Origin of the sequence: Infirmifilum sp. NZ, assembly GCF_022693705.1 — an archaeon.
Lineage (GTDB): Archaea > Thermoproteota > Thermoprotei > Thermofilales > Thermofilaceae > Thermofilum.
In genome coordinates this window covers 1406082-1516809 of record NZ_CP094288.1, presented here as the reverse complement: position 1 = coordinate 1516809, position 110728 = coordinate 1406082, and the positions used below count along the sequence as shown (strand labels likewise).

Annotated in this window: 122 protein-coding genes, 1 tRNA gene and 1 pseudogene (1 of these 124 running past the window's edge); 59 read left to right on the top strand and 65 right to left on the bottom strand. The window is 59.0% G+C overall.

Annotated features, from left to right (window positions below):
• The 5 genes in view from MOV14_RS08300 to MOV14_RS08280 are tightly spaced (at most 6 nt apart) and all read right to left on the bottom strand, a layout consistent with a single transcriptional unit that may run on beyond the window.
• Window positions 1-216, bottom strand: the 5' portion of a protein-coding gene (locus MOV14_RS08300) for a hypothetical protein (RefSeq protein WP_318536860.1). It extends 222 nt beyond the left edge of the window; only the first 216 of its 438 coding nucleotides appear in the window; it begins with the start codon at window positions 214-216; its stop codon lies off the left edge, out of view.
• A complete protein-coding gene (locus MOV14_RS08295; RefSeq protein ID WP_318536859.1) occupies window positions 207-1181 on the bottom strand; it encodes a complex I subunit 1/NuoH family protein in 975 nt (324 codons plus the stop codon). The genes MOV14_RS08300 and MOV14_RS08295 overlap by 10 nt, the downstream gene beginning before the upstream one ends.
• Before the next feature lie 6 nt (window positions 1182-1187).
• A complete protein-coding gene (locus tag MOV14_RS08290) occupies window positions 1188-1880 on the bottom strand; it encodes a 4Fe-4S binding protein (RefSeq protein WP_318536858.1) in 693 nt (230 codons plus the stop codon).
• On the bottom strand, window positions 1877-3505 hold the full coding sequence (locus MOV14_RS08285; protein ID WP_318536857.1) for a hydrogenase large subunit: 1629 nt from the start codon (window positions 3503-3505) through the stop codon (window positions 1877-1879). Before MOV14_RS08285 ends, MOV14_RS08290 begins: the two co-directional genes overlap by 4 nt.
• Window positions 3492-3926 (bottom strand): NADH-quinone oxidoreductase subunit B family protein, encoded by a 435-nt coding sequence (locus MOV14_RS08280; protein ID WP_326403678.1) that lies wholly within the window; start codon window positions 3924-3926, stop codon window positions 3492-3494. The genes MOV14_RS08285 and MOV14_RS08280 overlap by 14 nt, the downstream gene beginning before the upstream one ends.
• 293 nt (window positions 3927-4219) lie before the next feature.
• Between MOV14_RS08280 and MOV14_RS08275 the strand changes: the two genes are divergently transcribed.
• A complete protein-coding gene (locus MOV14_RS08275) occupies window positions 4220-5233 on the top strand; it encodes a phosphate uptake regulator PhoU (RefSeq protein ID WP_318536855.1) in 1014 nt (337 codons plus the stop codon).
• A 374-nt stretch (window positions 5234-5607) separates the two neighbouring features.
• Window positions 5608-6054, top strand: a complete 447-nt coding sequence (locus MOV14_RS08270; RefSeq protein WP_318536854.1) for a ParB N-terminal domain-containing protein — start codon at window positions 5608-5610, stop codon at window positions 6052-6054.
• Here MOV14_RS08270 and MOV14_RS08265 read toward each other — a convergent pair.
• From MOV14_RS08265 to MOV14_RS08255, 3 genes are read right to left on the bottom strand one after another with little or no spacing between them, the layout of a single operon-like run.
• Complete coding sequence (locus MOV14_RS08265) at window positions 6032-6469, bottom strand: hypothetical protein (RefSeq protein WP_318536853.1); 438 nt, start codon at window positions 6467-6469, stop codon at window positions 6032-6034. The genes MOV14_RS08270 and MOV14_RS08265 overlap by 23 nt on opposite strands.
• Window positions 6470-6482: 13 nt before the next feature.
• On the bottom strand, window positions 6483-7742 hold the full coding sequence (locus MOV14_RS08260) for a putative sugar nucleotidyl transferase (RefSeq protein ID WP_318536852.1): 1260 nt from the start codon (window positions 7740-7742) through the stop codon (window positions 6483-6485).
• 18 nt (window positions 7743-7760) lie between these two features.
• Window positions 7761-8768 (bottom strand): phosphate signaling complex PhoU family protein, encoded by a 1008-nt coding sequence (locus tag MOV14_RS08255; RefSeq protein ID WP_318536851.1) that lies wholly within the window; start codon window positions 8766-8768, stop codon window positions 7761-7763.
• Between the two features lie 82 nt (window positions 8769-8850).
• Here MOV14_RS08255 and MOV14_RS08250 point away from each other — a divergent pair, with 82 nt between their 5' ends.
• The 4 genes from MOV14_RS08250 to MOV14_RS08235 all read left to right on the top strand — a co-directional run bounded on the left by MOV14_RS08250 (window position 8851) and on the right by MOV14_RS08235 (window position 12930).
• Window positions 8851-9900, top strand: a complete 1050-nt coding sequence (locus MOV14_RS08250; protein WP_318536850.1) for an IMP dehydrogenase — start codon at window positions 8851-8853, stop codon at window positions 9898-9900.
• Complete coding sequence (locus MOV14_RS08245; protein ID WP_318536849.1) at window positions 9900-10994, top strand: amidohydrolase family protein; 1095 nt, start codon at window positions 9900-9902, stop codon at window positions 10992-10994. The genes MOV14_RS08250 and MOV14_RS08245 overlap by 1 nt, the downstream gene beginning before the upstream one ends.
• Window positions 10984-12546: a glutamine-hydrolyzing GMP synthase gene (gene guaA, locus MOV14_RS08240; RefSeq protein ID WP_318536848.1), complete on the top strand. Its 1563-nt coding sequence runs from the start codon at window positions 10984-10986 to the stop codon at window positions 12544-12546. The genes MOV14_RS08245 and guaA overlap by 11 nt, the downstream gene beginning before the upstream one ends.
• Before the next feature lie 63 nt (window positions 12547-12609).
• Window positions 12610-12930 carry a DUF134 domain-containing protein gene (locus tag MOV14_RS08235; protein ID WP_318536847.1) on the top strand — a complete coding sequence of 107 codons (321 nt, stop codon included), beginning with the start codon at window positions 12610-12612 and terminating at the stop codon, window positions 12928-12930.
• Window positions 12931-13011: 81 nt separating this feature from the next.
• Here the strand turns inward: MOV14_RS08235 and MOV14_RS08230 are convergent, their stop codons facing one another.
• The 7 genes from MOV14_RS08230 to MOV14_RS08200 all read right to left on the bottom strand — a co-directional run bounded on the left by MOV14_RS08230 (window position 13012) and on the right by MOV14_RS08200 (window position 18853).
• Window positions 13012-14529 carry a B12-binding domain-containing radical SAM protein gene (locus tag MOV14_RS08230; protein ID WP_442786708.1) on the bottom strand — a complete coding sequence of 506 codons (1518 nt, stop codon included), beginning with the start codon at window positions 14527-14529 and terminating at the stop codon, window positions 13012-13014.
• Between the two features lie 25 nt (window positions 14530-14554).
• Window positions 14555-14749 (bottom strand): hypothetical protein, encoded by a 195-nt coding sequence (locus tag MOV14_RS08225; protein WP_318536845.1) that lies wholly within the window; start codon window positions 14747-14749, stop codon window positions 14555-14557.
• Window positions 14721-15176, bottom strand: a complete 456-nt coding sequence (locus tag MOV14_RS08220; RefSeq protein WP_318536844.1) for a MarR family transcriptional regulator — start codon at window positions 15174-15176, stop codon at window positions 14721-14723. Before MOV14_RS08220 ends, MOV14_RS08225 begins: the two co-directional genes overlap by 29 nt.
• A 62-nt stretch (window positions 15177-15238) precedes the next feature.
• A complete protein-coding gene (locus MOV14_RS08215) occupies window positions 15239-16069 on the bottom strand; it encodes an MBL fold metallo-hydrolase (protein ID WP_318536843.1) in 831 nt (276 codons plus the stop codon).
• Between the two features lie 27 nt (window positions 16070-16096).
• The gene (locus MOV14_RS08210) at window positions 16097-16873 is read right to left on the bottom strand and encodes a biotin--[acetyl-CoA-carboxylase] ligase (RefSeq protein WP_318536842.1); all 777 of its coding nucleotides are present in this window, start codon (window positions 16871-16873) and stop codon (window positions 16097-16099) included.
• A 49-nt stretch (window positions 16874-16922) separates the two neighbouring features.
• Window positions 16923-17849 (bottom strand): NAD-dependent epimerase/dehydratase family protein, encoded by a 927-nt coding sequence (locus MOV14_RS08205; RefSeq protein ID WP_318536841.1) that lies wholly within the window; start codon window positions 17847-17849, stop codon window positions 16923-16925.
• A gap of 227 nt (window positions 17850-18076) precedes the next feature.
• Window positions 18077-18853: a KaiC domain-containing protein gene (locus MOV14_RS08200; protein WP_318536840.1), complete on the bottom strand. Its 777-nt coding sequence runs from the start codon at window positions 18851-18853 to the stop codon at window positions 18077-18079.
• A 122-nt stretch (window positions 18854-18975) separates the two neighbouring features.
• Between MOV14_RS08200 and pstS the strand changes: the two genes are divergently transcribed.
• The 4 genes from pstS (at window position 18976) to MOV14_RS08180 (ending at window position 22663) form a co-directional block, all read left to right on the top strand.
• Entirely contained in the window at window positions 18976-20088 is a 1113-nt protein-coding gene (pstS, locus tag MOV14_RS08195) for a phosphate ABC transporter substrate-binding protein PstS (RefSeq protein ID WP_318536839.1), read from the top strand.
• Window positions 20089-20175: 87 nt separating this feature from the next.
• Window positions 20176-21042: a PstC family ABC transporter permease gene (locus MOV14_RS08190; RefSeq protein ID WP_318538153.1), complete on the top strand. Its 867-nt coding sequence runs from the start codon at window positions 20176-20178 to the stop codon at window positions 21040-21042.
• On the top strand, window positions 21039-21878 hold the full coding sequence (locus MOV14_RS08185; protein WP_318536838.1) for a PstA family ABC transporter permease: 840 nt from the start codon (window positions 21039-21041) through the stop codon (window positions 21876-21878). The genes MOV14_RS08190 and MOV14_RS08185 overlap by 4 nt, the downstream gene beginning before the upstream one ends.
• Entirely contained in the window at window positions 21878-22663 is a 786-nt protein-coding gene (locus MOV14_RS08180; protein ID WP_318536837.1) for a phosphate ABC transporter ATP-binding protein, read from the top strand. The genes MOV14_RS08185 and MOV14_RS08180 overlap by 1 nt, the downstream gene beginning before the upstream one ends.
• Before the next feature lie 33 nt (window positions 22664-22696).
• Here the strand turns inward: MOV14_RS08180 and MOV14_RS08175 are convergent, their stop codons facing one another.
• Together MOV14_RS08175 and MOV14_RS08170 are read right to left on the bottom strand one after the other, a co-directional pair.
• On the bottom strand, window positions 22697-24652 hold the full coding sequence (locus tag MOV14_RS08175) for a molybdopterin biosynthesis protein (protein ID WP_318536836.1): 1956 nt from the start codon (window positions 24650-24652) through the stop codon (window positions 22697-22699).
• The gene (locus tag MOV14_RS08170) at window positions 24652-25851 is read right to left on the bottom strand and encodes a molybdopterin molybdotransferase MoeA (protein WP_318536835.1); all 1200 of its coding nucleotides are present in this window, start codon (window positions 25849-25851) and stop codon (window positions 24652-24654) included. Before MOV14_RS08170 ends, MOV14_RS08175 begins: the two co-directional genes overlap by 1 nt.
• A 300-nt stretch (window positions 25852-26151) precedes the next feature.
• On the opposite strand from MOV14_RS08170, the gene MOV14_RS08165 reads away from it, so the two are divergent.
• Window positions 26152-26826 (top strand): hypothetical protein, encoded by a 675-nt coding sequence (locus MOV14_RS08165; protein WP_318536834.1) that lies wholly within the window; start codon window positions 26152-26154, stop codon window positions 26824-26826.
• Window positions 26827-27478: 652 nt separating this feature from the next.
• Here MOV14_RS08165 and MOV14_RS08160 read toward each other — a convergent pair.
• The 4 genes from MOV14_RS08160 to MOV14_RS08145 all read right to left on the bottom strand — a co-directional run bounded on the left by MOV14_RS08160 (window position 27479) and on the right by MOV14_RS08145 (window position 30124).
• Window positions 27479-27760 carry an acylphosphatase gene (locus MOV14_RS08160; protein WP_442786707.1) on the bottom strand — a complete coding sequence of 94 codons (282 nt, stop codon included), beginning with the start codon at window positions 27758-27760 and terminating at the stop codon, window positions 27479-27481.
• Between the two features lie 261 nt (window positions 27761-28021).
• Window positions 28022-28231: a hypothetical protein gene (locus tag MOV14_RS08155; protein WP_318536832.1), complete on the bottom strand. Its 210-nt coding sequence runs from the start codon at window positions 28229-28231 to the stop codon at window positions 28022-28024.
• Window positions 28232-28502: 271 nt separating this feature from the next.
• Entirely contained in the window at window positions 28503-29240 is a 738-nt protein-coding gene (locus MOV14_RS08150) for a GHMP family kinase ATP-binding protein (protein WP_318536831.1), read from the bottom strand.
• Between the two features lie 149 nt (window positions 29241-29389).
• Window positions 29390-30124 carry a hypothetical protein gene (locus MOV14_RS08145; protein ID WP_318536830.1) on the bottom strand — a complete coding sequence of 245 codons (735 nt, stop codon included), beginning with the start codon at window positions 30122-30124 and terminating at the stop codon, window positions 29390-29392.
• A gap of 291 nt (window positions 30125-30415) precedes the next feature.
• Between MOV14_RS08145 and MOV14_RS08140 the strand changes: the two genes are divergently transcribed.
• Window positions 30416-30751, top strand: coding sequence for a hypothetical protein (locus tag MOV14_RS08140; RefSeq protein WP_318536829.1), 336 nt, complete (start codon window positions 30416-30418; stop codon window positions 30749-30751).
• Here the strand turns inward: MOV14_RS08140 and MOV14_RS08135 are convergent.
• Window positions 30711-31115, bottom strand: a complete 405-nt coding sequence (locus MOV14_RS08135) for a hypothetical protein (RefSeq protein ID WP_318536828.1) — start codon at window positions 31113-31115, stop codon at window positions 30711-30713. The genes MOV14_RS08140 and MOV14_RS08135 overlap by 41 nt on opposite strands.
• A 271-nt stretch (window positions 31116-31386) precedes the next feature.
• On the opposite strand from MOV14_RS08135, the gene MOV14_RS08130 reads away from it, so the two are divergent.
• From MOV14_RS08130 to MOV14_RS08120, 3 genes are all read left to right on the top strand, one after another.
• Window positions 31387-32784, top strand: a complete 1398-nt coding sequence (locus MOV14_RS08130) for a transposase (protein WP_318536827.1) — start codon at window positions 31387-31389, stop codon at window positions 32782-32784.
• 175 nt (window positions 32785-32959) lie between these two features.
• Entirely contained in the window at window positions 32960-33217 is a 258-nt protein-coding gene (locus tag MOV14_RS08125) for a hypothetical protein (protein ID WP_318536826.1), read from the top strand.
• 86 nt (window positions 33218-33303) lie between these two features.
• Window positions 33304-34119, top strand: coding sequence for a hypothetical protein (locus tag MOV14_RS08120; protein WP_318536825.1), 816 nt, complete (start codon window positions 33304-33306; stop codon window positions 34117-34119).
• Here MOV14_RS08120 and MOV14_RS08115 read toward each other — a convergent pair.
• Both MOV14_RS08115 and MOV14_RS08110 read right to left on the bottom strand, forming a co-directional pair.
• Window positions 34116-35393, bottom strand: coding sequence for an alkaline phosphatase family protein (locus MOV14_RS08115; RefSeq protein ID WP_318536824.1), 1278 nt, complete (start codon window positions 35391-35393; stop codon window positions 34116-34118). The two genes, MOV14_RS08120 and MOV14_RS08115, sit on opposite strands and share 4 nt — an antisense overlap.
• Before the next feature lie 40 nt (window positions 35394-35433).
• A complete protein-coding gene (locus tag MOV14_RS08110) occupies window positions 35434-35781 on the bottom strand; it encodes a hypothetical protein (protein WP_318536823.1) in 348 nt (115 codons plus the stop codon).
• Between MOV14_RS08110 and MOV14_RS08105 the strand changes: the two genes are divergently transcribed.
• Window positions 35771-36568 carry an NAD+ synthase gene (locus MOV14_RS08105; RefSeq protein ID WP_318536822.1) on the top strand — a complete coding sequence of 266 codons (798 nt, stop codon included), beginning with the start codon at window positions 35771-35773 and terminating at the stop codon, window positions 36566-36568. The two genes, MOV14_RS08110 and MOV14_RS08105, sit on opposite strands and share 11 nt — an antisense overlap.
• A 453-nt stretch (window positions 36569-37021) precedes the next feature.
• Here MOV14_RS08105 and MOV14_RS08100 read toward each other — a convergent pair whose 3' ends face one another.
• Window positions 37022-37195, bottom strand: a complete 174-nt coding sequence (locus MOV14_RS08100; protein ID WP_318536821.1) for a hypothetical protein — start codon at window positions 37193-37195, stop codon at window positions 37022-37024.
• A 307-nt stretch (window positions 37196-37502) separates the two neighbouring features.
• Window positions 37503-38750 carry an MFS transporter gene (locus MOV14_RS08095; protein WP_318536820.1) on the bottom strand — a complete coding sequence of 416 codons (1248 nt, stop codon included), beginning with the start codon at window positions 38748-38750 and terminating at the stop codon, window positions 37503-37505.
• Window positions 38751-38822: 72 nt separating this feature from the next.
• On the opposite strand from MOV14_RS08095, the gene MOV14_RS08090 reads away from it, so the two are divergent.
• Window positions 38823-39488: a hypothetical protein gene (locus tag MOV14_RS08090; RefSeq protein WP_318536819.1), complete on the top strand. Its 666-nt coding sequence runs from the start codon at window positions 38823-38825 to the stop codon at window positions 39486-39488.
• Window positions 39489-39934: 446 nt separating this feature from the next.
• Window positions 39935-40789, top strand: a complete 855-nt coding sequence (gene cyoE / locus MOV14_RS08085; RefSeq protein WP_318536818.1) for a heme o synthase — start codon at window positions 39935-39937, stop codon at window positions 40787-40789.
• Window positions 40790-40826: 37 nt separating this feature from the next.
• On the opposite strand, the gene MOV14_RS08080 is transcribed toward cyoE, so the two are convergent.
• A complete protein-coding gene (locus MOV14_RS08080) occupies window positions 40827-41723 on the bottom strand; it encodes a UbiA family prenyltransferase (protein ID WP_326403670.1) in 897 nt (298 codons plus the stop codon).
• Between the two features lie 126 nt (window positions 41724-41849).
• On the opposite strand from MOV14_RS08080, the gene MOV14_RS08075 reads away from it, so the two are divergent.
• The 9 genes and pseudogenes from MOV14_RS08075 to MOV14_RS08040 all read left to right on the top strand — a co-directional run bounded on the left by MOV14_RS08075 (window position 41850) and on the right by MOV14_RS08040 (window position 47352).
• Window positions 41850-42464, top strand: a complete 615-nt coding sequence (locus MOV14_RS08075) for an energy-coupling factor ABC transporter permease (RefSeq protein WP_318536816.1) — start codon at window positions 41850-41852, stop codon at window positions 42462-42464.
• A gap of 4 nt (window positions 42465-42468) precedes the next feature.
• Window positions 42469-42762, top strand: coding sequence for a PDGLE domain-containing protein (locus MOV14_RS08070; protein ID WP_318536815.1), 294 nt, complete (start codon window positions 42469-42471; stop codon window positions 42760-42762).
• A gap of 61 nt (window positions 42763-42823) precedes the next feature.
• Entirely contained in the window at window positions 42824-43516 is a 693-nt protein-coding gene (locus tag MOV14_RS08065) for an energy-coupling factor transporter transmembrane protein EcfT (protein WP_318536814.1), read from the top strand.
• The gene (locus MOV14_RS08060; RefSeq protein ID WP_318536813.1) at window positions 43513-44244 is read left to right on the top strand and encodes an energy-coupling factor ABC transporter ATP-binding protein; all 732 of its coding nucleotides are present in this window, start codon (window positions 43513-43515) and stop codon (window positions 44242-44244) included. Before MOV14_RS08065 ends, MOV14_RS08060 begins: the two co-directional genes overlap by 4 nt.
• A gap of 26 nt (window positions 44245-44270) precedes the next feature.
• Window positions 44271-45581 (top strand): C69 family dipeptidase, encoded by a 1311-nt coding sequence (locus MOV14_RS08055; RefSeq protein WP_318536812.1) that lies wholly within the window; start codon window positions 44271-44273, stop codon window positions 45579-45581.
• Between the two features lie 50 nt (window positions 45582-45631).
• On the top strand, window positions 45632-45889 hold the full coding sequence (locus MOV14_RS08050; RefSeq protein WP_318536811.1) for a hypothetical protein: 258 nt from the start codon (window positions 45632-45634) through the stop codon (window positions 45887-45889).
• The gene (locus MOV14_RS08045; protein WP_318536810.1) at window positions 45882-46316 is read left to right on the top strand and encodes a DUF488 domain-containing protein; all 435 of its coding nucleotides are present in this window, start codon (window positions 45882-45884) and stop codon (window positions 46314-46316) included. The genes MOV14_RS08050 and MOV14_RS08045 overlap by 8 nt, the downstream gene beginning before the upstream one ends.
• A gap of 22 nt (window positions 46317-46338) precedes the next feature.
• A pseudogene (locus MOV14_RS10030) lies at window positions 46339-46407 on the top strand (hypothetical protein); the annotation flags it as partial.
• A 36-nt stretch (window positions 46408-46443) separates the two neighbouring features.
• The gene (locus MOV14_RS08040) at window positions 46444-47352 is read left to right on the top strand and encodes a hypothetical protein (protein WP_318536809.1); all 909 of its coding nucleotides are present in this window, start codon (window positions 46444-46446) and stop codon (window positions 47350-47352) included.
• Here MOV14_RS08040 and MOV14_RS08035 read toward each other — a convergent pair.
• From MOV14_RS08035 to tmk, 6 genes are all read right to left on the bottom strand, one after another.
• A complete protein-coding gene (locus MOV14_RS08035; protein ID WP_318536808.1) occupies window positions 47341-48012 on the bottom strand; it encodes a class I SAM-dependent methyltransferase in 672 nt (223 codons plus the stop codon). The genes MOV14_RS08040 and MOV14_RS08035 overlap by 12 nt on opposite strands.
• Before the next feature lie 31 nt (window positions 48013-48043).
• A complete protein-coding gene (alaXM, locus tag MOV14_RS08030; protein ID WP_318536807.1) occupies window positions 48044-48766 on the bottom strand; it encodes an alanyl-tRNA editing protein AlaXM in 723 nt (240 codons plus the stop codon).
• Window positions 48767-48966: 200 nt separating this feature from the next.
• Window positions 48967-50370: a thiamine-phosphate synthase family protein gene (locus MOV14_RS08025; RefSeq protein WP_318536806.1), complete on the bottom strand. Its 1404-nt coding sequence runs from the start codon at window positions 50368-50370 to the stop codon at window positions 48967-48969.
• A gap of 34 nt (window positions 50371-50404) precedes the next feature.
• Entirely contained in the window at window positions 50405-50689 is a 285-nt protein-coding gene (locus MOV14_RS08020; RefSeq protein ID WP_318536805.1) for a transcriptional regulator, read from the bottom strand.
• Between the two features lies 1 nt (window position 50690).
• Window positions 50691-51263: a phospholipase D-like domain-containing protein gene (locus MOV14_RS08015; RefSeq protein WP_318536804.1), complete on the bottom strand. Its 573-nt coding sequence runs from the start codon at window positions 51261-51263 to the stop codon at window positions 50691-50693.
• A gap of 47 nt (window positions 51264-51310) precedes the next feature.
• On the bottom strand, window positions 51311-52087 hold the full coding sequence (tmk, locus tag MOV14_RS08010) for a dTMP kinase (protein ID WP_318536803.1): 777 nt from the start codon (window positions 52085-52087) through the stop codon (window positions 51311-51313).
• Between the two features lie 111 nt (window positions 52088-52198).
• On the opposite strand from tmk, the gene MOV14_RS08005 reads away from it, so the two are divergent.
• Genes MOV14_RS08005 through MOV14_RS07985 form a run of 5 tightly spaced genes read left to right on the top strand, consistent with a single transcriptional unit; the run spans window position 52199 to window position 55631 of the window.
• Window positions 52199-52582, top strand: a complete 384-nt coding sequence (locus tag MOV14_RS08005) for a hypothetical protein (RefSeq protein ID WP_318536802.1) — start codon at window positions 52199-52201, stop codon at window positions 52580-52582.
• On the top strand, window positions 52579-53136 hold the full coding sequence (locus MOV14_RS08000) for a hypothetical protein (protein WP_318536801.1): 558 nt from the start codon (window positions 52579-52581) through the stop codon (window positions 53134-53136). Before MOV14_RS08005 ends, MOV14_RS08000 begins: the two co-directional genes overlap by 4 nt.
• A complete protein-coding gene (gene radA, locus MOV14_RS07995) occupies window positions 53129-54076 on the top strand; it encodes a DNA repair and recombination protein RadA (RefSeq protein WP_318536800.1) in 948 nt (315 codons plus the stop codon). The genes MOV14_RS08000 and radA (MOV14_RS07995) overlap by 8 nt, the downstream gene beginning before the upstream one ends.
• The gene (locus MOV14_RS07990) at window positions 54066-54581 is read left to right on the top strand and encodes a hypothetical protein (RefSeq protein ID WP_318536799.1); all 516 of its coding nucleotides are present in this window, start codon (window positions 54066-54068) and stop codon (window positions 54579-54581) included. The genes radA (MOV14_RS07995) and MOV14_RS07990 overlap by 11 nt, the downstream gene beginning before the upstream one ends.
• A gap of 30 nt (window positions 54582-54611) precedes the next feature.
• Window positions 54612-55631, top strand: a complete 1020-nt coding sequence (locus MOV14_RS07985) for a Gfo/Idh/MocA family oxidoreductase (protein ID WP_318536798.1) — start codon at window positions 54612-54614, stop codon at window positions 55629-55631.
• On the opposite strand, the gene MOV14_RS07980 is transcribed toward MOV14_RS07985, so the two are convergent.
• Complete coding sequence (locus MOV14_RS07980; RefSeq protein ID WP_318536797.1) at window positions 55628-58477, bottom strand: DEAD/DEAH box helicase; 2850 nt, start codon at window positions 58475-58477, stop codon at window positions 55628-55630. The genes MOV14_RS07985 and MOV14_RS07980 overlap by 4 nt on opposite strands.
• Window positions 58478-58696: 219 nt before the next feature.
• Here MOV14_RS07980 and MOV14_RS07975 point away from each other — a divergent pair, with 219 nt between their 5' ends.
• Entirely contained in the window at window positions 58697-59464 is a 768-nt protein-coding gene (locus MOV14_RS07975) for a hypothetical protein (RefSeq protein ID WP_318536796.1), read from the top strand.
• A 9-nt stretch (window positions 59465-59473) separates the two neighbouring features.
• Here the strand turns inward: MOV14_RS07975 and MOV14_RS07970 are convergent, their stop codons facing one another.
• Together MOV14_RS07970 and radA (MOV14_RS07965) are read right to left on the bottom strand one after the other, a co-directional pair.
• A complete protein-coding gene (locus MOV14_RS07970) occupies window positions 59474-59800 on the bottom strand; it encodes a 30S ribosomal protein S25e (RefSeq protein ID WP_318536795.1) in 327 nt (108 codons plus the stop codon).
• A gap of 46 nt (window positions 59801-59846) precedes the next feature.
• A complete protein-coding gene (gene radA / locus MOV14_RS07965; RefSeq protein ID WP_442786706.1) occupies window positions 59847-60863 on the bottom strand; it encodes a DNA repair and recombination protein RadA in 1017 nt (338 codons plus the stop codon).
• Window positions 60864-61071: 208 nt separating this feature from the next.
• Here radA (MOV14_RS07965) and MOV14_RS07960 point away from each other — a divergent pair, with 208 nt between their 5' ends.
• Window positions 61072-61611, top strand: a complete 540-nt coding sequence (locus MOV14_RS07960) for a hypothetical protein (RefSeq protein WP_318536793.1) — start codon at window positions 61072-61074, stop codon at window positions 61609-61611.
• Window positions 61612-61674: 63 nt separating this feature from the next.
• A complete protein-coding gene (locus MOV14_RS07955) occupies window positions 61675-62712 on the top strand; it encodes a hypothetical protein (RefSeq protein WP_318536792.1) in 1038 nt (345 codons plus the stop codon).
• Window positions 62713-62893: 181 nt separating this feature from the next.
• Here MOV14_RS07955 and MOV14_RS07950 read toward each other — a convergent pair whose 3' ends face one another.
• Window positions 62894-63097 carry a hypothetical protein gene (locus tag MOV14_RS07950; RefSeq protein WP_318536791.1) on the bottom strand — a complete coding sequence of 68 codons (204 nt, stop codon included), beginning with the start codon at window positions 63095-63097 and terminating at the stop codon, window positions 62894-62896.
• 89 nt (window positions 63098-63186) lie between these two features.
• Between MOV14_RS07950 and MOV14_RS07945 the strand changes: the two genes are divergently transcribed.
• The 3 genes from MOV14_RS07945 to MOV14_RS07935 are packed head-to-tail and all read left to right on the top strand — an operon-like array spanning window position 63187 to window position 66000.
• A complete protein-coding gene (locus MOV14_RS07945) occupies window positions 63187-64137 on the top strand; it encodes a hypothetical protein (protein WP_318536790.1) in 951 nt (316 codons plus the stop codon).
• On the top strand, window positions 64134-65066 hold the full coding sequence (locus tag MOV14_RS07940; protein WP_318536789.1) for a zinc-ribbon domain-containing protein: 933 nt from the start codon (window positions 64134-64136) through the stop codon (window positions 65064-65066). Before MOV14_RS07945 ends, MOV14_RS07940 begins: the two co-directional genes overlap by 4 nt.
• Window positions 65067-65073: 7 nt before the next feature.
• A complete protein-coding gene (locus MOV14_RS07935) occupies window positions 65074-66000 on the top strand; it encodes an SPL family radical SAM protein (protein ID WP_318536788.1) in 927 nt (308 codons plus the stop codon).
• A 58-nt stretch (window positions 66001-66058) separates the two neighbouring features.
• Here the strand turns inward: MOV14_RS07935 and MOV14_RS07930 are convergent, their stop codons facing one another.
• From MOV14_RS07930 to MOV14_RS07900, 7 genes are all read right to left on the bottom strand, one after another.
• Window positions 66059-66433 (bottom strand): roadblock/LC7 domain-containing protein, encoded by a 375-nt coding sequence (locus MOV14_RS07930; protein ID WP_318536787.1) that lies wholly within the window; start codon window positions 66431-66433, stop codon window positions 66059-66061.
• A 7-nt stretch (window positions 66434-66440) separates the two neighbouring features.
• The gene (locus tag MOV14_RS07925; RefSeq protein ID WP_318536786.1) at window positions 66441-66983 is read right to left on the bottom strand and encodes a hypothetical protein; all 543 of its coding nucleotides are present in this window, start codon (window positions 66981-66983) and stop codon (window positions 66441-66443) included.
• 170 nt (window positions 66984-67153) lie between these two features.
• Window positions 67154-67714, bottom strand: a complete 561-nt coding sequence (locus MOV14_RS07920) for an ATP cone domain-containing protein (protein WP_318536785.1) — start codon at window positions 67712-67714, stop codon at window positions 67154-67156.
• A 176-nt stretch (window positions 67715-67890) separates the two neighbouring features.
• Complete coding sequence (locus tag MOV14_RS07915; RefSeq protein WP_318536784.1) at window positions 67891-69066, bottom strand: amidohydrolase family protein; 1176 nt, start codon at window positions 69064-69066, stop codon at window positions 67891-67893.
• Complete coding sequence (locus MOV14_RS07910) at window positions 69063-70880, bottom strand: ASKHA domain-containing protein (RefSeq protein WP_318536783.1); 1818 nt, start codon at window positions 70878-70880, stop codon at window positions 69063-69065. The genes MOV14_RS07915 and MOV14_RS07910 overlap by 4 nt, the downstream gene beginning before the upstream one ends.
• Complete coding sequence (locus tag MOV14_RS07905) at window positions 70868-71599, bottom strand: diphthine--ammonia ligase (protein WP_318536782.1); 732 nt, start codon at window positions 71597-71599, stop codon at window positions 70868-70870. Before MOV14_RS07905 ends, MOV14_RS07910 begins: the two co-directional genes overlap by 13 nt.
• A complete protein-coding gene (locus MOV14_RS07900) occupies window positions 71568-71969 on the bottom strand; it encodes an HIT family protein (protein WP_318536781.1) in 402 nt (133 codons plus the stop codon). The genes MOV14_RS07905 and MOV14_RS07900 overlap by 32 nt, the downstream gene beginning before the upstream one ends.
• 107 nt (window positions 71970-72076) lie before the next feature.
• Between MOV14_RS07900 and MOV14_RS07895 the strand changes: the two genes are divergently transcribed.
• The 4 genes from MOV14_RS07895 to MOV14_RS07880 are packed head-to-tail and all read left to right on the top strand — an operon-like array spanning window position 72077 to window position 75002.
• On the top strand, window positions 72077-72886 hold the full coding sequence (locus tag MOV14_RS07895) for a nucleotidyltransferase domain-containing protein (protein ID WP_318536780.1): 810 nt from the start codon (window positions 72077-72079) through the stop codon (window positions 72884-72886).
• A gap of 11 nt (window positions 72887-72897) precedes the next feature.
• On the top strand, window positions 72898-73632 hold the full coding sequence (locus MOV14_RS07890) for a 5-formyltetrahydrofolate cyclo-ligase (RefSeq protein ID WP_318536779.1): 735 nt from the start codon (window positions 72898-72900) through the stop codon (window positions 73630-73632).
• Window positions 73633-73666: 34 nt separating this feature from the next.
• Window positions 73667-74461, top strand: coding sequence for a 5'/3'-nucleotidase SurE (surE, locus tag MOV14_RS07885; protein ID WP_318536778.1), 795 nt, complete (start codon window positions 73667-73669; stop codon window positions 74459-74461).
• Complete coding sequence (locus MOV14_RS07880) at window positions 74454-75002, top strand: NTPase (protein ID WP_318536777.1); 549 nt, start codon at window positions 74454-74456, stop codon at window positions 75000-75002. Before surE ends, MOV14_RS07880 begins: the two co-directional genes overlap by 8 nt.
• Here the strand turns inward: MOV14_RS07880 and MOV14_RS07875 are convergent.
• The 5 genes from MOV14_RS07875 to pheS are packed head-to-tail and all read right to left on the bottom strand — an operon-like array spanning window position 74996 to window position 81709.
• A complete protein-coding gene (locus MOV14_RS07875; protein WP_318536776.1) occupies window positions 74996-76132 on the bottom strand; it encodes an iron-containing alcohol dehydrogenase in 1137 nt (378 codons plus the stop codon). The two genes, MOV14_RS07880 and MOV14_RS07875, sit on opposite strands and share 7 nt — an antisense overlap.
• 56 nt (window positions 76133-76188) lie before the next feature.
• Complete coding sequence (locus MOV14_RS07870) at window positions 76189-77727, bottom strand: glycogen/starch/alpha-glucan phosphorylase (protein ID WP_318536775.1); 1539 nt, start codon at window positions 77725-77727, stop codon at window positions 76189-76191.
• Window positions 77728-77769: 42 nt separating this feature from the next.
• Window positions 77770-78489 (bottom strand): HAD family hydrolase, encoded by a 720-nt coding sequence (locus tag MOV14_RS07865; RefSeq protein WP_318536774.1) that lies wholly within the window; start codon window positions 78487-78489, stop codon window positions 77770-77772.
• Window positions 78468-80147 carry a phenylalanine--tRNA ligase subunit beta gene (gene pheT, locus MOV14_RS07860; protein WP_318536773.1) on the bottom strand — a complete coding sequence of 560 codons (1680 nt, stop codon included), beginning with the start codon at window positions 80145-80147 and terminating at the stop codon, window positions 78468-78470. Before pheT ends, MOV14_RS07865 begins: the two co-directional genes overlap by 22 nt.
• A 5-nt stretch (window positions 80148-80152) precedes the next feature.
• Entirely contained in the window at window positions 80153-81709 is a 1557-nt protein-coding gene (pheS, locus tag MOV14_RS07855; RefSeq protein ID WP_318536772.1) for a phenylalanine--tRNA ligase subunit alpha, read from the bottom strand.
• Window positions 81710-81790: 81 nt separating this feature from the next.
• Between pheS and MOV14_RS07850 the strand changes: the two genes are divergently transcribed.
• Window positions 81791-83032, top strand: a complete 1242-nt coding sequence (locus MOV14_RS07850) for an aminotransferase class V-fold PLP-dependent enzyme (protein WP_442786705.1) — start codon at window positions 81791-81793, stop codon at window positions 83030-83032.
• A gap of 11 nt (window positions 83033-83043) precedes the next feature.
• On the opposite strand, the gene MOV14_RS07845 is transcribed toward MOV14_RS07850, so the two are convergent.
• From MOV14_RS07845 to MOV14_RS07835, 3 genes are read right to left on the bottom strand one after another with little or no spacing between them, the layout of a single operon-like run.
• Window positions 83044-84426, bottom strand: coding sequence for a thymidylate synthase (locus tag MOV14_RS07845; protein ID WP_318536770.1), 1383 nt, complete (start codon window positions 84424-84426; stop codon window positions 83044-83046).
• A gap of 60 nt (window positions 84427-84486) precedes the next feature.
• Entirely contained in the window at window positions 84487-86646 is a 2160-nt protein-coding gene (locus tag MOV14_RS07840; RefSeq protein WP_318536769.1) for an InlB B-repeat-containing protein, read from the bottom strand.
• A 31-nt stretch (window positions 86647-86677) separates the two neighbouring features.
• Window positions 86678-87091 (bottom strand): hypothetical protein, encoded by a 414-nt coding sequence (locus MOV14_RS07835; RefSeq protein ID WP_318536768.1) that lies wholly within the window; start codon window positions 87089-87091, stop codon window positions 86678-86680.
• Window positions 87092-87153: 62 nt separating this feature from the next.
• Between MOV14_RS07835 and MOV14_RS07830 the strand changes: the two genes are divergently transcribed.
• Complete coding sequence (locus MOV14_RS07830) at window positions 87154-87987, top strand: aldo/keto reductase (RefSeq protein ID WP_318536767.1); 834 nt, start codon at window positions 87154-87156, stop codon at window positions 87985-87987.
• Between the two features lie 2 nt (window positions 87988-87989).
• Window positions 87990-88295: a hypothetical protein gene (locus MOV14_RS07825; protein ID WP_318536766.1), complete on the top strand. Its 306-nt coding sequence runs from the start codon at window positions 87990-87992 to the stop codon at window positions 88293-88295.
• 2 nt (window positions 88296-88297) lie between these two features.
• On the opposite strand, the gene MOV14_RS07820 is transcribed toward MOV14_RS07825, so the two are convergent.
• The 4 genes from MOV14_RS07820 to MOV14_RS07805 are packed head-to-tail and all read right to left on the bottom strand — an operon-like array spanning window position 88298 to window position 91594.
• Entirely contained in the window at window positions 88298-89098 is an 801-nt protein-coding gene (locus MOV14_RS07820) for an energy-coupling factor ABC transporter ATP-binding protein (protein ID WP_318536765.1), read from the bottom strand.
• Window positions 89095-89949, bottom strand: coding sequence for an energy-coupling factor ABC transporter ATP-binding protein (locus MOV14_RS07815; RefSeq protein WP_318536764.1), 855 nt, complete (start codon window positions 89947-89949; stop codon window positions 89095-89097). The genes MOV14_RS07820 and MOV14_RS07815 overlap by 4 nt, the downstream gene beginning before the upstream one ends.
• Window positions 89922-90701 (bottom strand): energy-coupling factor transporter transmembrane component T family protein, encoded by a 780-nt coding sequence (locus MOV14_RS07810; RefSeq protein WP_318536763.1) that lies wholly within the window; start codon window positions 90699-90701, stop codon window positions 89922-89924. Before MOV14_RS07810 ends, MOV14_RS07815 begins: the two co-directional genes overlap by 28 nt.
• Window positions 90702-90742: 41 nt before the next feature.
• Window positions 90743-91594 carry a QueT transporter family protein gene (locus tag MOV14_RS07805; RefSeq protein WP_318536762.1) on the bottom strand — a complete coding sequence of 284 codons (852 nt, stop codon included), beginning with the start codon at window positions 91592-91594 and terminating at the stop codon, window positions 90743-90745.
• A gap of 152 nt (window positions 91595-91746) precedes the next feature.
• Between MOV14_RS07805 and MOV14_RS07800 the strand changes: the two genes are divergently transcribed.
• From MOV14_RS07800 to MOV14_RS07785, 4 genes are all read left to right on the top strand, one after another.
• A complete protein-coding gene (locus MOV14_RS07800) occupies window positions 91747-92964 on the top strand; it encodes an Nre family DNA repair protein (protein WP_318536761.1) in 1218 nt (405 codons plus the stop codon).
• A 90-nt stretch (window positions 92965-93054) separates the two neighbouring features.
• The gene (locus MOV14_RS07795) at window positions 93055-93372 is read left to right on the top strand and encodes a hypothetical protein (RefSeq protein ID WP_318536760.1); all 318 of its coding nucleotides are present in this window, start codon (window positions 93055-93057) and stop codon (window positions 93370-93372) included.
• Window positions 93373-93629: 257 nt separating this feature from the next.
• Window positions 93630-95279: a hypothetical protein gene (locus MOV14_RS07790; RefSeq protein WP_318536759.1), complete on the top strand. Its 1650-nt coding sequence runs from the start codon at window positions 93630-93632 to the stop codon at window positions 95277-95279.
• A 4-nt stretch (window positions 95280-95283) separates the two neighbouring features.
• The gene (locus tag MOV14_RS07785) at window positions 95284-96021 is read left to right on the top strand and encodes a hypothetical protein (RefSeq protein WP_318536758.1); all 738 of its coding nucleotides are present in this window, start codon (window positions 95284-95286) and stop codon (window positions 96019-96021) included.
• A gap of 281 nt (window positions 96022-96302) precedes the next feature.
• On the opposite strand, the gene MOV14_RS07780 is transcribed toward MOV14_RS07785, so the two are convergent.
• Complete coding sequence (locus MOV14_RS07780; protein WP_318536757.1) at window positions 96303-97208, bottom strand: CBS domain-containing protein; 906 nt, start codon at window positions 97206-97208, stop codon at window positions 96303-96305.
• A gap of 113 nt (window positions 97209-97321) precedes the next feature.
• Between MOV14_RS07780 and MOV14_RS07775 the strand changes: the two genes are divergently transcribed.
• Together MOV14_RS07775 and MOV14_RS07770 are read left to right on the top strand one after the other, a co-directional pair.
• A complete protein-coding gene (locus MOV14_RS07775) occupies window positions 97322-97675 on the top strand; it encodes a hypothetical protein (RefSeq protein ID WP_318536756.1) in 354 nt (117 codons plus the stop codon).
• 48 nt (window positions 97676-97723) lie between these two features.
• Window positions 97724-97855 (top strand) — tRNA-Tyr (locus MOV14_RS07770).
• Window positions 97856-97944: 89 nt separating this feature from the next.
• Here the strand turns inward: MOV14_RS07770 and MOV14_RS07765 are convergent.
• Window positions 97945-98685 (bottom strand): FprA family A-type flavoprotein, encoded by a 741-nt coding sequence (locus tag MOV14_RS07765; RefSeq protein WP_318536755.1) that lies wholly within the window; start codon window positions 98683-98685, stop codon window positions 97945-97947.
• Between the two features lie 160 nt (window positions 98686-98845).
• On the opposite strand from MOV14_RS07765, the gene MOV14_RS07760 reads away from it, so the two are divergent.
• Genes MOV14_RS07760 through MOV14_RS07735 form a run of 6 tightly spaced genes read left to right on the top strand, consistent with a single transcriptional unit; the run spans window position 98846 to window position 103997 of the window.
• A complete protein-coding gene (locus MOV14_RS07760; RefSeq protein ID WP_318536754.1) occupies window positions 98846-100258 on the top strand; it encodes an FAD-dependent oxidoreductase in 1413 nt (470 codons plus the stop codon).
• Window positions 100242-100718 (top strand): 4Fe-4S binding protein, encoded by a 477-nt coding sequence (locus tag MOV14_RS07755; RefSeq protein WP_318536753.1) that lies wholly within the window; start codon window positions 100242-100244, stop codon window positions 100716-100718. The genes MOV14_RS07760 and MOV14_RS07755 overlap by 17 nt, the downstream gene beginning before the upstream one ends.
• Entirely contained in the window at window positions 100688-100981 is a 294-nt protein-coding gene (locus MOV14_RS07750; RefSeq protein ID WP_326403653.1) for a (2Fe-2S)-binding protein, read from the top strand. Before MOV14_RS07755 ends, MOV14_RS07750 begins: the two co-directional genes overlap by 31 nt.
• Window positions 100978-102111, top strand: coding sequence for an NAD(P)/FAD-dependent oxidoreductase (locus MOV14_RS07745; RefSeq protein ID WP_318536751.1), 1134 nt, complete (start codon window positions 100978-100980; stop codon window positions 102109-102111). Before MOV14_RS07750 ends, MOV14_RS07745 begins: the two co-directional genes overlap by 4 nt.
• 42 nt (window positions 102112-102153) lie before the next feature.
• Entirely contained in the window at window positions 102154-103104 is a 951-nt protein-coding gene (locus tag MOV14_RS07740) for a DHH family phosphoesterase (protein WP_318536750.1), read from the top strand.
• 2 nt (window positions 103105-103106) lie between these two features.
• Window positions 103107-103997, top strand: a complete 891-nt coding sequence (locus MOV14_RS07735; RefSeq protein WP_318536749.1) for a hypothetical protein — start codon at window positions 103107-103109, stop codon at window positions 103995-103997.
• Window positions 103998-104033: 36 nt separating this feature from the next.
• Here MOV14_RS07735 and MOV14_RS07730 read toward each other — a convergent pair whose 3' ends face one another.
• Window positions 104034-104531: a GNAT family N-acetyltransferase gene (locus MOV14_RS07730; RefSeq protein WP_318536748.1), complete on the bottom strand. Its 498-nt coding sequence runs from the start codon at window positions 104529-104531 to the stop codon at window positions 104034-104036.
• 10 nt (window positions 104532-104541) lie between these two features.
• A complete protein-coding gene (locus MOV14_RS07725; protein WP_318536747.1) occupies window positions 104542-106182 on the bottom strand; it encodes a M28 family peptidase in 1641 nt (546 codons plus the stop codon).
• Window positions 106183-106282: 100 nt separating this feature from the next.
• On the opposite strand from MOV14_RS07725, the gene MOV14_RS07720 reads away from it, so the two are divergent.
• The gene (locus MOV14_RS07720; protein ID WP_318536746.1) at window positions 106283-106471 is read left to right on the top strand and encodes a hypothetical protein; all 189 of its coding nucleotides are present in this window, start codon (window positions 106283-106285) and stop codon (window positions 106469-106471) included.
• Here the strand turns inward: MOV14_RS07720 and MOV14_RS07715 are convergent.
• Together MOV14_RS07715 and MOV14_RS07710 are read right to left on the bottom strand one after the other, a co-directional pair.
• Window positions 106453-106725, bottom strand: coding sequence for a TIGR00304 family membrane protein (locus MOV14_RS07715; protein WP_318538152.1), 273 nt, complete (start codon window positions 106723-106725; stop codon window positions 106453-106455). The genes MOV14_RS07720 and MOV14_RS07715 overlap by 19 nt on opposite strands.
• Window positions 106726-106727: 2 nt before the next feature.
• Window positions 106728-106973, bottom strand: a complete 246-nt coding sequence (locus MOV14_RS07710; RefSeq protein WP_318536745.1) for a TIGR00304 family membrane protein — start codon at window positions 106971-106973, stop codon at window positions 106728-106730.
• Between the two features lie 48 nt (window positions 106974-107021).
• Here MOV14_RS07710 and MOV14_RS07705 point away from each other — a divergent pair, with 48 nt between their 5' ends.
• Window positions 107022-107453, top strand: coding sequence for a YkgJ family cysteine cluster protein (locus MOV14_RS07705; RefSeq protein WP_318536744.1), 432 nt, complete (start codon window positions 107022-107024; stop codon window positions 107451-107453).
• On the opposite strand, the gene MOV14_RS07700 is transcribed toward MOV14_RS07705, so the two are convergent.
• The 3 genes from MOV14_RS07700 to MOV14_RS07695 form a co-directional block, all read right to left on the bottom strand.
• Window positions 107421-110105 (bottom strand): ATP-dependent helicase, encoded by a 2685-nt coding sequence (locus tag MOV14_RS07700; RefSeq protein ID WP_318536743.1) that lies wholly within the window; start codon window positions 110103-110105, stop codon window positions 107421-107423. The genes MOV14_RS07705 and MOV14_RS07700 overlap by 33 nt on opposite strands.
• Before the next feature lie 196 nt (window positions 110106-110301).
• Window positions 110302-110427, bottom strand: coding sequence for a hypothetical protein (locus MOV14_RS09970; protein WP_326403648.1), 126 nt, complete (start codon window positions 110425-110427; stop codon window positions 110302-110304).
• A gap of 12 nt (window positions 110428-110439) precedes the next feature.
• Window positions 110440-110688 (bottom strand): hypothetical protein, encoded by a 249-nt coding sequence (locus MOV14_RS07695; RefSeq protein WP_318536742.1) that lies wholly within the window; start codon window positions 110686-110688, stop codon window positions 110440-110442.
• Between the last annotated feature and the right edge of the window lie 40 nt (window positions 110689-110728).

Below are 110728 nucleotides of genomic sequence, written 5' to 3'. Positions count from 1 at the left end.
GACTACTATAACCCAGACAGTCATCAGCGCCACGAGAGCACCAGCGTACAGCGATGCCACCAGCATTGCGGGAACCCATCCCGCCAGCTCTGAGATGGCGAAGGCCACCATTATGCTCCCGGCTGAAAGCGAAAGCAGGCTGAACGTTGTTCTCCTAGAGAAAAGTCCCCAGAGCACGAAGGCGAGGCCCAGTAGGCAGAAAACCTCTACCAGCATACAAACCACCTTAGGAGAAAAGCTAGAACCAGCTGGATAAGAGTGAGGGGGAACAGCCTACCCCAAAAGCGCCTGGCAAGCCCCACTGCCCTTATACGGCCGCTCGAGGCACTGACCAAGGTGATTGCAATGCTCACCAGGAGGGCTTTCAGGCCGAACCACAGGAAGCCTGCAACAGGGCCTAGCTCCGGGTACCCCGGCCCGAGCGGCCCGCCTAGGTAAAATGTTGTGACGAGCGAGATGCCCCAAGTCATGCTTAAGTCGCTGTACAGCCTGAGGTACGCGAGGCTTCTTCCGGAGAACTCCGTTTGCCACCCTGCTGCGATCTCCTGCTTGGCGTGGGGGAGGTCGAAGGGCCTCTTCTCCAGTTTAGCCAGGAGGGCTATCAGGGCCACCGCGAAGCCAATAGGCTGGTACAGCGCGAGGGGGCCGTGAAGGGCCTGGTAGGTCACTATGCCTTCGAGGCTTAGAGCCGAGGCCTGAACCGCTGCCGCTGCAATGCATAGGGCGAAAACACTCTCGTACATGGAGTACTGTATAAGGAGTCTCCCGACGCCCAGGGAGGTGTACGGGGTAGTCGCGCTGTATCCGGCTAGCGCTATCGTGAACGCCGACAGCGCTAAAAGCAGGAGGACGAGGAGGACATCTCCCTGGAAGCTCAGCGGCATGGACGTCGAGGCTACGGGGATGTACGTCATTCCGAATACGGGGATTGTAACCGCTATGACCGGGGCCAGCTGGAACAGCAACGGGTCCGCGTTCCGCGGGATAAGCTCCTCTTTCCCGAGGAGCTTCAGGAAGTCGTACACGGGCTGCAAGAGCCCCTTCGGCCCAGCGTAAAGGGGGCCTACGCGCGTCTGCACTCTTGCTGTGATTTTCCTCTCAATGTACTCGAACCAGAAAGCCATGGTCACCGAGAAAAAGAGCCCAGGGAACACCAGCGCCTGAAGCAACGCCTCCAGCACGGCTGATCACCCCTCTCGGAGTAGGTTCAGGCCCTCCACGAGGATCGCGAGTAGTACGGTGATCGCGAGTAGGGCTACTTGCGGCTGCGGCTTCAGCACAAGCATGAAGGCTACAGACTCCACGACCAAGAAGAAGAGTATGAAGGCGAAGATACTGGGAACGTAGTATTTTTCCCAGCGGGGGGCTACAGGCACACCGCCCGTGAAGGGCTCCCGCGCCTTCTCTGAGTGCACACCCCGCGGCGCCAGAGCACCGGCTACGACATATACCGCTAACGCGACAAGGAAGATTGAGAGGAAGGCTACCACTGCTCCCACGCGGGGGTCAAGCTGGGTTGTGGCTAGAGCTAGTGCGGGCAACACTTCTAGAGGGGAGCCTTTAGCCATCTCAATCGCTTTCGCCGGGCAAACGTCCGCGCAGAGGCCACAGTATATGCACCTGTAGTAGTCGAACTCTGGGGCTTGCTTGTCAACCTCCCTTCCGCCAACAACCCTCTTTCCGACGCTCCTCATCGCTATTGCCCCTGGCGGGCATGAACGCGCACACAGGCCGCACCCGAGACACTTCCCCGGGTTTACCTTAGGGTAGCCGCGTGCTGCCCCGTTTCGAGCCGCGCGCGCCAAGTCTAAAGTTACGGGTTTACCGAGGAGGCTCCTAAGCGACATCACTACAACCTTCAGAGAGCTGTTTGCCTTCATCCCATCACCCTTCTTCCTCTAGTTTTCCGAACAAAATCGTCTAGCGTTAAAACGCGCGGAGCTCCACTACCCGTGTCATAGACCTGAACTCGGTCCATGCAGCTGAAGCATGGGTCTATGCTCGTCACGATTAGGGGTAAGTCCGAAAGAGTTGCCCCTTCCAGTATGCTCGCCGCTAGCTGGATGTTAGGAAGCGTGGGTGTTCTAATCTTAACCCTGTATGGTGAGTGCGTGTTGTTCGAGTTGACGTAGTAGAAGAGCTCCCCTCTGGGAGCCTCAGTTCTGGCGTAAGCCTCGCCTTCTGGAACAGTCCCCATGAAGTACCTCTGTGGTACAGGGTTTCCGGAGGGCATCTTGGCCACGATTTGCCCGACTAGCCCGGCTGACTCTTCCAGCTCTTTGAGCCTTACGAGAACTAGGTTGAAGACATCACCCTTGTTGCTCATTACAACCTCGAAGTCCAGCTCCCCGTATGCTCCGTAGGGCTCAATCCTCCTTACATCGTAAGGGTCACCTGCTGCGCGCCTTACAGGGCCGACGGTCACGTAGCTCCGGGCCTGGTCTACATTGTAGGAGCCCACATTCCTCGTCCGTTCGATAAACTCGTCGACGCTCACAATCTCTTCAAGTACCCTGCTCACCGATTTCTCGAACTCCGCGACCCTCTGAGCGACGCTTTTCAGCTTCTCGTCGCCGACATCCCTCCTCACCCCACCGATTGTGACGAAAGACTTGTGCACCCTGTTACCGGTCAGCTCTTCCAGTATGTCCATTATTGTCTCACGCATTCCCCAAACCCACATGAACATTGACTCGAAGCCCATCCAGTAACCCACTAGACCGAGCCACAGGGAGTGAGAGTGCATCCTCTCGAGCTCAGCTACGAGTGTGCGGAGGTAGTGCGCTCTCTTGGGGGGATCGATGCCGAGAAGCCTTTCGACAGCCTCAACGAAAGTCCAAGCGTGGTGGGTGCTACAGATCCCGCAGACGCGTTCAAGTAAGAAGACGTCCCTGAGGAACGTTCTCGACTCGGCCGCTTTCTCGATGCCCCTGTGTACAAAGCCTATCCTGACGAAAGCCTTCTTAATTACTTCTCCCTCAACCACCAGGCTGAGGTGCTCTGGCTCCTTCAGGGCAGGGTGGTAGGGCCCAAAGGGGACGACGACGCTTTCGGGGGATAGAGGTGCCTGCATTGTAACGGCTTGGACCTCGCATGTGGTCGCTTTCGACAGGTACTCTCTTACAGTCTCTGGCTTTGTGTCCTTGAGGAGGGGTGGCGGAGCCTCTCGTGGATAGCAGTCCGGCAGTATGAACCTGCCCTGCTCGCCTAGGCCCTCGAACCTTACTCCGAAGAGATCGGAGACTTCTCGCTCGTAGAAAGCCGCCCCTGGGACTAAGGGCGAGATGTCCGGTAGGACGGGGTTACCCTTGGGCAACTCCACTGAGAGGTGCTCGACTCTTCCAGACAGATCTCCAAGATGGTACAGGGCCTCGATGTAGCTCCCCCTGTCGACAGCCGTTATCGCTATCAGGTGAGTGTAGCCGTAGCCCATGAAATCCTTGAGCCTCTGGTTGAACTCGTTTGGCGTTACCCTGTGCTTTTCCTGCAGTCTAGCGCTTCCCATTCGTGTTCACCCCTCGGAGCCTCGACAAGTAAGAGAGAAGTGTACCAGGGTTGGCTGGGCACCCGGGGATCTTGACGTCTACGGGAACGACCTTGTCGGCGCCGCCAATGACGTTGTAGCAGTTCGAGAAAATGCCGCCCGTGCACGCGCAGGTTCCAAGTGCTATGACGATTTTCGGCTCAGGCATCTGATCGTACACGGTTTTGAGGGGGCTGGCGGAGAGTGCGGTTACGGGCCCCGTCACTACCAGGACGTCTGCATGCCTTGGGCTTGGGACTAATTGGATGCCTAGCCTTTCGAGGTCGTAGCGCGGGGTTAGGGAGGCAACGAACTCTATGTCGCAACCGTTGCAGCCTCCTGAATTGAAGTGGTAAAGCCACAGACTTCTACGCCTTACACCGCTTATCATATAGTCCCACAATTTACTTATCGAAAAAACTACATATCAAGCTTCATTAAACAGTACGATTATTAACTTTTTAGCTTTCTCTTTACATAGGTCAGATGGGGTATCCAGAGCTAACAAAAACCATCAGTTTGCAGTTGTTTCTCGATTGAATAAAAGAACTCTTTTTCCACGATATTGGACAAAGAGGGAGACCCTTCTGTTTTCCGGTCGTTGACGAGGTTCCAAGTGTAATCTAGTGCGATATAGGATACGGAGACTTATCATAAACTATATATTCGCGTTTTGCGAAAGAAGATTGATAGAAAATGAGCATGATGAAGCTTGTCAGAAGGGTTCAGCTTACAGGCGGCTCCACGTTTATAGTCTCTATACCTAAGGAGTGGGCTGCGAGCGTTGGAATAACCAAGGGTAGCCTCGTGACGCTCACTCTTGAACATGACGGTACGATCCGCGTTATACCCAGCGTTAAGAAGCCTCAGGCAATTACCTCGGCGGAGGTTGTGGTGACGAAGAACACCTCTCACGGCGCTGTTTTGCGCGAAGTCATGTCGAAGTACCTCGTGGGGTATAAAACCATCCACCTGAAGTTCTCCCACGATGACCCGGAGCTTAGGAGGAAGCTTAAGGAGGTGGCCGTCAGGAAGCTGATAGGTGCCGAGGTGCTGCACGAGAGCTCTCACGAGATGACGATACAGGTTCTCGTTAACGTCGAGGATCTACCTATCTCGAACATAATCCTCAAGATGAGGGACACGAACAAGAGCACGCTTTACGACACGATCGATGCTCTAAGGAAAGGGGCCTCCGGCTCGCTGAGCACCGAAGAGATTTTCGCCCGCGATGACATCGTCGACAAGCTGTACCTCTACGGTCTCAGACAGCTGAACACCGCACTCAAAGGCTACATTGGCTTAGACGAGATTGGGCTTTCAAGGCCTGAGGAGGTCTTGTCGTACGGGATGGTTTTAAAGAACCTGGAGCGCATCGGAGACCACGCGGCCAGCATCGCTACACAGGCTATGAAAATCACCGGCGAGTTCCCCGGCTTTGAGGAGATGGTATCCTACGGTGAAAAAGTATCTGAGATATTTGAAGAAAGCGTTAAAACGTTCCTCGAGAGAAACAAGAAGCTCGCCAATGACCTGCTTGACGGCAAGGTTGAAGAATTGAAAGAGATTGAAAAGAAGCTTTCAACTGTGTACACTGTGAGCGACGCCCTCCTCCTCACCACGCTAAGGATGATTATTGGGAGCTACAGGCGTATAGCCGACTACAGCTCCGACATCCTTGAAGCGACGATAGACCTGCACGACATCTGAACCTAAGTGTTCCCAAAAATCTCCGGGGGTTTGCTTCTCCTCTCCTTTTTCCAGTGTGTGGCTCTTTCAACTGCTCCTGGCGAGACACTATCTTTTCCACTAAGTAAGTTGGCTTTTGGTCCCGCTAAGGTAGTACATCGGGTTCTTTGTTATGCCCTTTTTAATTTCATGGAGATGCATGTGTATTCTGCCCCATACTGAAAGTGGAATGACATTACAGTTCCTTCCGTGTGTGGATACCACGTGACCAGCGTTAAAGCGGAACCACTATTGTTCGTACTCCCCACCGTTCATTCAGGGGAGGGGTATCTGTCGAGTTATGGTGACCCGCCCCTGGAAAAGTATATATGCATCAGTGTTGGCATTTTATGTGCATGAATGATCTAAAAGTTACTTTAGTGGACATTTCATCGATAAAACCACATGAAATGTATATGGAAGACCACGTGAGGCTTATTATCGAGGACTTGAAGAGTAGAGGAGTCCTCGTCAAACCCGTCGTTGTCGAGCGGGAGAAGCTCGTTCTCCTTGACGGCCACCACCGTTTCGAGGCTTTCAGGAGGCTTCGTCTGAAGGTTATACCAGCGGTTCTGGTGGACTACTGGGATCCGAGGATCGTCGTGAAGAGCTGGAGGGATGGAGTTGTGTTTGACAAACGGGAAGTCTTAAGGAGGGCTGTTAAGGGGGAGCTCTTTCCCCCGAAAACCACTCGCCACGTGTTTATAGAGGGTGGAGTCGAGAGGCACATCTCGGAAGTTGCTCCCATTGTGAATGTGAGCCTCTCGAGGCTCGCGGCCGTCAAGTGGGTCGAAGTTCGATGAGCTCTCTGTAATCGCAGTTCCTGCAGAGCTCTAGTTCTTTGATGTCGAACGCCCCCCTGACTTCTAGCTTTAAGGACTCTTCCCCCACGATCGGCAGCTTCAAAACCACTCTCCTCTCTCTGCTCGAGGGGGAGAGGTGCAGTACGAACCACCTGCCCCCGTCTGGGAGGCTTCCCTCGAGCCCGCTGGGGCCGGATTTCGCCACTATCGCGAGTGTTCTCTCGAATGTTATCTCCCTTTCCCCGTCGAAGCCCCCTCTGCTGTTCCTCTTCCCGAGGTTTAGCAGCATCTTGCCGTCAGCCATTAGGACGAAGAAGCCCCGGTAGACCTTCCTCCCGGCGCGGACCCGCTTGTGAAGCTCCCCCGCTATCCTGACTTTAACCAAAGCGTGCTCAGGTTTTGCCTTCTCATTCACGATGTTTATAAAGCTATCGCCTGCCGTAGCGGTCGGAGTAGAACTTCGCGTAGTAGCTCCGCTCCTCAGCTGTGGCCTCGTAAACGTGGCGCAGGATAGCAACCTCGCCGCTGGTGAGCTTTCTCCCCCTCCTCCCCATCATCCTGTCTATGGCGCTGAGCGCCTCCTTCAGCGGGATCTCCTCGAGTTTCATCCTGTGGAAGCGCGTGAAGCTTGGGATGTACTTGGGCGCCATCTCGGGCGCTACGACGTTTGCGGCGACGCCGACAATCGTCCCGGCGTTCAGCATGGTGCCGATGCTTACCCGCGCGTGGTCGCCTATGAAGGAACCGACCTTTGTCTCGCCGGTTTTAGTAGGTCCCCTGGGTGTGTAAACCACTATCTCCCCGTAGTCGTTACGCAGGTTCCCGGTTATCGCGCCAGCGGCGATGTTCACCCACTCTCCCACGTAGGAGTTTCCCAGGAAGCCGTCGTGGGCCTTGTTGCTGTACCCGTGCATGATGCTCTCTGAGACTTCTCCGCCTACCCTGCAGGCCTCTCCGATGCTGGATCCGGCCCTGATGACTGTTGAGGCCCTAACCCTTGTCTCGGACCCTATGTAGGCTGGTCCCTCGATGTATGTGAAGGGGCCTACTACCGCTCTCGCCTCGACTATAACGGGGCCCTTGGTGGTGTCTACGGTGACAGGTGGTATTACCCTGCTCTCGGGGTGCAAGAGCAGCCGCGAGAGTTCGCCGATCACGTTAACGCCGTGGGGAGGAGCGCTCGCCCACGTGAGCCTGGCAGCTTCCCGGGGTATCGTGACGTGGGGGAGCTTAGGAAGGTCCCAGAGCCTGCCTACAGTCAGAGCGTTGCTGAGCTCCTGCCTTCCTAGGCCCGCTGCAACCTTCTCAACAGTCTCCGCGAGTGAGAGCGGGTCGCCGACGCTGAGCTCCCTCAGGCACGCGTAGACCAGCTTGCCCCTGTGGAAGTACGCCTCGTCGTTGCCGCACGCTACACCCTGTTGCGGGAGGTAGCTAGCGTTGACCACGAGGACGTTCTTGTACAGGCCCTTCGGGTTCACAGGGATACCTGTCAGTGACTGGACGTGCTCAGCGAGGTACGCCCTCGTGTAGAGGGCTCTGGGAGCGCCGACAGCCGCCTCTATCTCCTCAAGTATTGTCCTCGGGCCGACCTTGAGGAGGAAAACTGGGCGCGTGAGCGTCAAGGGCTGGAGGTTCACGACGTCATCTGGGCTCTCGAAAACTATGATTACCCTGTTTTCCGCCTGCATGAGCTCAATCCCAGAAGCTCAGGCAGACCGGTTTAAAATAAGTTTATTTTTGGGCAGGGTTGCATCGAGGTGGTGGAGGGACCTGGAGGAGAATTCTTTGAAAACCTCCAGCTCTACTCTTGACTCCAGCATGTCTAGTGCCAGCGACAAGATGTTCCCTAGCAGGTGGTCGAGGAGGCTCGAGGGGTCGAAGCGGTCGAAGTACTCTCTGTAGGTTTTCGTTATCTCCATTTTGGCCTCTTGGTCTCCGGTTTTAAACGCTCTTACCGCGCTCTCGAAGGATGCTCTGATCAGCTGCACGTGCTCCTTGGTGATGTCGACGAGGTGCGCTATTCTAGCGAGGCTGGCTATCACGTCCCCCACGCGCTCAAGGGTTTTCCCGTAGTTGAAGAGAGGCATGAGCAGGGTTCTGTCCTGGACACCGACCTTAGAGGAATACCAGCTGTACATGATAGAGAGGGCTACCTGGCGGCTAAGGAGGAAGTAGAACTTGTCTATCTCTTCGTCTCTCTCGATTATGTCCTTTAGATAGGAGGTGTCGCCGGTAGCAGCGAACTCCTCCAGATCCTTGATGCTGTTGAGGATGAGCACCTCCATCCTGCTTAGCACCTTTGGTATCTCAACCGTTGATGCGTCTGCGATCATCTGTAGGAGTATGTAGTCGGAGCCCTCCTCGAACACCTCCAGACCCACGAGCCTCTTCAGCGTCCTGCGTATTGTTTCGCGCAGCTCCGGAGTCACCCTCCCTGACCTCGAGACGACTTTTATCGAGGCGTAGCCTGCCTGGTACAGCGCGATGATCATCCTCTCAACCGAGTCCTCGTCACCCTGAGTAGCCTCCAGCACCTTGACCTCTTCCCGGAACTCCTCGCGCGGGCGAGCAGAGGTTATAAGAAGGTAGGTGTCGTAGTCCTCGACAAAGACGGTGTCTCCCTCCTTCAGGTTGTTCTTCTCAACCCACTTTCTGGGCAGGGTCACGGACAAGCTACTCTTCCCGAGCCTCACGATCCTCCTAGCCTGGCTCATACATAGCATGTATATACATGCTTGAATAAATAAGTTTTGTATAGAGATTACACATATAGGCTAAGCGCTGCGTAGCTTTGATATGGGGTTGTTCCTAGAGAAGCTTAAGGGCTCTGAGCTCGCGCTGAGCTTCGACGACGTCCTGATACTTCCCAGGTACTCAGACGTGAGGATTGAGGAGGTCAACGTCTCCACGCGTCTGAGCCCCCGCCTGACGCTTAAAATACCAATCGTGAGTTCTCCCATGGACACCGTCACGGGCAGAGAGATGGTCCTCGCGCTTGGAAGGCTCGGCGGCTTGGGCGTTCTTCCCAGAAACATGCCCCTAGACAAAGCAATAGCAGTCGTGCGCGAGGCTGTCGAGGCGAAAATCCCGGTCGGCGTGGCTGTGGGGCCTTTCGACGATGAGAGAGTGGGGAAGCTCGTTAGTGCCGGGGTCTCTCTAATCGTCATTGACACGGCGCACGGCCACAGCAAGAACGTTATCGAGGCGACGAAGAGGTTTGCCTCGATGGGGGCTGAGGTGATGGCCGGGAACATCGTCACAGGGGAGGCGGCTGAGGCTTTGATCGCGGCCGGTGCGTCCTCGCTCAGGGTCGGTGTGGGGCCTGGACACGCCTGCACCACGCGCGAAGTAGCAGGCGTCGGGTGCCCCCAGCTAACCGCCGTGGCAGCTGTGGCGGACACTGCGAGAAGCTACGGCGTATCAGTGGTTGCGGACGGCGGTATCGAGAAGCCAGCCGACGCCGTCAAGGCGCTGGCCGCTGGAGCCGACGCGGTCATGCTGGGGTACCTGCTGGCGGGTACCGATGAGGCTCCTGGCGCCCTCGTCCTGCGCGAGGGGAGGTGCTTTAAAGTCTACCGCGGGATGGGTAGCCGGGGGGCTCTGGCCAGCGGGTCCGCGAGGTACGGGGAGTTCAAGAGGGTGCCTGAGGGGGTGGAGGGGCTCGTCGAGTGCCGCGGTAGCGTTTCAAAGGTGGTTGAGTGGATCGTGGGCGGAATAAAGCAGGGGATGGGCTACGTCGGGGCTAGGAGCCTGGCGGAGCTGAGGGAGAAGAGCGTCTTCGTTAGGCTAACCGGAGCCGGCGTGAGGGAGAGCGGACCCAGGGGGCTGTACGAGGTGAGGTACTGATGGGGGTTATCGAGGTAGGGGAGCTTCTGGACCACGGCGCGGTCAGGAGAGGGGTTAAGATCCGCTACGAGGGGTCTGAGGACTTTTACTTCGAGAGCGCCGTGTCCCCGGGCTTCTCCGACGCCCACGCGCACCCTCAAGTCGTGGACGTCGGCGAGCGGAGGATCTGGAGGCACTCTTACGAGTGGCTTGAAGAGAGGAGGCTCAGGATCGACGAGGCTGGCTTGAGGAGGGACAAGGAGCTTTCGTCCATGCTGGCTAAGGCGACGATACTGCGGTCTCTTATAGACGGTGTTACCCTCCTCGCACTGACCGGCAGCCTTGAAGGGAACGTCTCTGCGCTACTCACCCTGCCTGTTTCACCGCGCGTCGTGCTGCTTCCTACGGTTATGGAGGCGGAGGGGTGGAGCACGCCTGAGCGCGTCTTCGCGGAGTACGTGCGTAACCTCGCGAAGTGGAATGGCTTCTTTAACATGGGGTTCTTCGTGCACTCTCTCAGGAAAGCCGGGCAGTCCTACCTGGTGGCATCGTACAAGACCGCGTCTAAGCTCGGCGTGCCCTTCGCCCTACACCTCTCCGAGGGCATCGACGAGAGCGAGACGCTCGTCGAGCTTCTGGGGGATGCTCCGAGGAACGTCGTAGCGGTGCACTGCATCGAGGGGGCTGAGAAGTGCAAGCGGATGGGGCTCAAGGTTGTCCACTGCCCGACCTCCAACCTCTACCTCTACGGCAGAACCCTGCGGGGGCTTGAGTTCTTCGACTCACTTGGGAGCGACTGGCCTCTAATCACGGGCACAGTGCTCCACACATACAGGGATGCCGTCGCGGTGCACGGCCCGAACGTACGCCTCCTCGAGAAAGCGACTGTGGGAGGATACGCAGTTTTCGGCATGAGGGGCTCGGGCGACCTCGTAGCCTTCGACCGGAGCCTCGAGAAAGTCATCGCAGGGGATGCTGAAGCTAAGGCTGTCTTCATCGACAGCAAACTCGTGGTGGATGAGGGCACTGTTGTTCAGATGGGCCTGGGCAAAAGGGACGTTGAAAGGTTTAAAGAGGAGGCTGTGAGGCTGGCGTTCGAGAAGTATGGAATCTAGGCGGAGCGTGGTAGTATTCGACTTCGGCGGGCAGTACGCCCACCTCATCGCCAGGAGGGTTAGGGAGCTGAACTTCTACTCCGTCCTTGCGCCTTACAGCGTTTCCCTCGAGGAATTCCTGCGCTTAAACCCGGTCGCCGTCATATTCTCGGGCGGGCCTTCCAGCATATACGTCGAGAACAGCCCTAAGCCGGAAATAGAGGTGTTCAACTACATTATCCGAAGCAGGATACCCTTACTAGGGATATGCTACGGGCACCAGCTCATCGCCAGCTTGCTCGGCGGGCGCGTCTCGCGCAAGGAGAAGGCCGAGTACGGCCTTAGCGTTCTAAGGGTCTTAAGAAACGACCCCCTCTTCAGCGGAACCCCTGAGACCCAGGTTGTGTGGATGTCTCACCGGGACGCCGTCGATTGGCTCCCAGAGGAGTTCGTGACCCTGGCCTCCACAGAGTACTCTGAGGTGGCGGCTTTCAGGCACAGATCGCTGCCAATCTACGGCGTCCAGTTCCACCCGGAGGTCCGGCACACCGAGTACGGGAGAGCGATCCTCGAGAACTTCCTGAAGAGAGTGGCTGGGCTCGAGCCCAACTGGTTCGTCGAGGACGTGGCAGCTGAGGTGATCTCGCGCCTAAAAAAGGAGCTACGCGGGAAGGCCCTGACAGCCGTAAGCGGGGGCGTCGACTCCCTGACAGCCGCCGTTATGGTGCAGAGGGCTGTGGGCAGCGATAACATCTACGTGATCCACGTTAACACAGGGCTGCTCCGCGAGGGGGAGAGCGAGAGAACACTCGAGGTTTTGAGGAAGATGGGGTTCAAGAACGTATTCTACGTGGACGCGAGCGGCCTTTTCCTCGACCGGCTGAGGGGTGTGACGGACCCGGAGGAGAAGAGGAGGGTGGTCGCTAAGACCTTTGCGGACGTCTTCGCGGAGAAGGCTCTTGAGCTGAACAGGGAGGTCGGCGGGTTCAGGTACCTGGTTCAGGGCACCATATACCCTGACAGGGTTGAGAGCGGCGCGACGGGGAAGGCTACCGCGAAGATAAAGAGCCATCACAACGTCGTCATGGAGGCTATCCCGGGGCTGGAGATCGTTGAGCCGCTGGCGGAGTTCTACAAGGACGAGGTTAGGAGGATCGCGAGGAGCCTTGGACTGCCGGAGGAGGTCATCACCCAGCACCCCTTCCCGGGTCCCGGCCTCGCGGTCAGGATTGTGGGGGAGGTCACGGAGGAGAAGCTGAGGATACTCCGCAAGGCGACGGTGATCGTTGAGGAGGAGTTCAGGAAGGCGGGCCTGTACGAGAAGGTGTGGCAGGCATTCCCCGTGCTGCTCTCGGTCAAGACGGTTGGAGTTAAGGGCGACGAGAGGAGTTACGAGTACGCTTTGGCCCTCAGGGTTGTTGAGAGCGAGGACGCTATGACGGCGAGCTTCGCGAAGCTACCCTGGGACTTCCTCGAGAGGCTTGCCGAGAGGCTGGTGAACGAGGTCGAGGGGGTGAATAGGGTCCTTTACGACGTCACCCACAAGCCGCCGGCAACGATCGAGTTCGAGTGAGGGCTGAAACGAACGCTTTATGTAGTATTTTATGTAATTAGACATCCGAGAGGCAGAGGGCCTGTGCATGGACCACCGTGGGTCTGGAGGAGAGGTTGCCGTAGGGGCAGGCCGCCGAAAAGCAGGTGGATCTGGGGGCCAGTCCCAAAGCTCACCTTCATACCCGTCGACGAGAACGGGGTGGAGGTGCAGGGGGAGCCCATCGTGCTCACGCCGGATGAAGTGGAGGCTCTCCGGCTCGTGTACTTGGAGGACCTCACCCAGGATGAGGCCGCGGCGAAGATGGGGGTTTCGCGTGGAACACTCTGGCGGATCGTCGAGGCTGCCAGGAGGAAGCTGGTTCAGGCCTTAGTCGAGGGGAGGCCGATTATCATTGCACCGTAGGGAAATCAGACTTGTCACCATTCTTCATTATTTTTCGGAATTGGAGTCACTCATCATCTGAGGAAGAAACCTAGAAGAGGGCTATAAATTTGCTACTTTAGCTTCAGCGACCTGCCCCTGCGCAAGTAGGGCTGAGGGGCCTGCTTCGCGCATGGTTCTTTCGATCTCCCTGGTCTTTGACTTCACGTAGAGGAGGAACACTCTGAGGAGCAGTCTTAGCGGCAGGTGCTTCGGCGACCTGAGGTACATCTTGAAGGCTATGTCCTCACCCCAATGCAGGGAGTGCTGAAGCGCGCGCCACATCACTTCGACGTGGGCTTCCGTGATCCTCTCCCTGATGAAGCCCTGCTGGTCCTTGAGGTAGCCCATAGGCACGAAGAACATGGGCACTACGAGGCTCCTGTAGCCCTTTATCCTGTCAAGGAGCTCGGCTGTCTCCATGAGGTCATCCTCGGTCTCGCCGGGCACGCCGAGGATCAGCGTGAGCGCTGGGACAATGCGGTAGTCGTGCATTATCGCCAGAGCGTCCTCCACCACCTCGTGCCATCTGTCGAGCGGGTAGGGGGCGGCTTTCCCGGGCATTATGATCCTGGCGAGCCTCCTGGAGCCCGTCTCGAGGCCGACCTGCGCGCCGATCCAGTCCTGGTGGTCGTCGTAGATGATTTCTGTTAGCTTCGATACCAGCCTGTACTTCTCCTCCGCGTACTTCACTCCGGCCAGCGTCACGTGGCTCCACGCCATCGTCCTGTAGTACCTTTTTACGAGGCTGTGAAGCTTTAGGAGCGCATCTGGGTTGGGCTCGATGCCCCTAGCGCCATAGAGGAGGATGTCCTCCGAGTGTATGACCCCGGACCTTATGCCTGCCTTCACGTTGACCTGCAACTCCCTCTCTATCTTCTCCAGCGGGTAGTACCTCACGGGCCTCAGGGTCACGGGGCAGAACCTGCACCTCCTGGGGCACCCCCTCATCACCTCAACTAGACCGTTGATGCTCGCGCCTCTAATCTCGGGTATCTCGTCGAGGCTGGGGGCGTCCTCTGGGCCGACGTAAACGTAGGCTGGGAGCTCCTCGCCTTCCAGCGCCTTGCGCACGATATCTCCTATAACCCTCTCAGCCTCACCGTCGATAACCGTGTCCACGCCGAACTCCCTCCAGTACTCGGTCCTCCAGAGCCACTGCCACGCCGCCGGCCCTCCTGCTATGATCCTAAGCCCCCTGCTCTTAGCCTCTCGTATGCTTGGCCTGCGCATGAGCCTCTTGAAGCTCCTGCTGTTCACAGGCTCCTGCCCGGTTATTGCCCACCACTCGACGCTGGGGGAGTTCATGGCGAAGTAGTCGTGGTGCCCCACCATGAGCACTTTCGCGCTCTTCAGGTAGCGGTCGATGTAGTCCGGGTCCACTACGGCCGCGTTGAAGCCCTCCTCCAGGAGCTTCGCCTCAACCTTCCGCAGACCGTAGGGCGCCTCCAGCGGCCTACCGAACTTGTCGACCTTTGGCCTCGGAGCGCTGAGCCACATCCAAGCCCACTCCGGCAACCCGACGGGGGGAGCGGTCGTGAAGAAGCCGATGAACTCCTTCCTGTGGTGGTTCGTCATCATGGAGCGGTCGGTGGTTATTACGACGTCAAGCACTCCTAACCACCCTCACCTCAACCGTGAAGGGTATGATTTCGCCCAGCGCCTCCCTCACGACCTCGGCGGCCTCTGCAGGGCTTTGGGCGACTACCTCGAGCACAAGCCTTTTAGCCCTGTTCTTGATGGCCGCGTTGACCGCCTCTACCGCCTCGCTCTTAGATGCTACTCTCACTCTTACCTCCATGGAGACCAGCCTCGAGTGAGCGTATAGCTTTAAAGAGCTCCGAGTCGAGGAGCGCAACGCGCTCCCCGAGCTCTGGGGCGCGAGCCGATATCTCCCTGAGCCTCTCCCTGGCTGTCTTAAGCATCCTTATATGCGCCTCAGCCACAAGCCTCCCGAGCGGGATCGAGGGAGCGTAGAAGTTCCTCCGCCCGCTTCTAAACCTGTGGACCAGCCTGTGGCTCTCGAGGACGCGTAGAGCCGCCGAAACCGCTGACTTGCTGTAGCCTGTGACGCGCTGGATCTCGACGCAGTCGAGGGGCTTCCCCAAGGTGTAGAGCAGAGCGAGAACCATGGCGCTCGACTTAGGCAGGTTGAGGGGTGAAAACGCCCCCGACAGCACGGACAAGGCCTCATGGAGAACACCACCCGGTAGATCAACGGGAATCATAGCTTTCCACAGAGATCTGGAAAAACTGTAAATCCAAAACATTTGCTTAGTAACTTAAGTTATTAATGATCGACCTCGAGCATGAAGCCCACCCGCAGCTCCTCCCCCTGGAACGCCTCCAGCAGCCTCGTCGCCGCCACGCGCCCGGTGCAGTGACCCGGGTAAACTCTGACAACGCCCAGCTCGCGTAGCTTTTCCTCGACGACCCTGAGGTAGTCTAATGGCTTCCCCGCGAGGTGGAAGCCGCCGAGAACTGCTGTCACCGGCTTACCCAGAGCCTTCTCGGCGTGCAGAGTAACGTTTACCAAGCCGCTGTGGCCGCACCCCGTCGCCACCAGCAGCTCCTCACCGAGATCCACCGCCAACGCCGTGTCATCGGTGAAGGTGTGGGGCGCGAGCCTACCGCCTTCCAGCACGTAGGTGTCAGGGAGGTGGCTGGTCAGCTCCGGGTAGTACCTGGGAACCTCCCCAAGGAAGAATACGCCCGGCGACACTTCCAGGACCCCCTTCTCAAGCGTCAGGCTGAAGTGCTCCTCCAGGAAGCTCTGAGAGTAGGGGATGCCGATGTACCTCCTCGAGCCCTCCTCGAGCTTTACTGCGGGCTTTAACGCGAGCGGGTGTGCTACCAGGAGCGGTTTTGTCTTCAGCACACGGGTTAAAGCGTAGATGCCGCCTGTGTGGTCGTAGTGCCCGTGCGAGAGCACCACGGCGGTGAGGCGCGCCAGGTCTGCTCCGAGTTGCTGCGCGTTTAGCAGGAGAGGCATTCCGGTCTGCCCCGTGTCGAGGAGAACTAGGTTGCCCTTGTAGTACACGAGCATCGAGAAGCCGTGCTCCGCGAGCAGGCCCCTGCTTCCGAAGGCGGAGTCGTCCACGAGAACCGTTATCTTCAGCATTGTGCCTGTATCGGTTCCATCGGATTTCTACTTTGCGTCATGGAAGAGGTGCTCGACGTCCCCCGCCTCCAGCACCACCACTCTCTCGTCCTCGGTTTTCACGATTAAGCGCCCGAGGCTGTCGACGTCGACAGCATAGCCCTTCACCTCCCCTCCTCCAGGCAACGCCACCCTGACTCTTCGCCCGATGGTAGCGGACAGCGCCCTCACCTCACTGATGATGCCTTCGCTCCGCGCCTCAGCTAGGAAGCCAAGATACCCTCTGAGCTCCCGTAGGATCTCCACGAGTAGTGCTTGAGGGTCAAAGGCCTTACCAGTCTCCTCGAGGAGGGTGGTAGCGGTCGCGCGCAGCTCGCTGGGCAACGGGTTGCTGACGTTGACCCCCACACCCAGGAGTAGCTCAAGCCCCTCCCCGAGCTGGGATGCCTCGAGAAGCACACCGGCCACCTTCTTTCCCCCCACGAGAACGTCGTTGGGCCACTTAATCCTGGCCTCAACCCCTGCGAGCTTCGTTAAGGCCTTCGCTACTGAGAGGCCCCCAGCAAGCGCCAGGAGCCAGGGGTTCTCTAGTCGGAGGGGTCCTAGCGCCAGGGTGAACCAGAGGCCCCCTCTGGGAGCGTACCACTTTCTCCCGAGCCTGCCGCGCGCGTTCAGGATTTCCTCGCAGATCACGAGGCAGGGGGTGCCCGGGCGGTGAAGGCCGCGCGCGAGGTCCTGCGAGGAGGCGGAGCAAGTCTCGAAGCGGTGTACTTCGAGGCCTGGCCACACCGACGGAAGATCCTCAAAGGTAGGTTTCCCGCCCATACGTGCTTGTGGAAGAGGTGCGAGGGGTCACTTGAACGTTTTCGCGCGGCTACCATTGCTTTGCTCTGGCCAGGAGTATCAGGTCTCTCAGGCCATCCTCTAGCCCTATTTTCGGTTCGAAGCCGAGCGTTTTCCGCGCCTTGCTGATGTCGGCGTAGCTGTGCTTGATGTCTCCCGGCCTGGGCGGCTGGTACTCGACGCCGCAATCGGGGCAAGCCAGCTTCCTGACCAGGAGGGCTAGCTCGTTGATCGTGGTCGGCTTACCGCTAGCTATGTTGAAAACCTCACCCGACGCCCCCTTCTCGAGAACCAGCTCCACAGCCCTGGCCACGTCTGTCACGTGCACGAAGTCCCGTGTCTGAGTCCCGTCCCCGTATATGGTGAGCTTTTCGCCCGCTAGCGCTCTTTCGATAAACCTGGTTACCACTCCAGCGTAGCTGCTGGTCTGGCCGGGGCCGTAAACGTTGAAGAGCCTAAAGATGGTGTACTTCAGACCCTGCCCGCGGTAGAGCTCGAGTATTTGCTCGCCGAACAGCTTGCTCAGCCCGTAAGGTGAGAGGGGCTTAGTGGGGTGGCTCTCGTCGATGGGTAGGCGCTGCGGCTCGCCGTACACAGAGGCCGAGCTGAAGTAGAGCAAGGGCACGCCCGATTCGAGGCATGCCCTAGCTACCGATAACGCTCCGAGGACGTTGTTCTCCATGTATAGCTCAGGTTTCTCGACAGACTCCTCCACGCTCACGTACGCCGCCGCGTGGACGACGAGGTCCGCGCCGCGCGCAACATAGGCCACAGCCGCCCTATTCCTCACATCCGCACGGATCACGGGCAGGCCCGCGCGCCTAAGCCTCTCGAGGGCGAGCGGTGAGGCTCTCTCGAGCGTGTCCACGAGAGTGACGGTGTGCCCCCTCTCTTTAAGGAAAAGCCCAAGGTTGTGCCCAATGAAGCCAGCGCCCCCGGTGATTACTACCGAGCCCACGCGAAGGGTTGCCCGCAGAGCTATTTAAGCGACGCGCCCGATCCCAGCAGTGCACTACCAGAAGTAGCCTGTGCCGATTTCGGCTTGAGCACGAAGTGGCTGGTGGAGGTTAGCGGAGATGGCAAACACTGACTCACAATTACCTCGCCAACCCGGTGGGAACAGGAGCATAGATTGAGCACAGGTAAACTGAGAAGGCATAATAACTGCAGGGAGAGGGGTTTTTCTCACTCTTCCTCGCTTAAAACCTTCTTGATCCTCTTGGAGACGCTCTCAGGCAGGGCTTCGTCCTCCATCCTGCGCGACAGGGGGTTCAGCAGAACCAGGCCTTTGCCGTCGATTACGGCGATCTCCCAGGCTCGGAGGTCGTGGGGGGTTTGCCGCATCTTCTCGACAATGATGTACCTTGTGAGAACGCCGTTGATCACCCTGCGCTTGAAGTGTATGATGCCGTCGGCGATGTGCTCGAGGCCCCAGCCGAATGCGCCTCCCGTGGTTATGGCGTACTGGGACGTGGCGTAGACTGTGAGGTCCCACTTGGCGAGGATCCTCTTCACTGTGTAGCTCTCCTCCCTTGCCTTCACAGGGGCCCTCAGCCAGAAGGCGCTCATCGAGTCGATCACCAGCCTTCTAGCCTTTGAGCCGAGCCTCTTCTTGGCCTCTATCACCTTGTCCAGCATCTCCTCGACGGTGACGAGGTTCAGGTTCCACTCGTCGCTGGTGCTCCGCATGAGCGCGTCGATTATTATGAGCCTGCCCTCACGGTAGGCTTTGTCGAAGTCCATCCCGAACTGGGATGCCTGCCTTATTATGCTCTCCCTGCTCTCCTCCGTCGTCACGTAGATCGCCTTCTCGCCGCGCAGGAGACCGGCGTTGACGAAGTGCAGGCAGGCGATCGTCTTCCCTGTTCCGGGCATGCCGACCAAGGCCACGAAGAAACCCTCGGGTACACCGCCGGCAAGTATGTCGTCGAGCCCTTTGATGCCTGTGGAGAGCCTCTCCACGCTCTTCGAAGAAGAAGTTGGTACGCAGAGCTAAAAGGTTTCCGCCCCGTCGTTCCATATATATTTCTATGTAGATAGGGGGTAGATTTATATAGAGGTATTTAGTTGTAGGCACGACCAGCATGAAAAAACTGGTAGCAATCGGATCGGTCGTGCTGGCGGCAGTGGCCTTAGCGTTGCTCGGTCTGCTCCTCCGGCCCACCGTTACAAGCCAAACCGCGCAACCCAACTACCCTAGCGCAACGCTGTCGGGGAGCGGCGCGACCTTCCCGCAAGCCCAGATAAACGTCTGGGTCTCGGAGTTCAGCAAGAAGTACCCTACGATCAAGGTGGAGTACGCCGGCGGCGGTAGCGGCAAAGGCCAGTCAGACTTCATTCAGGGCGTCGTCGACTTCGCCTGTAGCGACGTCCCGCTAAAGACCGCTGACTGGGAGAAAGCCAGAAGCGCTTACGGCGCGGTGTACCAGATCCCGTGGGTTGCAGGGGGTGTGGCGTTCGTGTTCAACATCCCGGAGCTGGGCAACGCCACCCTGAGGCTTTCCCAGAGTGTACTGGTGAACGTGCTTCTCGGTAGGGTAGAGTACTGGGACGACCCGAGCATTGCCAGCCTCAACCCTGGATTAAAGCTACCACACCAGAAGATAATCTTCGTTCACAGGAGTGATGCCAGCGGAACGACCAACGTCGTGACGGCCTTCCTGTCAAAGGTATCCCAGGAGTGGAGGGAGCGGGTAGGAGCCGGTCTCACTGTTCAGTGGCCTCTAGACTCTGTAGGCAGGGGGGTTGGCGCGCAGGGCAACCAGGGCGTAGCGCAGACTGTTAGGAATACACCGTACTCGCTCGGTTACGTCGAGCTCGCGTACACGAAAAACCTCGGGGTGGTCGCGCTCGAAAACGCTCTCAGCGAGTACATTATTCCCACCCCTGAGTCTGTGGCGAAGGCACTGGAAGGGGTGAGCGTGAAGCTGGATCCCGCCTCAGACGTGAGCAAGCTAAACCTCCTCGACCAAACGCTGAACGTGAAGGCGAGCGGCGCGTACCCAATAGTCTCCGTCAGCTACCTTATCGTGAAGAGCCCGAGCGCCTACCCTCGGGAGAAGGCTAAGGCGCTTTCGCTTTTCCTCGAGTGGGTTTTCACAGAGGGCCAGAGGTACATCGCCGAGGGCTATGCACCCGTAGCAGGCACCTTCCTCGAGGCAGGCAGGAGCGTCGCGAAGCTGCTCTCGGGTCCATAGACTATTAAAATAGCCTTCTTTCTATATACGGCTGAGGTTAAATTTATATTGATACATAGTTTTCAAACGCTAGGTGATGATTTGCACGTGGACAGCTTCATCAAGGTGTCGATCCCGTTCGTCGCCATCGTTCTACTCGCTTTAGCAGCCTTGGTAGCCACCCTGGCCGTAAACTCTGCCCCAGCGATACTCCGCTACGGCCTCAACCTTATCACAACTTCTGGGTGGTCGCCCAGTGAGGAAGTGTACGGCCTTCTACCAGCCCTGCTGGGAACCCTTTACGTCTCCGCCTTGGCCACGGGGCTGGTCGCGCTGATTGTACCCGGAGTTGTGGCCTTAGCTTGGGAGTATGCGCCGGCTAGCTTGCGGGGGTTACTGCGTGGCTTGATGTTCTACGGAACTGCGCTACCAACCGTCGTGTTCGGGTTGTGGGGGCTCGACTACGTGGCGCCGCTGTTGCGCAGTCTAAAAGTACCTGGGGTGTGCGAGAACGCTTCGCCGACAGGCCAGTCGATCCTGACTGGAGCCGTGGTGCTAGCCCTGATGAACGCGCCCTTCGCCTCCTTGATCCTCTACGAGGCGTACAGGTTCGTGCCATTCACTTACCGCGAGGCTCTATTCAGCCTGGGGGCCACAGGCTACGAGAGGTTCAGAGTCCTGTGGGGTCTCATTAAGGGAGCGTTCCTGGGCGCCCTCCTCCTCACGTTCGGCAAGAGCGTCGGCGAAACAACAGCCGTGAGCTTGGTAGTGGGTAACTCTTTCAATATACCCCTCTGCCCCCTCGAGCCGGGGATTACGGTTTCGAGCCTAATTGTGAACTACGTCACGGAGGCCTCTCTCTACAGCTACATGCTGAGCACCCTCTTCAGCGCCGCTCTAGTAATGCTCCTGGTAAACGCGCTGTTTGTGGCTGTTGGCCTCTGGCTTGCCAGGAAGGCTGGTGGTTGGCGATGAGGTTGAGGAGAGCCGTAGCCGACAGGGCTTTCCTCGTCTACTCGCTGGTTACAGCCGTTACCCTCCTCGCGGTAATCTTACACATAGCGTTTTCCTCGATCCTGAGCCTGGCGCGCGTCCTAGTGGCCGAGGGTTTAGGGTTTTTCGTCCTGCCTCCAGGCGAGCCCGGAGGGAGTGTCGGGGGACTTGGCCCCGTGATCCTGAACACGGCGATTATGACGGCTCTAGCCCTAGCCTTTTCCGCACCCGTCGGGGTGGCTGTGGGGGTGTACCTCGGCGAGGAGAGGATGTCGAGGCTCGCTAGCATTGCTTCCGCTACGGTGCAGATGCTCGCGGAGATCCCTACCGTGATTATCGGGCTCTTCGTTTTCGCGACTATCTGCTTGTCGCTGAAAAGCTACTCGCTACTCGCCGGCGCAGTCAGCCTGGCCATAACGGTTCTTCCCTTCGTAATCGAGCAGGTCAAGGAGGCTGTCACCTCGATACCGGAGGAGTACCGGGAGGCGGCCTACGCGCTCGACCTCCCCCGCTGGAAAACAGTCTGGCTCGTGCTCGTCCCCATGTGCAGGACCGGCATCGCCTCGGGCGTCCTGCTGGGCTACACGAAGGCTCTAGGCGAGACGGCGCCTGTTCTGCTCACCGCGGGCTTCGCGCTCTACGGCTTCTACGGCCTTACGGGGCCCTCAAGCACACTATCCCTGGTCGTCTACCGCTTCGCGATGATGCCCTACGAGAACCTCAGGTCGCTGGCGTGGGCCGCATCGGGTCTCCTCCTCATCGCCTCCGTCGCGCTTACGTACCTTGTTGGGAGGCTCGCGGGCGAGGTGAAGTTCTGATGAGCGGCGTCGCTGTAAGGTTTAGCAACGTGAGCGTTTGGTACGGGGAAACTCGCATCCTGTGGGACGTGAACCTAGAGGTCCCCGAGAGGACGATCTTCGCCGTGATGGGGCCGTCCGGCAGCGGGAAGTCTACTCTCCTTCGGACCGTCAACAGGCTCGTGCTCTTGAGAGACGGAGCGCGGGTCAGCGGCAAAGTAGAGGTAATGGGCCATGACGTGTACAACTCCACCAGTCCCGACACGCTAGCACGCCTGACCGGGATGGTCTTCCAGACCCCGAACCCCTTCCCACACCTCAGCATCTACGACAACGTCGTCATCGGCCCGAGGCTCCATGGCCTCGCTAGGGGAAGGGAGCTCGAGCAGCTCGTGAGGTGGGCTCTCGAGAGGGCTGCGCTGTGGGATGAGGTTAAGGATCGCCTCCGCGAACCGGCTTCCAGGCTTAGCGGCGGGCAGCAGCAACGCCTGTGCATCGCAAGGGCCCTCGCGTTGAAGCCGAAGGTCCTTCTGCTGGACGAGCCCACCGCCAGCCTCGACCCCGTGAGCGCCAGTAAGGTGGAGGAGGTCGTGAAGGAGCTGAAAGAGGAGGTGACGGTGATCCTGGTCACGCACGACCCCGGTCAGGCGGAGAGGCTGGCAGACAGGGGGGTGGTGCTCTTCTCCGGTAGGATCGTCTGGGAGGGGGCTATAGGTAGCCATTACGCGGAGCAGTACCGCAAGCTGATACAAAAGCTAACCCTCGAGGCCCGGCAAGCGGCGCTTCGCGTTCCGGCCACCTCGTAGCAACCGCAGAGCGAGTAAATACTATCGCTACGGTTATAGGCTGATCATAGAACCTGTCTCACCGTCAACCTTGTAGCCGGGGTACGCGTCGAGGCTCTTCTGCGAGAGGCTCTTCAGGGCCTCCACTAGCCGCGCGACCTCGGGCTTCCTGAGAGAGTCTTTCCTCAAAAGTACGTCGTACCTCTCCCAGGCGATACTCACGAACCCTAAGCCGTACTTCTCGGCTACCAGCCTCAGCGCGACACCGACGTCCGCGACACCCTTGGCTACAAGGTAGGCGACGGCCTCGTGCGTTTTCACCTCGAATGTGTAGCCGTTGAGCTTGGACTTGAGCTCCTCGACCGGCACTCCTCTCTTCGCCGCCTCGTCCTCGAGCATCTTGTCGACGAGCACCCGCGTGCCGCTCCCCGGGTTGCGGTTAACGAACTTCAGGCCTCGATCGATTACGTCTGATAGCGAGGCCACTTCCCCGAACTCCTTTCTGTAGACGAAGCCCTGCTCTCTCAGGTAACCCCTCAGCAGGACAGCTTCCCTGATCTCGTACCTCCTCACGTACGGTACGTTGTACTCGCCCGTCTCGGGATCCAGGAGGTGCGTGCCAGCCAAGTCGGCTACGCCGCTCTTCACCGCCTGGAGCCCGCCTGTGCTGCCCACGTTCACGAGCCTCGCGGCCTCGCCTATGACGTCTCGAACGAGATCCTGAAGCAGGGGGTCGTGGCTCCCTATGATGTTCACCGCGTAGGGCCTGGCGAAGGGGTTCGGTATGACCTCTGCGACCGCGCCCTGGGGCTTGAACTCCTCGCTCTCACGGACGACTATGAAGCCGTCGAAGAGAGCCATGGAGGACACGCGCCCGCTGTGTCCCGGTAGGGGGAAGGCTCTCAGCCTCTCCCCGTCGCTGGTGAGGATCGCTGGAACGAAGACGCGTATACCCGGCTCCCCCCTCAGCGGGAGCGCAACCTCGGCGCTCAGACTTTTGACGGGTGGGGTCCGGAGACCTTGAAGCTTCGAGACCACGGGGATGAGGTAGAGGTACACCGTCAAGAGGCAGGACATGGGGAAGCCGGGGAGGCCGAGGAGGATCTTGTCCCCGTGGAGCGCGACGACGAGGGGGCGGCCTGGCTTCTCGCGCACGCCGTGGACCAGTATGCCTGGGTTCAGCTTCGACATAGCGCGGAAGGTGTAGTCCTCGAGGCCCGCGCTCGTGCCGCCGATAGTGACCACGACATCGTTCTCCTCCAGCGCCCTGTGTATGGACTCCTCTATCAGGGAGGAGTCGTCCGGGACCCGTTCATAGATCCTCGGCTGAGCCCCCAGGAGCTTCATGAAGCTGTACACCATGTAGGAGTTCGAGTCGTAGACCTGCCCGTACTCGAGGCGTTGCCCCGGGGGCCTCACCTCGTTGCCCGTGGGTATTATCCCCACCCTAACCCGCCTGTAGACCCAGACCCTGTCAACCCCGGTGGTAGCGAGAAGGGAGACGAGGAGGGGTGTCACGACGTCGCCTCTCCAAGCCAGTATCTCCCCGAGCGCGATGTCCGAGCCGGCCACGTCCACGTTCTCGCCGTGGGCCACGCTCCTGTAGAACACGACCTGCCCCTCGGACTGGTGCGTGTACTCAACCGGCACGACGGCGTCCGCGGGGTAGGGCACGATGGCACCCGTAGAGACCTCGACGGTCTCCCCCCTGCTTATCCTGATCAGCCTCGTCTCGCCCGTGGACAGCTTGTCGACAAGCTTCAGCGCGCGCGGCCTGTCCTCGTAAACGCCCACGAGGTCGGAGCTGATGACCGCGAAGCCGTCCACGAGTGCCCTGGTGTAGGGCGGGTAGTCCATGGGGGAGAACACGTTCCTGCTCAGGACTCTACCCACGGCTTCCGGTAGGGGGACCTCCTCCTCCCCGAGGGGCTCCAGCCTCCGGTGCGACTCGAGGATTTTAAGGACGTCGTCGACTGAGACCAAGCTACGGTAGATTTTCCTCTCCGGCATTAGACAACACCCCTTATGAGGTGGACCTCAACCTCTTCACCCTCCTCGTAGCCCTCCACCCCCTCTGGCACGATAACGAAGCCGTTCCCGCGCAGCAGGCTCGTGAGGGAGCCCGAGCCCCCGACCATCAGCGGCTCAGCGCACAGTCCCTCGGAGCACCGGTAAACCCTGACCCTGGCGAAGCCCACGACGCCCATCTTCACCGTGATCCTCCTCGTCAGCACGGCCTTGACCCTCGGGTAGTCCGGCACATCCAGTCCTAGGTCGCGGAGCATAGGCTTCACCACGACCTCGAGCGTCGACAGCGCCGCCACGGGTAGCCCGCTCATGGCCACGATGGGCTTCCCGTCCTTTACAGCGAGGCAGGCCGTCTTCCCGGGCTGCACGGCAAAGCCGTGCACCATGTACTCGGGGCTGAGGCCCTCCACGGCCCTTACGGTGAAGTCGTGCCCGCCCATCGACGTCCCGCCCAGCAGTACGCTCATGTACGCCCCGCTCCTGTTCAGCCAGGCCGCGATCTCCTCGATGTCGTCGCGGGCAAGCGAGAGCTCTTGAACCCTGAAGCCGTGCTGCTCGAACCAGCCCTTGACGAAAACGTGGGTGAAGGGCTTGAAGAATGTCCCCGAGACTATCTCGTCCCCCACGTTCAGAATCCCTACCGTGGCGTCGAAGACCCTGACCGATTCCCTGCCCTCCAGGATCAAGCCGGCGACGGACTGGGGCCTGATCCTCTCCCCCCTCCTCACCACCACTAAGCCCTCATCGTACTCCTCGCCCGGCAGGGAGACGTTCTCGTACACCGCCACCCGCCTGAGCACGTAGACCCTGCCATCCTCCTCGAAGGCGTCCTCAACCGGCACGACCGCGTCGGCGCCCTCCGGCAGCAGGGCGCCGGTTTCAATCCTTACAGCCTCGCCTGGGGCCAGCCTGACAGAAGCCTCACCCGTTGGCCTGAGAACGCCCCCCGAGAGCTTCAGGGGGACGGGGGAGCTGGGCGAAGCCGGCTCCACGTCCGAGGCCCGGACAGCGTAGCCGTCCACCACGCTCTTCGGCTTAGGGGGCAGCTTGAAGGTCGAGACAACGGTCTCAGCCGAGTACAAGCCCAGCGCGCCCTCAACAGGCACCTCCACCTCTCCAGGGAGCTTAAGGTACCTCCGCACATCGCGCAGGACCACCGACACGCTGTGCAACTCCCTCAAAGCCGTCAACCTTGCTTCGGTTCCTGCAATGGTGCTTTTTAGCTTTTCCCTAGTTTCTTACCGCGCTCAGCCAACCGACCACTAACTCTCGAAGGCTACAAAGAGCGTTATAGTGGATGTTCGTGCAATACTCATTCCGCTTTTCGGTCAGGCTTCTGCAAGTCCCTGCCTCTCCACCGCACAAGTTAAAGTAATTTCACGCTTTCTCCCCTAGGCTTGAAAGATCAAGCACGTCTCATCGCGACTCGATGGAGAGATAACAATTTTAATTCACTTTATCCTTTAGAATTTTGAGTAGCGGTGTCAGAAACGAATACAGAGAGAGCATGGATCTACAAAACTACAGCTAAGAAGAAATACGGTCTGACCGATAATCAAATTAGACTTGCTATCGAGAAAAACATCGTCAGGTATAGAGTTGTCCGAAACCCCCACTACAGCTCAGCTCCCGATGCCGCGTTGCTAAGCGTGCAAGATATTGAAGTGAATCTCGAGACCATAAGGTCTTTCCCCAGGTACTCTGAGGAGGAGAAGACCAGAAGGAAGAATTATCAGAGAAGGTATAGGAGAAGGAAGAAGGCGCTTGAGGAGCTTGCTTTCTACTGTCCTAGATGCGGTCGCATGGTGTACCCCCCACGCGACTCCCGCACGCTTAGTGAGCTTGTCGATGATGCGTTAGGTGTCGACACCGCTAAAACCATTTTCATGATAGCCCATTATAGGCATGCTCATACCAGCTATGATGTCGACAGGCGTAATGTCGAGAAGTGGTTAAAAGGCAATGAGTTGAGGGAGTGGCGCGACATCATCAAGCATTATGAGAAACGTAAGCGTAGGATGGATAGATACGAAAGAGAGATGTACTTAGAGGAGATAAGGTCGTACAAGTCACTCGCAAATGAAAGAGCGAAGGAGCACTACAATAACGTTGCGAGACAGCTACTAATTGAAGACGGCCTGCTGAAGCCGGCGTGAGCCCCGCTTAAGTTCCAACCCGTTTTTGCGGGTTTACCAATTGCTAGCAATTCCGCAGAAGCTACCCGTGTTCATCTTTCCAAAACCATAGACTTGCAATGTCAGCCCAAGCCTCATAACACTGTCAATCATCTATTGATTTTCTGCAATACGACTGCTTGACGTCGGGGTTGTCTATCATCTGCGGTGTTTTCTTTCAATCGTCTCTTGACATTTTCCGTTAAACGGTGTGGGAGGGGTATTTAAGCGTTCCTTTTCGCCCGGTTTCCTCTTCTCCTGCGAACACGCGTTTTACGTGGTGCCTTTTCCCGCGGTTGTGATTTCTAACCTTCCCTGTATTTTAAAAGTTCCATTGTTTTGGTTATGTTCCAGCTGGGCTCTCCCTAGAAAAACTTCAAATACCTTGAATTTTTCCACTGTTGAAAATAACGTTCAACCCGCGAGGCTTCAGCTACCTGTGACTCTGTTCCTCTTCGCCTTGGATACGGGCTCACAATATGAGCTCTGGGACCCGCGTCTCGTAGCGTGCGACGCCGTCCCTCTCCTGTAGGGGCTGGGCTTTAGCTACGGCTCCTCGCATCTTGATCCTTCCGGAGCGGATGGATTTCGCAGCAAGATGGGGGGGATGCGCCTGGAGAGGGGTAGGGGGCTATTACCTGCGTATGTGGAAGTCGTGGAACTCTCCCCTGTACTCCTCCCACTTGACCTCGACGTTCTCTACTCTCGCAAGCGGGGGGCCGCGCCAAGCCCACTCGATCAGTTTCCGAACCTTGTCCTCGTCGCCCTCAACCACTGCCTCCACCCTGCCGTCGGGCAGGTTCCTCACCCACCCCGTGACGCCGAGGCTCCTCGCGACCTCCTGCATGGACGCCCGGAAGAAGACGCCCTGGACGAGGCCTGAGACGTAGATGTGCGCCCTTACGAGCTTTGCCACGCCCGACACCGAGCACTTTAACACGCTACGGGAAGATTTATCGGTTGCGGTGCGGTGCCCCGTAACGTAGCGACCCCTAGTACACGACTTTCTCGTCCATCTCGAAAAATCTTGTAGAAAACCGGAAGCAGTCCACCTTGGTCTTCCCTCATCTTTAACTCCCTTGAGGGTTGGCTTACGTATTGTAGCCTTGGTGACTATTATTCTCTCATTTAATCAAATCGTGCGATATTGCAACCTCGCCGAGAATGTATGCTTGCATTACCTCTCCCTACGTTCTTCGTCGACTATTCTCGCAAGCTCGTAGGGTTCTACCTTACCCTTTAACCTCTCCCTTAGGGCATCTAGTTGCATCCCAACCTCTTCCAGCTCGAGTCTTCGAGCCCCTACCAGGAAGCTTCTCCTAAGCATTTCAGCAGCATCTACTCCACGCTTCCCGAGCTTCTCCCTGAGCCGTCTGAGTATCCTCACACCATAACTTTGCTCGCATTTTAAGTATAAACTTTAGCTGTAGCATCTCTTCCCCCACGGTTTAGACCGGGCAAACATCCGTACACTTCTTTTACTGAGGTTGCAAGCGAGAAGAGAGAACGTCTCACCTCTCCAAGCGAGATCATGAAGCATCCTCGGCGGGAGGTTTCCCGGCGCTCGGTCTGTGAGCTCGAGAGAGCCGCGCAGAGGAACGTGGATAAGTTTGAGGCCGAGTAGGAGGCTTTGTCTTCAAGGGGCTGTGGGCTTTGGGTTAGAGGAGCAGAACAGCTGGCTTCCACGATATTCCCGTGACGGTGACGTGCGCCCCTAGGTTCCTCAGAATGCTGGAGACCGCGTCGGCTTCCTCGACGGGAACAACGGTGAAGACGGTGTCGCCGACCATGGCCTGCCCCGCGAGGCGGAAGCCTCTCCTCTCGAGCTCCTCGTAAGCCTTCCTCACGTTGGGGGTCGCGAGGCCTGTCTCCAGCGAGAAGCTCTTCGAGAAGGCTAGGAGGTTCTCGATCGTGGGCTCTCCGAGAAGGGCTTCCACGTAGAAGCGACCCCTCCTGTTTATCTCCGCTAGGCTGGTGGATCTCAGAACGCTGCTTTTCCGCACCGGCCCGAAGAAGCCGACTACGACGACGCGGTCCTGGCCGACGGGTATTCTGTCCACCCTGTCTGAGCCCGGGGGGCCGGGCTCCGCGACTATGCAGGCTCCTCCCACCGCTAGGCCTGAAACTGTCCCCAGCCCGGTGCCGGCCTCGACCTCCACCTTGTGGGCTATCCTCGCGAGAGAAGTGTAGCTGAGCTTCACGCCCAGTAGGCCGGCGGTCGCCAGCACCGTTGCGAGGGCGCTTGCACCGCTAGTGCCGAGGCCCCCTCCGATGGGGACCTCCACCGTCTGCCTAACCGTGAGGCCTCCGGTGTAGCCCGCTAGCCGCGCAACCTCTAGGGCGGCTCTGCGGGCGACCTCGTAGTCGCCTCTAACGCCGTTCAGGAGGGTCTCCACACCCCCGTCTGAGGTGCAAACCTCGACCGTAACCCCCTTCTCTAGAGCTAGGCCAGCCCCCCTGGCGCCGGACTTCAGCGGGTCTCCTTCAACTACGCACGCCTCGAAGAGGGCTGAGAGTCCGGCAGGGCTCCAGGCCTTCGCGCACTTCAGTCCCGGTCACCCCACGCGAGGCCAACCCTCTTGAGCGCTTTGACCAGGGGCGGAGCTAGGAGCGCTATGAAGGGCACCTCTGTGAGGTAGGTCCAGAGGAACCAAACCAGGGCGGCCCACGTCGGCAGGGCCTGCTGGCCGCTTGGCAGCGTGAAGTACTGGCTGAAGAGCCACACCCCGACGCCGATGATCGCCGAGCCGAGGAGTAGCCCGGTTGAGCCCGCGAACACCACTCTGAATGACTCGCCCTTAAAAACTAGGGCAAATGCCAGGGTTAGCCCCAGTGTTGCGGCTATGGCTATCGAGGCGGCGTACAGGAAAGCCTGGTCGACCAAGCTGTTCTGCGCCGAGAGGGCGAGGAGGAAAGATGCGACCAGGATCTCTGCGGCGGTCAGGGCTAATGCGAGCCTGGCGTCCCTGACCTTTCTGTACGTCAGGCCGACGGTGTAGAAGCCGAGGAAGTTCGCCGGGACCCCCACGCTGAGGCTCAGCAGGGCGTTGCCGTGTATCAGCATGTCGCTGATGAAGATGCCTATCGCGGCTCCGAGCCCGCCGACGAGCGGCGAGAAAGTGACCGCGAAAACCGCTGGGATGAAGACGCTGGGCCAGAACCTGACTGTTCCGATGGCGGGGGCGAATATCCCTAGGAAGGTTAAATAGCCCGTCACCGCATACAGTGCGGCGTTGATCGCCACCAATGACAGCTGGAGGGATCTGGGCTTGCTTCTCACGCGGCTTGAAGGCTCCCGCTGTTTAAGAAAGTTAAGTTTAACAGGTTAAACGGCTTAATCTAGCCGATGAAGCCAGAGAGAGTATTCCACGCACTGCTGTTTGCCGGGGGGTAGCAATGCTATTTTTAGCTTTTCCCTAGTTTTTCCCGTGTCGACTCACGCTTTCCCTTACTCCCCTGTGGGTTTGGAGGAAGCTGTGGGAGGGTGTTCGAGCGCGGGCTCGGCGGCTCAGGCTCTTGGCCGGCATAGCTTATGTGAACGCTTACAACCCTCCTCTCGCGTTTAGCCCTGATGGTCGAGGTAGACAGGGAGGTCTGGGAGAGCGTTGCGGGGTGGCTCGGGCTGACCGGCCTCACAGGGGCGCTGTGTCGCCTCCGCGAGCCGAAGCCGCTCAGCAGGGCCTTTGGCACCCGGGATTCGAGGCACATCGCGTCGGCCTTTGAGAGGCTACGCTCAGCGGGCTTCGTCAGGGAGGCGGTGGTCGGCGACGTGAGGTACGTCTACCTCACCGAGCAGGCCTGCGCCCTCCTCGCCTTGCTCGGCTACAGCGTCGAGGAAGCGGCGTGCGGCGAGTCGGCATTGAGGTTTATTCGGCGCGCAGCCGGAGCTGCCTCCGGTGCAGCATGACTGTTGCTATGTGCGTGCAGATCCTCGCCTTCCTCACGTAGCCGTAAGCGCGGAAGAAGCAGTCACAGCGGTACCTGCCCTCGTGGACCCACACGTTGTACCAGGGGTACGTGTCGCCCAGCTCCGCCAGCCCCTTGACGAGCCAGTGCTCGCTCCCAACCCTCTCAACCTTCCCCGCTAAAAGCCTGTAGGTCGCGCGGTAGAACCACTCCGCGGGCTTGTCGGGGAATGAGGTTTGCAGCTCGCTTAATGCGTCGAGGAGGTCCCCGTGCTCCTCGACCACCTTATCGCTGCAGTAGCCGTAGAGCGCGCACCTCACTAAAGCCCAGGCGAGCCTGCTCTCCTCACTCTTCGCTCTCGCCAACTGCCAGCACCCAGAGAGCTTTCTCCGTGAGGGAGACCGTCACGCCGGCGGGGTGCGGGCTTCTCCTCAGGAATCCGTAGTCCAGCAGTCTCAGGTAGTCGCCCAGCTCAGCTACCCTGAGTCGGCGGTTGCCCCCTGTTTGCTGTGTTTTCAGTTTCGGCGTTCATTTTCGGCGCAGGGATATAAGGCCGCGTAGCGCATTCAAACGCGAGGCTCAAGCTCAGGAGGGCTCGGGGCCGCGACGCATGCCAGGCTCCCTGGAGGTGGGAGCGTGAGCTGGGAGGGCAAAGACGGCGAGGGGCTCGCCGACGCCTACAGGGTGTGGGAGATAAAGGCTAACAGGGAGGAGAGGCAGAGGCTACAGCGACTCTACCTCAGGCTGTCGAGCGCAGTCAGGCAGGCCTGCAAGGCCCTCGAAGAGAGGCTCGGCAAGGATTTCAGAGAAGATCCAAAGAAGTTCAGCGAAGAGTTAATCAGGGAGGCCTCGAAGACGGCTGGGCTGCCTAAGGGGCTGTTCTGGTACGCCGTGGAGTGGCGCAGGATGGTCGCGGAGGCGAGGAGGCAGAGCAAGATGCGTAGCAGGTTCACCCCGCCACCAGTACCGCTACTGGTCAAGGTGGTCGGCAACGGCAATAGGCTTCACGGCAACAGTAGCGCTATAGCAGTCCTCGACGCCTCTAGGGGCGAGCTCCGCATTCCAAGCGCTAACATCGCGGTGAGGCTGAGGCCCTCGCTGGTCAGGGCTGTGCTGGAAGACCTGGAGCGCTTCGGCGATGCGAAGCTGACGCTATGGCTGACGGCTAAGGGTAGGCTGAGGCTGGTGGCGCACCGCAAGGCGAGGCCTGCGTGGTGGGACGGCGAGGGCAAGCTGGCTGTCGTAGCGGTGGACGTGAACAGCTCCCACGGTTTGTACTTGATGGCCTTCGCCTTCGACGACAAGGTAAGGCTGGTGGCGCAGAGAGTGCTTAAGCCTCCCAACACCGCTCTGCTGAGGCTCCTCGCCGCCATTATGACCAGCTATTCCAAGCTGGGTAGCTGGGACCAAGCCGTCGAGAGGTTCAGGGAGAGGAGGGACGTGAGGAGGTTGCGGAGAGCAAGGAGAGAGTTCGCGGTGGAGGTGGCGCTGAGGCTGGCGGAGAGGCTGAGGGCGAAGGTAAACTTGACGCCGGAGCGCGCCGAGAGGGTTGCGGGGCAGGCTTCGAGGAAGGTGAAGAAGGTGAACGAGGACTGGGTCAGAGGCGTGCTCAGGGAGCTAAGGGCCCTGATCAGAAAGCTCATGGAAGAGGGCTACCTTGTCGTCATCGTAGCGGACGTGCCCAGGGCCGAGTCCCTCAGGGGCTCACAGCTGCAGAGGACGCTGCTCAGAGCGGCAAGGCGGCTTGAGAACCTAGCGCTCTACGAGGGCGCCAGGTGGTTCGAGTTGAGAAACAACGTCAGCGGCAAGCAGTGCCCCATGTGCGGGGCCTGGGGAGTAGAGGTGAGGAAGCGCTACTACCGCTGCCCGAAGTGCAACCTCGAGTGGACCAGGGACTGGGCCGCAGCTTTCAACGCCGCGAAGCTCTTCCTAAAGGTCTGCGATGCGAAGAAGCAGCTAGAGGCGCTGCAGAGCTGGCTCAGCCAGCACCCCAGAGCCCCGACCCACGGCACTAGAGAAAGGTCAGGGCACTAGAGAAAGGCCAGCAGGCCCCGGCCTCAGTTCCCGGCACGGCCGCACGGCCGCCCGCCGGGTGCCGCGCGCGGCGCGAGGAGGGTATGTGCCCGCGGCGACGCGGGCAGAAGGCCGCTAGAATGCGGCCACCCCGCAAGGGGACCCATGACACCCCGAAGAGGGGGCCCTTGGATCAGTGAGGGGGGCGGATGAGGCCAGGCGCGGCCAGAGCTACATTGGCATGTGCGCGCTAGGCCTGGGCCTTCTTCTCGAGAGGAAAACCTCGTGCGGAGCGGCGCTTCTCGCCCTGGGGGCTCTCCCGATACCCCTAGCCCAAGCGGTAGAGATGGTCGTCGGATGGCCTAGCGTCGCGATGCTCGAGCTCGCGGGCGCCCTTTTCATCCTTGCAGCCGCGCTCGTAGTGCTCGTTTGTGTTTTCCATAAAAAGGAATAAGATCGAGTGCGGTCTCTTTATTTTTTCGTAATTAGTTTAGTTTCACGATAAGTTTATTAGACCTTCTTCCTCAAGTACGGCATGCGATGAAAAAGTTGGAGTTCTACAGGAAGTATAACCTCGGCAGAGTGGTGTTCGCGGAGAAGGGGAAGCCTTACTTCTTCGAAGTTACGCTTTCGCCATACGCGCTTGATAACCCGGAGCTTCTGCATCGAATTCTCGCGGTTTTCAAGTCGTATGGGACAAACGTGCTGACGCTGAGGGTTTCCGCTCCCTCGAGGGGGGAGGAGGTCAGAGTCCTCGTGTCAGCGGATCTCAGCGCGGCTGAGAGCCTAGTCAAGAGCATCGTGAGGGACCTGGAGTCTGTGGAGGGCGTGGTGGAGGTCAGGTACGCTCCCCCGCTGTTCAACGGCGTTGCCGTGGACGCGTGGAGCCACCCCCTGGTCTTCGCAGGTGCGAGGGCCGTGATCCTGGACGAGCACTTCTTCAAGAGCCTCCTCATGGAGGGGTTCGGCAAGCTTGGGGATGGCTTTGGGGGTGTGCTTTTCTATATATTCTACATGACGGGTCGCGCCATGTTCGAGGAGTGGGTCGGCAAGCTCGCCCGGAGAGTCGAGGACCAGGTGGCGCTGTTCGCTGAGGTGTTCAGGCTGCACGGGTGGGGCGTGCTGGACTTCAGGGGCTTCTTCGGGAACGAGGCGGTTTTCCACGTCTACGATGGCCTCGAGGCAAACATTCTGCGGGGGAGCGACGTGGAGGCGGAGTTCGCCACGCGCGGGCTTATCGCGGGTTTCATGTCTGGTGTCTGGGGGCTTCCATACGGGAAGGTTGCCGTGAGGGAGACGCGCTGTGTTCGAAGAGGCGACCGCTTCTGCGAGATCCGGGTTGAAAGGAAATCCTAGGCCTTTTCTCTCAGCTCTCTCATGACCCTGGGTAGCATTTCCCAGCCGTGCTGGAGCACTCCCAGGCTGCCCTTCGAGCACTCTTTCTCGGTGAACCTTTCCAGGCCGTCGGGCCTTAGCCGGTGGTGGTAGAGGATCAGCGGGACGGGGTCGTCGGTGTGTGTCTTCCTCGTGTACGGTGTCGCGTGATCGGCGGTGACTATCACAGCTGCTTGCTCCTCCTCGACGAGCTCGAGGAGGGGGGAGACGTAGTAGGCGTCTATCGCCTCTATGCTCTCAACCTTGGCTTTGAAGTCGCCGTCGTGGCCCGGCTCGTCGGGGCCCTTCAGGTGAACGTAGACGGCGTCGTTGCGCTCCAGGAGCCTCCTTGTGGCCTCGAGCCTAGCCCTGTAGTCCGCCTTCTTGTCGCCGGTCGGTGGAGGCACGGCTTCGACGTCCATCTTGAGGACTCGAGCTATCCCTATCTCCACGGGCATCTCCGCGACGGCCCCGAACCTTAAGCCGTACCGCTCGCTTATCGGCTGCAGCCTGGGGAGCCTGCCGCCGGAGTCGCGGAGTAGGATGGCGTTCGCCGGTAGCTTGCCCTCCCTCTGTCTCCTGACGTTGACGGGGTGGTCGCGAAGGGTCGAGACGGCTAGCCTTGTGAACGCGTCAACGAGCTCCGCCGTCCTCATGGCCTCCTCCGTGGGCTCGAGGGGCTTGGCTTTGGCTATGAAGGGCTCGAACTCGCGCCTGGCCACCGAAACGTAGCCCTGCTTTGAGTACGCTGGGTCCGTGTTGTCCACAGCGTCGCTCAGCTTGAAGCTCCTGCTCCCGATGACGACGACAGCTCTGTGGCCAACCGTGGCGACGACCCTGGCGTAAGCGTCGTAGGCGCCGAGCTCGACCCCGTCGAGCGCCCTGGCCAGCTCGCGGGCCTCCTCGCTCGTGAGGTTCCGCCCGCACCTCCTGTCTATGATCCTCAAGGTGTCGGGGTCGACGGTAGCGAAGTTCGCGCGGAACGCCACCTCGTAGCCCTCCCTTATGCTGAGGCCCGCCCCCATGGCCTCCAGTGGTCCGCGCCCAGTGTACTCCTCGTGGGGGTTGTAGCCTAGAATCGATATCACCGCGGCGTCGCTCTCGGGCGCCACCCCCCTGCCTATAGTGTACATCAGCCCCGCCCTGGACTTCCTGGCAAGCTCGTCTAGGGCCGGGTGGTTGGAGGCCTCGAGAGACGTAACCCCGTCAGCAGGGTTGTCGGCTACACCGTCTAGAACGAGGTATATGAGCTTCATACACAGTAAAGGGTGATCGCCGGTTATATTGTGTTTTTTGCTAACTCGTGTTACTACGCTCCGTCGATTCAATGTACTTCAGCCAGCCTTCCAGGACCTTGGGGTCCACCTCCTCCCGGACGCCTCCTCGCCCGACGGCGACGCGGTCCACGTCTAGATTCCCCCCAACCACCCGTCCAGACACGACGATCTCCGCGTTCTCGCCGAGCACTTCCTCCAGCACCACGGACGAGAAGGTGATCGTCACCCTGTCCCCGCTCTCCTCGATGGAGTACAAGCCGCTCCGACGCGTGAAAGAGAGCAGCTTCTCCAAGCTCACCAGCATCCGTCTTCGAAACTCATTTATCGCGTGGATCGTATTTAAAGGATTTGAGCGTATGCTTCCCAAGATAGACCTCGAGCTCGCGCGCGCCTCGATTGTAAGGGGCCTCAGAAGCTACGTGCTCGAGACGGCCGGGAAGAGGGGCGGCGTTGTGGGTGTCAGCGGGGGTGTTGACAGCGCCGTGGTCGCGGTGCTGGCTTCGCAGGCCCTGGGTCCCGAGAACGTCCACGCCCTGATCCTGCCCAGCGCCTCAACGCCGGAGGCTGACGTGAGGGACGCTTTCACGGTCGTTGAGAAAGCCGGTATACCGGACTCGAATGTCGAGCTGATAGAGATCGAGCCCATACTGGCCTGCTTCGACAAGGCGCTTGGGAGCATGAGCAACGTGGAGAGGGGGAACCTAGCCGCGCGCGTCAGGATGGCTATCCTTCATCAGCGGGCCTACAGGCTCAACAGCCTCGTGGTGGGCACGGGGGACAGAAGCGAGATCCTGATAGGCTACTTCACGAAGTACGGCGACGGGGGCGTGGATGTCCTGCCTATAGGTGGCCTCTACAAGACCTACGTCAGGCAGCTCGCCCTCCACCTTGGGCTACCCGAAAGCATAGCACTCAAGCCGAGTAGCCCGCGCCTCTGGCCGGGCCACGAGGCCGAGAAGGAGCTTGGGCTCAGCTACGAGGTCCTAGACGAGGTCCTCTACTGGCTCTTCGACGTGGGTCTGGAGCCCGAGGAGGTTAGCTCAGTCGCCGGGGTGGACAGGAAGATTGTCGAGAGGGTGGTTGAGATGCACAGGAAGAGCTCGCACAAGCGCGAGCCACCCAAGGTGATCAAGCCAGCTATACGCTACCTTTAAGCTCCTCCTTTTCTGCCCCCACTGGCCCCCCCTTAAATCTTCGTCATCCTTGGTCGGCCTCGGGGTCGCCCCACGGGGGCGAGGCATCGCCCTCTTCGGGCCTGCCCCTCTCGGGGCTTCCGGGGAGGAGCGTCCGGCGGCCGCCACGCCTCGCCGGCAGCGGCGGCCAACCGCCCTACCCGTTACAGGCGGTGCTTCAGGAGTTTATCTCCCTTTCGCTGTGAACGCTGAAAGTTAGCAACTCGAGCACCTCCCAGGAGGGTGGAGAGGGCTTAGAGCAGGCACCAGCTGGTAAGGGACCTCGAGAAGCTAGCGACACGTGCCCGTCGTACAACGTCTGGGTGAGTGATGGAAAATGCAGGTGCGACTGCCTCTCCAGCCTACGGCTACGTCCGTAAGGCCAGATGAGCAGCCACATCGTTACAGTGATGCTGTCCGGAGGCAACTGAGGCTTCACGCCATGAGCTTAAGCATCTGCTCGCTGCACGCCAGCTTCCCGCCGCTGCGGCCGAGCGGTACTGAAAGCCGTGCCCTCTCAGTCAGGTGGGGGTACCTCAAGTTGCCCACAACCTTTTTCGCGAAGCCGGCTACGCGCAACCTCTTTAGAACGCCAGTGGTGTACCTCATATTCCTCGTGGCAGAGGCCTTAGTGATGGGTGTAGGATGCCTGAAGCGCCACAGCACCTTTACGAGGCCCGTCGCCTCTAGCCACCTGGCGACGCAATCCAGACCTCTCTGTCTACCTTGACCGTCACGGTTAAATGTAAGAGGTGGTTATAATTCTTCACACATATTGTGAATGTTAAGAAGAGTCGAGAGTCGCATAGATGTTGCTCGAACATCCACCCTCAACCCTTCTCCAAACCCGCAGGGAGTAAGACAAAGCGTGGGTCGAACACAGGAGGAAGCTAGGGATAGCTTAAAAGCATCATCGCTACTTACCTTTAAGCTGAGCGTCAACGCGCAGGGTCATCTCCCTGAAGAGCGCCAGGAGCAGGGGGGTCAAGAGGACTCTCAGCAGGAGGCTTGCGGTGAAGGGGGTCTGGGGGCCAAGGGAGCTGTACATCCAGCCTCCTATCATCGCGCCGATGCTCCACGCGATGGTTGGCGGTATTCCTAGGAGAGCGTATATCCTCCCCCTGTGCTCCTTAGGCACGAGGTCTGCGCGCAGCGAGCCCCAAGCTAACCCGTAGAGGGGGCCCCCTAGCGACCCTATCACGGACGACAGCGCTAGCAGTGGTAGAGCGGTTGGCGCTCTGGGCGGTGTAGCGACGAATACAAGGAGGCTTATCGTGCCGAGGAGGTACCCCCATGTGAGGGAGGGACCTCTCCCGCGCTTGTCCACTATGTAGCCAGCGGGCAAAGTGAATAGGAGGCCTGTGACCCCTCCCAGGGTAGCCAGCACTCCTAGCCCCGTATTGTCTATTCCGAGGTAGTAGAACATGTAGTAGTTTCCGAGAAATGTCATCGCACCCACCAGGTTTTGGATAACGTCGATGACCAGCAGGTACATGATGTTACCTCTCAAAATCCTCAAGCTGCTGCGGTATGCTTCCAGGAAGCCCTCACCGTTGGTGTTCGGTGGGAGGGTTTCCACCATGTACTTGAACCTGATCCACGCTATGACGAAGCCGACTAGCCCGCTGAGCACAAAGCTTAACCTGACACCGTCGACCAGTCCAAGGGTGTTCACCACCGCAGCGCCCCCGAGCGGCGCGACGGAGGATACAAGGCCGCTTGCGAACTGGATGAAGGCGTACGTTCTGCCCCTCGCCTCTAGAAGCACGGAGTCCGCCTGTATGCTTTCCAGCGCGGGTTGGTAGAACAGGGAGAGGCTGTTGAGGCTTGAGGCGAAGGCGTAGAAGCGCCAGTCCTCCGCTATAGCCATGAGCAGGTAGGTGGCCGCCACGAGCAGGGTGCCCACCCATATTATCTTCTTCCTGCCGTGCCTGTCGGCGAAGTAGCCTCCAACTATCCTCGCCGCCGCATTCGCGTATTGCTGGAGGGACTGCACTAGCGATAGATCCTCGGGCGCGGCTCCGAGCCTGCTGAGGTACAGTTGCACGTAAGGCCCGGCCATCGACTGGACTGGTGACCAGAAAAGCCACCCTGTTGCAAGAACCCATATGTTCCTGTGGATTCGCTTCAGCGATGATGCGAGTTGTGAGAGCCTGCCCGCCATGCGCAACTCAACTGAGAGCTCAGGCGTGTACACACTTAAATTTTATTTATGAGCCTTTCGTATAGCACTGGAATGCGCGGCCCTAGGCTAAAGCTCCTGCTCGCTGCCGGCGGGCTTATCACGCTAGCGGGCTTGCTCCTCCTTCTCCTCACCGCGCCGAGCAGGGACCACCGTGCGCTCCTCGACGAGGCGAGGGGGAGGGTCCTTAACTCTACCGGGTGGAGGTTCGTCGAGGGTGTTAACTGCTCCGATAGCTTCGCGCTCGTAACGGGTAACGTTAGCCTCAAGGAGCACAGGCTGTGGACAAGCGTCACCGTCTTGCCTAAAACGGGGGCGCCTCAAGCGTACTTCTTCTATGCCAACAAAACCGCCTCGTTCGTAAGCCTGGAAGGCGCGTGGGTTAGAAGCGGGGGCGGCTGGAGGGTCGAGGAAACGGTCCTCGTCAGGCTCCTTGAGCTGGCTTCTCAGGCCCAGGAGGTTTACGTGCGCAGGAGCAACGCGGAGGTCAGGTTGCTGTTCAACGGTACGTGCTCTTCGGAGTGCACTGCCCTCTTTAACAGCCTTGCCACGCTGGCGGGTTCGAGGGTCGAGAGCCCAGCGCAGGTTGCCGGCTCGGTAGTCTTGACCGGTGGAGCCCCTAGGATGGTGTTTTTCGTGTTCAGGGGTGCAAGCGGCTTCTGCGCAGTCAACTATACAGTTTTCGACTTTAACGCCGAGGTTGAGGTTAGAGGACCATAGATCCAGATTTAGCGCGCGGCCATATGCTCGGCGTCCCGGGGCTCTGAAGCACCTGGGCCGCTCAGGACGCTGGGAGCAGTGGCGAAGCTCTCTTAACTTTTACCTAATTAGCTCTGAAAGGCGTGGGCCTGGTTCCACGAAAATAGCTCACTGTAGCGCTGGGGTCCACGAGTACCATCTGGTCCCGCCATCCCGCATTAAAATCGCCGAGGGTCCTTCTGAGAGACCGGCCTCGTTTCCAGTAAAGCCTTTTCAACCACTATTTCCACTATCTTCAAGCCCCTCCATCTTAGCGAGAACCCCCTCAGGCTGAAGAGGCTCTCATGGTCCCAGTTCTCCTATCTGTACCATGTCTCGTCGCTTTTACGCCAACCACGTGCCAGCGCTGGTAGTGATTTCAGTTGACATATATGCTTTTATTCCTTAAACACCAAATCCTAGACGCTATGAAGGTGAGCTTTAAGGAGTTGATGCTCGACTTCTTCAAGATAAAACAGAGCCTGCTGCTGCTGTGGACCGGGGTTTTCGCGTTCCTGGCTGGCTCAGGCCCGGGTGTCGACGTTTTAGCGTTCACGCTAACGACCTTGTCGATACTGCTCACGGTCATCGGCACGACGGGCTTTAACATGGTTCTAGACGCGGACATTGACGCTAAGATGTTCAGGACGAGCAAAAGGCCCGTCCCTGCGGGTAAGCTCAGCAAGGCTGAGGGGGCTCTGCTCAGCTTGGCCGTGCTCCTCGCCGGCCTCGCGCTGGCCCTAATGGTCAACATGTGGGTCTTCGTCGCAGGGCTTCTCGGGTTTCTGATAGATATTCTGCTCTACACGTACCTGCTGAAGCGAAGGAGCCCGTGGAGCACGATCTTCGGAGGCTTCGCCGGCGGGATGCCGGCGCTCGGCGGGTGGGCAGGTGCCACAGGCTCTTTCGGCGTCCCTGGAGCCCTCTTAATGCTGCTTGTAGCGCTGTGGAGCAACGTGCACATCTGGACGCTCGCTACCTACTACGTCGAAGACTACAGGAGGGCGGGGGTCCCGATGCTGCCCGCTGCCAAGGGGGAGAGAGCCGGGGTGCTCGGCTCCCTCGTGGCGCTGCTTTTAGTGGCGGTCATCGCCGTCGTGACGTGGGCTGTGGGGGTTCTCTCGCCTATCGGCCTCGTCGCGTCGCTGGCTCTTCTAGCAGTTGCGGGCTTCTACCTGGTGAAAGGCCTCCGCAGCGGCGAGTACGGCAGGTGGGCGTACAAGGCGTTCAAGTTCGTTAACATGTTCATGGCGGTCTTCTTCTTGCTCCTTGTAGTAAAGTAAAAATAAAATTAAGTGAGGACGAACTTTTTAGGCAGGGTTAAATTCCTGTGAGGGCTCCTAGGATTATTCCGATGACCAAAAGCGTTCCGAAGTTTTGGACTAGCTGTGCTGTCATGGGGTCTGCTGCTGGGGGGATCTCCCGTTGGAAGGTTCTCACAAGCCTGACCGCTTGGGGTATTATTAGGAGCGGTAGGAGCGCGAGGAGGGGCAGGAGCCCCGCTAGGACGAGTAGAGCGAGGGCCAGGTACGCCGCGTAGATCTCGAAGTACTCGAAGAACTTGAGCCCCTTCTCCCTGCCCAGGATAACCTCTAGTGTTACTGCGCCCCTGCTCTTGTCGAACTCTATGTCCCTCAGGTTGTTGGCCGTGAGGACCGCGGCTACAAGGAGTCCCACTGGGATGCTCGCAAGAACGGGCTTGCAGTCGAGGAATCCTGTCTGCACGTAGAATGTTCCAAGCCACATCAGGGGGCCCCAGCTGAGAAACACAGCCAGCTCCCCAAGCGCCCTGTACTTTAGGCCCGGTGGGCCGGAGTAGCCGATGACGAAGAGGACGCCGGCGAGCGCCAGTATGACCACGATTAGGGTCCTGTACACAGCGAGCGCGAGGGCGAAGAGCAGGCCTCCCGCTAGGAGCCCTAGGCCGTAGTTTCTCAAACCCTTGGGGGTTGTGAAGCCTGTTATAAGCGGGTGGGGTCTGTAGGTAGTTGTGGGAGCGCCTGGGACGTCAACGCCCTTCATAGTGTCGTAGTAGTCGTTCAGCACGTTTGCAGAGGCGTGGAGTAGAGTTACGCCCAAGACCGTCGCGACGTAGAAAGCCAAGTTGAATACGCCGGTAACGTAGTAAGCGTAGGCTGTAGCTGCCGTGACAGATATTACCGTCATTACGAACGACCAAGGTCTCGTCGCCATAAACCAGCCTTTGAGTTGCGGCATGCTAGATCAGAGGAACAGGGCGCTCGAGAGCTTTAAATATTTCTCGAGTTGGTAATACTAGCATACCTAAATATATTATCGGGTGAAAAGTTTATACTTTATGCAACAAATCTTACACTGACCTTCATGCACATACCCGACGGGTACCTTGACCCTTTGACGTGTGCTGTGACGTACATCATCTCGCTTGCCGTAGGCCTTCTCGCGGTTAAGAAAGCCCGTAGCGCACCGGAGGAGGCGAAGACACTACTACCGGTTATGGCAGCTGCGATATTCGTCGCGCAGATGCTGAACTGGCCCATACCTGGCGGGACCTCGCTCCACCTCGTCGGAGGCGCGCTCGCGGCCATCTTAATGGGGCCCTGGCTGGGCTACCTCGCGCTCACCCTCGTTCTGATCACGCAGGCGCTCGTGTTCCACGACGGGGGGATCACGACCCTCGGGGCAAACGTGCTCAACATGGCTGTCGTAGCCGTGTTCACAGGCTACGCGGTCTACAAGGCTTTCCCGGAGAGACACAGGGTCTTGGCCAGCTTCCTAGCAGGCTGGCTGAGCATCACCCTCGCCGGGATCGTATGCGGGATTGAGCTCGGCACCTCGGCGAGCTTCCTCTACGGTCACAGCGTCACGGTCCCGGTGATGGGGGGCTGGCACGCGCTCCTGGGGGTCGTTGAGGGATTGATAACGGCGGGTGTCTACTCCTACCTGAGATCCAGCCACCCGGAGCTTGTTAAGGGGTGAGAGCATGAGGGAGTACTTCTCGAAGCACAGGAAAGCCTTCCTAACGATCGCAGTGCTTATAATCCTGAGCCCGATCTTTGGAGTATTTCTCGCAAACTTGGTGGGCTACCACGAGCCGCTAGACCTCGCGGCAGAGACTCTCGGGCTCAACGAGACCACGGAAGAGATCAACTGGACACCATTCCTAGACTACACTGTACCGGGCCTGCCGGACTGGCTCGGCTACATGGTTTCAGGCGTTATTGGTGTGGCGGTAGTCCTGGGACTGGCGTTCCTAATCGTGAAGGTCCTGAGGTAGGAGCTTGGCAGAAAAGAAGGTTTTTTCTCCGACTCTTACCTTCCTGCGCGCAGTACCCTCTGTGCTCGACGCACTGTCTTCGGGCCGCGCGTCAAGCCTGAACAGCACCCTGGCTCTACTGCTAGGGGTTCTGACGACAGCGTCCGCGGCCTTCAGCGCCCGGCTTTGGGCTCTCGCGGTAGCTGTGGTAGCCTCGGGCCTCTTAGCGCTGATCGCTGGAAAGCTCAAGGAGTGGTTGTTCGTCTCCACAGCAGCACTTGCCTTTGCAGCCTCTGTTTCTGCTCCAGCTGTGCTCGGGGTGCTCCCGGCCAAGGGGGCGCCGGCCGCGGTCTTCATTGCTCGCGCCGTGGCGTCGGCCTCCCTGTTCACGGCGTTCTACAGCCTTACGGGCTGGCGGGGCTTCGTCGAGGGGGTTAGGGGGCTAGGCGCCCTGGGCTACCTGGGGGACGAGCTGGCGTTCACGCTCAGGTACATCCCGCTGTTCACCTGGAAGACCCTCCGCCTGCTCTCGGCGCGTGAGGCTAGGCTCTTCACGAGTAGCAGGCGCCTCACGTGGCGCGTCGTGAACAGCGTTGCCGGGAGCATCCTGGCGGGAGCTTACGCTAAGGCCTATTGGGCGCGCCTCGCTTACACCGCTAGAAGCTTCAGCTTCGAGGGCAATAGGAAGACGGCCCGGGCGAGGTTCAGCATGTGGGATGCGTTTTTAACTGCGCTTTCAGCTGGGCTTCTGATGATCCTCGTGGGGGTGCTATGAGCGGGGCGCTTGAGGCTGTGGACCTTTGGGTTTCGCTCCCTGTAGCCGGGGACGTGCTCAGAGGGGTGAGCGTCGAGGCGAGGCGCGGGGAGGTGGCGTGCCTGCTGGGGTCCAACGGGTCGGGTAAGACGACCCTGCTCCTCGCTATGGCGGGTCTCGTCAGGGTGAAGAGGGGGCGGGTGCTTCTGGATGGCGAGGACATTTACAGCCAGCTACCCCACGCTAGGAGGAGGATCGGCCTGGTGTTCCAGGACCCGGATGACCAGCTCTTCAACCCCACTGTCCGCGATGAGCTGATGTTCGCCCTGGACCAGCTGGGCCTCACGGAGGCGGAGAAGGAGGAGAGGGTGGTGCGCGTGAGCAGGCGGCTGGGCGTAGAGGGGTTGCTGGAGAGGCCTGTCCACGCTCTGAGCTTCGGCGAGAAAAGGAGGGTGGCTATCGCGTCGGTCCTCGTTTACGATCCAGACTTCATTCTGCTCGACGAGCCGACAGCGAACCTCGACGCGCGTAGCGTGAAGCTCCTCCTCGGGACCGTTTGCCAGCTACGCAGGGAGGGTAAGGCGTTACTCGTGGCGACGCAGGACGTGGAGCTGGCTAGGGTGATCGCAGACAGGGTGTATGTGCTCCTCGACGGCAGGGTTGTCTGGAGCGGTCCCCCAAGCGTGCCTGAGGATGTGCTAGCCGAGGCGGGCTTGTCCGCCGAGTTTACAGGATGTGGTGAAGGCTAATATAGAATTTCGAAGGAGATTCTAATGTGTGCGACACACTCGTAGCTTTAGGCGAGTACACGAAGCACGGTGTGACGATCTTCGCGAAAAACAGCGACAGGGACCCGAACGAGGCGCAGGTTGTAGAGTTCCTGCCGCGGAAAAGGCACGCGGAGAAGAAGGTTAAGTGCACGTACATTGAAGTAGAGCAAGTGGAGGAAACTTACGCCGCGGTTATTTCCCGACCGTGGTGGATGTGGGGCGCCGAGATGGGTGTGAACGAGTACGGTGTAGCCATCGGCAATGAGGCTGTTTTCACCAAGGAGCCGTACGCTGAAAGCGGCTTGACGGGGATGGATCTCGTCCGCCTTGGCTTAGAGCGCGCCAAGACGGCCAGAGAGGCCCTGGACGTGGTAACCCGGTTGCTGGAGGAGTACGGACAGGGTGGCAACTGCAGGAGAAATGGGAAACTCTACTACCATAACTCGTTCATAATCTCCGACCCTCGGGAGGCGTGGGTTCTAGAAACCGCAGGCAAGTACTGGGTTGCTGAGAGGGTTAGAGGGGTGAGGAGCATTTCGAACGCTCTGTCGATCTACGACAAGTGGGACGAGGCATCGGAAAGCCTACGGGGCTACATGAGCTCAAGGGGTCTAGAAAGGCTGGACTTCGCCAGGCATTTCTCGGACTTCCTGTACACCAGGGTGGCTAAGGGGGTGGAAAGGCAGAGGTACACGCAGGGCTTCCTTGAGGCTCATAAGGGAGAGCTGGACTTCTGGAAGATCAGCCAGCTCATGAGAAGCCATGCCCGGTACGGCGGCTACTCTCCCGCAAGGGGTTCAATGAGGGATATCTGCATGCACGCGGGTGGCGTCACGAGGCCCAGCCAGACGGCTGGCTCCATGATAGCCTTGCTGTACGAGAAGGTTCCCGTAGTCTTCGTAACCGGGACCTCCTCGCCGTGTATATCCCTCTACAAGCCTGTCTTCCTAGAGGCGGGCCTCCCCGATCTAGGGGCAAGCCCCACGGATAGGTACGACCCGCAGAGCTACTGGTGGGTGCACGAGGCCCTGCACAGGAAGATGCTCGTCTCATACCCTAAGTACGCTGAAGCCATTAGGAGTGAGATCGATAAGCTGGAAAGGGAGCTGTTCGCTGAGGCTTTGCGGCTACGGGAGGAGTTTCTAGCTGGGAGAGCCACCACTAAGGATATGCTGGATCTGACGAGGCAGGCATTCGAGGCTGGGGCAAAGCTTGATAAGAAGTGGTCGGGTGTGGTTCGCAGAGGAGTGAGCCTGAACCTGCTTTTCGAGATTTTCTGGCTACGCGTGAACCGCGAAGCCGGTATAACTGTCTAGCTCTAGGCATTGAAGAAAAAGAATAATATGTTCGGCGGGCTTGTGTATGTGTGTGCGTGGTCAGCAGGAGCCTTGTCTGCGCGTCTTCGAAGACGTACGTCTTTACGATAAAGGCTGAGTGCGCCGACAAGGTCGTGGACCTCCTCGAGAGAGAGGGGAAAGTCACTGCGAGGTTCGGCCCGCTCGTGAAGGGAGTGTACAAGGACGCCATAGTCACGGTGGTTAAGCCGGATAAGGTGCAGGTTATCCTCCAGTTCAGCAAGCTCACAGTGGACGAGGTTGAGCAGGTGCTGAGGTCGCTTGCCTGAAGTCGTGTACACGGTTGGCCACAGCAACAGGAGCCTAGACGGGCTTCTAGCTCTGTTGAGGAAGCACGGGGTAGAGGTTGTGGTCGACGTCCGCCGGTGGCCGAAGTCCTCGAAGTTCCCCCACTTCAACGCTACCCACCTGAGAGAGGCGCTGGAGCGGGAGGGCTTTAGGTACGTTTGGCTCGGCTCGGAGCTCGGCGGCTACCGGGAGGGTGGCTACGAGCGCTACATGGAGACGGAGGACTTCAAGAGGGGTTTGGAGGCCCTGGAGGCTCTGGCTCGCGAGGGAGTTGTGGCGGTGCTCTGCGCGGAGAGGCTGTGGTTCAGGTGCCACAGGAGATTTATAGCCGACGCTCTTGTAAGGGATGGTTTCCGAGTGATCCACATCGTCGACGAGGGGAGGGAGTACGAGCACAGGAGGAGTTGAGAGGGTCGCTGTAGTCGGAGCAGGCCCCGCTGGGGCCTTCCTGGCCCGCCTCCTCACCGACGCGGGTTTCAGCGTCAAGGTCTTCGAGGGGGCTCCCAAGCTCGCCTTGAAGCCCTGCGGGTGGGGGGTGCCCTTCACGGTCGAGCAGGTGTACAGGCTGCCTGAGGAGGCCGTGCTGGTTAAGGTCATGGGGTACGACGTGTACGTCGGGGAGAGGCTCTCTAAGTCCAGCCGCGGGAGGTTCTTCGGGTACATTGTTGACAAGGAGGAGATGCTACGCTCCCTGCTGGAGGGCGTTGAGGTGGAGAGAAAGTGGGCTGACCCTTACTCGCTGAGGGGATTCGACCTCGTCGTGGACGCGCGGGGGAACGCCGCGTACCGCGGCAGGAAAGCCCTGGCCCTCCAGCTGGAGGGAAGGGTGAGGGAGGACCCGGGCGATGCTATCAGAGTTTACTTCCTGGAGGACCTCGTCGGGTACGCCTGGGTCTTCCCTCTAGGAGACTCCAAGGCGAAGGTGGGTGTCGGGGGGCTTGCCGGGCCCGAGGTCCTAGCCGGCTACCTCAGGATGATCTCCAAAAAGGTTGGGCTGGAGCCATCGGGTCCGCTGAGGGGTAGCGGGATAGCTTCTGGGGGGCTTCAGCTGAGGCTGGAGGGGGGCGTGGCGGTCATCGGGGAGGCGGCTGGCGCTGTGATGCCGCTCTCCGGGGAGGGGATTAGACCATCGATGATAACCGCCAAGGCGCTCTTCGAGGATATCAGGGGCGAAAGGAGCTTCGCGGACGCTATATCGAGCTATGGCCTCGAGCTAAACGCGCGGGTCCAGCTCGGCATCTTAAGAGCCCTCGAAAACAGCCCTCCGAAAAGACGCGTAGAGATCTTCGAGAGAGCCCCCGTGGAGATCCTCGAGTGCGTCACAGCCGGTTGCGTTACGCGGGCTTTCCTCGCTAGGGCCGCATCGAGGTGGCCTGGCTTCTTCTTGAAGGTTGCGAGCCTTGGCGGCGTTAAGGAGCTTGTGAAGAATTCACTAAAAGTGTAGCGGCTTCGCGATGAGAGCGTAGACGCCGCAGCTTGGGCACTCCTCGTCCACGTAGAGCCTGGGCTTGCCTTCGGGGACTGCCAGCGGCTCGTAGTCGAGCGCCCAAGCCCTCGTGGAGATGGTGAAGCCTACTTCGAGCAAGAAGTCTTCGGCTTCGCGCCTCGAGTAGAACTTCGCTTTAGCCAGCACGGGGTCGAGGTTCTCGGAGGCCAGCCTCCTGTAAAGCTGGCCCCAAGGGCTTTCCCTCTCGATGGAGAGCACTGCCAGCACGCCGCCCTCTCTGAGGAGCCCCCTAACAGACTCAAGCACCTTGCGCGGGTCCTCAAGGAACTCGAGGACGGTCACCATGTAGGCAAAGCTCAGCGACCCGCTGCGCAGCGGCGGCTGCTCTCCAACCCCGACAACGAGGTGCTGGCACCTCCCGCGTGCGAGCCTCAGCATGGGCTCGGAGGGGTCGAGGCACACTATCTCCCGGTTCTCAGAGAGCTTCTCCGCGAAGACGCCGGTGCCGGCTCCTATATCCGCGCCAACACCCCACGGGAGGAGGAGGTCGAGAAGGCTTGCCTCTGCCTCCAGCACCGCGGAGCCGGCGGGGGTCCTGTACCACGAGTCGTACGCTTCCGCGTTTTGGGAGAAAACCTGCACTACCTCTTCGACCACAGAGATCTAAGGTCGGCGCGCGGGAAAAACCTTACGGGGTTACCGTGTAGTACACGCGCTTGCGCTTAGCCCCCTTGCTCTCCGTCTTCTGAAGCACCACCTCACCTACCTCGCAGGTGTTCTTCACGTGGGGTCCCCCGTCCGCCTGGATGTCGACGCCGGGGATCTCGACAACCCTAATCTCGTCGACCTCAGGTGGTAGGCGGCCGGCGAGCTTCACGATCCCGGGGATCTTCAGCGCCTCGTCCCTTTTCAGCCAGTAGACCTTCACTTCGATGCACCTCTTGAGGATGCTGTTAGTCTCGGACACGGCCTCCGCGAGCGCGGCCTTCCAGTCGACGACACCTGGCAGGTCGAAGTCGTCGCGGGCGCCCTCTGGCTGTATGTGCCCGCCAGTGACCATGGCCCCGTACTTGCTGTAAAGCACGGAGGCTAGGACGTGGCTAGCCGTGTGAAGCCTCATCATTCTGTACCTCCGCTCCCAGTCTATCACGCCCCTCACCCTGATGCCTGGCTCAAGGCCTGCCTGCTCTGCCACGATGTGCGCTACATCCCCGTTCTCCTCGACCGCTTGCACCACCTCGACCCTAAGCCCTGTTGGAAGCAACAGCCATCCCTTGTCCGTGTCCAGCCCGCCGCTGGGACCCGGGTGGAACGCTGTCTGATCGAGGAAGACCTTGTTTCCTTCAACCCTGGTGACCGTGGCCTCGAACTCCTTAAGGTAGCTGTCGACCTGGAAGAGCAGCTTCGGCATCAACTCCTCCCAGCGCGTAGGGGGCTTTTAACCGTTTCCTTATCTTTTTTGAATTACATCTTTCCAAGAACTCCTACTGCAACGATGCAACTTCTTGAAAACCCTGCACGGTTAAAATATCCTAAAAAGAGAGTTAGGGAGTTCAGTCCGCGGTAATCCGGCTCACCGATCGCCGGGGGGCAAGCTTAGTCATCATCACATCAAGGACCGGGTGGTGCTTGATAAAATCTTCTCCGCTCTAGGGCTCTCCTGACTATGTCCACCAGGATCAATGGGGATTCGGCGAGGATTACGAGCGAGGGCTCAAGGTTTGGTATGTCGTGGTAGTAGAACGCGGACCCCCAGGTCCCTGACTCTATGGCTTTGCTTACCGGGCACTCCGAGGCAAAGCTTGAGACGTCTACAGGGTTGATGCCGATGCCTCGCAGGGCTTCGAGGAACGCGGGGTCGGGTTTGACGTTAATAGCGGCTCGCATGTTGGGGTTTATCCTCGATGCCTCGATCAGCACCCTTGCCAGGTGCCTAGACGCCCCGAAGGTCGGCTTACCGCACACCCTAACCCCTCTCCTAGTCTTGATGAGCCTCCCATCGATCGCGGCCACGTCCTCAGGCTTCTCGGGTCTCGGCTTCGCGAAGGCTATGTTCGCCCCGACCTCCGGGATAAGCTGCTCGAAGCCTGGCAGAGCCATCAGGCTTCTCGCCGCGAGCTCGAGCTGCGCTAGCTCGAGGCTTCCCGGCGTGTAGGGGTTGTAGAGTTCCACCAGCGGCGAGGCAGGGGGCTCAAGGTAGCGGGTAGACTTGTACAACACTCCCACCCCAGGCCCCTTGACGGAGCCTATTTTCGAGCACGGAAGGCTCTTCTCACCGCACAGGGCCTCTAACTCCCGTGGGCTGTCGGTGAAGGCCAGTAAGACCCCGTAGCTCGGTGCGGTGAAGGGGTCCACCCATTCCGGGAGGCCCGGGTGGAGCTTGACGCCCTCCGGCTGCAACTCTATCTCCAGGCTGTAGTACAGGCTGACCTCGACGAGCGCGCCGAGCACGCCGCCCTCCGAGACGTCGTGCATGAACTTGACCTCAGAGGCTTCCTGAAGCTGGAGAGCGTAGTCCAGAGGGGTCATCTCCCTCAGCGGCACTCTACCGCCCAGAAGCCACGCCGCCTCTGCGCCCACTAACCCTATCGCGTAGACAGTGTCCCCTCCGGAGGGTGCCACTCGGTCCCGCACTTTCCTGCCTATCACCGTTGAGACCGCGAGGGGGTACTCGATGCCCTCGTAGCGGGCAGTGTGGCCTCCCACGAGCCTAACGCCGTACTTGCGGCACTCCTCCGCGAAACCCCTCACGACCGCCTCGACCTCCTCGTCGCTCGTACCCGGAGACATGGTGACTGTAAGCGTGGCGTAGAGTGGCTGTGCGTGCGCGACGGCAACGTTTGCAGCGGAGTAGTGGAATGCGAAGAAGCCTAAAGCCTCGCTGGGGACACCTACAGCCGGGTTGGTTGACACCACCAAGTCGCCCTCCATGGGGTTAGCGTCGAGACTTGGAGTAACACCCGCATGCTTGAGGATGCCGATGACCCTGTTAAGTGGTATTTTACCGACCTTCATCCCGTGAAAAAAGGCCGCGCAACAAGGTTGTATATTATTCGGTCCAGGGGAACGGGTAGCCTCTCTCCTTGAGCTTTTTGAGCTCCTCGGCCAGCTTCTTCTCGATCTCCTCGACCTTAACCGGAGGGGGATAGATCACTAGGGAGACACCGATAACCAGTAGGATTAGCAGGAATGAGCCCACCGTGGCGAGGGCTGTCAGCTTGAGGGTCAGCATGCTGACCTCCTCACCCGCGAAGAAGAGCGAGTACACGTACACGGCGCCTATGGTGACCGCCAGGACGGTGAGAAACGCCCCTACAAGCCTGTCCTTGTCCACCTTAGTCACCCCTCCATATCGAGGCGAAGTACTCCGTGTAGACCTGAGCGATCGCGGCGTCGTCGATGAGGACGCTCGCCTCGTGGTTCCGCATCATAGCCATGTAGCTCCAGTTGTGGGAGCCGACGATGACGTACCTACCGTCGACGATGACCAGCTTCGCGTGGGTCGTCCTGGACCTGGTGTCGTACCTCACCATCACGCCGTTGTCCAGGAGCCTGCGGTACGTGAGCTCGTTGGAGTCGACGCTGTTCTCAAGCACGACCTTGACGTCCACCCCTTTCTTCGCCTTGGAGATCAAAAGCTCCACGATCTTGGAGATCTCTTCCGTGTCGCTCTTGAACTCGAACATGGCGACGTAGATAGACTTGTTGGCTGACCCCAGCAGGCTGAGCAGGGTTGGGTAGTAGTCCCTGTCGTTTATCACACGCAACTTGACGCAAGACTGAGCGGCGGGGACCTCGGCGGTCGTGGGGGCCTGCGACCTGAGCCCGAAGTAGAACCCTGCTAGGAACGCGATGCCCACGAGCAGGAGCACCAGCACTAAAACCGAGCCTACAGATGCCCTGCGCATCCTCGTCCCTTTTGCACCTGCTTTACGAAGGATTTAACGCTTTCCGTTCAATCGAGACTAAGCTTTCCCTGGAACCTCTCCTTGAGCTTGAGAACAACCTCCCTGTGGACCTCCTGCACGGGCTTTCGGCCGTCGATCACAATGAACACCTCCTCGTAGTCTTTCGCGAGCTGTAGGTAACGTTCCCGAACTTTAACCATGAAGTCTGGATCCTCGAAGCGCGTGGTCTCCCCCCTCGCCTTGAGCCTCCGGTACGCCTCCTCGACTGGTATATCCAGTAGCACGACAACGTCCGGAAACCTAATGGATCTGTTTATCGCGAGGATGAACTCCTCTGGTAGGCCTCTAGCCACCTGGTAGGCTAGGCTGGCGAACAGGGACCTGTCGGAGATGATGATCTTTCCGGCCTCAAGGGACGGCAGGATGACCTCCTTCTGCAGTATTATCCTGTCGGCGGCGAACAGGTAGGCCTCGGCGTCGGGGTCCAGGTCGTGCTTGTAGAGAAAGTCCTTTATCGCCTTGACCCAAGGCTCTCGCACGAGGACGGCGTCGTAGCCCTTCCTTCTAATGTATTCGTAGAGCAGCACAGCCTGCGTCGTCTTACCGCTACCGTCGATGCCCTCGAAGACTATGTAAACCCCTCCCGGAGTCACGCGCCTCTGCGGGAGACTCGCAGGCTTCTTCTGGGCCTCGATTAGGCCGTGCTTAGGGCAGTAGTACTCGACTATCACCTCTCCGCTGAGCGTCATCGTGCGAACTACACGAGGTTTAACGTAGTCCCCGCACTGGGGGCAGAAAACCCTGTCTTTGACATCATCGGACATACTGTTGTGAAGGGTGCGAAAGGTAATTGTGATTTTCGCGTGCTCCTGTTGAGTATAACGATGTTACTTTGTAAAAAAACGTTTTTATACTCGTGACAGACGAATACTGCTGTGGATGAGCTGAGCCGGATAGTCTTCTGGGTTTGGAGGATAGGTGAGAGCGAGAAGAGCCTCGTCGAGATCTCGAAGAACGTGGAGAAAGCCAGGGAGGTTCTCGAGCTCCTGCAGAAGTACTCGCTCGTGGACGTGAAGAAAAAGGGTAGGATTTTCCTGGTCTCGCTCTCCGACAAGGGCTTTGGGGTTTACAAGAAGATAAGGGAGATAAGGGAAATCGTTGGGCTCGAGCCCGCAAGCCAGCCGCGGATCCAACCCGAGAGGGGCGTCGCAGAGCCCCAAGCTGAGGGTCTGGAGCCCGGAGGCCTGCCGTCGTTCCTGGTTGGGAACCCCTGGCTCGGCGTTCTGGCTAAAAGAGGCCGAGAGAGGCTGGGGCTATGAGCAAGCTCGTGGTTGTAGGCAGGGAGCAATTCTCTAGAGCCCACCTAAAGGTGTTCAGGGAGGCTGAGGTCCGCGCGATATTCGGCGAGGTCGCCGAGGAGGTGCTCCAGATGACGCGCGACGTGGTCGTGCTTTTCCCACCCCTTATAGTTCACGTTGAGCTCTGCGGTAAGAGCGCCTACCTCCCACCTGGAGTGAGCCTGGCGAGCGGGGCGTACTTGAAGGTCCCGGGAGGGCTGTACGTGCCCGAGCTACTAGACGGGGAGTTCCTCGAGTACCTTCTCTTCGACGTCCCCCGCAGCCTCGACGAGGCGAGGCGGCCTATCGTGGTAGAGGACATCGACCAGAGGTTTACGACGGATGTGCGCGAGGGGGTGCTCTACGCGCTCGACATCCTTTCGAGGATCTCTTCCACGTACCGCGTCCCCGTCCTCGTCCACGGTGACAGAGGGCTGGAGGAGCTCTGGGGCTTTGCGCGACGCTTCATATGCCTTGAAGGGGGGTTGTGCCTTCTAGACGACGAGCCCTTCTGCCGGGGTGAAGGGAGTGCATAGTATAGACGAGCTGGGAACTGTCGAGGGCATCGGTAAAGTAACCATAGCCAAGCTCAGGGCGCTCGGGCTCGAGCACGTGGAAGACGTGGTGCTCTTCAACCCCGAGGAGCTCGAGGAGCTCGCAGGGATCGACTTCGAGCGGGCGCTTCGGATTGTCCGAGCGGCTCGGCGGATAGTGGGATGGGAGACTAAGGCGTACTCGGGCAGGGAGTACGCCTCTGTGCTGCGCCAGCGCGACGTCCTCACCACGGGGGTCTCCTCTGTCGACAGCTTGCTTAACGGTGGGCTGGCTGTCTACGACATTTACGAGTTTGCGGGAGAGTTTGGTACGGGTAAGACGCAGCTCTGCCACCAGCTGGCGGTGACATCGCAATTGCCGCCGTCGCACGGGGGGCTCGGTGCCGGCGCGGTGTACATCGACACGGAGGGCACGTTTAGCCCCGAGAGGGTTGAGGCGATTGGGAAGAGGTTCGAGGTCGACGACCCCCTGTCAAACATATATGTGGTGAGGCCCTTGAGCGTCGACGAGCTTGAAGAGTTCGTCGTCAGGGGGCTTCCCAGGGTTCTGAAGTCGGGCGCGCGTGCCGTCGTGCTCGACAGCGTGATCGCGCTCTACAGGGCTCAGTTCCGGGGCAGGGAATGGCTGGCGATGAGGCAGCAGAGGATTAACTACATGCTGGACTGGCTGAAGAGGCTGTCGAGGCTCTACGGGCTCGTCACCGTCATAACTAACCAGGTCGTCAGCGTACCCAGCGCGTGGGGCGTGGCCGTGAAGCTGCCTGCCGGCGGCAACATAATAGCTCACGCGAGCACGCACAGGTTTCTTCTGAAGAAAGCCGGCGAGAACTTCCTCATAGAGGTTCTCGACAGCCCAAGGCTACCCAGGGGCGCGAGCGCGGAGTTCACAATCGCGGAGGACGGGCTTCACGATGCAAGGTAGCCTCGCTATCTCTCTGGTCAGAGCGGCGCTTGACAGGTTCGAGCGGGCGCGCACCACCGGTGAGCCCAAGTTCACGGTAAGCCTCGTCGCGCGGGCTTGGAGCCACGGGAGGGGTAGGGGGGCCGCGCACGGGAGAAGGGTGCACGAGAGGCTGTGGGGTGACTTGAGCCTGATCGGTCAGTCTGAGGCTGTCGCGACGCCCCTCCCGCTCGCGTGGAGGTTCCGGTTCGGCTGGGTGTACGGTGTGGCTGACCAGGTCCTGTTCGAGAGGGGGGTCCCGGTGAGGGTGGCTGAGGTTAAGAGCTACGACTCCTACGGGCTGAGCGAGCCCGTGCAGGCCAGCCTTTACGGCTTGCTCCTCGAGCTCAACTTCGGTGTGAGGCCGAACGTGGAGCTTGTTGGCAGAAGGGCTGTGGAGGTGGGCGGTTGGGAGGAGCTCGCGCTAGAGGCCCTTTCCATCTTCACCAGAAGGCTATCGAATAAAAACATTTCCAGCAATATTTAACATGAGTTTTAGTGAGGCTAAAGAGAGGTGGTGGGGCTGAGAAGCCTAGGTGTAGCGGTGGCGGGGCTCGGGCGGATAGGCAGAGTCCACTCGGAGATTCTGGCCTACAGAGTTGAGAAAGCTAGGCTGGTGGCTGTGATGGACGTTGTAGAGGAGCTTGCGAGGTCAACGGCTGAAAGGTTCAAGGTGAAAGCGTACACAGACTACGACTCCATGCTGAAAGACCCCGAGGTTGACGCCGTTTTCGTGACAACGCCGACCTACCTGCACCACGACATGATAGTCAAGGCGCTGGAAGCGGGGAAGCACGTCTTCACGGAGAAACCCATCACGGTTACAGCTGACGAAGCCGTCGACGTCGTCACTAGGGCTGATAGGGCCGGGCTCAAGCTGATGGTGGGGTACATGAGGCGCTTCGACGACGCATACTCGGAGGCAAAGCGCAGAATCGCGAGCGGCGAGATCGGGAAGCCCGTCGCCTTCCTGAACGTAGCCCGCGACCCTGGAGCGCCCCCAGGTTGGGCTCAGGACCCGAAGCTCAGCGGGGGGATTTTCCTGGACATGCTGAGCCACGACTTCGACATGGCTAGGTTCCTTATCGGGAGCGAGGTGAAGAGGGTTTACGTCTCCGGCGGGGCGGTTCTCTACGACGAGATCAAGGCTAAGGGAGACCTCGACCTGGTGAACGTGAGCTTCGAGTTCGAGAACGGCGTTTACGGCGTCGTGCACGGGAGCAGGAAGAGCGTCTTCGGCTACGACCTGAGGACAGAGGTGCTGGGCACCGAGGGAACTGTCTACGTGGGTAGCGCCGTGGACCCGAACCTAGCTGTCGGTGTAAAAAGCGGCGTGGTGCTGAGGGGTGTTCAGTGGTTCTGGGCGAGGTTCTACGAGGCCTACGTCCGGGAGGACCAAGCGTTCGTGGACTCGGTCTTGAACGACGCGCCGCCCCCCATAACGGGACTCGACGGCCTTAGGGTGGTCGAGGTCGCGGAGGCTTGCTGGAGGAGCATCCAGGAAGGCAGACCGGTCGAGGTGGTGAAGAGGCTCTAGTCTTCCCAGTACTTTCGTGTCCTAGTGTAGTTTGCTTCGGCTAAAAGCACGTTTTTCACCAGTGAGTCCACGTCCCTACTCTTCGAGAGTATCGCCTTTGCCGTGGAGGGGCCGACGCCGTGGCCGGCCAGCGCCAGGACGGCGAGGTAGCCGTAGGAGACGAAAAGCGAGGCGGTTTGGCGCGCTTTTTCTACGAACTTCTCCTCTTCGGGTGTAAGCTTAGCCCCCTTCCTCCACTTCTTGATCGCTTTCAAGTTCTCGGCTTCGTAGGGCCTAAGCACCGCGAGGGCCCGGGATCCGCACCTGGGGCACGCTTTAACGCTCTTCGCGTCGCCTACCCTGAGCTCCGCGCTCCACTCACTGCAGTGCATGCAGAAGAGCAGAACCTGCGTGTTCTCCAGCCTCTTCAGGACGGCTGTAACCACTGAGGATACGGGGAGGCCCGCTGAGACCACGCCCGTCTTGACGAAGGGCTTCTCGAAGATCAGCTGGGCGAGCGGGCTGAGCTCGGTTACGCTGAAGACGTGGACTTTTCTCTTACCCTCCCTTACGGATTCGACGAGCCTCTCCACGCCGCCAAGGTTGAAGTGCTCCACCATGCAGGAGTTTATGGCTTCGACGTCCACGGGTGTATCCTTAAGCTTCTTATTCAGGATGGACAGGTAGCCCGACTCGATCTTACCCTTTCCTCGGTCTATCACCCCCATCCGGGTGGCCACGTGTAGGAGCTCAAGCATGTAGGCGTTGCTCTCGCGGACAGCGTCCCTCAAGCGCTCCAGCGCCCATGGTAAACCATCACGTATGACAGCCTCGATCCTCTCGGGTGAGAGGTCTGAGGCAACGTATATGAGGACCCGGTATGGGTCTGAGTAGTAGCGCGCCGAGACGCCGTAGAACCCCCTAACAGCGTAGGCGAGGAGGAGTGCGAGGAGGTTATTCCCCTTCGTACCCAGGTACGTGTGGAGAACAGCGATTGTTTTCCCTCCCTGCCTCTGAACCTCGACCACGAGGTTGTGCTCTGTCGGGATAATACCCAGCTTTAGCTGCCTCTCGATGATTCCCTTCAGCTCTGCAGCTACGGAGCTCGGTATCCCGTACTTCGCGAGGAGCTCCTGATCCCTGCCCTTCGGCAAAAGCTCGGAGAGCCTTCTGTAGAGCGAGCCCACCTCCCTGGCGACCCGCCACTCGACCGGGAGCATTGTACCCGTCCACACCGGTGGTTCGCCGAGCTCTCCCGTGTACTCGGTCACGTAGACCTTGTTCCTCTCGATGTCCACGTCCTCTATCTTCCACGCCCTCCCCGCGAGGATTATCACCTTGTCGCGGTCTATCATCGATGCGAACGAGTAGTCTAGGTGCCCGATGCGCCTACGGGATGCGATGTCCTCTACGTCGAAGGATGGGTTGTCGGGTATCATCGACGCTGCGCTGTAGTAGTAGCTTATCGTCCGCCGTCCCATCCTCAGATTGTCGCCGTCGAGGCGGGCAATGCCGATAGAGTCCATGAACCTGAGAAGGTCGAGCAGTGTGCTGTAGCTGAGCTCCCTGTAGGGTTTAGCCCGGGTTACGATGGCATAGACCCAGTCGATGCGCACTTCGCGGAACTCGAGCAAGAGGCCTGCAATCTGGTGGGCTAGGACGTCGAGGGGGGAGGTGAACGTGTCCAGGGACTCCAGCTTCCCCTGAACGGCCCTGCGGGCTATTACAGCTGACTCGACAGCGTCCTCGACGCCTAGCGGGATTATGATCCCCTCGGACACCACGTCCAGCCTGTGCCCGGCACGCCCCACTCTCTGAACGAGCTTCACAGCCTGCCTCGGTGAGCCGAACTGGAAAACGAGCCTCGCGTAGCCGATGTCCACTCCCAGCTCTAAGCTCGACGTGGCAACTATGGCCTTCACCTTTCCCTGCTTAAAAAGGGCTTCAGCCTCCTCGCGCTCCTCCCTCGAAAGGCTCCCGTGGTGGACTCTGACGTCAAGGCCGAAATCTCTCGAGAGGATCCTCCCCAGCAGCTCAGCCGTATCCCTCGTGTTCGTGAAAACTATGACGCCCCCCTTCGAGGCCTCCTCGGCGATGAGCTTCACCCTCTCATAGAGCTCTGGTGGGATTGGGCTCGGAGCTCCCTCTTTCGGCTTGGCGATGTCGGCTATGGTTATCCGGTAGGTTTTCCTTTCACCCCACTCTACGACAGCCCCTCCGCGGCCCCCGCTGATGAAGTCCAGCGCGTCGTAGGGATCCCTCAGGGTGGCCGACAGCGCGATGACCTTTAAGCCCCTTGAAGCGAGCCTGAGCCTCTCCAGGGCCAGGGTTAGCTGCACCCCTCTCTTATCGTCGATCAGCTCGTGGAGCTCGTCTATGACGACCCAGCGAAGGTTCTGCAAGTAGCCGCGAAACCTTTTGTCCACGAGTATGAACTGGAGCGTCTCGGGGGTTGTGATCAAGAGGTGAGGGGGGTGCTCAGCTATCTTTCTGCGCTGAGACAGCGGCGTGTCGCCGTGGCGAATCTCGGCGGCAAACCCCAGCGACGTGAACAAGTCCCTCATCCTCAGGTTTATGTCCCTGTTGAGAGCCCTGAGGGGTGTTACGTAGAGAGCGTATATCGGCTGACCGCGCTCCTCGAGCAGCCCCTTGAGTATGGGCAGGATAGCCGCCTCCGTCTTGCCCGAGCCTGTAGGTGCTACGATTAGAAGGTTGCTGTGCGTGCTTAGCCTAAGCGCCTGGACCTGTATGTAGTTTAAGCTAGAATAACCCTCCTTTTCGAGAACCTCTAGGAGAGGTCGTGGGAGCTTACCTTCAAGCTCCCTCAAATTCACCGAGGCAAACTGCACTACATCTCCCGCATCCACTTGAAGCTCTCTATAAATATTCTTTGCCCGATCGGCCCAAAAAGGGAATAGAGGATCGTGCACGCCGCAGCGTTGCAGAGATACTTACACGAAGCCCCGCTGCTCTTAGGGATCGTCGAGGTGGCTGCTACCGTGCAGGCGCTGGGAACGGCTGTGGGGAACGAATAGAACAAATACCAGTGATTGTGAAGAAATACACGTCGAAGCAGAAGCGTGAACATGGCCATGGAAGACTTTGCTGTGCTCAAAAGTGAACTAGTAGAGTACATTAAAAGTAAGGGTAGCGTTTCCGCAAGGGAGGCCCTTGAGTGGGCCAAAGGAAGAGGGGTCAGCGAGCTCATCCTTTTCGTGCTAGTGCAGGAGCTCCTCGAGAGCGAGGACTTCCGGGGAGAGGGCGGTTTCGAGGTCATCGAGCCTGTGATACACCTTGAGATACCGGCCCGGATAGTATACGCAAAGAAGCCTCCGCAACCAGCTAAGCCAGCCACCTCTTTACCTTCTAAGAGGCCGAAAGAGACAAAGAGCGGTAGAAGAACCAAACCTAAGCCATCTCAAACGCTTCTGAAATTCCTGGAGAGCGGCGAGGAGAAGGAAAGGAAGAGCGAGGGGGTTCAGGGCGAGAGCTCTGAAGATGAGAGAAGCGAGGAGCCGGCTGAGCCTACCCCCCAAACACCCCTCGGAAGTGAGGCGAAGGAGGAGATAGGGGTGCCGTCGGAGGTTGAGAAGCTCAGCCAGGACCCAGACTTTTCGAAGGCCCTACGTTACCTGGGGAGGTACTGGAGCGTCGGGAGATTGAGGTTTCTGGAAGACATGGTCAGCGAGGGTGTTGAGCTGAGTAAGGCTGAGAAAATACTGATCGAGCTGAGGAGGTTAGGGCTCGTCGAGTTAACTGAGAATAACGTCATCAACGCTAGGGAGGAGCTTCGAAGGCTTTACGGTAAGCCTCAGACTCCAACCTCGCTTTACGACGTCTTCAAGAAAAAGTAGAGCTCTAGGCTACCTCTTGCCGGCCGGCACGTAAATTGGCACTCTGCTATTCTTATCAACAGTCACTAGAACTCCTCTGCTCTCGAGCTCCCTTAAGACCCTCTTAGCCCGGCTTAGTTTTAGCCCTAAGCGTGAGGCGAGCACATAGGGGGTAACGTACTTTAACCCTTTGATGTCCTTTATGACAGCTTCAAGGGAGACTTCGGTCAGCTCTCCAGTGGTTCCTGAGAGCTTCATCTGGGGTTTTTTGCCTCCTTCCTCCTTCTTCCCCTCAGCCTCCTTCTTCATTCTCTTTTCGAGCGCGCTGACTGTCGGCCTTTTCTTGCCGCCGCCCATAAGTACCCGCTGATTCAACTGCTTTTGAGTGTTTTAAACCTTTCCCTTAGACGTCGGTGACGCCCTCCTCGGATATAGCGAAAGCGGCCTCCTTCTCGGCGTGCTTGGGGCTATCGATTATCCTGGCGATCCTCTTACCCTCTTTGGCCTTGCGCAGCCATATCCTGTACGTGAAGCCGTGGGCCATGATGTTTCCGCCTGCGGGCCTGAGAGGATTGCCGAAGAAAATGTCTGGGGCCGCCATTACCTGGTTCGTCACGACTACGGCGAGGTTGTAGAGGCTCGCGAGCTTGTGAAGCTGGCTGATGTGCCGGTTAAGCTTCTGCTGACGTGAGGCCAGGTTCTCCCGGCCCGGGTACTCGGACCTGAAGTGGTTTATCAGGCTGTCGACTATTATCAGGCGGATGTTGTTCTTCTCAATGTACTTTTTCGCCTCGTCAACGAGCAGCATCTGGTGGTCGCTGTTGTACGCCCTCGCGTAGATTATGTTCTCGAGCGCCTTCTCGGGCTCCAAGCCCTTAGCCCTCGCGATCTGTATGATCCTCTCGGGCCTGAAGGTGCCCTCCGTGTCGATGTAAAGCGCCCTCGCGCTGAGACCCCCTTTCTCCTTTGGCAACTGCACCATCACACTCAGCTGGTGGCATATCTGCGTCTTCCCGGCTCCGAACTCGCCGATCAGCTCTGTGAGGCTCCCAACCTCAATCCCGCCCTCAAGCAGGTCGTCGAGGCTCTTAACCCCCGTGCTTATGTACTCGAGGTTTTTCCTCTTCTCGAAGAGCTCTTTCGCCGTGATGAACTCCTCCCCCCTGCTCACGAGCTTCTGGGCCGCCCTGATTATCGCCATGGCGCGCTCCTCCGAGCCGAGGATTATCGCCAGCTCGTGGGCAGACGCGAAGGCGAGATCCTTGACCGAGTAGTAGCCCGCCGCCCGGAGCTTCTGCGCGGTTATCCTACCCACTCCCTCGAGGTCCTCTAAACGGACCTCCTCACCCTCAACCTCCTCTGCTTCGCCCTCGAGAGCCTCGTCTTCCTGAAGTATGCTTCGTGTGATGTCATCGAGCATACTCTCATCTGGGGCAACCTCCTGGAACTCGGCCTCTTCGCTTACTTCGGGCTTGCTCTTAGCCTTCTTGGGCACAGCCACAACCCCCTGATTGGTGTAGCGCAACTAAAGTATTTAAAGGTTATCGACAATAACCGTGAAAGTAAAACAACGTTATACCATGTGTGACAACATTTAATTACCTGAGTGTTCATACACGGAGAGGGATATGACTGTGGAATACCCCGAGTCGAACTGCTTGGACGAGGCGCTTGAAACTCTGCTCGACAGGGTTGTCGAGCACGCGAGTAGAAGAGGGTTTAGGGCTTCAAAGGAGGGAGTGAAGAGCGGAATAGGGTTTAGCGTAGAGACACCTTACCTTGTAGCTGAGGGGATGGTGGCGCGTGGGATGCTGGACAGGGATGGTTGCCGGTTCAGCGTTTCCAGCACCGGAGACAGTTTCCTTCAGCGAACTGTGGAAATAGCCTTTCTCATCAGAGGCGAGTCACTCTTCCCTGAATTTGACAGGGGGAGGCTCATCGGGGCCGTAATCTACGCGCTCTATGATTGGAGCAACACGAAGCGGGGAGAGGAGATGCTTTTAGATGCATCGAGGGTATTGGAAACCCTGAAAAGGCTCAGGGAGGAGAACCCGGATGCGTTTAGGCTCGCCGCAGTCACCCTGCCTAGGCTGTACTACGAGGATTGCAGGTACACCCCCACCAAGCTACTGCAGGAAATCCTTGAGGTCACGAGGGGAAAGCAGTAAGATAAGCTTATCTGACCTTTCTAGCTGTAGCAGGAATGAGTCTGCTTGCTGCGGTTGAGAAGAGTGGAGTTCGAGGTTCTGAAGCGCTTGCCTCTGTGCAGGGACTACACGGATGTGGCCCGTAGCGCGGGGGTAAGCCTGCCTACTGTCCCCCGCGTCTTGGAGAGTATAAAGTCGAAGTTCCTGCTGAGGGCTTTCTTCGACTTCAGCGCCATGGGGTTTGCACTTGGACTTTTCAAGCTCAGGTTCAAGGAGGAGCTGATCCAGAAGCCTATACCCTTCGTTGTCGAGAAGATCCCTGTGCTCCAGGGTAAAGGCGAGCGGTCACTCTACATGCTGGCGCTATGCCCCGCTGGGAGGTGCGGCGAGGTCGCGGATATACTCAGATCAGATGAGAGCCATGTTTTGACTGGCAGGTTCCTTTGGAGGAGCGACGCCGTGGAGGGGGCTTCCCTAGACAAGGGTTACCTTAGGGTTAGCTTCAGCTCCGTGAAAAAAGCGATAGAGGGGGAGATAGTGCCCAGGATGGGGGCCCCTGTTCGGCGGGAGCCAGACCACGTGGATCTATGGATAATTGCGGAGCTTATGCGCGACCCTTTCGTCAAGCTCTCCCGGGAGTCGGCCAGAGCGGGGCTCAAGCAGCAGACAGCCAGCTACCACTACACTCAGCACGTTCGCCCCCTCCACCTCTACAACGCGCTTACACCTAGGTTTTACCAGCTAAACATCCCTGGAGTACTTCTGGAGCTGGACGTGGCCAAAGACGCCGCCGAGCAGGTAGCTTGGGGGCTCTCCCGACACCCCATGATCCGCGAAGCCCTTGCCTCAGATAGCGGGAAAGTCTACGTCCTATCCTACATGCAGGGAGGAGACTTGTACGAACTCTACCGCTTTCTAGAGAGCAGCAACATCGTTGAAGACTTCACACTAATCGGCGTCTTAACGCACAGGATCCTCGAGTACACAACACCCTTCGGCAACGCGCTTAAAGAAAACCCCTACAACCTCGAGATAATGTACGAGGCAATATACACGCCAAAGCGCCGAGCGTTAGAGTGGAGTCTCTACGAGATAGGGGAAGCTGAGCGCCAACGCTCGTGAGAAGGAAATCACGCGCACCGATCAAATCTAGAGCAACTGGGTGCGGTGGCAAGAAGACCCTGCGATGTAACTATGTAACGTGCTTCTTCCCGCCTAAGAACTGATGAAGCGCAACGCCTCAACCTGAGGGACGGGATCGGGGGGTTGCCAGAGCTGACTAGATCTACCAGTGTGTAAGTGGTCACCGAGCCACCAGTAGGAAAGCAGCGTATATTAGGAGCAGAGCAAGCCCGGTCAAGATCATGGCAAAAACGATGTGGCGGACGCTTTGCTGTGAAAGAATTCCCTGGTGAACGGATGGGCTAGAGTGCGCCACCCACTCCTCGTACTCCAGCTTCGCGAATGGAGAGGCTCGAGCACTACCTTTTTCTTCGTCTTTCTCCACGTCCTAAAGCAACTGCGACCCACTATATTAAAGGTTCTACTGCCCCCACTGCAGGAAAACTTATCATCACCGTTACGCGAGTTTTTAGCGTGTACGAGATCAGGTGCAGGAGGTGCGGCGCCCCCCTAACTGCAGACCCCGAGTCCCTCATTGACATCTGTGACTACTGCGGCTACCCCAACATAGTCGGCGGCGACTTCGACCCCGGTTCGGTGTACGTTCTGCCGACTCTCCCCAGAAGCTCCATAGAAGACAGATTCTACGACATCGCGAGGCACGACCCCCAGCTGTCCAGCTTCAGGGACATAGAGGTGCTTGAGGTATACGGAGCCTACTTCCCAGCGTGGTACGCGAGCCTCAAGGGCAGGGTAACGGCGTCCTGGCAGGTCACGCGCTACGAGCAGAGGGGGAAAGAAGTGATTGCCAGGAAGGTGTATCTTAAGGAGATCACTCCAGTGGCTAGGAGAGCCTTCCTACCAGCGAGGCGCAGAGTCCCGTCGTCTGCCATTAGGGATGTGCTGGCCAGCTATACTGTTAAGGGTGGGAAAGCCGTGTCCATAGCGCAGGAGGATTTCGACTGGGAGAAAATCAAGCTGGAGTTCTTGGGCGTGGAGATAGGCAGGGGTGAGGCGACGCGAATAATGGTGGACAAGCTGATTGACGCGTTGAGGAGCGAGTACAGGGCCCGAGGCGAGAGGCTCGACTACTTCAGCGCGAGAGTCGACGAGGTGGAGGGAATGAGGCTAGTGTACGTACCTGTGTGGAGCGTGACGTACACTGCTGGAGGAGCCACCTACACCGCCGTTTTCGACGGGCACGACGGGACTTGTATCTACAGGGCTGAGCCTCTGACCGCAACCGAGAGGCTCATCCGGATGATCGGAGGCTTAGCGCTTTCAGCTTTAGCTGGACCCATATTCGCGGCTACGGCTTCGGTAGCAGGCTTCGAAACGTCGCTATTACTGCTCGGAGGCTCAGCTCTGGCCGCCTACATCATCGGCATGAGCATCGTTGAGAGCGCACGGGTGGAGAGAGCATGAGCCAGACGGTCGAGGTCGAGTGCCCGAGGTGTGGAGCGAGGTTCAGCGCTCCACCCAACGCCTCGACAGCCACCTGCCCTTACTGCTTCACGATATTCTCCCCAAGAGAGAGGGTCAGGGCGGAGGAGACCCAGTTTTACTTCCCGCTCAACAACTCCCTGGAACCCTTTGAGAGGCTCGTTTTGTTCATCGCTAGGCAGTACGCTGTCCCTAGGGAGCTTCCCAAGGAGTTTTCGGTCTCCAGGAGGGAGCTCCACTGGGTGCCCGTTCACTTCTTCTTCGCCGACTTCAAAGCGGAGGCTAGGGGCTTCAGCCAAGTGTTCGGCGAGGCCACGTCCGAGATAACGGAGACGGGGCTGGTGTCGGTACCCGCTTCCGGCACATGGCTCGACAGAGAGCTCGAGCACTACCCCTTCCCGGTCAGGGGGAAGCTACCCTTCAACCCCGAGATCAAGGATAAGGGTATTTTCCACGAGCCGCGAGTTTCCAGGGAAGAGGCTGGGAAGACGGCCGAGGCGGCGGTCAAGGCGAAGATTAGGCTCGAAGCCCAGGAGAGCTTTAGCTCGCTTCACGCGCTGACCGTGACTAAGGGAGAGGTGGAGTACAGGGGTCTCGTCTACTACCCGATATGGGTTTTGGAGTACACGTTTCGCGGCGAAAGGTTCCAAGCGCTAGTGGACGGGGCGAGCGGCATCGTTATAAAAACCCAGTATCCGCAGACGGCTCGCGGAAGGCTCACCCTCGGGGCTTACTCGCTGCTGGCGATACTATTCGGGTTAGCCGGTGGCGCGGCATACGCGCAGTTCCTCGGAGGCGGCTTCCTTGCGATCGCCGGCGGGCTCGTGGTCGGCGTAGCCTCAGCCATCGCCCCCTTGTCCCGATCCGCGACCCGCGTCGCGACGGCTAGCGAGTACGTGGAGCTCCAGTGAGCGGGGAATGACGTACGTTAGGCCCTTCGATCCCTGGCGCGCGACCAGCCTCTGCACTTGCCCCTTCAAGTACACCGTCAACCCCTACACCGGGTGCTCCCACGGGTGCCTCTACTGCTACGCCTCGTCCTACATCAAGGATTTCTTCAAACCAAGGCCCAAGGAGAACTACCTCGACGTCGTCCGGAGGGACCTGCGCAGGATCCGGGAAGGCTCCATAGTCAACATAAGCAGTAGCAGCGATCCCTATCAGCCGCTAGAAGGGAAGTACATGTACACGCGCCGCACCCTTGAGATGCTCAGCGGGAGGTTCACAGCAGAGGTCGTCACCAAGTCGGACCTCGTAGTCCGGGACGTTGACCTGCTGTCAGGCATGAGCTCGGTAGTCTCAATAACCATCACAACACTTGACTCGAGCCTTGCGCAGCGACTGGAGCCCGGCGCCCCTTCACCCCAGCGCAGGGTGAAGGCGGTCGAGCTTCTCTCGCGCGAGGGGGTACCGGTTGTTGTGAGGCTTGACCCCCTAATCCCCGGGCTGAACGACAGCCCCGAGAGCATAGCAGAGGTCGTCGATGCGGCAGCGTCTGCGGGGGCGAGGCATGTTGTCAGCTCGACGTACAAAGTGAAGCCGGATAACCTCAGGAGAATGACCGAGGCGTTCCCCGAGATCATCCCCAGGCTACGGGATCTTTACTTCGAGAAAGGGGAGAGGCTTCACGGCTACCTCTACGCCGAGAAAACCTACAGGAGAGAGGTGCTGGCAACCGTGAAATCCGAGGCGGAGAGAAGGGGGCTGACCTTCGCAACTTGCCGGGAGGGCCTCGCAGACCTCAACACGCCCGGTGTGAGCTGCGACGGAACGCACCTAGCAGGACTCCGGTTCCACTCCTCCCAACCTCCCGGTTCGCACAGTTCCCCCCGCGGAACCCTGTAAACCTGCATCTTACTCGGGGATGCGAGCGACTAGAAAGACTCCGGGGGTCTGGGTGTTGTCAGGCTGGCTTCGACTCCGCTATCTTCTTTTTTATCTCTCTTAGGGTGTATAGGAGGACTCCTAGCCTTGTGTCTTTGCTGAAGAGGACTGCCATGTAGCCTAGATCCCCGAGCTTGATGTAGATGATGCCTGAGCCGTCCGGGGCGTTGACGGTGATCCACTCCGCCTCCCCCTTCCCGAGCTCAGTGCTAGCCCTGTTGCCCACCTCGCTCAGCACAGCCGTGAGCGCCGCCACCTTCTCCTCCAGCTCCTTGTCAGCTATACTGCTCAGCAAGGGCAACCCATCACTAGTAGCAACAACAAACCCCTCAAACCCGGCAACCCTAGTAACAGGCTCGACGAGCCTCCTGATAGCTTCGATGTCCGAGCTCACCCACGCCTCACCTCCTCGTAACCCGTATGATGGTCACGCCGTCCTTGACCTCAGCCGTCGCGTGGGTCTTCGCACCTATGAGCTTGGCGAAGCCCCCCGCGAGCACACCCCTCATGAAGTTGTTAGACGGCTCGCTTCCACCCTTCAAGGCGGACTCGACCTCGAAGTCGTTCGTGATCTTTACGGTGAGCCTTCCCTCCTCGAAGTTCGCCTCCAGAATCTCCACAACACCCCACCCTGTTAGGCACGAGCTAAGTGCTGCAACGAACTGCGGTATCAGCCCCCTTGGCATGCCGAGCTTCAAATGCCTTTCAGCGATCACCTCCCCGTAGCCGTAGCCGAACCAGTAGATAAACTCCCTTGCCAGCTTCTCCCCCATGAAGCCAGCCGTCGTTTTAATCATATGTTCTGGAAAAGCTGATACATCCATTAAGATCCACCTTCTACCCATCAGCTCAATCCTACCGTCACCGCTGACAAGCGATTTTTCAAGAGGGACGTTGAACTTCCTAAGGAGCTCCTTATAGCGATTCACCAACTCCTCCGTCATTTTAACACCCTCCTTAGCAGTCTCTCCCTAATCATAAATAAGATGTATAGAATCTAGATGATACATGGGGGTCGTCTTAAACCCGGCTCAACATTTCTCTTCTGGGCAAGGCCGGGTCAAGTCATTCCCCGGTTATAGAGCAAAGATTGTTTGGGGTTAAAGTTTTCTACTTAAAGGGGCTTCTTAGGCTCGTACGGCTTCCAGCCCAGCTTCTGGCGGAACTCGTTGATGAGCTCTACGGACTTCTCCTTCTCCTCTTTAGGCATCTTGGACGATTTTAGGACGGCCATATAGAGGGCGTAAAGCCTTGCGTTGATGGTCGCCTTGGAGACGCCGAAGTTTAGGTCTTCCTCGAGCTCCTTCAAGATGCCCTTGACCTCCTTGGAGGAGGATAGGCCGGGAGGCCCTACGTCTTTAACCTCTCTGCCGAGGTATAGGTGGCCCTTCTCCACGACGACTGCTTTCCCGTCTTCAAAGGTTATCCTGCCCTTCGCTACCCTGTCGTAGAAGGTCCAAGCCTCGTACGCATGCGGCGCCATCTCCTTCAACCGCTGGAGGACGAACCTCCTGATCTCGGCTGTTGTTGCGCCGTCCTTTATCCTCTCCTCTGCCTCACGGGCGATCTCGTGCGCGACCTCCTCGGGGGCACCGGCGGCGAGGCACGATTCGTATATTTTACTTGCGGAGAACTCCTCCACTCTACCGTCGTGCTTTACAACCTTTTTCGCCACGACGTTACTCTCGCTGAACTCTGTTTTATTAGTTTCGCCTATCAGCGAAGGCTTTTTGAGCTTTTCAATATAAAGTGAGGATGTTTAGGAGCCTTGCTTCAGCCCCTGGTGGATCAATAACTGCTGAGCCCTTGAGGCGATTGCGCCAGGCGTAGCTTCACCACAATTAGAGCCTGCTAAAGCCGGGTGGGATCGAGGCGGTCTAGAAGCCTCTCTAAGGTGGAGCGCTTAACAGCCTCCAGCTGCTCCTTCCTAGATGGCTCGAGGACGACTTTCCCGTCGACGAGGACGTAAACGATGTTCGCAGTGCTTAGAGAAAGGAGAAGCCTCTCGGGGTCAACTCCCTTGAAACGAGCAAGCTCAGAGGCTACGAGTACCATGTCTGCTACAGAGCCTTCCTCGATCACGCCGCCCTCGACGCTGAGCGCCGAGTATCCCCCGCGGGTGGCGATGCTCATGGCACCGAGGGTTGTGAGGCCCCTTTCCCAGAACAGCTCCCTTTGAAGAATGAGGAAAGCGCGCGTGACGTCGAGCATGTCCAGGGTCTGGCCAATCAGTGGTGTCTCAGAGCAGAGGCCTGCAGTAACCCCGTTCGATGCGAGCTCCCGCACCGGCAGCATTCCCCCGCTGGAAGTTAGCGCGTCAGCCATCGGGGCGTAGACTACTCGTGCCCCCCTCTCGCCGACAAGGCGTAGCTCCCAGCTCGACGCCCAGCCAGGGTTTACTAGAACGGTTCTGGGGGTCAGTAAGCCTAGAGAGTCCAGGAGCTCGATCGGGAATCTTCCGTACTTTGTCTTCGCGGCGTAGAGCTGCGACCTGTCGTTCGCGACGTGCAGGAAAATCAGGGCCTGCTGAGAGCTTGCGACTCGCTCCCGGATCTCCTCCGAGTGCTCGACTGCCTCCTCGAGACTGCCAAGCACTACACCACCCTTCCATCCACTGAGCGTGCCCCACGGGACAGCGGAGATTACCTTCACCCCCACCTCCCCCGCAATCCTCTGTAGCAGGTCGGGATGAGCTGTGGTGTCGGCTACTAGCGTGGTGCCGCTCTCGAGTGCTTGGATCAACGCGAGGCGGAGAGCTAGCTCCGCGACTTCCCGTTGCGGCGCATCCTCGTGGTGCCTTTCCCAGGTTGGCGCTGGGGTTTTTGGCGGAGCGTACATGTGCGAGAGGTGAGTGTGGGCGTTCGCCAAGCCGGGCAAGGCTACAAGGCCCTGGCAGTCGATTTCCTCGCCACCCCCTAAGCCAGTCCCGATGCCAGATACTCTCCCGCGCTCAACCGCTATGTCGACGTCGTGCAGGAGGCCTCCCGACGAGACGGCGTAGGAGCACTTTTTAAAAACCAGGGTCATCGCGGTTCACCGAACCTTAGCGACCCTGAGAAGTGCTTCTTGAAGAACGGCGAAGCTGTCAGCTCTACGTACTTAACCCTCTTGGCGACTTGCTCTGCCTCCTCGACGGCTTCCTCCGAAACGAGCATCATCCTAGCCCCCTCCACGGCCGTGTTGCCCACCTGCTTAATCGCGGACTCGTCCAGCTCAGGCAGAAGCCCTATGCGAACAGCGCTCCGCAGGTTTATACTGTAGCCGAACGAGCCGGCGATGTAGAGCCTCTTGAGTGAGCTGGCCTCGAGCCCGGCGTGCTCTAGGAGAGCGAGCACCCCGCTCATCACGGCGGCTTTGGCGAGCCTAACCTCGCTTATGTCCTTCTCGCTGATCGTTATCGCTTCCCCAAGCCCGCTCTCCTCCTCATCCACGAGGACGTACTCGTACCACCCCCCTTCCTTTGCCCTCCTGATCCTCCGGCTACCGGAGCTCCTGTTGAAAAAGCCCCTCTCGGTGAGCAGGCCGCTGTCGAGGAGGGAGGCGACCGCGTCTATGATCGCTGACCCGGCCAGTCCCATCGGCCTCGCGTCCCCTATCACCCTGTAGTGTACCGCATCGCCTTCGATCGAAACGGAGGAAATGGCGCCAACCATCGCCTTCATCCCGTACTTAATGTGCCCGCCCTCGAACGCGGGTCCAGAGGGCGTTGAGCAGGCGAGGAGCTCGCTTCCCGTGTTGAGCAGTATCTCTGTGTTCGTGCCGATGTCGATCAGCATGGACGGCCCGTCTTCGAGGTGCAGGCCGACGGCTATGACATCCGCGAGGGCGTCGCTGCCGACGTACCCCGCGATGAGCGGCGGGAAGTACGCGGCTCTGACGTTGGTGAGCCCTATGAGCCTGCCAGGCGCCTCGATTGGCTGCGAGGTGGAGGGCACGAACGGGGAGAAGCTCAAGCCGGTAACGTCTATTCCTAAGAGGAGGTGGTGCATGACCGTGTTCCCCACGATGACGGCCCCATCCACATCGCCTCGACCCGCGGCAGATTCCAGGAGGGCCGCCTTCACGAGGTTGTCCACGGCTCCCGCGGCTAGGCGCCGCATGTCCTCGAGGTTTTCAGGCCTATCCAGAGCCGCGCGAAGCCTGGAAACTATATCGTCCCCGTACACGAGCTGAGGGTTTTCGCTGAAAACCTCCCCTATGCTTCTCCCGCTGTTCAAGTCGACGAGGTGGACTACGATCTTTGTCGTCCCGACATCGACCGCGACGCCGAGGTTCTCGGAGGATGCGTCCCCGGGCTCAACCCGCGTTACTCTGCGATTCCTCCAGATCGTGACCGTGACCTCCCATGAGCCGCGCCGCAGCGCTGCGGGTAGCTCCCTCAAGGCGTCCAGGTCTAGCTCCAAGCCAGCCACCCCGAGGGCTCTAGCCAGCGAGTCGGCGTCGGGCAAAGGGTTCTCGAGGCTAGGAGGCTTCACGGCCACGCGCCTCTTTTTCGATAGCGGCGACAGCTTAACGCTCCTGGCGAAGCCGGAGCTGGCCACGCTCAAAGCCCCGGGGCGAGACTCAGGGGGTAGGAGCAAGCGTACCGGACCACTAACCTTGGTCTGACAGGCGAGCCTGTACCCTCTCGACAGGAGCTCTGCGCCAAGGAGCCGTTTCTCAGCCTCAGTTGCCGGGGTTACGCTCCCGCCTCTCAGTATCACCCTGCACCTGCCGCAGATCCCGCGGCCCCCGCACTCGGTTCTGAAAGGTATACCCGCTCTCTTGAGGGTATCGTAGAGCCTCTCGCCTTCCTGGGCTTCAACTCTGATGTTGTACGGCTCCACCACTACCTCGACCACTCGCGAGCACCTCTCTTTTCGAGCAGCTCGACCCTCGTTATGTTGAAAACCCAATTGTACTCAGAGACCTTGACGGGATAGCCCTCCACACGCATCTCCTTCCGGAAGAGGGGGGCATCCACGACTAGCGTCTCGGCCTCGCCGCCCTCGAACGCCGGGTTGAATCCGTGCACGCGGGACGAGCTTATGATAGCCTCAACGTCCTCCTGCCCCAGCTCCCTACCGAGGAGACCGGGGTCTAGGCCCTTCGCGGACAGCGAAGTCAGTATGAATCGGAAGCCTTGCCTCACGAGCTCGCGCATGTACTCCTCTTGGTTCTTCCGCCACAGGGGGTTGAACACCTCGAGACCCTGCTCCTCTGCTACGAGAGAGATGCGGAGGCGCTGGTAGTCTGAGCTCAGCGCGCCGGTGACCAGCGCGGTACAGCCGTGCGCCTCCCTAGCGGCTGTCAGCGCCCTCTTCAGCGCATCGAGGTCGCTCTCCGGTCCCTGCTCGTAGAAAACTTGTGGCAGGCCTAATGCTTCGGCCTGAAGCTTCGTCAGCTCAACGTAGGGCACGTGGAACATCATCGAGTCCTCCGAGCGGGGCTTGACGGTGATGAGGCACCCGAAACTGAACCCCTTGAGGAGCGCCCAGTGCAGAGCGTAGGTGCTGTCTTTGCCCCCCGAGAAGAGCGCGCAGACGCGCCTAGGCGAGCTCTCTCCTGAGAAGGGACGCAACTCTCTCACCCTCCTCCCTGTCCAGCTCCCTGCGGCCGAGGTGCGGCACACCATAAGGGATAACGTGCACGTGAGCGTGCATTATCTCCTGGCCTGCCTCCCTCCCATTGTTCATGACGATCCTCACCCCCTTCGCTCCGAGGGCCTTCAGCTGGGCTGCCGCGACCTTTTTGGCGAGCACGAAGGCTCTAGCAGCCGCCTCCTCGGGCATGTCGAAGATGTTCGTGTAGTGCTTCTTCGGCGCGACTAGCGCGTGGCCCAGCGTTAAGGGGTACTTGTCTAGGAAGACTATGAACTCCTCGTTCTCGTACACCGTCACGGCGTCCCTCTCGTGTCGGGCAATGCCGCAGAACACGCAGTAGGTCTGCACAGGTGAGGTTTTGCCGGAGACTGCTAATAAAGCTATGCCGAGGAGGCCAAAACGGGACCCAGGAAAGGGTTTTTAGGCCCCGAAAGCGTGTTTAGTGTCGAACGGTCTTGGAGTCCCTGGCATCGTTGCTGAGCAGCCTGCTTGGGGAGAACCTGCTGGGGGTCGTAGTCTACGGCTCTTCGAGCAGGCGCGAGGACTTCACGCCTCTAAGCGACTACAACATCGCAGTGATCGTGAGGGAGAAGCCGCCAGTGGAGGAGATGGCTTACGTCATGGAGGAGCTGGGGCCCGACGTGTCGCCCCTCTTCCTCACGCTAGACGAGCTCGAGCAGCTGATACGTGACGGTGAGTTCATCGCGCACGAGATCGTACGCGGCCAGCTGGTGTACGGTGGAGAGGAGGTAATCCGCGCGTTAGGCGCGCAGCCCCCTCTCACGCCACGCTCGGTAAGCTACCTCTTCAGGCACTCGCTCGCCTGCCTCGCTTTGAGCCTCCAGAATTACCTGGTTGGGAGGCCGCACTCGGCTATCAGCTATGCCTACAAGTCCTTGAGAAGCGCCGCTCGGTTCGTAGCCGCTAGGGAGAGAGCCGTCCTCCTCTCGGACTCCGAGATCCTGGGCTACTTGACGGCCCGCGGGGGTTTTGAGGACGCAGCGGCGACCTACTCGAAGATACGGGAGGCGAGGTTCAAGGGCATCAGAAGGGAAGAGCTGCTGCCCCTGCTCGCTCAGGTTTACGAGGCATCGGCTCGCCTCCTGGGCTTAGAGATGCCGGACACACGGCAAACCGTCGAGAAGCTGTTTAGCGAGCTGGCTTTCGTGGCCGACGTTAGGGCGGTGGAAAGGGACAATCGCGTCGAGCTCGTAATCCTCGGGGTCGACAGGAAAGGCGTCACGAGAGAGGTCCGCGTACCGTAGCGGTGGGGCGCTTGACGACGCCAGCCGACGTTAGGAAGGTTAAGGAGGAGATCAGGAGGAGAGTCTGGTCCAAGCTGGTGAAAGAAGGTATAGCGCTACCGCCCTTCCCCGTTGAAGGCAGAATCCCTAACTTTCGAGGTGCAGATGCCGCTGCCAGGAAGCTCGTGGCCAGTGAGCCGTTTCAGAGCGCCCGGGTCGTATTCTGCAACCCGGACTCACCCCAGAGGCATGTTAGGGAGGCTGTGCTTCAGAGCGGGAAGCTGCTCGTCATGGCTTCGCCGAGGCTACGCAGGGGCTTCCTGGTGATTGACCCTAAGCATCTGCCAAGGGCCGCCATCCCCCGCGCCTCGACGATCCGGGGGGCGTTCGAGTACGGCAAAATCGTCACGCTTGAGGTTCCGAGGGTTGACTTGAAGGTTGCAGGAAGCGTGGCGGTTGACGTACAGGGGGGTAGGGTGGGTAAAGGCGGGGGCTTCAGCGACCTTGAGTTCGGGATACTTAAGTCTCTGGGAGCCATTGACGACTCAACTCCCGTAGTAACCACCGTTCACGACGCGCAGGTAGTTGAGGGCATACCCATGCTGAAGCACGACGTGCCGGTTGACTACGTGTTTACGCCGACCCGCGCTATAAAAACGCAGAGGGTGCATCCGAGGCCCCAGGGGATCTACTGGGAGCTACTCAGCACTGAGGAGATCAGGAGCATACCGGTTTTGCAGGAGATACTTCGGGCGTTAAAGAGGTAAGGTTTTTAGGAGCTAGAGCTCGCGTAGACATGGTATGAAGATTCTCGTGACGAACGACGATGGGCCATTCTCACCCGGGCTATCTCTGCTCCGGGAGGCGGTGCGAGGGTTCGGAGAGGTCTACGTGGTGGTCCCGGAAACCCCGAAGTCCGCTACGGGCCTAGGCCTCACACTGCACAAGCCTGTCCGCGTGAACAAGCTGAAAATCAACGGTGAGCCGCTCTACCTCGTGAGCGGTACACCGTCCGACGTCATCTACATAGCGATGAACGTAGTCACGGGCAAGCCCGATGTGGTGTTCTCCGGTGTTAACATCGGGGATAACCTAAGCATCCAGGTTATACTCACCTCCGGCACGCTCGGCGCAGTCCTCCAGGCCTCGATAGAGGGGACGCCTGGAGTGGCCTTCAGCGCGTGCGTGGACTCGCCGGAGGAGCTCGAGGAGCCCGAGTACCGCAAGTTCGTGCTTAAGGCTACCCGGGCTGTAGCCGAGGCGGTGCTCAAGCGTGGGTTCCCCCCAGGAGTCGACGCGCTGAACGTGAACTTCCCGCCGGTGATATCGAGCGAGGTGGTTGTAGTCAGACCCGCTAAGCGCAGGTTCGCGGCGGCCGTGGTTAAGAGGCGCGACCCACAGGGGAGGCCTTACTACTGGCTGTACGGTCAGCCGGTGGAGGCGGAGGAGGGTAGCGACGTGCACGCCGTGCTTGAAGACGGGAGAATCGCTGTGACACCGATTTCTCTCGGCTCGCTCTTCGAGTTCAGGTCGGAGAGCCTCGCGGGACTGCTAGAGGAGGTTAGGAAAAAGCTTGAGAGTGGTTCTGATGGCTAAAAACTTCCTCGTAACGGGTAGACCCGGGATAGGTAAGACTACCTGCCTTAAGCGGCTCGCCGAAATCCTGGTCAGCAGGGGCGTCACGGTAGGCGGCATGATAACACTGGAGGTGAGAGAGGCGGGCGTCAGGAAGGGCTTCGAGGTCGTAGACCTGCTCAGCGGGAGGAGGGGGGTTCTCGCCAGCACTGGTACAGGCGAGGGCCCCCGCGTGGGCAGGTATGTAGTGAATCTCAGGGACCTCGAGGACGTGGGGGTCAGCGCGGTGAGAAACGCGGTCGATAAGGCATCTGTCGTGATCATCGATGAGATTGGACCAATGGAGCTCTTAAGCGAAAGTTTCAAGGAAGCCGTAACATCGGCCCTCGACTCCGAGAAGCCCGTAGCCGCCTCTATACACGAGAGGGCGCGCGAGAATCCATTCGGGAGGTCGGTGCTCGAGAGGCTGGACGTCGAGCTTATCCTGCTCAGCCTAGCGAATAGGGAGCGGGTGCCAGCCGAGCTCGCCCGAAAGATAGCTAACCTCCTAGCGCGTCAGTAAACTAGTGAGTATATCTCCCGCGCCACCTCCTCAGTGATCTCGAAAGGCGCATTGGCGAGGTTCCTCTGGTAGCGCAACCCGTCGCGTACGAGCTCTTCTAGTCTTTCCCCTGGGACGCCCAGGTCTCTCAGCCTCAGGGGAGCGCCCACGCTGGCCATCAGGGACCGCAGGGCTTCCTCTAGGCCTCCGGGGGGCCTCGAGATACCAACAGCTTCGAAGAACCTCTCGGCTTTCTCAGGCATATAGGCCTCGTAGAACCTCGCTGCCCCGGGGAGTATTACCGCGTTCGCGAAGCCATGAGGGAGCCCGTACTCGACGGTGAGCGTGTACCCGAGCCCGTGGCCCACGTTGGTGCCTGTGTGGTTTATGGCTATGCCGGCTATCATGCTAGCGAAGAGCATCTTCTCCCTGCACTCCAGCACGCCTGAGACGGCGCAGGGCAGGTACATGAACGATATCCTCGCGGCTTCGAGGGCCATTAGATCGGAGTAGGGGTTGCTACGCCTGCTGAAGTAGGCCTCTACAGCGTGGCTGAGCGCGTCTAGGCCAGTGCTGGCGCTCTGCTCCCGAGGAAGGTGTCTGAGCACCTCAGGGTCGAGTAGCGCGAAGTCCGGGTAGAGACCTTCACCCGAGATAGCGACTTTCATCTTGGTGGACTCGTCGACCAGAACGCTGTACTTCGTGACCTCGCTACCTGTACCGTGGGTTGTGGGAACCGCTATCAGGGGCTTCAGCTTCTGGTTAACGGCCTTGGGGTAAACGTAGTCGGAGACGTCGCCCCCCAGCGTGTACACGACGTTCACGGCTTTCGCGACGTCGATGACGCTCCCGCCCCCGAATGCCACGAAGACTTCCACGTCCATGCTCCGGGCTACCTCGAGGCACCTCCTGACGGTTGAATAGGTGGGGTTGGGCTCGACCTCCTGAAAGAAGCCTACCTTAACGCCGTGCTGCTCGAGAAAGCGCCTTATCTTGTCGTCGTAGCCGTACCTCCGCGCGAACGTCCTCCCGGTGATCACGAGCGCCCGGGAGCCCGCCGCCGAGGCAAGCTCGCCTACTTTCTCAAGGGAACCTCTGCCGAAAACGACGCGCGTGGGTTGTGCCACTGAGAAAGAGGGGAGAGCGCACATACAGATCTGAAATGTATCCCGGGAGCAGAAAAACTTTGTGCCAAACGCTCGGCAGCCTACTTCACGAGGTCCGGGTAGTACTCTCTGAGAACTCTCTTCATGTCGACCACTGGTGCGAATGTGAGTAACGAGTTCAGGGCTATCGTCTGGAAGCCTTCGCGGTCGGAGCTGTAGAGCTCTAAGGCCTTCAGGAACTTGGTCTTCAGCTCCTCGTACTCGACCCTGTCCACTTCGGCCACGCGAGGGTCGCGGCCGAAGTCCACCAGGTCCCTTATGTCGTGGCCGAATAGCCACCCGTTCACGCCGTCCACGATCATTTCCACGGCCGCCCCGTCCCGGGACGCCACAGGCACGGTGCCGTTCACAGCAGCTTTCATGAAGCTCGTCCCGCTGGCCTCCCAGCCGGAGAACGGGGTGAACAAGAGGAGGTCGCCACCCGCGATGAGCACCTTAGCCTTTTGGACGTCGTAGTCGTGGAAGTAGACGACGTTGCTGTACTTTCTCTCGAGCTCCTTGAACTCCCGCATGAACTGCAGACCCTCCTTGTCTTCGGGGTGGGCTTTACCTCCGAGGACGAAAACCACGTTGTCCCTAGCCTCCTCGACCAGCCTAGTCACGAAGTACGGTCTCTTGTACTTGGTCATCCTCCTAGCCCACACCACGATCATCTGCTCCTGCGAAACCGCGAGGGGCTTCTTGGAGTTTATCAGCCTCACTAGGTTGGCTCTGGCCTCGCTCTTGGCCAGGGCGAAGTTCTCGGGGTTCAGCTCCCCCCTCTCGAACCTCTCCCTGAGCCCCGGGTGCATCCACCTCTCGAGGTCTATGCCGTTGGTGACGAACCTCGCCTTCTCGATAAGGTGGGGTATCACGCGCTTCATCACGTCGAAGTGCTTCGCCGAGACCATTATCAGCTCGCTGGACATGATCGCCCCGAGCGTGGTCAGGACGATTTTATCCTCTATCATCTTGTAGCCGAACTCTTGCTCGAAGAGCCCCCTGGGGAAAGAAGGGTGCCCCCACGGCCCCGGGGTGTGGATGATGAGCCTGTAGCGGCCGGGGAGCCGGAGGACGAGGGGGAGGAGGGCGGTGTAGGCCTCCTGGAGGTCGATGTAGCGAACTGAGTCGACGCCGATCTGGCTTTTGATGTACTCAGCCGAGGCCCTCGCAAGCAGGACGTACTTGTAAAACTTCTCCTCAACACCTCTCTCGATGAAGAGCCGGCTCGTTAGGGACGCCGCCCACTCAGGGGACTGCGGCTCGAAGAACACTACGCTGGCTTTCCCCTTCGTGTAGATGTGCGCCGCGACGCTAACGCGCTCACCCCTGAGCTTGACTTCAAGCTCGCAGCACCTGCGGAGCCTGTTTAGGAAGTCTGCGGGCTGAGGCTGCGGCTTCGGCAGAGGAGTGCCGTCGGGGCCGAGCTCGTAGTCGACGTAGCCTTCGCGGTAGAGCAGGGTGAGCACGTGGTAGTTTAAGCCGAGCCTCGCCGCGGCGTAGAACTTGTCCCCTTCCAGGACGCCGAGGCCTCCGGCGTAGGTGTACCCCTCATCAAGAGCGATCTCAGGCGTGACGCTCACGATAGCGTCGTCAGACATACGCCACAACGTAGCGCGTAGCTCGTTAAAAAACTTTCAATTTTACCGCTCGCTATTATGAGCGAGCATCTCGGCGACCTCGGCCATGGTTCTCGCGGTGGCATCCGGAGGAGTTGAACCATTGTAGTCGTGAAAGCCCGTGAAAGCCACCGCTCTCATCCCGAAGTTCTTGGCTCCCGCGATGTCGGCTTCCTCATCGCCCACGAAAAGGCTTTGAGAGGGGACTATCCCTGTCTCGCGGACGATCACAGAGAAGAACCTTGGGTGAGGCTTGCGGAAACCTATCTCATCCGAGAAGGCGAGGTAGTCGAAGAGGCAGAGGAGGCCGTGCTCCCTGAGGAGCCTCTCAGACGCCTTCCCGCTTGCGGTGTTAGAGGCCAGAATCACCTTGAATCCTCGCTCGCGCGCGGTTCTTATCAGATCAGCCACGCCCTCGGCTACCACGAGGTGCGCGAGGTAGGGGTAGACGTAAGCTTCCTCAAGCCTCTTCAGTACAGCTAGGTCCGGCTCTATTCCCAGCTTATCGAGGAGGATCAGTATCTCAGCTGTGAGGTTCACCTCGGCGTGGGTTGTGGTGCGGATCGCATCGGCGAGCCTGCGGGCGGCTATGTACGCTTCGTACACGGCCTCGAAGCTCAACAGATGACCGATCTCGCCAAGGCTCTCCCAGATCTTCCGCGCTCTCAACCTGTGGTACTCCTCCAGCGGGAGCTTGGGCCAGAAGATGGTCCCCCACAGGTCTATGAGTAGCCCTCTATCCACCTCTCGTAACACCCTTTCAGTCGCTCGACGTCTATCTCTCCGGCAACCACAGGCACAGCTAGGTTGAAGTTCACGAGCACCTGGGGGTGAATCTCGCCAATAATGCCTAGCTCTCCGCACCCGGAGAGAACCCTCGCTACCCTGCCAGAGATGAAGCTTTTGTGCTCCAGAGCCCTGAGCTCATAGCCTACCTTGAAGAGCGAGCACAGTGTTTTCAGGGCGGCTAAGCCGTCTGTGAGCGTTACACCTTTTCCCGCAATGGCGAAAGCGAGGTGGCGCTCGTCTCGCGTTCTGTTCTCGCGGGAGGGATCCGGTATCACGACGTCGCCGACCTCGAAGATCCTCTGCGGGTAGCCGGCGTGCTTGCTGTTCGAGAGCGTGGCCAATAGCTGAGGTATTATCCACGTGCGGAGCGCGTGGTACATCTCGTGCTTCGGGTTCTCAACCTCCACTATATCGCCTACCTCCAAGCCCATCATGGTGAACATCAGCTCCTTGCTTGTCATGATGTAGTTGTTCACCTCGATGAAGCCCATCCCGATCATCGCCTCGCGGACAGCCCTGGAGAAGACCTCGAGGCCGTGCTCACGGCCCGGGTGGAGCGGCGGCATGTACTGGGGCTCTATTCTCTCGTAACCGTAGGCCATCGCAACCTCCTCAGCGATGTCCACGGGGTGCAGGATGTCCACCCTGAAGTACGGGTAAGCCACCCTCAGCTCGTCCCCGCCGATAGCCACCGCTTCCATGCGCATCCTGGCGAGCAGCTCCTGCGTCTCACGGGGGCCTAGGTCTAACCCGAGCAGCTGCCTGTTCAGGGAGACGTTGTAAGTCACATGATCCGGCTCAAGCCTCGGGGACACCTCGGACGAGGCTCCGGAGACGTTCCTAACCTGGTAGATCGTGCCTCCCCTTGTCGCAACCGCTGAGGCCATGAGCGCCACGATTCTCCTCCCCGCTTCGGGGTCGGTACTTGTAACGTCTATGAGCACGTCCCTCGTGCTCTCGGTGACCCTGAAGTCCTCGCTGTTCGTTATAGGTGGGAAGCTCACCACTTTACCCTCCGCATCCACTATGAGGGGGAACAGCTCATGCCCCTCCACTAGGTGCCTGTATGCTACGCCTTTGGGGTGCTCCCGAAGGACCTGCAGGGGGGTCATCTCAACGGTGAAGCCGAGGGGCTTGAACTTCACGGCCTCAGGCTTGACGCCGACGTACCTGATGGGGAACTCCACGCCCCTCAGGTCGTAGAGCCCGATTGAGACCTTCCTCCTGTCCCTGCCGTACGTCAGGTGGATTTTCTCCTGTAGCTGCATCAGCTGCCGTATAGCCTCGTCGTCCAAGCTAACCCCCCTCACTACGGCGAAGTACGCGTAAGGCCTGTAGCTCGGGCCCTCGATCCTGGCTTCCCCGGCCACGCCCCCACTCTTGAACCTCGGTAAGCCGAGCTCAACTTCAAGAAGACCCCTTAGGTAAACCGACAGCAGCTCGGCAGAGTACAGGTCAGGCCTGTCGTGCGTAGCCTCATAGGCAACGGCCGAGTCGCCGACCTCCTCCACCTCGCACTTGAGCTTTGGGAGCAACTCTTCGATGTCGGCCTTGGACAAGCTCCGCCCCACGAGCCTTTCGAGGTCCCAGAGGCTGACTTCTACGACCGGCATGTACGTCACCTCAGTAGGCTCAGGGGTATCGGCCTCGGTGCTCGCTTTATGAACTCTAAATCCTGCGTGAAGAGGAGGCGGATGTCGTCGATGCCGAGGACGGTCATGGCGATCCTGTCGATGCCTATACCCCACGCGGCCACGTTGACTCCGCTGACCCCCAGAGCCCAAAGCATCTCGGGCCGGAACATCCCGCCGGGGAACACTTCTATCCAGCCGAGCTTCTCGTGCTTGATGAAGCCCTCCACGCTCGGCTCGGTGAAGGGGAAGTACGCGGGCTTGACCTTAACCCTCCCGAGGCCTAATCTCCTGGCCATCTCGTCGAAGAAGCCTAGAAGATTCCTGAACGTGACTTTGGGGCCGACGATTATGCCCTCGAGCTGGTAGAACTCCATGCTGTGCTTCGCGTCCAGGTTCTCGGGCCTGAAGACCCTGTCTAGGGAGAAGCACATGTACTCCCCGCTCCCGCGCTGGTAGAGAGTCCTGGCAGAAACCGCGGTCGTCTGCGTGCGGAGTACCAGCCTCAGAGCCCTCGAGGGATCCCACCTGTACCCCCACCCCCGAGACCCCGTTGCGCCCCCGCTCTCGTGCGCGGCTGCTATCCTCTTCATGAGCTCCTGGTCGTGGAACGAGCCCAGCTGGTTCCCCTTGAGGAAGTATGTGTCGTGGATCTCCCTAGCGGGGTGGTCCTGGGCCTGGAAGAGCGCGTCGAAGTTCCACAGTTCGAGCTCGACGTGGGGGCCTTTCATCTCCTCGAAGCCCATCTCCACGAGGATCTCCCTTAGCCAGTCAAGGAACTCGAGGTAGGGGTGTTTACGCCCGAGGGGCAGGCTAGGCGGCTCCACGCCGAGGTCGAACGGCTTAAACACCGCGCTCCTCCACTCTCCGCTAGCTATAACCTCCGGCGTGAGCTCCGTTATGACCCGGGCCTCCACCACCAGCCCCCTCTCCCACAGCTTCACAAGCTGGTCTGTGGGCCTGACGCTTATCCTCGTGCGCCTTCTAGCCTCCACGAGACCCCTCCTCCTCAGCGAGTTCAGGACGCTGGCCTCGGGCTGAGCCCCCTGGGACACGAGCCTGAGGGCTTCCCTCGTCCTCTCTACAAGCTCCCGTGCTCTGGCAAAGTCCGGCACGATCACACCGCCCGGTCTGAAGGATACTGCTTTCCCAGCCGCGAGCTGGGCCATGCCGATCTCGATCTCTTCCCTGGGGATGTTGCGCTCGCTCCCGAGTGCGGTGAGCCTCTCCTTGGTGAGCTCGCCAGCCTCCTCAAGTATCCTGAGGACCTTCTCCTCGGGTAGACCCTCCGACAGGCACCTCTCGCCCTCTCTCGTGAGCACGTAGAGCGCTTCCTCGGTCCTGTAGACCTCGAGGAGGCCTCTGGTCCTCAGCTCTTCGAGGTCCCTCATGAGGTCCTCGCGCTTCGCCCCGATCCTCGCGGCTAGCTCGTCTGCGTCACTGCAACCCTGCAGAACCGCTTCGACGATTCTCTTCTGCTTCTCTGGGAGGAGGACCCTCTCTAAAATTGGCGCTCCATGGCCACCACTTGTACTACTACCCATACGGACACCTTTAAACGTTGCTTAGATCAGGAGAAGATAGCAATTTATATTATTAGCTCTCTCGGTTTCAGAAAAACGGCGATACTGTTGCTCGACCCCTACGAGGTCAGGAGGGATTTCCCGATTTTCGCTAGAAAGGTTCACGGCAAGCAACTGATATACTTCGACAACGCAGCGACGAGCCAGAGGCCTGTTCAGGTCATAGAGGCCGTAGATAGCTTCTACAGGAGCCTGAACGCTAACATCGGCAGGAGCGTCCACGAGCTCGCCTTGGCGGCTACGGAGGCATACGAGGCGGCCCGCAAGGTGGTGGCCGCGTTCATCGGAGCTAAGCCGGACGAGCTCGTATTCACCAAGAACACTACTGAGAGCATAAACCTCGCGGCGTATTCCCTGCTCGCATCGGGCCTTGTGAGGAGCGGGAACGAGATCCTGGTCACCCGCATGGAGCACCACAGCAACCTGCTACCCTGGGTACGGGTTGCTAGGCTCGCCGGGGCTAAGCTCAAGGTTGTAGAGGTGACGGATGACGGGAGGCTCGACCTCGACGACTTCCGCAGGAAGCTGACGGATAAGGTGAGGGTCCTCGCGGTGACTCATGTGAGCAACGTGACGGGTGTCGTCAACCCTGTCAAAGAGCTCTGCGAGGAGGCTAGGAGCCGCGGCGCGCTCTGCCTCGTCGACGGGGCCCAGAGCGTGCCCCACATGCGCGTGGACGTCAGCAGGATAAAGCCGGACTTCCTGGCCTTCTCCGGGCACAAGATGCTCGGGCCGATGGGCATAGGGGGGCTCTACATAAAGCGGGAGCTTGCTGAGAAGCTGGAGCCTCCCTTCCCCGGGGGCGGAGCCATCTCTCTAGTAGAGTGCGGCGTGGAGGAGTGCAGGGCCGAGTGGCTGCAAGCCCCACACAAGTTCGAGGCTGGAACTCCGAACGTTGCCGGTGCCGTCGGCCTCTCTGCGGCGGTCGAGTACCTCGAGAGAATCGGTATGGAGAGCATAGAGGCTCACGAGAGAAGGCTCACTGAGAAGGCTCTAGGCATCCTTCAGGAGCTCGGAGTCACCGTCTACGGGCCGCTCGACGTCAAGGATAGAGTCGGTGTTGTCAGCTTCAACGTCGGTAAGCTCACACCGCACGAGGTTGCCCAGCTCCTCGACAGCGAGGGGATCGCCGTAAGGAGCGGGCACCACTGCGCCCTCCCGCTCGTGAAGAGGCTGGGCACGCCCCTCGGTACAGTCAGGGCGAGCTTCTACCTTTACAACACGCTCGAGGAGCTTGACGTGTTCGAGGAGGCTCTCAGGAAAATACTCGTAATCGCGAGCTAACCCGCTAGAGTTTAGACGGCGTCCTGGATGTACTCTCGGCCGCTCCTCAGCGCCTCCTCGGCACGCACGAGCTCGCGGGTCAGGTACGAGGCGTGCCTAGGCATCAGCGCGTCGAGGTTCAGCTGGCTCAGGAGCTCGCGGGCGCTAGAGCCGGTTAAAGACTGAACGAGAACACCCTCCTGGTCCCTGAGCTCTAGCACGATCCTGCCGCCCTCAACTCTGACCAGGAAGTTCCCCTTCGGATCCTCCACGAAAGCCGCGAAGCCTCCTCTGTGCCTCTCCACCACCTCGCGAGCCCGCACGAAGTCGTGCTCGTAGACGTGAAGCGAGGCGCTGAAAACGACGAGGAAGCCGGGCCTCACGCTGCGACCAGTCTTCTCGGAGAGTTGGAGGGAAACGTGCTCCATGAGCCTGAGGAGGCTGTAGACGTTCACCGGCCACCCGGCGTAGGCGTCGTGGCTCCTGAAGTACGCCAGCTGGTTGTACCTTCCGCCGGACAAGTCTCCCTGCACCACCAGGAGGCACGGGGGGTCGCTACTCGAGGGGTCCACCTGGAAGTCCCAGGTGAGGGCCACAGCCCTCCTCGTGCTCGGGGAGGACGCGAGCCTCGATACGAGGCGCTCCAGCTGGTCCCCCGCCTCCCGGTGCCTCCGCAACCTTTCGCCGTAGGAGTAACTGGCACCCTCCACGCCCCTCAACAGCGACTCCACGTGCCTGTCCAGCTCGTCCCGGGGGAAGAACTCGCTGAGCTTGTGGGAGGAGGCGAGGGCCTTCTCGGCGTATAGTACCACCTGCGCTCCCAGCACCTGCTTCTGCTTCTCACCGTACTCGCTCTCCTTGAGGAACCCCCACGTCATCACGGCGTCCAGGAGCTTAGCCCAGGCCCTGACCACGTCCTCCTCGACCAAGCTCAGCCCGGCCACCTGCACGGGCCAGGACGGAGCCCGCACCTCCTTAAGCTCGAGGCTGAGCCTCTGCCTCCTCACGCCGGGCGAGAAGCTCTTGTTCACGGCGTCCGCAAGCGCTTGGTAGTCGCCCCTCCTGAACGCTTCGCGGAGGTCCAGGACCCTTACGGCGTCGAGCAGGGGCTTGAGCTCCTCTAGGGGCCACATCAGCCTGAGGCCTTCCGGCCTCCCCCCTCTGAAGAGCTCGACTAAAGCCTCCCCGCTGCCGGAGAGGTCCGCACCGAAGACTATAACCGTGTCTATCTCGGGGTGCTGGGAGAGGGTGTGAAGAAGGTAGTTCACCCCATACCTCGTATACAGGGTGCCGACGATGTTCACTTTGCCGTCCACGCCCAGCTCCCTGAGCTTCCCCGCAACGATCTCCTTCTTCGTCCATAGGGTGGCCACGGCGACGTTGGACTCCGGGTTCAGCACCAGGACGTCAGGCATAGCCGCGCTTCAGGCTACACGTGTAGTAGGGCTAAAAATTAGTAGTGTTGGAAATGCTTGTTAGCCGTAGGTGTATGTGTCTCCTCCGACTACTACTGGGAAGGTTTTCTGGATGACGGTGTTTCCGCTCTGGTCGAGCACTCTTATTGTGGCGTTCCTGAGTACTGTGCAGTTGATCACGCTGAGCCTCGCCACGCCGCTGGCGTCCGCAGCTGCCTCGGCGCAGAGGCTCATCGAGGAGTCGAGCAGCTGCACGCGCCAGCTAGCCTCCAAGCCAGAGACGACCACGTACCTCGGGTCGGCGCCGGAGGTGACGACGAGGTCGTCGAACACTGTGTCTTTATCTTTCCCGTCGACGATGAGCCCGATGTTGGACGGATTGACGGCTGAGTCCGAGGCAGAGGCGCTAGCCATCAGGTTGCCGTCGCTGTCGTACAGGTAGGCGCTGATCGAGTTCTGCTGCCCGGCGGAGAACTCGAGGTACAGCGTGTACCAGTTTCCTGAGAGAGTTTTGTTCTGCGAAGTGGCGAGTTTGTGCCACTTGTCTGTGTAGCTTCTGATGTAGAGAGTGAGGATGTTTTTATTCGGCATGAGCGCGACCTCGTATAGCCTCGCCGAGCCGGTGAGGCTGCTGAGCAGCGCGAAGCCCATGTACGTGTTATCCTTGCCTACCACATTCCCGATCTTCACGATCGCCTTTACCGTTGAGGGTGTCTGCGAGCTGTTCGCGAACACTGAGGCTCCACCTGGGCCCTTACCGTCATCTTTCCCGTACAGGGCGCTGCCCCTCCACCCGCTTGAGACAATGTTCCAGGTGCCTCCGAGCTGTGTCCAGCCTGACGGCGTGGACTCGAAGTCCTCGTAGATCACCGCGCCCCTCGACTGGAGTAGGAGGTCCCTCGCGGTGACTACTATGCTCTTGGAGTCGTCGTAGCTGTTTGTGGCTAGGTTCTTGACCTTTAGCGTCCAGGTGTAGGTGCCCCTGGCCGAGGGGAGCGTGACTGTGAGGCTGGCGGTCTGGGGCGCCGCGGGGGCTACTGGGAGCTCGGTCGAGTTGACGAGGTTGCTGTTGTGGTCGTAGACCTCCACCCTCGCCACGCCCGCCTGCTGGCCGGTGTTGTTCACGGTCACCACCTGAAGCTGCCTCGAGCCCACCGCGCCGCTGATGCTTGAGTTGTAGCTGAGGATCGAGAAGCGGGGCGGCTGGAGGGGCTGGAACACAGCGGTCAGGTTAACCACCCCGGCAACCACCACCTCCACCTCGGGGCTCGTTGAGAAGGCCGAGCCGTTCAGAAGCCACCCGGCGAAAACATAGCCAGCGCCAGGCGAAGCCGAGACGCGCACCCTGCTGCCAGCAGGGTAAACGTAACTGCCGGGAGCAGGATCCGTGGAGCCAGAGCCAGGCGGGTACACGGAGAGGAGCAGGATGCCTGTCGTATAGGTGGCGTTTCCAGCCAAGAGGGGAGGGGTTGGGCGCAGGATGTAGACTCTCGTAATGGCCACAACTCTCACTTCCTTTATTGTGGAGGATTTCACGTTGACGGGTATCTTAGCAGTGTCGCCAGGTGGTAGGGTTAAGGTTAGAGGGATCCTTGTCGCGGTCGTGTTTGTGATCACCCATAAGCCGTGGATCGCGGTGTAGCCGGGCCCCGTGTTTCTTACATGAAGGTAGAAGCCTGTGGTGTTGTACATCGTCATGCTCGTTTCAACACTGTCGAGGAGCAGGGTGAAGTTGCTCGTTGCCTGTGCTGAGAGAATGTAGCTATGTGAGGGGATTGTGATTTTAGTCGTGGTGCCCGCTGGGAGAAGGTATGTTGACAGTGCAGTGTAGACCCCGCTCGTCGTTTTCGTAAAAACCTGAACATTTAAGGTGGTTGAAGGCTTGAGGTAGAGGGTCTGCGTCGCGTTCAACGCGTTAGCCGGAAGCTCCGTTGTGAAGTTTACCTGGAGCATGTACCCGCTAGTCGTGTTGATAGGGGTGAAGACGAGGCCTTTCCCGTCTAGCGCGTCCAGAGTCCCGTTCTCCTCGAGTCTTCCCTCAAGGGCGTTGACGAGAGGCAGCGTGGATGTGGTGTTGGTGTATGTGTCGGCTATGCTGAGTGAGAGCACACCTTCGCCCGCCCTCTGGCTTTGAGTCTGGGTGGCTATGGCTTGGAGCTCCGTCTGGGACCTCATGTACTGGAGCAGGATGGCCGCGATTAGCGCGAGTATTATCGTCATGAATACTGCTCCGAGCGCTGACGCCTGCGCCCTACGGGACGACGTAGTCTCTCACCTCGAAGCAGTTCGTGTAGGAGCAGACTCTCACGGTGTAGGTGCCCCTCGCGGTCATGCTGGTGCAGATGCCCATGGTCTCCCCCACGCGTATCGGAACGTAGCCGCTCCACGCCAGGGTGCCGTTGAGATACACCGAGACCACTTCGGTGGAAACATCCCCGGTGTTGGTGACCTGGACGCAGATGGAACCGGTGGCGCTGTCTCTCTCGAGGAGCTCGACGAGGAGGAACTCCCTAAGCCCCTTCTCTGACGTGATGCGCTCCCTCTCAATTCTCTGGGACGCCTGCTGCCAGGTGGGGTAGAAGAAGCTCCAGGCGAGCGCCCAGAGGGCTACAGCTATCACCATTAGGAGTAGGGCGGCCACGACCTCGGCTTGGGCGTTACCCATGACAAGCCTCTACTTTTAGTGCGTGAATCAAGTATATAACGTTTCATAGCGGAGTATGGCTGATGGAGAAGAAGTTTATCCCCAAGCTTGGGGCAGAGGTAGCAGCGATCGGTCTAGGGACCTGGGGCATCGGTGGAGGGTTCTGGACCCCAGACCACTCGCGCGACGAGGAGTGGGTGGACGCGCTTAGGTACGGGTTGCAGCTGGGCCTGACCCTCGTGGACACCGCTGAGATGTACGGCGGGGGCCACGCGGAGGAGCTCGTGGGAATGGCTGTTAAGGGCTTCAACCGGGATGAGGTATTCATAGTCTCGAAGGTCTGGCAGACTCACGCCGCGCGGGACGAGGTGGTGAAGGCGGCCGAGGCCAGCGTTAGGAGGCTCGGGACGTACATCGACCTCTACCTCATACACTGGCCCCCTGAGGGCGTGGAGCTCTGCGAGACGATGAGGGGGCTGGAGGAGGCGGTGAAGAGGGGTTACGCCAGGTTCATCGGTGTCAGCAACTTCGGCTTACAGCTCGTGGAGGAGGCCAGGAGCTGCCTTAGCCAGGTGGACGTCGCGGCCATCGAGAACAAGTTCAGCCTGCTTGACCGGCGCGACGAGGGCTCCGTCATCCCCTACGCTGAGCGCGAGGGGATGCTGTACCTAGCGTACACTCCGCTGGAGAAGGGTCAGCTGGCCCGCGAGCAGTTCCTCGCGAGCGTCGGGGCCAAGTACGGTAAGACCGCGGCGCAGGTCGCGCTGAACTGGCTCTTGAGGTTTAAGCCCGTTGTCCCCATACCGAAGGCCAGCAACAGGCGGCACGTGGAGGAGAACGCCGGGGCTGCTGGGTGGAGGCTTAGCGAGGAGGACTGGAGGCTTATATCGGAGAAGTTCAGAAAGGTGCTGGCTTAGCAATGCAGGCTAGGGTTTACCGTAACGAGGACGTGAAGAGGGTCGTAGCCTTCGTGCCGCGCGGGCACAAGCACGTCAGAGTGCTCATCGAGCTCGCTGACGCGGCGATCGTGCTTCAGGAGGCAACAGTCGCGGGAATCGTGAGGGCGTACATCGATGTCGCGCTCCACCCGTCGAGGAGAGCTGTAGAGCTCGTCTCGCGTAGACTCGAAGAAAGGAAGAGCGGATTCGCGGAGCACCAGCTGGTCGAGTCTGGCAGGGACGAGGATGAGGTTCTGAGGGAAATCGAGGAGATTCTGCCCGGGTAGGGCTACCTCCTGAGCCTTTCGGCCAGTTTGTCCGCCACCTCTCTGGGAGTTATCGCTCTAACCCCTAGGCGCCTCGCCACCTGCTGGACGTGGGTTAGCATGAAGCCGTGCGCCTCCAGGAAATCGGGATCCCCAAGGACCTCGTGAGCGCCCCCGTCCCTGATGACTCTGCCTTTCTCGAGCACTATTATTCGCGAGGCGTAGCGGGCCAGGAGGTCGAGGTCGTGGGTTATCACGACCACGGTCTTGCCTGAGGCGTTCAAGCTCTTCAGTGTCTCGAAGAGCATCAGGCTTCGCCCGTAGTCCAGGCCTGTTGTGGGCTCGTCGAGGACGAGGGCCCTGGAGCCCATCACGAGGACGCTGGCGATGGCGAGGCGGTGCTTTTCCCCGAAGCTCAGCGTGTGGGGAGGCATATCGAGCGGCTTTCTCAGATCCACCGCCCTAAGAGCCTCCTGGACTCTTCTTTGGATCTCGCTCTCCGGGAACCCAAGGTTCCTGAGGGCGAAGGCCACCTCGTCCCTTATCGTCTGGGAAAATATCATCATGTCGGGGTTCTGGAACACGTAGGACGCGATCCTCGCGGCCTCCGAGGCGGGTACCTCGCGGGTGTCCCTCCCGTCGAGGAGAACCCTCCCGCTCGTCGGTTTAAGGAGCGATGTAGCCAGCTTGGCCAGCGTGGTTTTCCCAGCCCCGCTGTGGCCTATCACGCCGACGAACTCGCCGCTCTCAATCTCGAAGGAGACCTTTTCGAGCGCCCTGACCCCGGTGGGGTAGGTGAAGCTTACCTCCTCGAACCTGATCATGCGACACCACCGAGGATCTTTTCGAAGTCCTTGAGGCGCACGGGGAAGCCCAGGTTGAACCCCCTCCTGTAGAGCTCGTAGGCGATCTCCGTGACGCCTGGAGGCCGAACGCCCAGCTTGGTCACGGTTTCGACGTCGGAGAACACCTCGTCGGGGGTTCCGCCGGTGACTATGCGCCCGTCGGCCATGAGGTAGACTTTGTCGGCAACGTCTACCGCCCACTCCACCCTGTGCTCCGCGACTATGATCGTTAAACCGTACTCCTCCTTCAGGGTCGTTATCGCCCTGAGAACCATCCTCGTCCCCATATGGTCCAGCATCGAGGTGGGCTCGTCGAGGAGCAACAGCTTGGGCTTCATCGTCAAAACGCTCGCGATCGCCACGAGCTGCTTTTCGCCCCCCGAGAGGTTTTGCGGGTCTTTGTCCTCGTACCCCCTGAGCCCCAGGGCGTCGAGAGCCCACTCCACGCGGCTGATGACCTCCTCTTTGGGGAGCCCCAGGTTCTCCGGGGCCATCGCGAGCTCCTCGTACACAGACCTCGTCACGATCTGGATCTCGGGGTTCTGGTACACGATGCCGACTCTCCCCGCCAGCGACCTGAAGCCCTGCTTAACCGGGTTTACCCCGTCGACGACAACCTCGCCTTCAACAACCCCCGGTATGACTCCGGGCAGTAGGCCTGCTATAACGTTCAGCAGGGTGCTTTTACCGCAACCGCTAGGGCCCATGAGCACCAGCATCTCCCCCCTGGATGCGCTGAGGGTAACGTTCTCCACTATCCACCTCTCTGAGGTCACGTACCTCGCGTGCACGTTCCGCAGCTCTACAACATTATCAGGCCTAACCCCCACGCAGTCACCACCCCGTAGAACGCGAGAGACAGGACGAGGAAAAGAGTGTCGCGGGGCCTCCACGAGGGCTCGAACACGTAGGTCTTCTTCCCGTAGCCCACGCCGCGGGTGGCGAGGACTAAGCTCAGATCCCATATGTCGGTGAGCATCTTCGAGAACAGCGGGACTATGATCGGGATGTGCTTCCTTATTCTCTCAAGCACGCCCCCCTTGTCTAGCGCCAGCCCGCGGGCCTTCTGGGCGTCGATCACCTCCCTCGCTGAGCGGACCATGCTCGGCATAAGGCTTAGGGCGATTACAAAGGTAAGGGCCAGCTTGTGGGGTACTTTCAGCTTCTCGAGGGTCCACATCAGGTGGTACGGCTTCGTCGAGGCGAAGAACACGACGAAGGCCAAGATGGGGTTCACTATGAGGAAGAACTTGCCCAGCGCGACGAGCAGCCCCACGTCGGTAAGCCGGAGCCAGCCGAGCTCGAGCAGCACCCCTCCCTGCGTGCTGTATATCCCTGCCCATATCAGGGTGGAGACCAGCAGGAAGATCAGGGAGTTGAAGATCAGCAGTGCGGCTAAGCCCGAGCCGAGCCCTGAGAGGGTGAGCGCCAAGATGGTTGAGAGGAAGACTGGGAGGCTCTTCAACCCGTTGAACTGCGTGGAGATCGACGCTACGACGACCATCAGCGTCCACGCCAGCTTGGAGCGCGGGTCGAGGGTATGCATCAGGGACTTTCTCTCGACGTAGAGCCCGGCAAACATAGAAATAGCCTCGTAAGAAAGATGAGAAAAATATGTATCTTTTACTGGGGTACCTTAACCCTGTCCTTCCAGTACAAGCCTCTTCCCTTCACGAAGGGGTATAGGAGCACGCCGAGTATCGGCGAGAGAATCGCGTTGACCGCAATGTTGTTGCTAAGTATGCTTGGCGCTATTATGCCCCAGATCACGAAGAGGGGTAGCCCGACCACCGCCTGCATCGCGTGGAGCCACCAGCATATGTAGATGGCGCTCACGATGGCTTGGACGATGACTCCCCATACGTAGAACTCTCCCAGCGAAGCCGCTGTCTTAAAGCTGTGGTCCTTCACGAACTTGTAGGGGATGTACGCGATCAGGAAGTTGCCGACGAAGCCTCCTATAGACCCCACGCCGAAGTACCCTCCGAGTATGTCCGCGATGAGGTTGCCGAACGCTACCCCGACGGCTCCGGGTATGCCGAAGAACATTCCGAAAAGGGGTGCGAGGGAGTTTGCAGGCCTCAGCCACGTGAAGCCGGGAACGATCGTTATAGGTGCTGTAGCCGCCAGGAGAGCCCCGTAGACCGCGGCGCTTAGGGCGGCGAGCGCTATGTCTATCACGCCCCAGTCCCCGACGCCCTGACCCGTCTTTTTGAGCCCCCTAGCTGTCACGGTGTAGCCTGCCAGCTCAACTAAGAATACCGCTGTCCCGATCAGCCAGATGAAGGCCCCGATGTAGAACATCGCGTCCGTGAACTCTGTGAAGAAGCGGGAAATCGGGAAAACGCTCCACGGGTCCTTAGGGTTCGTCGCAACCGCGACCCAGAACTCGTATATTATCACGATAGCGATAATGAGGCCGATTACCAGTGCGGTGTAGTAGAGCGCCTTCACCTGTGTTTTCTGCTCTGTCATACAGTATTATGTTAACTAACGTGTTTATAAACCCTTCTACTAAGCGTAGTAAATGAAGGGGTTATCGTGCACCCCGCGGGATTCGCATCAGGAGAGTGGGGGAAGACGTGAATCATAACTCAAATATACCTCTATCTCCCTGGATACACACGGTGTACGTAAAACCTAGCCCTAAGCTCTGCACGCAGTGCAAGGGGGCTAGGAGGCTGTGCGGAGCTCCTCAGTGCCCTATATTGGTAAGGATCAGAGAGCAACTTAAAGCCAGCGAACACCTCGGGAATGCTATTGAGTCCCCGACTCCGCCTTCGGTGCTTGTAGGGGAGCACGGGTACCCTAGTGTTAGAGTCGGAGTCAACCTGCCTGTCGGGGACGAGAAGCCCGACCTCTTCGAGAACCCGGGCGAGTGGTGGGGCCGCCTAGGGTTAATGGACATACTTCGAATCCGGGCCCGGCTAGTCTACTCTTACGCGAGGCTTCCCGTTAGAAGGCTTGCAGGGAGGTACGTAGAAGCCGTCCGCGAGGCGGCGATGTCCTTTGGTCCCGTGGAGTCCGAGGCCTTCTTCAAAAAGCCTCCCGTGTTCTCACCCCGCTTCGACCCGCTGCTCAAGCCTGTCGGCTTCTCAGGGGAGGTTGAGAGGATACGCGTAACGGGGAACCCCTCGATCCCGAGGAGAGTTGACGAGCTCGCAGAGGAGAGGGTTAAAGCCGGAAAGGCCGTTGTCAAGCTGTACGAGGCGGGCTTCGACGTCTACTACCTTCAGCGCCTGCTATCCGCTGGCGTGCTTGGAGTTGAGAAGAGGTTCGTGCCGACTAGGTGGGCGATCACAGCCGTTGATAAGAAGATCGGCGACCACCTGCTAAGCAGGATACGCGACAAGCCTGAGGTTGCAGATTACGAGGTTTACCACGCGAGCTACATCGGGAATCGCTACACCCTGATACTCGCGCCCGGGAGCTGGAGCATGGAAATGCTGGAGGCCTGGCTTCCAGGCTCCGTTTGGGTGCCGTCCGGCGGGGTGGAGGTCTACGTTGTCCACGAGTGGGAAGACGGGATCCCGAGCGGGGAGGATGGGGGCTACTACACGATGCGCTTAGCCGTGCTCGAGAGCCTTGCACGGCGCAACCGGCAGGCCAGGGTGCTTGCCATCAGGGAGATAACTCCAGACTACTTCGCGCCTGTCGGTAACTGGCAGATAAGGGAGAGTGTGAGGCGGGCGCTGTCGGGGAGGGCGGAGAAAGCGCCGAGCCTCGAAGAAGCGCTGCGGCTCGCGTCAGAGCACCTTATCCTCCCCCTGCAGGTGGTGGAGGAGAGGAGCGCTCTGCTGAGGAGGATGAGAGGGCAGGCGACCCTGCTCAGCTTCATGGTGTAGCAATGCTACTTTTAGGTTTCTCCCCCGTTTCCTCCTGTGTTCGACCCTTGCTTTCCCTCGCTCCCGAGGGCTTGGTGGGGGTGCTTGTGGATGTTCGAGCGCAGGCTCGAGCGTGCAGTCACGGTGGCTGTGCAGGTTAGAATATTTGAAGAAATATCAGCCGGAAAGATTTCAAAGTTTGGTGCTCGGAAAACAGGAGATCCCCGGTTATTCCCAGGGAAAATGCCGGGGAGATGTGGAAGACTAGAGGTTCCGGAAGAAGATAGAACTGATTTACGGCGGAAAGCCAATCCCATCTACGAGACGTGGGGGATATCGTTGATCGTTAAGCGGAGGAGAGTCAATTACGTAATCTTCTCCGAGTTCAGCAGTGATATGGCCAAACTACCTTATTCCGAGCAAGAATAGGCAGGAGCTCATCGTTGTGAGCAGGCATAACAGGAAAAAATTTCCATCCTTACAGGCTTAAACTGGTTCTAGAGGAGGAACGCAAGATTGAGTCGGTAAAGTTCATACACTATGATCCCACATATGGATAAGTCTCTTTTATTGAATACCTCTAAGAAAATTTATTAACACCTCTGCAGACTAATATACCCGTTGGAGTGAGTACCTACTTTTCTGCAATGTAGGCGCTCACTCCACGCTTGTCGGGTGAGTGGGGAATGCATAGAGAGAGGGGCGCCAAAGTATTTACAATCATAGGAGCAGTACTTCTCGTATTAGGAGTAGTTCTAGCGGCGTTACCAACCGTAGCCAGAGGAGGGGGAGGAGAAGGGCAGCCAGACATCAAAGTATATAGTATAGATAGTTTCATGACCGCAGTTTACAAAGTTTATGGTAACCCAAACCTAGGTTACTGGGTAGCCAAAACAGTCATTAAAAACACCGGATCGGGCCCGTTGTATATCATTAAAATAACTTACAAAATCGAGGGCCTAACAGACTGGAGCGAGCCGAAAGAATACAAGCTAGTTCCTCCAGGTGGAGCAATAGTAGACCTTTACTATCCCATACTCTCGCACCCGCCGAACGTTCAGACCACCACACCAGGAAAACTCTATGTAAAAATAGAGTACAAGACGAGGCCGGACGGCGAGCCGGTTACTGAGACGAAAACAAAGCCCATAAACATACTTGGAAGCCACGACTTCATATTCTCCGGTCTACCCCCCGAGGAGAATACTGGAAGCTTCCGAGATATACTCAGCAACTATCAACTACTAGCCGCGTGGGTTACGCCGAAAGACCCGGTGGTAGAAAGATTTGCAGACATGGCGAATAAGCTAACAGGCAGAGGTGCAGGTGCGTCATTGGGCGACAAGGAAGCTCTCGCATTCCTCCAAGCAGTGTGGGACTTCAGCGTGTACAACGGGTTTACATACCAAACAGAGCCCACAGCGTTCTGGACAGGTAAAGTATCTCAATGGGTCAAGTATCCTAGAGATGTGATCCGGGATAAGAGCGGTACATGTTTAGACACCACGATATTCTTCAATGCTGTGGCAATGAGCCAAGGCTTAAAAGCTTACATACTTATCATTCCGGGACACGCGATACCTATAATTGAGCTCCCAAGCGGACAGCTCCTACCGATTGAGAGCACCATGCTAGGAAGCAAAGCTAGTTTCCAGCAGGCCGTTAATACAGCTGTTAAAGAAGTTGAAGAAGCTCTCCAAGGCCCACACCTCATAGTAAACGTTGCTGAAATGCATGCATCCGGAATAGTACCGCCGGAACTCCCGGAAATGCCTTCTAATGTTTTAGAGCAATGGGGATACGTTATGCCTGGTATGGGAGGAGGAGTAGGGGGAGGACAGGCGCCAGGCGGAGGACAAGGGGGAGGAGGGACGGTACCGCAGCCACAGCCGCCAGCCAACATGAAAAAGATCACGAATCCCTTTGGCGATCTACCTTGGTCCATCAGCGTGCCCTCGAACTGGGAGGCTTCGAAGGATTCTTACTCAAATGCCTATGAAGTAGACTTGTCCAGTCCAGACGGGGCGGTCCTGATCGCAATAGTGTGGAGTAGAAGCCTCTCCGCGAACGCTTTAAGGTCCGGCTTCGAGTCAGCCTTCAACCAAAACTACAACGGGTATCAGGTTAAAGCAGATAACGCCAACGGTGCCCTTGGAAATATTCCAGCAGAGATCGTCGTGTATAGCCTTGGCACAGGAGACATAGCAATAGCACGCTACACGAACGTGCAAGGGTATGGTTTAGCGGTAGTCTACCTTGTTAATCAAGCTGCTGTTAGTCAGGACACGATAGCCGCCGTGGAACAAATCGTTCAAACATTCCGAATAGGGGGTTGAGGGGGTGAGGGGCATGCTCGAATGTAAGAAAGTTGTAGGAGTCTCATTAGCAATTATATTGCTGTTCATAGCTTTTGTCAGTTACGTTTCCCACGCGCAAATACAGCCAATCACAGTGTTCGAAATACAGGGTGTGAGAACCATAAATGTGCTAGACACCGGCGTAGCGGAGGTGAAAGAGGAAATAAAGTTCAGTGCTCAAGCGTACATAGCGTTCAAGAGAGTCTATAATCCACTATCGACCTTCGTGAGAGAGCTGGAGCCGAGAACCAATCCCGTACAAATAGAGAACCTTAGCATAAACGTTGATGATGCTAATAACAAGCTAACAGCAACTTATACATTGCTGGGAGCCGCAGTATACAAGGGCAACGGTGTATGGGAGATTGAAATAGCAGAGCCGGGGGAAAAACTCACTCTCACTGCTCAGCACGGGAATACGCTTGTCTTCGCGAATGTTTACGGCGCGGGAGAAGACTACAAAATCATGGAAACTGTGACCGTGAACCTGCCTGCTGGTGCGAAGAACGTTAAATATAGGGAGGATGAAGGGAAGATAACCTACGAGCTTAGCGTCAGCACTGGAGCATCTAATGATAGCATGCTGTATGCAGGGATAGCCCTATCGATTATTGGAGGTGCAATGATAGCTGTTCCTAACATGAAAAAAAGAGGAGAATATAGGCCTACCCCTCCACTTCCTCCGCCTCCTCCACCACCGGTATCTAGTTGGAGAAAATAAAGCGGAATAATCACTTTTTTATTTTTTGAAGTAAACGCCAAGGGATGTCTTTCACGTGGAATTTATATACGGCTGGCCATCCGGGATAGGAAACCGGGATCACGAGCTCCGGAGGCGGGCGACTATCTGCTAAGCAATATACGCCACAAGCCTGAGGTTTCAGATTACCAGGTTTAATCGTGCGAGTTACATGGAGAGTCACTTCATCCTGATCCTTTCCCCTGCAGGTGGTGGAAGAGAAGAGCGCTTTGCTGAAGAGGATGAGGAGCGGGCAACTCTGCTCAGCTTCCTGGCTCGGGGGATGTGAGTCGGGCGAGCTTGTTGAGCACGTCAGTCCTCGTGACTATCCCCTTAGGTTCCGCGTTCTCGTCCACGACCACAGCTCGCCCCGTCTTCTTGGAGGCAAGGATCCTCATAATGTCCAAGATGTCTGCGTCCGGCCTAATCGTGGGGACGCTCCTCTCCATGTAATCCCTGACCTTGGCGTTGAAGTCCCGGGCGAGGTAGGCCTCAGCCACATTGGAGGCCGTCACGATGCCGCACAGCCGGCCTTCTGAGTTGACCACTGGTAGAGCCCTTATGCCCTTAGCGAGCAGGACCTCTGCTACCGCTCGTAGCTCATCGTCTTCGCGCGCGACGATGGGGCTGGGGGTCATGACCTCTGAGGCCGTTATCCTCGGAACGGCTACGAGCGAATCAACTGATATGAGGACCTCTCTCCTCCTGTAGTCCACGCTCCTGACCCTACCGGTGACCAGGATCCTGCTCCAGGATGTTGGGCCTACGCGAACCCTCACGCCCTCCCTCAGGTTGTGCAGGCTACCAGCTATCCTTAGAATTGCTTTCACGCCTGTGGGGTCGGTTAACCCGACGAGGTCCAGCTCCACCGCGTACACCCTGCTGGGCGCGTCGTCCACGACCAGCTGCAAGGGCTCCCAGAGGCGCTCCAGGGCTTGGGGGGACCTCACGCACTCAAGGCCCTTCACAGTGGGCACGTAGCCTCCGTTGGGTCCCGTCCGGGCCTCCACGAGGCCCAGCGCTTTTAGCGCTGCTACGGAGTTCCTCACGGTGCCGTCGCTCTTGTTTAAGCGCTCGGCGATCTCCGAGCTGGTGACTGGGCGCTTGTAGGCCTCGTAGAGCTGCACTATGGCTACGAGGAGCTCGAAGAGGCTTGAGGAGAGGGCCATACTTGAGTGGATTCAAGTATTAAAAGGTATTAATACTTAACGACAGTCTCATCACTTTTCGACAATAAACTAAAAAGAAAGGTTTTTGCCCCAGTAGAATGCGTTGAAAATGTATGACTCTAGCCAGGATTCGCTACCTTGAGAGGCAGCTCAGCAAGAAATACAAGGCGATTGGACGCGTCGCGGGCAAGTACCTTGAAGCTGGGTTCAGCGTGAGGATAAACCACCCTACACACCTCGGCAACGCTCACATAGTTGCTCAGGGGAACGGGCAGAAAATACTCGTCGAAGTCTACTACTCGTCAAGCCCCTTGAAGGCTGAGGACGTTCGAAAGGTCGCTGAAAAAGCCAAACTGCTAAAGGCGAAGCCGGTGATCGCGCTCTACGGCCGCAGAACACCGGTCACGCCAGAGGCACTCGCCGAGGCGGCTAAGCTGGGCGTCAAGGTAAAGCGGGTCAGATTGTAGTTTAACAGCGAAAAGCTGATAAACCTCCATAGAGTGTTTTTACCGAATCCCCGGGTAGCGTAGCGGTATCGCGGCCGGCTGTAGGTCGACCCGCACGGGGACTGGGGCGTATCCCTTGGATGAGCCCGTGCCAGCCGGCTAGAAACCGGCAGGTCCCGGGTTCAAGTCCCGGCCCGGGGACTCATCGCCCCCATTGTCTCCTTTCCCTTCGGCGGGTTTGAAGCTTAGTCGTCTTCTCAAAACGCTCCCAGTGAGTTTACCTGTTTAACTTATAGGAGGTCAAGGCCGCACTTCAGCTGTTCCAGCCACTTTAGGGCTTTCTCCACGTTATCTCTACCCCTTATGATGGCCCCGTGCTGCGGGACTATGAGGTCTATGTCCAGCGCTTTAACCCTGCTCAGCCAGGCTTGAATCGCCTTGTTGCCAGCCATGTAGCGCTTGTGAAACGGCTCCATGTACTGTATGTGCGCTTGAAGGTCTGAGACGAAGTCATATTCCTGGCCCTCGGGCATCAAGGAGGCAAAGAGGTCCCCGGAGTAGAGAATCCTCGAGCACGGGTCGTATATCTGGAAGTTGCCCGGCGAGTGTAGGAAGTGGGCTGGCACCAGCTTGAGGCTACAGTCGCCTAGCCGCAGCTCTGCCCCTTCATCGGGGACTAGGTGGAACCTCTCAGTGGGGTTTACCTCTGCTGGGAACAGGTGGGGCACGAAGCGTGCCCAGAGCTCGGGTAGCACTATCTTAGCGTTGGGCAGAGCCGTATACCAGCTCGCCGCAGCCCCGACGATGTCGGGATCCTGGTGTGAGAAGAAGACATACTTCACCTTAGGAGCCGGGACGACGAGCGACACCTCTGATACGAGCTTCGAGAATACCACCCGGCCTGCAGGGTCGGCTAGAAGACCCTCACCCGAGTCCGCTATTACAATCTGGTTGGTTTGAACGTGGCCCCTTGGGGTGAACCCCCTGAAAACAACTACTTTATGCTTCTCATCGGAGTAAAGCGTTATCACGGGTATCCTGAACCCTCCGGGTTTTATAAACCCTATCCTTGAGCTGTTCATAAACCTTCTAGCGCAGACCCACGGGCATTGTATCCAACACCATTGCACGAACCCCCGGTAACATTTTTTTTACAGAATACTATTTATTATTCCACCGCTAGCTTTAAATGTGCGCTTAACTGAACACCCCATCCTGGAGTTCAGGCGCGAGAAACCGGTGCGCTTCAGCTTTGACGGTAGGGAGCTGGAGGGCTTCGAGGGTGAGAGCATCCTCGCAGCCTTGTGGGCTAGCGGGGTCAGGAGCCTGAAGCAGGGCGAGGAGCCTCAGGGTCCTTACTGCATGATCGGCTACTGCTCCGGCTGCATGGCAAGGGTCGACGGCGTCCCGCATGTGCGCACGTGCCTCGAGCCCGTCAGGGAGGGGGTCAGGGTTGAGACAGATGAGCCTTTCCCCAACCCGGCTCCTCGCGCATACCGCGCGGAGCCCGCTGAGTGGGTTGAGACGGACGTGATGGTTGTCGGAAGCGGGCCTGCCGGTCTATCCGCGGCCATCGCAGCGGCGGAGAGCGGGTTAAGGGTGGACGTGTTCGAGAGGCACTTCAGGCCTGGCGGGCAGCTGCTCAAGCAGACGCACAAGTTCTTCGGCTCGGGGGAGCTATTCGGCGGGTTGAGGGGGTTTCAGATAGCGGATAAGCTGGTCTCCAGGGCGGAGTCGCTGGGGGTAAGGATTCACACTGGGACCAGCGTGATAGGCTGGTTCAGGGAGAGGGTTTTCGCCGCCGTGAAGGGCGAGAGGCTACTGCTGGTTAAGCCCAGAGCGGTGGTGGTTTCCACGGGGGCTGTGGAGAGGTTTCTCGCATTTTCCGGCAACACTCTTCCAGGCGTGATGGGAGCAGGAGCGGCTCAGACTCTGATGAACGAGTACGGGGTTAAGCCGGGGGAGAGGGCCGTCGTGGTGGGCGCGGGGAACGTTGGGCTGATAGTCTCCTATCAGCTCCTTCAAGCCGGCGTGGAGGTTCTAGCCGTAGTCGAGGTCATGAGGGAGATTGGCGGGTGGCTGGTCCACGCGGCCAAGCTGAGGAGGAGGGGTGTCCCGATACTTACGCGGCACACCGTCGTCAGGGCGGAGGGCTCCGGGAGGCTGGAGAGGGTGGTTGTCGCGGAGGTCGACGAAGGCATGAGGCCCATTGAGGGTACTGAGAAGGTGTTCGAAGCCGACCTTCTGCTCCTGGCGGTTGGCCTCACGCCGGAGGCTAGGCTCCTGGCGCAGATGGGTGCGAGGATGGTCTGGTCAAGCGAGCTCGGAGGGTACGTCCCCTACAGAGACAGGTACATGGAGACCAGCATCCCGGGTGTTTACGTGGCCGGCGACGCGTCCGGGATCGAGGAGGCGACCACGGCCATACTTACGGGCAGGGTTGCGGGGTACTCGGCGTCGATAAGGTTGCTCGGCGAGCGCGGGGACCTGGTGGCTAGGCGCGAGGAGACTCTCAGGAAGCTGGAGGAGACCAGGAGCACGCCGTTTTCGGCTAAGGTGCTGAGGGGGCTGGGGAAGGTGGTGGTGGGTGGGGTACAGGTCTAGGGGCTTTATCGAGCTTGAGGATCTGCGGAGAGAGGGCTTCGTACCGCCACGCGACGTCGTTGAGGGCAAGGTGGTGGCTGTATCCGAGTGCATAGAGGAGATCCCCTGCAACGTGTGCCAGTCCCTCTGCCCTGTTAAGGCGATAAGGGTTGAGGGATTAAGGGGCAGGCCTAAGGTGGACTGGGCGAGGTGCACGGGCTGCGGTATCTGCGTGGGGGGTTGCCCGGGCCAGGCGATGTTCCTCGTCGGCAGAGACGGCGATGGCTACTTGGTGGGCCTCCCCTACGAGTTCCTGCCTAGGCCGAAGAAGGGGGATGTCGTCGAGCTTCTGAACAGGAGGGGGGAGCCTGTAGGGCGTGGCGAGGTTTTGCGGGTCTTTGATATTAACAAGACCCTTGTGGTATTAGTCAGGGTTTCGGGGGATCTAATATGGGAGGTAAGGAGCATAAGGGTAAAGTGAAAGCGTACATATGTATGTGCGAGAAGGTCACAGTAGAGGACGTTGACAGGGCTCTCGAGGAGGGGATCACCGACATCGAGTCCCTTAAAAGGAAGCTACGAATAGGCATGGGTCCGTGCCAGGGAAGGTTCTGCTTCCCTCTTCTGATTTCATACGTGAGCAGGAAGTTAGGCATCCCGCCCGAGAAGCTCGCCTACCCCGTGGTGAGGCCTCCCCTAGAGCCCGTCCCCGCGGGAGTTTTCCTGCAGGTGAGGAAGGAGTGAGGTACAATGTTGTCGTCGTGGGGGGCGGTATCACTGGGCTTTGCACAGCCTACAGCCTAGCTCTCAGGGGCGCGGGGAGGGTCGCGGTTTTCGAGCGGAGCTACCTAGGCTCTGGCTCGACTTTCAGGTGCGCTGGCGGCATCAGGGCGAGCTTCACGAGCCGGGAGCACATAGTGCTCATGAAGAAAAGCATCGAGCTTTGGGCCAAGCTGGCGCAGGAGCTAGGGGTAAAGTACGCGAGGAGCGGGTACCTCTGGCTCTCCTCGACTGAAGAGGGGCTCGAGCGGCTGAAGAGGTACATGAGGATACACAACGAGAACGGTTTGCCGACACGGCTCGTCGACGAGGGGTTCATACGGGAAATCGCGCCCTACATAAGCACAGAAAGGCTGACTGGAGCGCTGTACGACCCGCTCGCCGGCAAGGCAAGCCCCTTCGACGCCGTCTACAAGCTCTACTCCGCGCTCCGCCGCTTGGGAGTCGAGTTCAGGATCGGGGAGAGCGTGGTTGAGGTGGAGGCAGAGGGCGGCAGTGTTAAAGGTGTGCGAACAGACCGCGAGAGAGTGCAGGCAGATGCTGTGGTCCTGGCGACAGGGCCGTACATAAACGAGCTCCTCAGGCCCCTCGGGGTCGACCCGAGAGTTACCCCCGTACCGCACCACGCCGCCGTGACGGAGGAGTTTGGTAGACTCTTCGACCCGCTAGTCATCGACTTCGAGAGCGGAGCCTACGCGGTGCAAACCTTCCACGGCAACCTCCTGATGGGCGTCGAGGTTCCGGAAGAACCCTTCGCGCCGCTGGAGGTGAGGCTCGAGTTCCTCTGGAGGGCCGTGAAGGAGTGGTCTAAGTGGATGCCGTGGCTACCTCGGGTGAACATTCTGCGGTACTGGCCTGGCTACTACGAGGTTACGCCAGACCATCACCCCGTCCTCGGCCCCGTAAGCGGTTACGAGAACCTCTACATCGCGGCTGGGTTCAGCGGACACGGGTTCATGATGGGGCCTGTCGTAGGCGAAGTCATGGCGGACTGGGTTCTGAGCGGCGAGCCCGGGATCCCCGAGGCGAAGAACCTGGTCCTCGAGCGCTTCCAGCTGGGCAGGCTCGTCCACGAGCTCGCGGTGATAGGTTAACAACGTTTTTAACCGAACCGTAAGCTATTCCCTGAGGGATTTATGAGGCTGGACTCGCTCCTCAAGACTTACCTCGTTCTGAAGGCGGTTCTTCAGGGCAGAAAGCTCGCGCTGGTCGATGAGGGCGACCCAGACGGCATAGTGAGCGGCGCGCTCTTCAAGATGAAGCACCCCGACGGGGTCGTCGTTCTAGCCTACCCTGGGGAGGTTCAGAGGAGCCTGCTCCTAAGGTCGGTGAAGTGGTACTTTGTCGCCGACTTGCCCTGCCCCGGGAAGGCGGTCTTTAGGGCAGACCACCACCTCACGAACCCACCCTGCGCCGAAAAGGAGTTCTACGACCCCAACGCCCCCGCGTCGGCGGTTTTGGCGCTCAAAGCGCTGGGGCTGGACGGCGACCCTCTGGCCTCCAAGCTCGCAGGCTTAGCCGTCGAGACGGACACCGCTAACATAACCTCCCAGGAGGCGATGGACCTCGAGGCCGCAGTGAAGGGCGCGGACTACTCCGGTAAACTCTACCTCATCGACCTCCTGGCCTTAAAGGGGCTTGACGCCTTAAGAGATGAGAAGATCAGGGGGTTCATTGAGAGGTACGGCAGAAGCAGGGGGAAGACCGAGGAGGTCGCCAAGTCCCTGAGCCCGCCGCCCAGGGAGGCGGTTGTCGTCTTCGAGAGAGATGAGGGTCTCTCGTACAGGTACCTGACCATCCTCCTGGAGAGAGCTGGAGCGGAGTTCACGTTCGTCCTGGTTCCAAAAGGGCTCTTCAAGTACAGGGTATACACGGGGGCAAACCCGTCTTCCAGGTACAATGCCGCCAGCGTCGCATCTAAGCTCGGGGGAGGGGGGCACAGGTTCGCGGCCGGCGCAACGTTTCGGGCCCTGAGCTTAAGGAGAGCCTTAAACAAGGTCGCACCTATCCTGAAGGAGGAGCTCCACTCCGACAAGCTGGAGGTAATCATTGTGCGTAAAGGCGGCACACATAGAGAAGTGCTCTAGGCATGCCGTCGATCCTGGTTACGGGCTTGCTGCCGCTCTCCCGTGGGAAGACTTCCCTCGTGCTGCTCCTGGCACGAGCACTCTCCGAGCTTGGGGTTCCCGTGGCCTTCTCGAAGCCTGTGGCGATTGGAGACTACACGAACGACTACGAGCTGCTGCCTGGCTGGCTGGAAAGCGGGACGCTCTACCCGCGCGAGTGGCTCGTGGCGCGCGAGGCGGGCTTCAAGCTTAGGCTCGAGGAGTTTAACCCGCTGTTCATACTGGTAGCGCCACTGAACCTGAGCTTGTTCTTCAGGGAGGGCGTTCCATCTGCGATAATCGCATACGAGGAGGACCTCGCGAGGAGGACCCTCCTTGCGCGGTTTTATACGGCTTCTAGCGGGGAGCGGGCGACCCAGGTTCTGGTGAACAAGTGGGCGCAAACGCGTGGAGTGCTCCTGGTGGATAAGCGTCTTATGGAGAAAGCAGTGAGCTCCTCTGAGAGAGTGCTCGAGGTGGACAGGCCTGAGGCTCTAAGAGGCCTCCTCGTTGACGCGCTGACAAGGGCCGCTGAGCTCGCTCTCGAGAACCTTAAGCGGAGGAGCGTGGTCCAGGTGCTTGAGGGAGTGTCTGACTGGGTTTTTACAAACGTGAGGTACGACCTGGTGGTAGCCGTCCACCAGAGCCAGGCTGTCTTTTTCGACGGCTCAAAGATCACGCGAGCGCTTGAGGTTACAGTCCGCGGGGCTGTATACGAGAGGGTTAGAACCCTGCTGGGGCTCGTCTCGCCCCTTGAGGTCTTGAGGTTCACGCCAGCTCTGCCGGGGGAGAGCCTGGAGGATGCGGTGAAAAGGAACCCTAATGTCGTCCATCGGGTAGTCGATTACCTGCTAAGGGAGAAAGCGGAGAAATAAAATAAGGAAAGAGAGTAGAAATACCTCTCTTCTCTTCTAGAGTTTTTTGGCCATTACGACGTCGTCCTCGTAGGCCGAGAGGGCGTCCACGAGATCCCAGTAAACTCTGTTTTCCCTGGTGAAGAGCGAGTACCCCAAGCTTCTGAAAAGCCTCTGTGATGCCGTGTTGCTAGCGACAGTGCTGGCGGCGCTGTAGAGGCACCTCTCCCGTTTGAAAAGCTTCTCAGCCTCCAGCACGAGCGTCCTGCCTATGCCCATGCCCCTATACTCTCTGTCCACTGCCAGGAAGTACACCACGCCTACCTTCCCGTAGCCCTCCACGAAGGAGGTGTAAACCTCAGCAACGCCCACTACCCTGTTGCCAAGCTCGGCGACAAGGACGAGTGTCTCATCCATGTCCCTTATTGACCAGTAGCGGTACGAGCCTGTGAACGACTTCCTGAGTATCCTCACGACGGCGGGTTTGTCCGTAGGCGTTGCGATGCGAACCCTTACTTTCAAAAGACTACTACTGTCCTCCTCCAACGACTCCATGATTACACGCTCATTTCTTCAGAGCTTGTAGTCTCTCCACAAGGGTGTTTATATCCTTTTCGACTACCCTTTCCAACACTAGGTAGAGCTCTTTCAGGAAGCCCGGCGAGCTTAGAACCCTTCCATAGAATACAGGCTCCACGGAGGGCAGAACAACCTCGAACCCCGAAATTCTCCTGAGACCCTTCATTCCAGCGACATCGGCAGGGCTCCTGGCCCCGGCTAGTATATCGGAGAGAAGAACCAGGTCGTCGATGGCGTCCGTGAAGAGGGGGTAGTAGACCTCGCTGTCCCTAAACACCCTGTCGTAGCGTCCCCAGAACATGGGGCCCGTCAGCGCCCGCCTCACTTGTCTGGCGCTCTCCTCGCTGTCCAGCCTCAGACTCTGCAGCAGCTCTACCGCCTTAGCCGCTGAGGGGAGGTGCGAAACCCTCTCCAGCCTCTCTGCAATGCGCCTGGTTAACTCAGCGTATTTGAACATGCCCCACCTCTTTGCTGCGAACTCGGTGGCTATCCTCTCGAGTACGCGAACCGCCCTCTCGACTCCCTGCCAGTCGACGAAAGCCGGGGTATCCATGTCGGTGTGATACACCGGTAGCACCTCAGGGAACGTGTGCGTGGTCGTCGAGGGGATGCCTTTCATTGTGAAGCTGAAGCTATCGAAGATAACCTGATCGGGGCAGATCCTCGCGGAGCTTCCAATAGCATCAGCGATGCCCTCTTGGACGTCCGGGGTTGACGCTGAGACGCGAACCTCCCTTCCCCCAAGAGTGTCCACGTTGAGGAGCATGCCGAAGTCGTCCAGGAGGCCGGTCTTCTCGAGGTATTCCGCGAAGCTCCGCGAGCCCCAGATCCAGTACCAGGGGCTGTACCCTGGAGCGCCGGATTCCTCAGAGCCGAAGAAGATGTAGCCGGCGCTGTCGCGTAGCCTCTCGGCTAGGAGCATCACCACTCCGACGCCGAGCACGTCATCCGTGAAGCCCGAAAGCCACTTGTCGATGTGCGCCGAGAAGACCGGTCCCTCTAGCGACCCGGCGTACACGACCCTGCTCCTCGAGTAGTGGTCAACTTTCGTGTCAACCCTGACTAGGAGCTTCTCCCCCCTGTGGGCAAGCTTCAGAATCCTCAATCCATCCTCCAGGCTAACAGCCACGGCAGGGATCGGTGGAGGCGTCCCTTCTGTGAAGCGGTAGTCGGTGTTCAGGGTTAGGACCATCTTCCGCAGGCGGTTGGGGTAGTTGTCCATGAAAACAACAGCCTCAGCTCCCGCCCTGACAGCCCGAATGTACTGCCACTCCGCCTCGTCGACCTTGCTGAAGAACTTCACTAGAGCTATCTTACCTGAAAGATCAATAGACGCCCACTCATCCTCCAGGATCCTCCCCCCGACGTAGACGACCTTACCCTCCGCCTCGCCGGGCAGGCTGTAGGGGAGAGCCACGCTCCGGAGTTTCAATCCCTTGAAGCCAACCTCCACGTAGCGCTCCTCCCATGACAGGGCTTCAAACTCGTAGACGCCGGTCTCTAGGCCGAGCGACTCGAGGAAGGCGCGAAGGTTCTCTGAGATAGCTCTCTCCTGCTCAGAGCCCGCTACAACATCACTCTGAGGGGTGCCCGCCGCGATGGAGGCGAGTTTCTCAGCGATGCTCACGAAGTAGCTAGACCGGTGCGGTGATAAATGTATCGCGGAGAGCCAAGCCGGTAACCGCGCCAGACTAAAGTATATTTTCCACAGTCCCCACGTTTAGGTGATGAAGAGCGCTTTCGAAAAAATTAAAGCGGCGCTGGACAGCATCGATGACGCAATAAGCCTGCTGAGGGAGGTTGCCCGAGAGGACAAGAAGCTCGCCGCAGCGCTGGAAGATACCATATACTACCTTGAGGAGGCTGGTGAAGCTTTGAGCAACATCCTCGAGGACAGCTACTCTTCAGGGGAGTGAGTGGGGCGGCTGACGCTGGTTAAGCCCGCTAACAGGACGTACATTACAAGGAGCATCACAAGCAACGCCACAGCACTCGCAATGATCAGCAGGAGGGGCTCCGCGCCGTAGCCAAAGCACACGGGGATTGGTCCAATGAGGATGCAGCCGCCCACGCTCACAGATGCTTGCTGTGTTCCCAGTAGCGCCAGAATCATTCCGGTTAAAACGAGGAAAACGCCGAGCAGGAATATCAGCGCGCCGGCTCTCTCCATCCTCACCTTAACCACCCTGATGTGAAGGCGAAGAAGATAAAAGCAAGGGCTGTCAGGACTGCCGCTAAAACGATAAGCCACTGAGTGCTTTCGGCGTCAGAGCCGACTACTATGGGTAGGGGGCCGATGATGATGACTGCCCCGCCCTTCACACCCTTCTTTCCCTCGACCGCCGCGGCTATGATCAGCGCGAGCCCGATGAGAACCATCAAGAGCCCCAGGGCTACGAGAGCCACCGCTATAGACACGTAATGAATAATTCTCGAAGCCGATTTAAACCCTTCTCGGAGATAAACGTGTTCGAGCACGAGAAGTGCCTCACGTGCGGGCTGTGCTGCCGCGGCACGGAGATGGTACTTACCCCGTCGGACATAGTCAGGCTTGAGGCGCTGGGCTTCAAGAGAGACCTCTTCGTGGAAGTTCGGGGAGGACTGCCCCGGCTGAGAAACATTAACGGCCATTGCGTGTTCTTCGATGAAAGAAGTGGCAGGTGCCTGGTCTACCCTCAAAGGCCCACGGGTTGCCGCGTATACCCCCTGGTCTTCGATGAGGAAAAGGGAGTCACCTTCGACCGCGAGTGTCCTCTCTCCGCCGAGTTCAGCGCCAGGAAGCACGAGGTCGTTCAAGCTGTAGCAGAGCTCGAGAAGATACTCAAGGAGCTCGAGAGGTCGTACGGTTACAGGGTGAATTGGAAACTATTCAGCGCCACGTCGAGGCGCCTCACGTAACTCCTGGCGCATCAGCTCTGCCACGCGCTTCATCACCTGCTCGTGGAACCTCGCTATAAGGGCGCGCTTATCCTCCATGAGCACCACGTCGCTCAGGCCTTCGAGTACTATGTTGTAGGCGAAGGGGCTGGGCGTGTCGAGGATTGAGGTTTCGACGATCGCGATCTCGCCCCGGTGGACTTTCTCAAGAATCTCCCTGGCGTGAGCTATGTCCATGTAGTCCTCGAGTATCTCCCTGAACGTCTCCTTTAGTATCGGGAAGTCCTCCCACTTCTTCACGACTCTGAGGAGCGTCGAGGCGCTCATTTGCTGCTTCTCGACGCTGATCTCGTGGCCCTTGTAGTTCCGCAGGATCATCAGGCCCCGCGTCGCCACGTGGCGGAAGCGCCTCCTCATGAGCTCCGTGTTAATGATGGATTTTTTGAGCACGTCTTCAAGCTCCTCGGGCTTGAGGTCGGTTAGCGCCACTTTGGGCTCAACGCCTCGAGGGTAGATTAGCGCGAAGCCGTTATCGTGCAACGCGATGCCGATGTTCGATCCTGTTTTCTTGGTGGCGATGTAGGCGAGGGCGTGGCTGAGGGCGTCGTTCGTCCTCCTGCCCACGAGGGTGTGGAAGACCTGGTGTATTCTGCCCTGATCGTCCCTCCACTTCTCCACTAGGATCACCTTGTCGCTAGGGTACTGTTTTACGCCCAGCGAGCGGAGGAAGTAGTACATCTCCAGGAAGTACCCGACTATGGCTTCAGCCGAGTTGTCGTCGACCTTGCACTCCCGCTTCAGGTACCTCTTTATCTCGTCGAGGTCTCTACCGGACTCTATCCACTGGAACATCTGCCCCCTGAACTCCGCGATTTTGAGGGCGAGGTCGTAGCTCAGCGGGAGCATTTCGCTGAACCACGCCGGTATTGTCGGCTTCTGCTCGAAGGCTGGCTTCACGAACGCCACCATGCCGTCGCTCTTGACGAACTCGTACACCTTGCCTCCCAGCACGAACCTGTCGCCTGGGAAAAGCCTCTCTAGGAACTCCTCCTCGATGTTTCCGACGTACTTCTTCTCGGTGGTGTAGACCCTGACGCTCACCTCGTCGGGTATCGTCCCGACGTTGAGTGAGTAGATCACCCTTGCGTACTTCCCCCGCCTGCCGAACACACCTTCCTGGGAGTCGAACCATATCTTCCCGTACACCTTGTAGTTCTCCAGCTCGCTGTACCCCCCGGAGAGGAACTTCAGCACGTTCAGGAAGTCCTCGTAGGGCAGGTCGTGAAAGCTGTAGCTCCTCCTGATAATCCGGAAGGCGTCCTCAACCCTCATCTTGCTCTCGATCGCCATTCCCACAACGTGCTGCGCGAGGACGTCTAGCGCGTTGCGCGGTATGTGGATCCTGTCGAGGTGGTGCCTGTAGGCTTCTCTGACCATCACAGCCACTTCCACGAGGTCATCCCGGTCCACGCACACCATGATCCCTTTACTCGTCTCATGGAGTCGGTGCCCGCTACGCCCTATCCTCTGCAGGCACCTGGTAACCGACTTTGGAGACCCCACCTGAACCACGACGTCAATATAGCCTATGTCTATGCCCAGCTCAAGGCTCGTGCTACTCACAATCGCCCTCAGCTCGCCCCTCTTCAGCTTCTCCTCCACGTCCAGCCTAACGCCCCGGGAGAGGCTACTGTGGTGAGCGGCTATCGCATCCTCGGGTACCCCTCCCCGCTTCCTGGCGAGCATTTTGAGGTGAAAAACCACCCTTTCGGTGCCGCTACGCGTGTTCGTGAATATCAGAGTCGTTCGGTGGCTCTTCACGATGTCGTAGAGAAGGTTGTACATAGCCTGAGTCACTTCCTGGGCGGGGGTGTGGATAAGGTCCGAGACCGGGGAGCGAACCTTTATGCTCTTACGCTTCGCGTAGCGGGCGTCCACGATGACGCACTCTCGGGGTGTGCCGTCGTCGCGGTATCCCACGAGGAAGCGGGCAACCTCCTCGAGCGGGTTAATGGTCGCCGATAACCCTATCCTGACGAACTCGCTACCCGTCAGCTCGCGCAACCTCTCGAGCGAGAGGGAGAGGTGAGCCCCGCGCTTACTCTCAGCCAAGCTGTGAACCTCATCCACGATAACCCATCTAACCGTCCTGAGCTTCTCCCTGAACTTCGGGGCCACCAGGACTATGGCGAGCGTCTCAGGGGTGGTGATGAGAATGTGGGGCGGCTTCCTCAGCATGTTCTGCCTCTGCGTTGTGGTCGTGTCTCCTGTCCTCACCACGTGCCTTATCTCCGGGACCTCCACTCCCTTACTGGCGGCGAGCTCGCGTATCTCCCTTAGGGGCTCCTCAAGGTTACGGTATATGTCGTTGTTGAGCGCTCGCAGGGGTGAAACGTAGAGCACGTAAACGGTGTCCTCCAGCTCGCCCCTCGCCGCCATGTTGAACAGCTCGCTTATAGCTATGAGGAAAGCCGTGAGGGTCTTCCCGGTTCCCGTCGGGCTGGACACGAGGACGTTCCTCCCCTCGTGTATGGGCATGAGCGCGAGCTTCTGCGGAGGGGTGAGGTCGGTAAACTTCGAGTTAAACCACTCGGCTACAAGAGGGTTAAGTACGCTGAGCACCTCCTCCTTCGTGTACTCCCTCGTGGCGTAAACGAGACCTTCCGCAGACACAGGCACTCCTCCTTATCTGCCCCCACAGGCCCCTTAAATCTTCGTCATTTTTCTATAACCTCGGGGTCACCGACGGGGGCTCCGCATCGACATCTTCGGGCCTGCCCCTCGATGGGCTTCCGGGGAGGAGTAGCCAGCGGCCACAGCGCCCATTTGGGGCATCGGTGGCCAACCGCGGAATGAGGCTCTGGTCGTCCTACGGTTGCAGGGTGCTTAAGCGGTAGTGCCTCGCCAGCTTTTCGACGAGCTCCTCGACCTCAGCTTCGTCGAGGAATAGCTTTAGCACGTGGAGCGCCGGAACGGTATCGCGATTGAACTTCATGTCTTAGCCCGTTTAACGCGTTACCCCCTCCCTATTCTTTCTGACCTCCTTCAGGTTACCTCCACAGAGCAGGTAACGCTTTGAGGGCAACGTCATCTCGATCGTCAAGACTCCGTGGAAGACGAGGGTGTTCTCCGGCCTCCTTGCGAAGCTCCTCAGCGTCCTCTGTAGGTTGCTGTTACGGAGCGACTCGTCGAATGAGAAGCCCACGAAGACTATGGCCTTTTCCTCTGGGCTCCCTTGCCACCTTTGCAGCTGCACTGAGCGCTGTAGTCTTGCGCGCAAACAAACAGCACTGCTC

Coding starts and splice junctions, on each gene's coding strand:
- MOV14_RS08290 (WP_318536858.1), bottom strand. CDS start 1,880: ATGAAGGCAAACAGCTCTCTGAAGGTTGTAGTGATGTCGCTTAGGAGC.
- MOV14_RS08285 (WP_318536857.1), bottom strand. CDS start 3,505: ATGGGAAGCGCTAGACTGCAGGAAAAGCACAGGGTAACGCCAAACGAG.
- MOV14_RS08275 (WP_318536855.1), top strand. CDS start 4,220: ATGAGCATGATGAAGCTTGTCAGAAGGGTTCAGCTTACAGGCGGCTCC.
- MOV14_RS08270 (WP_318536854.1), top strand. CDS start 5,608: ATGAATGATCTAAAAGTTACTTTAGTGGACATTTCATCGATAAAACCA.
- MOV14_RS08260 (WP_318536852.1), bottom strand. CDS start 7,742: ATGCAGGCGGAAAACAGGGTAATCATAGTTTTCGAGAGCCCAGATGAC.
- MOV14_RS08255 (WP_318536851.1), bottom strand. CDS start 8,768: ATGAGCCAGGCTAGGAGGATCGTGAGGCTCGGGAAGAGTAGCTTGTCC.
- MOV14_RS08250 (WP_318536850.1), top strand. CDS start 8,851: ATGGGGTTGTTCCTAGAGAAGCTTAAGGGCTCTGAGCTCGCGCTGAGC.
- MOV14_RS08245 (WP_318536849.1), top strand. CDS start 9,900: ATGGGGGTTATCGAGGTAGGGGAGCTTCTGGACCACGGCGCGGTCAGG.
- guaA (WP_318536848.1), top strand. CDS start 10,984: ATGGAATCTAGGCGGAGCGTGGTAGTATTCGACTTCGGCGGGCAGTAC.
- MOV14_RS08230 (WP_442786708.1), bottom strand. CDS start 14,529: ATGATGACGAACCACCACAGGAAGGAGTTCATCGGCTTCTTCACGACC.
- MOV14_RS08225 (WP_318536845.1), bottom strand. CDS start 14,749: ATGGAGGTAAGAGTGAGAGTAGCATCTAAGAGCGAGGCGGTAGAGGCG.
- MOV14_RS08220 (WP_318536844.1), bottom strand. CDS start 15,176: ATGATTCCCGTTGATCTACCGGGTGGTGTTCTCCATGAGGCCTTGTCC.
- MOV14_RS08215 (WP_318536843.1), bottom strand. CDS start 16,069: ATGCTGAAGATAACGGTTCTCGTGGACGACTCCGCCTTCGGAAGCAGG.
- MOV14_RS08210 (WP_318536842.1), bottom strand. CDS start 16,873: ATGGGCGGGAAACCTACCTTTGAGGATCTTCCGTCGGTGTGGCCAGGC.
- pstS (WP_318536839.1), top strand. CDS start 18,976: ATGAAAAAACTGGTAGCAATCGGATCGGTCGTGCTGGCGGCAGTGGCC.
- MOV14_RS08185 (WP_318536838.1), top strand. CDS start 21,039: ATGAGGTTGAGGAGAGCCGTAGCCGACAGGGCTTTCCTCGTCTACTCG.
- MOV14_RS08180 (WP_318536837.1), top strand. CDS start 21,878: ATGAGCGGCGTCGCTGTAAGGTTTAGCAACGTGAGCGTTTGGTACGGG.
- MOV14_RS08175 (WP_318536836.1), bottom strand. CDS start 24,652: ATGCCGGAGAGGAAAATCTACCGTAGCTTGGTCTCAGTCGACGACGTC.
- MOV14_RS08140 (WP_318536829.1), top strand. CDS start 30,416: ATGGTCGAGGTAGACAGGGAGGTCTGGGAGAGCGTTGCGGGGTGGCTC.
- MOV14_RS08120 (WP_318536825.1), top strand. CDS start 33,304: ATGAAAAAGTTGGAGTTCTACAGGAAGTATAACCTCGGCAGAGTGGTG.
- MOV14_RS08115 (WP_318536824.1), bottom strand. CDS start 35,393: ATGAAGCTCATATACCTCGTTCTAGACGGTGTAGCCGACAACCCTGCT.
- MOV14_RS08105 (WP_318536822.1), top strand. CDS start 35,771: ATGCTTCCCAAGATAGACCTCGAGCTCGCGCGCGCCTCGATTGTAAGG.
- MOV14_RS08100 (WP_318536821.1), bottom strand. CDS start 37,195: ATGAGGTACACCACTGGCGTTCTAAAGAGGTTGCGCGTAGCCGGCTTC.
- MOV14_RS08095 (WP_318536820.1), bottom strand. CDS start 38,750: ATGGCGGGCAGGCTCTCACAACTCGCATCATCGCTGAAGCGAATCCAC.
- MOV14_RS08090 (WP_318536819.1), top strand. CDS start 38,823: ATGCGCGGCCCTAGGCTAAAGCTCCTGCTCGCTGCCGGCGGGCTTATC.
- cyoE (WP_318536818.1), top strand. CDS start 39,935: ATGAAGGTGAGCTTTAAGGAGTTGATGCTCGACTTCTTCAAGATAAAA.
- MOV14_RS08080 (WP_326403670.1), bottom strand. CDS start 41,723: ATGCCGCAACTCAAAGGCTGGTTTATGGCGACGAGACCTTGGTCGTTC.
- MOV14_RS08075 (WP_318536816.1), top strand. CDS start 41,850: ATGCACATACCCGACGGGTACCTTGACCCTTTGACGTGTGCTGTGACG.
- MOV14_RS08070 (WP_318536815.1), top strand. CDS start 42,469: ATGAGGGAGTACTTCTCGAAGCACAGGAAAGCCTTCCTAACGATCGCA.
- MOV14_RS08060 (WP_318536813.1), top strand. CDS start 43,513: ATGAGCGGGGCGCTTGAGGCTGTGGACCTTTGGGTTTCGCTCCCTGTA.
- alaXM (WP_318536807.1), bottom strand. CDS start 48,766: ATGCCGAAGCTGCTCTTCCAGGTCGACAGCTACCTTAAGGAGTTCGAG.
- MOV14_RS08025 (WP_318536806.1), bottom strand. CDS start 50,370: ATGAAGGTCGGTAAAATACCACTTAACAGGGTCATCGGCATCCTCAAG.
- MOV14_RS08015 (WP_318536804.1), bottom strand. CDS start 51,263: ATGCGCAGGGCATCTGTAGGCTCGGTTTTAGTGCTGGTGCTCCTGCTC.
- tmk (WP_318536803.1), bottom strand. CDS start 52,087: ATGTCCGATGATGTCAAAGACAGGGTTTTCTGCCCCCAGTGCGGGGAC.
- MOV14_RS08000 (WP_318536801.1), top strand. CDS start 52,579: ATGAGCAAGCTCGTGGTTGTAGGCAGGGAGCAATTCTCTAGAGCCCAC.
- MOV14_RS07990 (WP_318536799.1), top strand. CDS start 54,066: ATGCAAGGTAGCCTCGCTATCTCTCTGGTCAGAGCGGCGCTTGACAGG.
- MOV14_RS07975 (WP_318536796.1), top strand. CDS start 58,697: ATGGCCATGGAAGACTTTGCTGTGCTCAAAAGTGAACTAGTAGAGTAC.
- MOV14_RS07970 (WP_318536795.1), bottom strand. CDS start 59,800: ATGGGCGGCGGCAAGAAAAGGCCGACAGTCAGCGCGCTCGAAAAGAGA.
- radA (WP_442786706.1), bottom strand. CDS start 60,863: ATGCTCGATGACATCACACGAAGCATACTTCAGGAAGACGAGGCTCTC.
- MOV14_RS07960 (WP_318536793.1), top strand. CDS start 61,072: ATGACTGTGGAATACCCCGAGTCGAACTGCTTGGACGAGGCGCTTGAA.
- MOV14_RS07940 (WP_318536789.1), top strand. CDS start 64,134: ATGAGCCAGACGGTCGAGGTCGAGTGCCCGAGGTGTGGAGCGAGGTTC.
- MOV14_RS07935 (WP_318536788.1), top strand. CDS start 65,074: ATGACGTACGTTAGGCCCTTCGATCCCTGGCGCGCGACCAGCCTCTGC.
- MOV14_RS07925 (WP_318536786.1), bottom strand. CDS start 66,983: ATGACGGAGGAGTTGGTGAATCGCTATAAGGAGCTCCTTAGGAAGTTC.
- MOV14_RS07915 (WP_318536784.1), bottom strand. CDS start 69,066: ATGACCCTGGTTTTTAAAAAGTGCTCCTACGCCGTCTCGTCGGGAGGC.
- surE (WP_318536778.1), top strand. CDS start 73,667: ATGAAGATTCTCGTGACGAACGACGATGGGCCATTCTCACCCGGGCTA.
- MOV14_RS07880 (WP_318536777.1), top strand. CDS start 74,454: ATGGCTAAAAACTTCCTCGTAACGGGTAGACCCGGGATAGGTAAGACT.
- MOV14_RS07875 (WP_318536776.1), bottom strand. CDS start 76,132: ATGTGCGCTCTCCCCTCTTTCTCAGTGGCACAACCCACGCGCGTCGTT.
- MOV14_RS07870 (WP_318536775.1), bottom strand. CDS start 77,727: ATGTCTGACGACGCTATCGTGAGCGTCACGCCTGAGATCGCTCTTGAT.
- pheT (WP_318536773.1), bottom strand. CDS start 80,147: ATGCCGGTCGTAGAAGTCAGCCTCTGGGACCTCGAAAGGCTCGTGGGG.
- pheS (WP_318536772.1), bottom strand. CDS start 81,709: ATGGGTAGTAGTACAAGTGGTGGCCATGGAGCGCCAATTTTAGAGAGG.
- MOV14_RS07845 (WP_318536770.1), bottom strand. CDS start 84,426: ATGCCTGACGTCCTGGTGCTGAACCCGGAGTCCAACGTCGCCGTGGCC.
- MOV14_RS07840 (WP_318536769.1), bottom strand. CDS start 86,646: ATGACGATAATACTCGCGCTAATCGCGGCCATCCTGCTCCAGTACATG.
- MOV14_RS07835 (WP_318536768.1), bottom strand. CDS start 87,091: ATGGGTAACGCCCAAGCCGAGGTCGTGGCCGCCCTACTCCTAATGGTG.
- MOV14_RS07830 (WP_318536767.1), top strand. CDS start 87,154: ATGGAGAAGAAGTTTATCCCCAAGCTTGGGGCAGAGGTAGCAGCGATC.
- MOV14_RS07825 (WP_318536766.1), top strand. CDS start 87,990: ATGCAGGCTAGGGTTTACCGTAACGAGGACGTGAAGAGGGTCGTAGCC.
- MOV14_RS07820 (WP_318536765.1), bottom strand. CDS start 89,098: ATGATCAGGTTCGAGGAGGTAAGCTTCACCTACCCCACCGGGGTCAGG.
- MOV14_RS07810 (WP_318536763.1), bottom strand. CDS start 90,701: ATGTTTGCCGGGCTCTACGTCGAGAGAAAGTCCCTGATGCATACCCTC.
- MOV14_RS07805 (WP_318536762.1), bottom strand. CDS start 91,594: ATGACAGAGCAGAAAACACAGGTGAAGGCGCTCTACTACACCGCACTG.
- MOV14_RS07795 (WP_318536760.1), top strand. CDS start 93,055: ATGTTCGAGCGCAGGCTCGAGCGTGCAGTCACGGTGGCTGTGCAGGTT.
- MOV14_RS07790 (WP_318536759.1), top strand. CDS start 93,630: ATGCATAGAGAGAGGGGCGCCAAAGTATTTACAATCATAGGAGCAGTA.
- MOV14_RS07780 (WP_318536757.1), bottom strand. CDS start 97,208: ATGGCCCTCTCCTCAAGCCTCTTCGAGCTCCTCGTAGCCATAGTGCAG.
- MOV14_RS07775 (WP_318536756.1), top strand. CDS start 97,322: ATGACTCTAGCCAGGATTCGCTACCTTGAGAGGCAGCTCAGCAAGAAA.
- MOV14_RS07750 (WP_326403653.1), top strand. CDS start 100,688: ATGGGAGGTAAGGAGCATAAGGGTAAAGTGAAAGCGTACATATGTATG.
- MOV14_RS07740 (WP_318536750.1), top strand. CDS start 102,154: ATGAGGCTGGACTCGCTCCTCAAGACTTACCTCGTTCTGAAGGCGGTT.
- MOV14_RS07735 (WP_318536749.1), top strand. CDS start 103,107: ATGCCGTCGATCCTGGTTACGGGCTTGCTGCCGCTCTCCCGTGGGAAG.
- MOV14_RS07730 (WP_318536748.1), bottom strand. CDS start 104,531: ATGGAGTCGTTGGAGGAGGACAGTAGTAGTCTTTTGAAAGTAAGGGTT.
- MOV14_RS07720 (WP_318536746.1), top strand. CDS start 106,283: ATGAAGAGCGCTTTCGAAAAAATTAAAGCGGCGCTGGACAGCATCGAT.
- MOV14_RS07715 (WP_318538152.1), bottom strand. CDS start 106,725: ATGGAGAGAGCCGGCGCGCTGATATTCCTGCTCGGCGTTTTCCTCGTT.
- MOV14_RS09970 (WP_326403648.1), bottom strand. CDS start 110,427: ATGAAGTTCAATCGCGATACCGTTCCGGCGCTCCACGTGCTAAAGCTA.